The 109,464-nt window shown below is 70.9% G+C and carries 114 protein-coding genes and 1 pseudogene (1 of these 115 cut by a window edge); 31 read left to right on the top strand and 84 right to left on the bottom strand.

Annotated elements, in window-relative coordinates:
• Positions 1-36 precede the first annotated feature (36 nt).
• A complete protein-coding gene (gene metX / locus RR3_RS21435) occupies positions 37-1,137 on the top strand; it encodes a homoserine O-acetyltransferase MetX (RefSeq protein ID WP_017679626.1) in 1,101 nt (366 codons plus the stop codon).
• Between the two features lie 36 nt (positions 1,138-1,173).
• Here the strand turns inward: metX and RR3_RS21430 are convergent, their stop codons facing one another.
• The gene (locus RR3_RS21430) at positions 1,174-1,476 is read right to left on the bottom strand and encodes a DUF3017 domain-containing protein (RefSeq protein ID WP_010595525.1); all 303 of its coding nucleotides are present in this window, start codon (positions 1,474-1,476) and stop codon (positions 1,174-1,176) included.
• A gap of 4 nt (positions 1,477-1,480) precedes the next feature.
• Complete coding sequence (locus RR3_RS21425; RefSeq protein ID WP_190242314.1) at positions 1,481-2,335, bottom strand: bifunctional methylenetetrahydrofolate dehydrogenase/methenyltetrahydrofolate cyclohydrolase; 855 nt, start codon at positions 2,333-2,335, stop codon at positions 1,481-1,483.
• Positions 2,336-2,498: 163 nt separating this feature from the next.
• Between RR3_RS21425 and RR3_RS21420 the strand changes: the two genes are divergently transcribed.
• From RR3_RS21420 to RR3_RS21410, 3 genes are all read left to right on the top strand, one after another.
• Positions 2,499-2,963: a tRNA (cytidine(34)-2'-O)-methyltransferase gene (locus RR3_RS21420; protein ID WP_026137509.1), complete on the top strand. Its 465-nt coding sequence runs from the start codon at positions 2,499-2,501 to the stop codon at positions 2,961-2,963.
• 124 nt (positions 2,964-3,087) lie between these two features.
• Positions 3,088-3,609, top strand: coding sequence for an isopentenyl-diphosphate Delta-isomerase (gene idi / locus RR3_RS21415; RefSeq protein WP_040272413.1), 522 nt, complete (start codon positions 3,088-3,090; stop codon positions 3,607-3,609).
• Between the two features lie 229 nt (positions 3,610-3,838).
• Positions 3,839-4,039: a hypothetical protein gene (locus RR3_RS21410; RefSeq protein ID WP_010595529.1), complete on the top strand. Its 201-nt coding sequence runs from the start codon at positions 3,839-3,841 to the stop codon at positions 4,037-4,039.
• Positions 4,040-4,074: 35 nt separating this feature from the next.
• Here RR3_RS21410 and RR3_RS21405 read toward each other — a convergent pair whose 3' ends face one another.
• The 5 genes from RR3_RS21405 to RR3_RS21385 form a co-directional block, all read right to left on the bottom strand.
• The gene (locus RR3_RS21405) at positions 4,075-4,383 is read right to left on the bottom strand and encodes a rhodanese-like domain-containing protein (protein WP_010595530.1); all 309 of its coding nucleotides are present in this window, start codon (positions 4,381-4,383) and stop codon (positions 4,075-4,077) included.
• A complete protein-coding gene (locus tag RR3_RS21400; RefSeq protein ID WP_010595531.1) occupies positions 4,376-5,215 on the bottom strand; it encodes a DUF4349 domain-containing protein in 840 nt (279 codons plus the stop codon). Before RR3_RS21400 ends, RR3_RS21405 begins: the two co-directional genes overlap by 8 nt.
• A gap of 11 nt (positions 5,216-5,226) precedes the next feature.
• Positions 5,227-8,487 carry an error-prone DNA polymerase gene (locus tag RR3_RS21395; RefSeq protein ID WP_048773455.1) on the bottom strand — a complete coding sequence of 1,087 codons (3,261 nt, stop codon included), beginning with the start codon at positions 8,485-8,487 and terminating at the stop codon, positions 5,227-5,229.
• Positions 8,488-8,564: 77 nt separating this feature from the next.
• The gene (locus RR3_RS21390; protein ID WP_010595533.1) at positions 8,565-9,428 is read right to left on the bottom strand and encodes an RNA polymerase sigma-70 factor; all 864 of its coding nucleotides are present in this window, start codon (positions 9,426-9,428) and stop codon (positions 8,565-8,567) included.
• Positions 9,425-10,003 carry a carboxymuconolactone decarboxylase family protein gene (locus RR3_RS21385; protein WP_040272407.1) on the bottom strand — a complete coding sequence of 193 codons (579 nt, stop codon included), beginning with the start codon at positions 10,001-10,003 and terminating at the stop codon, positions 9,425-9,427. The genes RR3_RS21390 and RR3_RS21385 overlap by 4 nt, the downstream gene beginning before the upstream one ends.
• 374 nt (positions 10,004-10,377) lie before the next feature.
• Between RR3_RS21385 and RR3_RS21380 the strand changes: the two genes are divergently transcribed.
• The 6 genes from RR3_RS21380 (at position 10,378) to RR3_RS21355 (ending at position 19,495) form a co-directional block, all read left to right on the top strand.
• Positions 10,378-11,085: a ScbR family autoregulator-binding transcription factor gene (locus RR3_RS21380; RefSeq protein WP_010595535.1), complete on the top strand. Its 708-nt coding sequence runs from the start codon at positions 10,378-10,380 to the stop codon at positions 11,083-11,085.
• 173 nt (positions 11,086-11,258) lie between these two features.
• Positions 11,259-12,794: a multicopper oxidase family protein gene (locus RR3_RS21375; protein WP_064066072.1), complete on the top strand. Its 1,536-nt coding sequence runs from the start codon at positions 11,259-11,261 to the stop codon at positions 12,792-12,794.
• A 10-nt stretch (positions 12,795-12,804) separates the two neighbouring features.
• Positions 12,805-13,722: an ABC transporter ATP-binding protein gene (locus RR3_RS21370; RefSeq protein WP_010595537.1), complete on the top strand. Its 918-nt coding sequence runs from the start codon at positions 12,805-12,807 to the stop codon at positions 13,720-13,722.
• A complete protein-coding gene (locus tag RR3_RS21365; RefSeq protein ID WP_234420099.1) occupies positions 13,719-15,302 on the top strand; it encodes an ABC transporter permease in 1,584 nt (527 codons plus the stop codon). The genes RR3_RS21370 and RR3_RS21365 overlap by 4 nt, the downstream gene beginning before the upstream one ends.
• Positions 15,303-15,359: 57 nt before the next feature.
• Entirely contained in the window at positions 15,360-17,483 is a 2,124-nt protein-coding gene (locus tag RR3_RS21360; RefSeq protein ID WP_064066070.1) for an MMPL family transporter, read from the top strand.
• 32 nt (positions 17,484-17,515) lie between these two features.
• A complete protein-coding gene (locus RR3_RS21355; protein ID WP_064066069.1) occupies positions 17,516-19,495 on the top strand; it encodes an SDR family oxidoreductase in 1,980 nt (659 codons plus the stop codon).
• A gap of 58 nt (positions 19,496-19,553) precedes the next feature.
• Here RR3_RS21355 and RR3_RS21350 read toward each other — a convergent pair whose 3' ends face one another.
• The 6 genes and pseudogenes from RR3_RS21350 to RR3_RS25350 form a co-directional block, all read right to left on the bottom strand.
• Complete coding sequence (locus RR3_RS21350) at positions 19,554-20,426, bottom strand: ferredoxin family protein (RefSeq protein WP_026137513.1); 873 nt, start codon at positions 20,424-20,426, stop codon at positions 19,554-19,556.
• Between the two features lie 4 nt (positions 20,427-20,430).
• Positions 20,431-21,024 carry a YdeI/OmpD-associated family protein gene (locus RR3_RS21345; protein ID WP_010595543.1) on the bottom strand — a complete coding sequence of 198 codons (594 nt, stop codon included), beginning with the start codon at positions 21,022-21,024 and terminating at the stop codon, positions 20,431-20,433.
• A gap of 2 nt (positions 21,025-21,026) precedes the next feature.
• Positions 21,027-21,548: a hypothetical protein gene (locus RR3_RS21340; RefSeq protein ID WP_010595544.1), complete on the bottom strand. Its 522-nt coding sequence runs from the start codon at positions 21,546-21,548 to the stop codon at positions 21,027-21,029.
• Between the two features lie 118 nt (positions 21,549-21,666).
• Complete coding sequence (locus tag RR3_RS21335; RefSeq protein WP_010595545.1) at positions 21,667-22,149, bottom strand: hypothetical protein; 483 nt, start codon at positions 22,147-22,149, stop codon at positions 21,667-21,669.
• A gap of 505 nt (positions 22,150-22,654) precedes the next feature.
• Complete coding sequence (locus RR3_RS21330) at positions 22,655-23,122, bottom strand: DIP1984 family protein (RefSeq protein ID WP_026137514.1); 468 nt, start codon at positions 23,120-23,122, stop codon at positions 22,655-22,657.
• Positions 23,123-23,301: 179 nt separating this feature from the next.
• Positions 23,302-23,502 (bottom strand): annotated as a pseudogene (locus RR3_RS25350) (HNH endonuclease); the annotation flags it as partial.
• A gap of 32 nt (positions 23,503-23,534) precedes the next feature.
• On the opposite strand from RR3_RS25350, the gene RR3_RS21320 reads away from it, so the two are divergent.
• On the top strand, positions 23,535-23,837 hold the full coding sequence (locus RR3_RS21320) for a nucleoside triphosphate pyrophosphohydrolase (RefSeq protein ID WP_017679640.1): 303 nt from the start codon (positions 23,535-23,537) through the stop codon (positions 23,835-23,837).
• 23 nt (positions 23,838-23,860) lie between these two features.
• Here RR3_RS21320 and RR3_RS21315 read toward each other — a convergent pair whose 3' ends face one another.
• Genes RR3_RS21315 through imuA' form a run of 3 tightly spaced genes read right to left on the bottom strand, consistent with a single transcriptional unit; the run spans position 23,861 to position 26,982 of the window.
• Entirely contained in the window at positions 23,861-24,616 is a 756-nt protein-coding gene (locus tag RR3_RS21315) for an alpha/beta fold hydrolase (protein WP_026137515.1), read from the bottom strand.
• 15 nt (positions 24,617-24,631) lie between these two features.
• Entirely contained in the window at positions 24,632-26,200 is a 1,569-nt protein-coding gene (locus tag RR3_RS21310; RefSeq protein WP_064066067.1) for a DNA polymerase Y family protein, read from the bottom strand.
• Positions 26,197-26,982, bottom strand: coding sequence for a DnaE2-dependent mutagenesis accessory factor ImuA' (gene imuA', locus RR3_RS21305; protein ID WP_026137516.1), 786 nt, complete (start codon positions 26,980-26,982; stop codon positions 26,197-26,199). Before imuA' ends, RR3_RS21310 begins: the two co-directional genes overlap by 4 nt.
• Before the next feature lie 163 nt (positions 26,983-27,145).
• On the opposite strand from imuA', the gene RR3_RS21300 reads away from it, so the two are divergent.
• From RR3_RS21300 to RR3_RS21290, 3 genes are read left to right on the top strand one after another with little or no spacing between them, the layout of a single operon-like run.
• Positions 27,146-28,339, top strand: coding sequence for a serine/threonine-protein kinase (locus tag RR3_RS21300; protein WP_064066095.1), 1,194 nt, complete (start codon positions 27,146-27,148; stop codon positions 28,337-28,339).
• Positions 28,340-28,378: 39 nt separating this feature from the next.
• Positions 28,379-29,446 (top strand): DNA polymerase III subunit beta family protein, encoded by a 1,068-nt coding sequence (locus RR3_RS21295; protein WP_064066066.1) that lies wholly within the window; start codon positions 28,379-28,381, stop codon positions 29,444-29,446.
• Positions 29,443-29,928 (top strand): hypothetical protein, encoded by a 486-nt coding sequence (locus RR3_RS21290; RefSeq protein ID WP_010595554.1) that lies wholly within the window; start codon positions 29,443-29,445, stop codon positions 29,926-29,928. Before RR3_RS21295 ends, RR3_RS21290 begins: the two co-directional genes overlap by 4 nt.
• 7 nt (positions 29,929-29,935) lie before the next feature.
• Here RR3_RS21290 and RR3_RS21285 read toward each other — a convergent pair whose 3' ends face one another.
• On the bottom strand, positions 29,936-30,598 hold the full coding sequence (locus RR3_RS21285) for a response regulator (protein WP_064066065.1): 663 nt from the start codon (positions 30,596-30,598) through the stop codon (positions 29,936-29,938).
• Positions 30,595-31,869: an ATP-binding protein gene (locus RR3_RS21280; protein ID WP_064066064.1), complete on the bottom strand. Its 1,275-nt coding sequence runs from the start codon at positions 31,867-31,869 to the stop codon at positions 30,595-30,597. Before RR3_RS21280 ends, RR3_RS21285 begins: the two co-directional genes overlap by 4 nt.
• 133 nt (positions 31,870-32,002) lie before the next feature.
• Here RR3_RS21280 and RR3_RS21275 point away from each other — a divergent pair, with 133 nt between their 5' ends.
• A complete protein-coding gene (locus RR3_RS21275) occupies positions 32,003-33,349 on the top strand; it encodes a PspC domain-containing protein (protein WP_064066063.1) in 1,347 nt (448 codons plus the stop codon).
• Positions 33,342-33,578: a hypothetical protein gene (locus tag RR3_RS21270; protein WP_010595558.1), complete on the top strand. Its 237-nt coding sequence runs from the start codon at positions 33,342-33,344 to the stop codon at positions 33,576-33,578. Before RR3_RS21275 ends, RR3_RS21270 begins: the two co-directional genes overlap by 8 nt.
• Positions 33,579-33,638: 60 nt before the next feature.
• Here the strand turns inward: RR3_RS21270 and guaA are convergent, their stop codons facing one another.
• The 4 genes from guaA to guaB all read right to left on the bottom strand — a co-directional run bounded on the left by guaA (position 33,639) and on the right by guaB (position 39,947).
• Positions 33,639-35,210: a glutamine-hydrolyzing GMP synthase gene (gene guaA, locus RR3_RS21265; protein ID WP_010595559.1), complete on the bottom strand. Its 1,572-nt coding sequence runs from the start codon at positions 35,208-35,210 to the stop codon at positions 33,639-33,641.
• 48 nt (positions 35,211-35,258) lie between these two features.
• Entirely contained in the window at positions 35,259-36,992 is a 1,734-nt protein-coding gene (locus RR3_RS21260; RefSeq protein WP_017679645.1) for a GMC oxidoreductase, read from the bottom strand.
• 204 nt (positions 36,993-37,196) lie between these two features.
• Positions 37,197-38,336, bottom strand: a complete 1,140-nt coding sequence (locus RR3_RS21255) for a GuaB3 family IMP dehydrogenase-related protein (RefSeq protein ID WP_010595561.1) — start codon at positions 38,334-38,336, stop codon at positions 37,197-37,199.
• A gap of 87 nt (positions 38,337-38,423) precedes the next feature.
• Positions 38,424-39,947 (bottom strand): IMP dehydrogenase, encoded by a 1,524-nt coding sequence (gene guaB, locus RR3_RS21250; protein WP_029540128.1) that lies wholly within the window; start codon positions 39,945-39,947, stop codon positions 38,424-38,426.
• Between the two features lie 276 nt (positions 39,948-40,223).
• On the opposite strand from guaB, the gene RR3_RS21245 reads away from it, so the two are divergent.
• The gene (locus RR3_RS21245) at positions 40,224-40,634 is read left to right on the top strand and encodes a DUF5319 domain-containing protein (RefSeq protein WP_003938028.1); all 411 of its coding nucleotides are present in this window, start codon (positions 40,224-40,226) and stop codon (positions 40,632-40,634) included.
• Between the two features lie 84 nt (positions 40,635-40,718).
• On the opposite strand, the gene RR3_RS21240 is transcribed toward RR3_RS21245, so the two are convergent.
• The 3 genes from RR3_RS21240 to RR3_RS21230 all read right to left on the bottom strand — a co-directional run bounded on the left by RR3_RS21240 (position 40,719) and on the right by RR3_RS21230 (position 43,345).
• Complete coding sequence (locus RR3_RS21240) at positions 40,719-41,810, bottom strand: anti-sigma-D factor RsdA (RefSeq protein ID WP_064066062.1); 1,092 nt, start codon at positions 41,808-41,810, stop codon at positions 40,719-40,721.
• Positions 41,803-42,381, bottom strand: a complete 579-nt coding sequence (locus RR3_RS21235) for a sigma-70 family RNA polymerase sigma factor (RefSeq protein ID WP_010595565.1) — start codon at positions 42,379-42,381, stop codon at positions 41,803-41,805. Before RR3_RS21235 ends, RR3_RS21240 begins: the two co-directional genes overlap by 8 nt.
• A gap of 121 nt (positions 42,382-42,502) precedes the next feature.
• Positions 42,503-43,345 carry a hypothetical protein gene (locus tag RR3_RS21230; RefSeq protein WP_010595566.1) on the bottom strand — a complete coding sequence of 281 codons (843 nt, stop codon included), beginning with the start codon at positions 43,343-43,345 and terminating at the stop codon, positions 42,503-42,505.
• A 500-nt stretch (positions 43,346-43,845) separates the two neighbouring features.
• On the opposite strand from RR3_RS21230, the gene RR3_RS21225 reads away from it, so the two are divergent.
• The gene (locus RR3_RS21225) at positions 43,846-44,139 is read left to right on the top strand and encodes a WhiB family transcriptional regulator (RefSeq protein WP_010595567.1); all 294 of its coding nucleotides are present in this window, start codon (positions 43,846-43,848) and stop codon (positions 44,137-44,139) included.
• 111 nt (positions 44,140-44,250) lie between these two features.
• Here RR3_RS21225 and groL read toward each other — a convergent pair whose 3' ends face one another.
• A complete protein-coding gene (groL, locus tag RR3_RS21220; protein ID WP_010595568.1) occupies positions 44,251-45,867 on the bottom strand; it encodes a chaperonin GroEL in 1,617 nt (538 codons plus the stop codon).
• Between the two features lie 86 nt (positions 45,868-45,953).
• Complete coding sequence (groES, locus tag RR3_RS21215; RefSeq protein ID WP_003938034.1) at positions 45,954-46,256, bottom strand: co-chaperone GroES; 303 nt, start codon at positions 46,254-46,256, stop codon at positions 45,954-45,956.
• 698 nt (positions 46,257-46,954) lie between these two features.
• Between groES and RR3_RS21210 the strand changes: the two genes are divergently transcribed.
• Positions 46,955-48,475, top strand: coding sequence for an Hsp70 family protein (locus RR3_RS21210; protein ID WP_225223063.1), 1,521 nt, complete (start codon positions 46,955-46,957; stop codon positions 48,473-48,475).
• A 29-nt stretch (positions 48,476-48,504) separates the two neighbouring features.
• Here RR3_RS21210 and tsaD read toward each other — a convergent pair whose 3' ends face one another.
• From tsaD to glmS, 8 genes are read right to left on the bottom strand one after another with little or no spacing between them, the layout of a single operon-like run.
• Positions 48,505-49,545: a tRNA (adenosine(37)-N6)-threonylcarbamoyltransferase complex transferase subunit TsaD gene (gene tsaD, locus RR3_RS21205; RefSeq protein WP_010595570.1), complete on the bottom strand. Its 1,041-nt coding sequence runs from the start codon at positions 49,543-49,545 to the stop codon at positions 48,505-48,507.
• On the bottom strand, positions 49,542-50,036 hold the full coding sequence (gene rimI / locus RR3_RS21200) for a ribosomal protein S18-alanine N-acetyltransferase (protein ID WP_010595571.1): 495 nt from the start codon (positions 50,034-50,036) through the stop codon (positions 49,542-49,544). The genes tsaD and rimI overlap by 4 nt, the downstream gene beginning before the upstream one ends.
• Positions 50,033-50,737: a tRNA (adenosine(37)-N6)-threonylcarbamoyltransferase complex dimerization subunit type 1 TsaB gene (tsaB, locus tag RR3_RS21195; RefSeq protein WP_017679650.1), complete on the bottom strand. Its 705-nt coding sequence runs from the start codon at positions 50,735-50,737 to the stop codon at positions 50,033-50,035. The genes rimI and tsaB overlap by 4 nt, the downstream gene beginning before the upstream one ends.
• 30 nt (positions 50,738-50,767) lie before the next feature.
• Positions 50,768-51,253 carry a tRNA (adenosine(37)-N6)-threonylcarbamoyltransferase complex ATPase subunit type 1 TsaE gene (tsaE, locus tag RR3_RS21190; RefSeq protein ID WP_010595573.1) on the bottom strand — a complete coding sequence of 162 codons (486 nt, stop codon included), beginning with the start codon at positions 51,251-51,253 and terminating at the stop codon, positions 50,768-50,770.
• Entirely contained in the window at positions 51,246-52,304 is a 1,059-nt protein-coding gene (locus RR3_RS21185; RefSeq protein ID WP_010595574.1) for an alpha/beta fold hydrolase, read from the bottom strand. The genes tsaE and RR3_RS21185 overlap by 8 nt, the downstream gene beginning before the upstream one ends.
• Positions 52,301-53,485, bottom strand: coding sequence for an alanine racemase (gene alr, locus RR3_RS21180; RefSeq protein ID WP_010595575.1), 1,185 nt, complete (start codon positions 53,483-53,485; stop codon positions 52,301-52,303). The genes RR3_RS21185 and alr overlap by 4 nt, the downstream gene beginning before the upstream one ends.
• Before the next feature lie 58 nt (positions 53,486-53,543).
• The gene (locus tag RR3_RS21175; RefSeq protein WP_040272370.1) at positions 53,544-54,992 is read right to left on the bottom strand and encodes a bifunctional ADP-dependent NAD(P)H-hydrate dehydratase/NAD(P)H-hydrate epimerase; all 1,449 of its coding nucleotides are present in this window, start codon (positions 54,990-54,992) and stop codon (positions 53,544-53,546) included.
• Between the two features lie 20 nt (positions 54,993-55,012).
• Positions 55,013-56,878, bottom strand: a complete 1,866-nt coding sequence (gene glmS, locus RR3_RS21170) for a glutamine--fructose-6-phosphate transaminase (isomerizing) (protein ID WP_017679652.1) — start codon at positions 56,876-56,878, stop codon at positions 55,013-55,015.
• Positions 56,879-56,976: 98 nt separating this feature from the next.
• On the opposite strand from glmS, the gene RR3_RS21165 reads away from it, so the two are divergent.
• The gene (locus tag RR3_RS21165) at positions 56,977-57,822 is read left to right on the top strand and encodes a dienelactone hydrolase family protein (protein ID WP_064066061.1); all 846 of its coding nucleotides are present in this window, start codon (positions 56,977-56,979) and stop codon (positions 57,820-57,822) included.
• On the opposite strand, the gene RR3_RS24970 is transcribed toward RR3_RS21165, so the two are convergent.
• From RR3_RS24970 to eccCa, 10 genes are all read right to left on the bottom strand, one after another.
• Positions 57,795-57,962, bottom strand: a complete 168-nt coding sequence (locus tag RR3_RS24970; RefSeq protein ID WP_162919327.1) for a hypothetical protein — start codon at positions 57,960-57,962, stop codon at positions 57,795-57,797. The two genes, RR3_RS21165 and RR3_RS24970, sit on opposite strands and share 28 nt — an antisense overlap.
• 30 nt (positions 57,963-57,992) lie before the next feature.
• A complete protein-coding gene (locus RR3_RS21160) occupies positions 57,993-59,273 on the bottom strand; it encodes a hypothetical protein (protein WP_064066060.1) in 1,281 nt (426 codons plus the stop codon).
• The gene (locus RR3_RS21155) at positions 59,270-59,596 is read right to left on the bottom strand and encodes a hypothetical protein (RefSeq protein WP_228287067.1); all 327 of its coding nucleotides are present in this window, start codon (positions 59,594-59,596) and stop codon (positions 59,270-59,272) included. Before RR3_RS21155 ends, RR3_RS21160 begins: the two co-directional genes overlap by 4 nt.
• A 73-nt stretch (positions 59,597-59,669) precedes the next feature.
• A complete protein-coding gene (glmM, locus tag RR3_RS21150) occupies positions 59,670-61,007 on the bottom strand; it encodes a phosphoglucosamine mutase (protein ID WP_010595581.1) in 1,338 nt (445 codons plus the stop codon).
• A 162-nt stretch (positions 61,008-61,169) separates the two neighbouring features.
• Complete coding sequence (gene rpsI / locus RR3_RS21145) at positions 61,170-61,676, bottom strand: 30S ribosomal protein S9 (protein WP_003938048.1); 507 nt, start codon at positions 61,674-61,676, stop codon at positions 61,170-61,172.
• Entirely contained in the window at positions 61,673-62,116 is a 444-nt protein-coding gene (gene rplM / locus RR3_RS21140; protein WP_010595582.1) for a 50S ribosomal protein L13, read from the bottom strand. Before rplM ends, rpsI begins: the two co-directional genes overlap by 4 nt.
• A 307-nt stretch (positions 62,117-62,423) precedes the next feature.
• Positions 62,424-62,723 (bottom strand): WXG100 family type VII secretion target, encoded by a 300-nt coding sequence (locus RR3_RS21135; RefSeq protein ID WP_225223062.1) that lies wholly within the window; start codon positions 62,721-62,723, stop codon positions 62,424-62,426.
• A gap of 63 nt (positions 62,724-62,786) precedes the next feature.
• A complete protein-coding gene (locus RR3_RS21130; protein WP_228287068.1) occupies positions 62,787-63,128 on the bottom strand; it encodes a WXG100 family type VII secretion target in 342 nt (113 codons plus the stop codon).
• 128 nt (positions 63,129-63,256) lie between these two features.
• Positions 63,257-64,510: a type VII secretion-associated protein gene (locus RR3_RS21125; protein ID WP_248846408.1), complete on the bottom strand. Its 1,254-nt coding sequence runs from the start codon at positions 64,508-64,510 to the stop codon at positions 63,257-63,259.
• A gap of 68 nt (positions 64,511-64,578) precedes the next feature.
• Positions 64,579-68,562 carry a type VII secretion protein EccCa gene (eccCa, locus tag RR3_RS21120; protein ID WP_064066094.1) on the bottom strand — a complete coding sequence of 1,328 codons (3,984 nt, stop codon included), beginning with the start codon at positions 68,560-68,562 and terminating at the stop codon, positions 64,579-64,581.
• Positions 68,563-68,793: 231 nt separating this feature from the next.
• Here eccCa and eccD point away from each other — a divergent pair, with 231 nt between their 5' ends.
• Positions 68,794-70,254 (top strand): type VII secretion integral membrane protein EccD, encoded by a 1,461-nt coding sequence (gene eccD / locus RR3_RS21115; protein ID WP_048773474.1) that lies wholly within the window; start codon positions 68,794-68,796, stop codon positions 70,252-70,254.
• A gap of 1 nt (position 70,255) precedes the next feature.
• Positions 70,256-71,653, top strand: a complete 1,398-nt coding sequence (gene mycP, locus RR3_RS21110) for a type VII secretion-associated serine protease mycosin (protein WP_040272358.1) — start codon at positions 70,256-70,258, stop codon at positions 71,651-71,653.
• On the opposite strand, the gene eccB is transcribed toward mycP, so the two are convergent.
• Positions 71,599-73,053, bottom strand: a complete 1,455-nt coding sequence (eccB, locus tag RR3_RS21105; protein ID WP_064066058.1) for a type VII secretion protein EccB — start codon at positions 73,051-73,053, stop codon at positions 71,599-71,601. The genes mycP and eccB overlap by 55 nt on opposite strands.
• Before the next feature lie 104 nt (positions 73,054-73,157).
• On the opposite strand from eccB, the gene eccE reads away from it, so the two are divergent.
• Positions 73,158-74,783 (top strand): type VII secretion protein EccE, encoded by a 1,626-nt coding sequence (gene eccE, locus RR3_RS21100; protein ID WP_064066057.1) that lies wholly within the window; start codon positions 73,158-73,160, stop codon positions 74,781-74,783.
• Here eccE and RR3_RS21095 read toward each other — a convergent pair.
• Entirely contained in the window at positions 74,771-75,337 is a 567-nt protein-coding gene (locus RR3_RS21095) for an NADPH-dependent FMN reductase (protein WP_010595591.1), read from the bottom strand. The two genes, eccE and RR3_RS21095, sit on opposite strands and share 13 nt — an antisense overlap.
• Positions 75,338-75,355: 18 nt before the next feature.
• Positions 75,356-75,937 (bottom strand): TetR/AcrR family transcriptional regulator, encoded by a 582-nt coding sequence (locus RR3_RS21090; protein WP_064066056.1) that lies wholly within the window; start codon positions 75,935-75,937, stop codon positions 75,356-75,358.
• 57 nt (positions 75,938-75,994) lie between these two features.
• Here RR3_RS21090 and RR3_RS21085 point away from each other — a divergent pair, with 57 nt between their 5' ends.
• On the top strand, positions 75,995-77,137 hold the full coding sequence (locus RR3_RS21085; RefSeq protein ID WP_048773479.1) for an acyl-CoA dehydrogenase family protein: 1,143 nt from the start codon (positions 75,995-75,997) through the stop codon (positions 77,135-77,137).
• A gap of 272 nt (positions 77,138-77,409) precedes the next feature.
• The gene (locus RR3_RS25235; protein ID WP_255325556.1) at positions 77,410-77,544 is read left to right on the top strand and encodes a hypothetical protein; all 135 of its coding nucleotides are present in this window, start codon (positions 77,410-77,412) and stop codon (positions 77,542-77,544) included.
• A gap of 274 nt (positions 77,545-77,818) precedes the next feature.
• Here RR3_RS25235 and RR3_RS21080 read toward each other — a convergent pair whose 3' ends face one another.
• The 9 genes from RR3_RS21080 to infA all read right to left on the bottom strand — a co-directional run bounded on the left by RR3_RS21080 (position 77,819) and on the right by infA (position 83,666).
• Complete coding sequence (locus tag RR3_RS21080) at positions 77,819-78,811, bottom strand: alpha/beta hydrolase (RefSeq protein WP_017679667.1); 993 nt, start codon at positions 78,809-78,811, stop codon at positions 77,819-77,821.
• An 87-nt stretch (positions 78,812-78,898) separates the two neighbouring features.
• Positions 78,899-79,813: a tRNA pseudouridine(38-40) synthase TruA gene (gene truA / locus RR3_RS21075; RefSeq protein ID WP_064066055.1), complete on the bottom strand. Its 915-nt coding sequence runs from the start codon at positions 79,811-79,813 to the stop codon at positions 78,899-78,901.
• A gap of 5 nt (positions 79,814-79,818) precedes the next feature.
• Positions 79,819-80,391, bottom strand: coding sequence for a 50S ribosomal protein L17 (gene rplQ / locus RR3_RS21070; RefSeq protein ID WP_003938063.1), 573 nt, complete (start codon positions 80,389-80,391; stop codon positions 79,819-79,821).
• Between the two features lie 31 nt (positions 80,392-80,422).
• A complete protein-coding gene (locus RR3_RS21065; RefSeq protein ID WP_006947180.1) occupies positions 80,423-81,484 on the bottom strand; it encodes a DNA-directed RNA polymerase subunit alpha in 1,062 nt (353 codons plus the stop codon).
• A 102-nt stretch (positions 81,485-81,586) separates the two neighbouring features.
• Complete coding sequence (gene rpsD / locus RR3_RS21060; RefSeq protein WP_003938065.1) at positions 81,587-82,192, bottom strand: 30S ribosomal protein S4; 606 nt, start codon at positions 82,190-82,192, stop codon at positions 81,587-81,589.
• A 21-nt stretch (positions 82,193-82,213) separates the two neighbouring features.
• A complete protein-coding gene (gene rpsK / locus RR3_RS21055; protein ID WP_003938066.1) occupies positions 82,214-82,627 on the bottom strand; it encodes a 30S ribosomal protein S11 in 414 nt (137 codons plus the stop codon).
• Positions 82,627-82,995: a 30S ribosomal protein S13 gene (rpsM, locus tag RR3_RS21050; RefSeq protein WP_003938067.1), complete on the bottom strand. Its 369-nt coding sequence runs from the start codon at positions 82,993-82,995 to the stop codon at positions 82,627-82,629. The genes rpsK and rpsM overlap by 1 nt, the downstream gene beginning before the upstream one ends.
• A gap of 244 nt (positions 82,996-83,239) precedes the next feature.
• On the bottom strand, positions 83,240-83,353 hold the full coding sequence (rpmJ, locus tag RR3_RS21045; RefSeq protein ID WP_003938068.1) for a 50S ribosomal protein L36: 114 nt from the start codon (positions 83,351-83,353) through the stop codon (positions 83,240-83,242).
• A 91-nt stretch (positions 83,354-83,444) separates the two neighbouring features.
• A complete protein-coding gene (gene infA / locus RR3_RS21040; RefSeq protein ID WP_003886926.1) occupies positions 83,445-83,666 on the bottom strand; it encodes a translation initiation factor IF-1 in 222 nt (73 codons plus the stop codon).
• 171 nt (positions 83,667-83,837) lie between these two features.
• Between infA and dtd the strand changes: the two genes are divergently transcribed.
• Complete coding sequence (dtd, locus tag RR3_RS21035; RefSeq protein WP_010595596.1) at positions 83,838-84,275, top strand: D-aminoacyl-tRNA deacylase; 438 nt, start codon at positions 83,838-83,840, stop codon at positions 84,273-84,275.
• 81 nt (positions 84,276-84,356) lie between these two features.
• On the opposite strand, the gene map is transcribed toward dtd, so the two are convergent.
• The 25 genes from map to RR3_RS20910 all read right to left on the bottom strand — a co-directional run bounded on the left by map (position 84,357) and on the right by RR3_RS20910 (position 99,316).
• A complete protein-coding gene (gene map, locus RR3_RS21030; RefSeq protein ID WP_010595597.1) occupies positions 84,357-85,154 on the bottom strand; it encodes a type I methionyl aminopeptidase in 798 nt (265 codons plus the stop codon).
• An 18-nt stretch (positions 85,155-85,172) separates the two neighbouring features.
• On the bottom strand, positions 85,173-85,718 hold the full coding sequence (locus RR3_RS21025) for an adenylate kinase (RefSeq protein WP_010595598.1): 546 nt from the start codon (positions 85,716-85,718) through the stop codon (positions 85,173-85,175).
• Positions 85,715-87,028, bottom strand: a complete 1,314-nt coding sequence (gene secY / locus RR3_RS21020) for a preprotein translocase subunit SecY (RefSeq protein WP_010595599.1) — start codon at positions 87,026-87,028, stop codon at positions 85,715-85,717. Before secY ends, RR3_RS21025 begins: the two co-directional genes overlap by 4 nt.
• A gap of 289 nt (positions 87,029-87,317) precedes the next feature.
• Positions 87,318-87,761: a 50S ribosomal protein L15 gene (rplO, locus tag RR3_RS21015; RefSeq protein WP_003938073.1), complete on the bottom strand. Its 444-nt coding sequence runs from the start codon at positions 87,759-87,761 to the stop codon at positions 87,318-87,320.
• Complete coding sequence (rpmD, locus tag RR3_RS21010; RefSeq protein ID WP_006947165.1) at positions 87,758-87,958, bottom strand: 50S ribosomal protein L30; 201 nt, start codon at positions 87,956-87,958, stop codon at positions 87,758-87,760. The genes rplO and rpmD overlap by 4 nt, the downstream gene beginning before the upstream one ends.
• Entirely contained in the window at positions 87,958-88,608 is a 651-nt protein-coding gene (rpsE, locus tag RR3_RS21005; protein ID WP_003938075.1) for a 30S ribosomal protein S5, read from the bottom strand. Before rpsE ends, rpmD begins: the two co-directional genes overlap by 1 nt.
• A gap of 31 nt (positions 88,609-88,639) precedes the next feature.
• Positions 88,640-89,047, bottom strand: a complete 408-nt coding sequence (rplR, locus tag RR3_RS21000) for a 50S ribosomal protein L18 (protein WP_010595600.1) — start codon at positions 89,045-89,047, stop codon at positions 88,640-88,642.
• A gap of 2 nt (positions 89,048-89,049) precedes the next feature.
• Positions 89,050-89,589 carry a 50S ribosomal protein L6 gene (gene rplF, locus RR3_RS20995; protein ID WP_040272340.1) on the bottom strand — a complete coding sequence of 180 codons (540 nt, stop codon included), beginning with the start codon at positions 89,587-89,589 and terminating at the stop codon, positions 89,050-89,052.
• A 14-nt stretch (positions 89,590-89,603) separates the two neighbouring features.
• On the bottom strand, positions 89,604-90,002 hold the full coding sequence (gene rpsH / locus RR3_RS20990; protein WP_017681442.1) for a 30S ribosomal protein S8: 399 nt from the start codon (positions 90,000-90,002) through the stop codon (positions 89,604-89,606).
• Between the two features lie 185 nt (positions 90,003-90,187).
• On the bottom strand, positions 90,188-90,373 hold the full coding sequence (locus tag RR3_RS20985) for a type Z 30S ribosomal protein S14 (RefSeq protein WP_003938079.1): 186 nt from the start codon (positions 90,371-90,373) through the stop codon (positions 90,188-90,190).
• A gap of 4 nt (positions 90,374-90,377) precedes the next feature.
• Complete coding sequence (gene rplE, locus RR3_RS20980) at positions 90,378-90,944, bottom strand: 50S ribosomal protein L5 (protein ID WP_003938080.1); 567 nt, start codon at positions 90,942-90,944, stop codon at positions 90,378-90,380.
• Position 90,945: 1 nt separating this feature from the next.
• Positions 90,946-91,263 carry a 50S ribosomal protein L24 gene (gene rplX, locus RR3_RS20975; RefSeq protein WP_010595602.1) on the bottom strand — a complete coding sequence of 106 codons (318 nt, stop codon included), beginning with the start codon at positions 91,261-91,263 and terminating at the stop codon, positions 90,946-90,948.
• Complete coding sequence (gene rplN, locus RR3_RS20970; RefSeq protein WP_003938082.1) at positions 91,263-91,631, bottom strand: 50S ribosomal protein L14; 369 nt, start codon at positions 91,629-91,631, stop codon at positions 91,263-91,265. Before rplN ends, rplX begins: the two co-directional genes overlap by 1 nt.
• A 297-nt stretch (positions 91,632-91,928) precedes the next feature.
• Positions 91,929-92,213 (bottom strand): 30S ribosomal protein S17, encoded by a 285-nt coding sequence (gene rpsQ / locus RR3_RS20965; protein ID WP_026137932.1) that lies wholly within the window; start codon positions 92,211-92,213, stop codon positions 91,929-91,931.
• Positions 92,210-92,446: a 50S ribosomal protein L29 gene (rpmC, locus tag RR3_RS20960; protein ID WP_003938084.1), complete on the bottom strand. Its 237-nt coding sequence runs from the start codon at positions 92,444-92,446 to the stop codon at positions 92,210-92,212. The genes rpsQ and rpmC overlap by 4 nt, the downstream gene beginning before the upstream one ends.
• Positions 92,446-92,862, bottom strand: a complete 417-nt coding sequence (rplP, locus tag RR3_RS20955) for a 50S ribosomal protein L16 (RefSeq protein WP_006947154.1) — start codon at positions 92,860-92,862, stop codon at positions 92,446-92,448. The genes rpmC and rplP overlap by 1 nt, the downstream gene beginning before the upstream one ends.
• Before the next feature lie 3 nt (positions 92,863-92,865).
• Entirely contained in the window at positions 92,866-93,663 is a 798-nt protein-coding gene (gene rpsC, locus RR3_RS20950) for a 30S ribosomal protein S3 (RefSeq protein WP_003938086.1), read from the bottom strand.
• Positions 93,663-94,061 carry a 50S ribosomal protein L22 gene (gene rplV / locus RR3_RS20945; RefSeq protein ID WP_026137933.1) on the bottom strand — a complete coding sequence of 133 codons (399 nt, stop codon included), beginning with the start codon at positions 94,059-94,061 and terminating at the stop codon, positions 93,663-93,665. Before rplV ends, rpsC begins: the two co-directional genes overlap by 1 nt.
• On the bottom strand, positions 94,058-94,339 hold the full coding sequence (gene rpsS / locus RR3_RS20940; RefSeq protein WP_003938088.1) for a 30S ribosomal protein S19: 282 nt from the start codon (positions 94,337-94,339) through the stop codon (positions 94,058-94,060). Before rpsS ends, rplV begins: the two co-directional genes overlap by 4 nt.
• Positions 94,340-94,358: 19 nt before the next feature.
• Positions 94,359-95,192, bottom strand: coding sequence for a 50S ribosomal protein L2 (rplB, locus tag RR3_RS20935; RefSeq protein ID WP_003938089.1), 834 nt, complete (start codon positions 95,190-95,192; stop codon positions 94,359-94,361).
• A 37-nt stretch (positions 95,193-95,229) separates the two neighbouring features.
• Entirely contained in the window at positions 95,230-95,535 is a 306-nt protein-coding gene (gene rplW, locus RR3_RS20930) for a 50S ribosomal protein L23 (protein WP_003938090.1), read from the bottom strand.
• Positions 95,532-96,215, bottom strand: a complete 684-nt coding sequence (gene rplD / locus RR3_RS20925) for a 50S ribosomal protein L4 (RefSeq protein WP_003938091.1) — start codon at positions 96,213-96,215, stop codon at positions 95,532-95,534. Before rplD ends, rplW begins: the two co-directional genes overlap by 4 nt.
• A complete protein-coding gene (gene rplC / locus RR3_RS20920; RefSeq protein ID WP_003938092.1) occupies positions 96,212-96,865 on the bottom strand; it encodes a 50S ribosomal protein L3 in 654 nt (217 codons plus the stop codon). The genes rplD and rplC overlap by 4 nt, the downstream gene beginning before the upstream one ends.
• Before the next feature lie 45 nt (positions 96,866-96,910).
• Positions 96,911-97,216 (bottom strand): 30S ribosomal protein S10, encoded by a 306-nt coding sequence (gene rpsJ, locus RR3_RS20915; RefSeq protein WP_003938093.1) that lies wholly within the window; start codon positions 97,214-97,216, stop codon positions 96,911-96,913.
• A 435-nt stretch (positions 97,217-97,651) separates the two neighbouring features.
• Positions 97,652-99,316, bottom strand: coding sequence for an amidase (locus RR3_RS20910; RefSeq protein WP_040272334.1), 1,665 nt, complete (start codon positions 99,314-99,316; stop codon positions 97,652-97,654).
• A 142-nt stretch (positions 99,317-99,458) separates the two neighbouring features.
• Between RR3_RS20910 and RR3_RS20905 the strand changes: the two genes are divergently transcribed.
• The 5 genes from RR3_RS20905 (at position 99,459) to RR3_RS20885 (ending at position 104,103) form a co-directional block, all read left to right on the top strand.
• Positions 99,459-100,154, top strand: coding sequence for a GntR family transcriptional regulator (locus RR3_RS20905; protein WP_026137935.1), 696 nt, complete (start codon positions 99,459-99,461; stop codon positions 100,152-100,154).
• A 131-nt stretch (positions 100,155-100,285) separates the two neighbouring features.
• The gene (locus RR3_RS20900; RefSeq protein ID WP_010595606.1) at positions 100,286-101,287 is read left to right on the top strand and encodes a daunorubicin resistance protein DrrA family ABC transporter ATP-binding protein; all 1,002 of its coding nucleotides are present in this window, start codon (positions 100,286-100,288) and stop codon (positions 101,285-101,287) included.
• The gene (locus RR3_RS20895) at positions 101,284-102,135 is read left to right on the top strand and encodes an ABC transporter permease (RefSeq protein ID WP_064066054.1); all 852 of its coding nucleotides are present in this window, start codon (positions 101,284-101,286) and stop codon (positions 102,133-102,135) included. The genes RR3_RS20900 and RR3_RS20895 overlap by 4 nt, the downstream gene beginning before the upstream one ends.
• A gap of 7 nt (positions 102,136-102,142) precedes the next feature.
• Entirely contained in the window at positions 102,143-103,000 is an 858-nt protein-coding gene (locus tag RR3_RS20890) for an ABC transporter permease (protein ID WP_017681445.1), read from the top strand.
• A gap of 119 nt (positions 103,001-103,119) precedes the next feature.
• Positions 103,120-104,103 carry a lipase family alpha/beta hydrolase gene (locus tag RR3_RS20885; RefSeq protein WP_017681446.1) on the top strand — a complete coding sequence of 328 codons (984 nt, stop codon included), beginning with the start codon at positions 103,120-103,122 and terminating at the stop codon, positions 104,101-104,103.
• 82 nt (positions 104,104-104,185) lie between these two features.
• On the opposite strand, the gene RR3_RS20880 is transcribed toward RR3_RS20885, so the two are convergent.
• Both RR3_RS20880 and RR3_RS20875 read right to left on the bottom strand, forming a co-directional pair.
• A complete protein-coding gene (locus RR3_RS20880) occupies positions 104,186-105,214 on the bottom strand; it encodes an alpha/beta hydrolase (RefSeq protein ID WP_010595609.1) in 1,029 nt (342 codons plus the stop codon).
• A gap of 142 nt (positions 105,215-105,356) precedes the next feature.
• Positions 105,357-109,464, bottom strand: partial view of a non-ribosomal peptide synthetase gene (locus tag RR3_RS20875; RefSeq protein ID WP_064066053.1) — the 3' portion only. 9,551 nt of this gene lie beyond the right edge of the window; the window shows 4,108 of its 13,659 coding nt (coding positions 9,552-13,659); the start codon falls outside the window, past its right edge — the gene reads right to left on this strand; the stop codon is at positions 105,357-105,359.

The following is a 109,464-nucleotide window of genomic DNA, read 5'->3' as shown; positions in this document are numbered from 1 at the left end:
GGTCGCGTCTTGACGGCGCGCGTCGACCGGCGCCACGTGGAACTGCCGCCGGAGGACGGCCGTCTCGGGACCGTCGACATCGGGCCGCTGACGCTCGAGTCCGGCGCCACCCTGCCCGACGTGACGGTGGCTGTGCAGCGTTGGGGCCGGCTGTCGCCGTCACGCGACAACGTCGTCCTCGTCGAACACGCCCTCACCGGGGACTCGCACGTGACCGGGCCGGCCGGAGCCGAACATCCGTCGCCCGGCTGGTGGACCGGGATGGTCGGTCCGGGCGCGCCGATCGACACCGACACGTGGTGCGTCGTGGCGACGAACGTGCTGGGCGGCTGCCGCGGCACCACCGGACCGGGTTCGCCCGCCCCGGACGGCAAGGCGTGGGGCTCCCGGTTCCCCGGCATCACGGTGCGCGACCAGGTCGCCGCCGAGGTCGCGCTCGCCGATGCGCTCGGCATCGACAGGTTGGCGGCCGTGACCGGCGGGTCCATGGGCGGCATGCGGACGCTCGAATGGATCATCGGGTATCCGGAACGGGTGCAGGCGGCCCTCGTCCTTGCCGTCGGGGCCCGCGCCACCGCCGACCAGATCGGCACCCAGACCACGCAGATCGCCGCCATCACCGCCGACCCGGACTGGCAGGGCGGGGACTACTACGGAACCGGACGTGTGCCGCGGACCGGGCTGGGCATCGCACGGCGGATCGCGCACCTGACCTACCGGACCGAGGGCGAACTCGACACCCGCTTCGCGAACTCCCCCCAGGGAAGCGAAAACCCCTGGAACGGAGGGCGATACGCGGTACAGAGCTACCTGGAGCACCAGGCCGACAAACTCGTCGCGCGGTTCGACCCCGGTACGTACGTCGCGCTCACCCAGGCCATGAATCGGCACGACGTCGGACACGGGCGGGGCGGTGTGGCCGCGGCACTCGGCTCCACCCCGGTACCGACGATCGTCGCCGGTGTGGATTCCGACCGCCTGTATCCGCTGCGCCTGCAACAGGAGATCGCCGACGGCCTGCCGGGCTGCGACGGGCTGCGCGTCCTCGAGTCCCGGGACGGTCACGACGGTTTCCTCACCGAGGCCGGCGCCGTCGCCAAACTCCTGACCGAGCTCGTCACCCTCGCACGAGGCTGAGGGCCGCGCGCCGCCGGGCCGCCGCGGCCCGGCGGCTCATCCGGTGCCGAGCGGATCGATCGAGACCGCCAGCGCGATGACGAGTCCGCCCACGACGAGGAGCGCGGACACGTCGAAGGCCCGGCTGCGCACGGCGAGCACCCCGACCTCGTCCTCGGGGACCCACAGGCGCAGCAGACCGGCGAGCAGGGTGGCGCTGCCGAAGACGAACGCGCCACGACGCCACCGGTCCGCCACCACGAGGATCACCGCCGCAGCGATGACGACCGTCACCGCCAGCAGCGGTAGGTTCCGCCGGGCCAGCCGCAACCAGCGCTCCGCGCCGGCCAGGTGCACCACGGGCTCAGCGGCCGGCGAGCTGTTCGGCTCGCTCGACCACGTTCGCCAGCAGGAACGCACGGGTCAGGGGTCCGACGCCACCGGGGTTGGGCGAGAGGAACCCGGCCACCTCGCCGACGTCGGCGGCCACGTCGCCGCGCAGGCCCTCCGGGGTCCGGCTCACCCCCACGTCCAGGACCGCCGCACCCGGCTTGACCATGTCCGCGGTGATCAGTCCCGGCACACCCGCAGCGGCGACGACGATGTCCGCACGCCGCACCTCCGCCGCGAGATCCTTCGTGCCGGTGTGGCAGAGGGTGACCGTCGCGTTCTCGCTGCGGCGGGTGAGCAACAACCCGATCGGGCGGCCGACGGTGACGCCGCGGCCCACCACCACCACGTGGGCACCCGCGATCGGGACCTCGTACCGGCGCAGCAGATGCACGATGCCGCGCGGCGTGCACGGCAGGGCCGCCTCCTTGCCGAGAACCAGGCGGCCGAGGTTGATCGGGTGCAGACCGTCGGCGTCCTTGTCGGGATCGATGCGCTCGAGGGCGGCGTTCTCGTCCAGGTGCTTCGGCAGCGGCAACTGCACGATGTAGCCGGTGCAGCCGGGGTCGGCGTTCAGCTCGTCGATCACCGCGTCGAGCTGCTCCTGCGTCGTGTCGGCGGGCAGGTCGCGGCGGATCGAGTTGATGCCGACCTTGGCGCAGTCGTTGTGCTTGCCGCGCACGTACGCCGCGGATCCCGGGTCGTCGCCGACGAGCACGGTGCCGAGCCCGGGGGTGATGCCCTTCGCCTTCAGCGCGGCCACGCGGGCCTTCAGGTCCTCGAAAATCTCGTCGCGGGTCGCTTTGCCGTCCAGGATCGTCGCAGTCACGACCACCATTGTCTCAGGTCGCCCGGCAACGTCGGACGCAGCCTCACCGGCGGAGGTGCTCGCGTACCCGGACAGCCGCGCGTCCGGCACCGCACGGCCGTCCGCCCCGGGCGTGGACGGTCCCCGGCGGCACCGCCGGAGGTGCGGCTGGCAAGCTGAATCGGTGTTCCGAGTGATGTTCTACGAGCCGCGCATCCCACCCAACACCGGTAATGCGATCCGCATGGTGGCCGGGACCGGCTGCGAGCTGCATCTGGTGGAGCCGCTCGGATTCGATCTCACCGAGCCGAAACTGCGGCGTGCGGGCCTGGACTACCACGATCTGGCGTCGGTGAGCGTGCACGAGGACCTCGAGGCCGCGTGGGCCGCGCTGCGGCCGGAGCGGGTGTACGCATTCACCGCACATGCGAGCGTGTCGTATGCCGCGCTCGAGTACCGGCCCGGCGACGTGTTCCTCTTCGGGCCGGAACCCACGGGACTGCCCGACGAGGTGCTCGCCGATCCCCACGTCACGACCCGGGTGCGGATTCCGATGCTGCCGGGCCGGCGCTCGCTGAACCTGTCGAACGCGGCGGCGGTGGTCACGTACGAGGCGTGGCGTCAGCACGGTTTCGCGGGGGCCGTCTGAACCGGCCGGGCAACGGACCCATCCACGCCGGGGACGGCCCCGAATCCCCTTCGACGCCGCGCGGAGCCTCGTCGTGGGGAAACGCCGCAACTGTGGGAACGTGGAACGGGGAGGTGGAGACGTCGTGACTCTTGTCGTGCTGGTCGACCGCGACGGTCGGGAAGTGGGAACGGCCGAGAAGGTGGCAGCCCACCGCCCTCCGGCTCCGCTGCATCGCGCATTCTCGGCGTTTCTGCTCGATGCCGACGGCAACGTCCTGCTGCAGCGCAGGAGCCTGGACAAATACCACTTCGCCGGCCTGTGGGCCAACAGCTGCTGCGGGCATCCGCTCCCGGGTGAGAGCGTGCTCGAGGCCGCGGCCCGGCGCAGCTGGGAGGAACTGGGTGTGCACCCGTCGGGCCTGCGAGAGGTGGCCTCGGTCGTCTACTCCGCCCACGATCCGGGTTCGTCGCTCATGGAGCACGAATTCGACCACGTCGTCGTCGGACGCGTGCACACGGCGCCCCGTCCCGTCCCGAGCGAGGTGGCCGAGGTGCGGTTCCAGTCCCTCACCGAGGTCGTGCGCGACGTGGAGCAGTCCCCCCAGGTGTTCGCGCCGTGGATGCCGCACGTCCTCGGCGCGGTGCTACCGTCGCTGGCCCGGTAGGCCGGCGGCTCCGTCCCGGGCGACGGCCCGGACGTCGATGTCCCGCCTCTCGTTGCGCTGCACGAAGAACGGACTCCGCATCGAATCGTTATACGTCGTTATCATTTCGTGATTTTCCCGCGTCGGCCGTGACACCGGCGCCGGGGACTCTCGGTATCCGGACCGATTCCGGGGCACCCGGCGACGCGCTCGCCGCCCGGCAGTCGGACGAACGACTCGGAGAACAGACATGGCGGCACCACATCTTCCCCACCGTCCGAAGAATCCGTCGGCACTGCTCGAGGATCCACACGCAGGCGTCGCCCTCACGGGCGTCCTCACGGTCGTGGGTGCGCTCGTCGCCGTGGCCATGGTCGGTTCCGCGCTGCTGGCCGTCGCCCTCGCCGCCATCGTGGCAGGCGCCGTGGCGATCGTCGCCGCCGCGATCTGACGGCAGGCCGGACGCTCCCGTGCGAGCGCGCCCGGTCAGACCCCGACTTCCACGTCGCGGCCGGACTGCTGCCAGGCCACGGTTCCGCCGGTCACCGACACGGCGTTGATGCCACGTCCGACCAGATAGCCGGCGGCCTGCGAACTGCGTCCACCGACCGCGCAGATCACGTAGACCGTGTCCGCGTCCGGAATCTCGTCGGCGCGGGCGACGAACTCGCTGAGCGGGATGAGCGTCACCCCGGGCACCCGCACCTGCAGGTACTCGTCGCGCTCACGGACGTCGATGACGGGGGCACCGGCGGCGAGCGCGGTGTCCAGGGTGGCCAGGCCGACCTCACGCATCCTGGTCGTTCCTCTCCGGGTTCGGGACTGGTTCCGGTCTGCCCCGCCGCGCGACGAGCCGGACGACCACGTAGACGACGGCTGCGCACACGGCGAGAAACCCCACCCACGGTAACGCGACCCCCAGAGCGACCACCGACCCGGCCAGCGCCGAGCGCAACGCACCCCATCCGGCGAGGACCCCGTCCACGAAACTGTCCCGGTCCGCCCGGCGCTCCGCCGAGATCTCCACGGTCAGCGTGGACAGCTCGATCTGGTCGGCGAGGTAGCGCTGCTGGGCGACGAGACCGTCGAGTTCGCTCTGACGCTGCGCCAGCGCGTTCTCTGCCTCGATGAGGTCGGCGGTGGTCGCGGCCGAGGCCATCAGCGCGCGCAACCGGTCCACCGACGACTGCAGGGCCGCGATCCGCGCCTCGAGATCGGTGTACTGGAGCGTGACGTCCTCGCGGGTGGTGGTCAGGCTGGTCACGTCGCCGAGCCCGCGGATGTCCTCGATCGTCCCGGTGAGCCGGTCCGCCGGCACCCGGACGGTCAGCACACTGGCGGCGCCCGGCTGCTCGGTGACCGAGTCCACCCGGCCGCCGGCCGCCTCGACGAGCGTCACCACCTGTCGTCCGGCAGCGACCGGATCGCCGGCACGCAGCACCAGGTGCCCGGTGACGATCTCCTTGCGCGAAGTGGGCTGCGCGTCCGCAGGTGCCGATTCGCGGGTGCCGTCGGACAGGGACGGCTGCGGTGGTGCGGCCGCGGTTCCGTCACCCGCCCCCTCGCCGCCTCCGGCGCATCCGGCGAGGAACAGCAGGGCGAGCAGGATCACCAGCGGGCGTCGCATGCCGCAGGATGCTAACGGAAGTCGCGGGACTTTCCGGTGATGCGCAGATCCATGCGCTGCAACCGGTCCGCGACCACCGTCACCGCTCCCTCCGCGTTCTGCACCCGTCCGCGTACCAGCAGCGCCGGTGCGGTGTGCGCGAGCGTGCGGTACCGCGCCCACAGCCCCACGGAACACACCACGTTCACCATCCCGGTCTCGTCCTCGAGGTTGAGGAAGGTCACGCCCTCGGCGGTCGCGGGTCGCTGCCGGTGCGTGACCGCGCCCCCCACGAGCACCCGCGCCCCGTCGGCGACCTGCAGCAGCTGCGCCGCCGGCACGACGCCGAGCGCGTCGAGCTGCGGGCGCAGGAACTGGGTGGGATAGCTGTCCGGGGAGATCCCCGTCGCCCACACGTCCGCGGCGGCCAGCTCGACATCGCTCATGCCGGGCAGTGCGGGGGCCTGCGTCGACGCGCCGACGCCGGGCAACCGGTCCGGCCGTTGCGCCGCAGCCGCGCTCGCCGACCACAGCGCCTCCCGGCGGGTGATACCGAGGCCCCCGAGGGCTCCCGCCGTGGCGAGGGCCTCGGCCTGGACGGTGCTCAGCTCGACCCGCCGGGACAGTTCCGGGAACGACGCGTAGGGGCCGTGCGCCGTGCGCTCGGCGACGATCCGTTCGGCGAGCGCGTCACCGAGGTGGCGGACCGCGCCGAGGCCGAGACGCACGTCCCGGCCGCGGTTCTCGGTGGTGGCCTGGGCGAGGCTCACGTTCACATCCGGTCCGTGGACCACGACACCGTGACGGCGGGCGTCGGCGACGAGGGACTGCGGGGAGTAGAACCCCATCGGCTGCGCGCGCAGCAGGCCCGCACAGAATGCCGCCGGATGATGCAGCTTGAACCACGCCGAATAGAACACCAGGGCCGCGAAGCTCTGCGAATGACTCTCGGGGAAACCGAAATTCGCGAAGGCATAGAGCTTTTCGTAGATGCGGTCGGCAACGTCGCCGGTGATGCCGTGCCGCTCGCGCATGCCGTCGTAGAGCCGGCCGCGCAGCCGTTCCATCTTCGCGGTCGAACGCTTGGCCCCCATCGCCCGGCGCAGCCGGTCGGCCTCGGCCGCCGTGAACCCGGCGGCGTCGACAGCCATCTGCATCAGCTGCTCCTGGAACAGCGGCACCCCGAGGGTGCGTTTCAGGGCCTTCTCGAGGCAGGGATGGTCGTAGGTGACGGGTTCGAGCCCGTTGCGGCGCCGGATGTACGGGTGCACGGACCCGCCCTGGATGGGACCCGGCCGGATGAGCGCCACCTCGACCACCAGGTCGTAGAAGACGCGTGGCTTCAAGCGCGGGAGGGTGGCCATCTGCGCGCGGGACTCGACCTGGAACACCCCGACGGCGTCGGCGCGGCGCAGCATCTCGTACACCCCTTCCTCCGCGAGATCGAGACGAGCGAGATCCACCGTGACTCCTTCGTGCTCGGCGACGAGGTCGATCATGTAGTGCAGCGCGGACAGCATGCCCAGTCCGAGCAGGTCGAACTTCACCAGTCCCGCGGCGGCACAGTCGTCCTTGTCCCACTGCAGCACGGTGCGGCCCGCCATCCGGGCCCATTCGACCGGGCACACGTCGGCGACGGGACGGTCGCAGATCACCATCCCGCCGGAATGGATGCCGAGGTGGCGCGGCAGTCCTTCGACCTGTGCGGCGAGTGCGAGGACGGACGGGGGGATGTCGGTGTCGGGCTCCTGTTCCACGCCGTGCCACCTGGTGACCTGGCGACTCCAGGCGTCCTGCTGGCCCTGCGCGTAGCCGAGGGCCCGCGCCATGTCGCGGACGGCGGACTTGCCGCGGTAGGTGACGACGTTGGCGACCTGAGCGGCGTGGGTCCGCCCGTACTTGGCGTAGACGTGCTGGATGGCCTCCTCCCGCCGGTCGGACTCGATGTCGATGTCGATGTCGGGGGGTCCGTCGCGTTCCGGGGACAGAAAGCGTTCGAAGAGCAGCTCGTTGCGGACCGGGTCGACGTTGGTGATGCCGATGGCGTAACAGACGGCGGAGTTGGCGGCCGAACCTCGCCCCTGGCAGAGGATGTCGTTGTCCTTGCAGAAGGTGACGATGTCGTGCACCACGAGGAAGTAGCCGGGAAAGTTCAGCCGGCCGATGACATCGAGTTCGTGCTCGATCTGCCGGTAGGCCGCCGGATCGTCCTCGGGGGTGCCGTAACGGTGCCGCGCCCCGTGCAGGGCGAGTTCGCGCAGCCGGCTGAGTTCGGTGTGCCCCTCGGGTACGTCGAACGGGGGCAGGTTCGGGGCGATGAGCCGCAGGTCGAACGCACAGTCCCGGGCGAGTTCGGCGGCCCGGCGGACCGCACCGGGGTGGGCGGCGAACAGGTGCGCCATCTCCGCGCCGGAACGCAGGTGGGCGCCCCCGGTCGGGAGGAGCCGGCCCGCGGCTTCGTCGAGACTCTGCCGGTCGTGGATGGCGGCCAGCGCTGTCGCCAGTCGCCGGCGGTCCGGCGTGGCGTAATGGGCCGCGGTGCTGGCGATGCACGAAAGACCTCGGCGATCGGCGAGTTCCGCGAGCAACGCGTTGCGTTCGCCGTCCTCGGGGAGGCCGTGGTGCGTGAGCTCGACCGTGACCCGGTCGGCGCCGAAGCGCTCGACGAGGTCGCACAGGGCCGTCTCGGCCGCCTCGGGGCCCCCGACCTCGAGGGCTCGGCGGACGTGCCCGCGGCGGCAGCCGGTGAGGATCTGCCAGTGCCCGCCGGCCGCATCGGTGAGCGCGTCGTAGTCGTAGCGCGGCCGGCCCTTCTCCCCACCGGTCAGATGCGCGGCGGCGATCTCGCGGGACAACCGCCGATACCCCTCCTGCCCGCGCGCGAGGACCAGGAGGTGCGTCTCGTCCGGCGCTCCGGCGGCGAGGGAGAGTTCGGCGCCGAACACGGTGCGCATCCCCAGTTCGCGGGCAGCTTCGGCGAAGCGCACGACGCCGTAGAGACCGTCGTGGTCGGTGAGCGCAACGGCTTCGAGGCCGAGACGCACCGCCTCCTCCACGAGTTCCTCGGGACCGGAAGCACCGTCGAGGAAGCTGAACGCCGAGTGGGCGTGCAGTTCGGCGTAGGGCACGACGGGCCCGTCGGGCGGCCGGACGCGCGGTTCGTACTCTCCGCGGGTGCGCGACCAGGCGGGACTGTCGCTGCCGTCACCGGGGAATTCCACGTCGCGCCGGGGCCGGCCCGACAACACGCGTTCGAGCTCCGACCAGGTCGGCGGCCCACTCCCCCAGCCCATCCCCGCACCGCCTTCGGCTCGACCGTCCTCGCTCATCGTACATATGTTCGAATTGCGCGGCCCGCCGGGCGGGACGGTCACCGCCGCAGTTCCGCCGACGTTCCCAGCCGCCCCAGCTTGTGGGGGTTGTTGACCGCGTAGAGGCGGGTGATCCGGCCGTCCTCGACCACCAGACTCACCGCAGCGGCTGCGCCCTCCACCTCGAAACGTGCGCCCGGCATCCCATTGAGCCAGGCACCGGCCGCCACGAAGCCCGGGGCCTGGGCGAGGCGGATCAGCAGCGCCGCCAGCTTCTCGGCTCCGGCGATCGGCTTCCGGGCCGCCGGCACCACCCCGCCGCCGTCGGCGATCGCCACCACGTCCGGGGCGAGCACCTCCATCAGGCCCTGCACATCGCCCGTCGCGAGGGCCGTCATGAACTTCTCGACCACCGCCAGCTGCTCGGCCGGCTCCACCCGCATCCGCGGTCGCCGCGCCGCGACGTGCCGGCGGGCACGGTGGGCGATCTGCCGGACCGCGGCCGGGGTCTTGCCCACCGCCTCGGCAATCTCGTCGTAGGGCGTATCGAACACCTCACGCAGGACGAACACTGCCCGCTCGACCGGACCGAGGGTCTCCAGCACGGTGAGCATCGCGATCGAGACGCTCTCGGCGAGTTCGGCGTCCTCGGCCACGTCGGGAGTCGTGAGCAGCGGCTCGGGCAGCCATTCCCCGACGTACTCCTCGCGTTGCCGCGCCAATGCCCGCAGCCGGTTGAGCGCCAGCCGGGTGACGATCCGCACCAGATAGGCCCGCGCGTCCCACACCTGCGTCCGGTCCACGTCCGCCCACCGCAGCCACGTCTCCTGGACGACGTCCTCGGCGTCGGCGGCAGAGCCGAGCATCTCGTAGGCGACGGTGAAGAGCAGGTTGCGGTGGGCGACGAACGGGTCGTCGGTCACGACTTCGACGCTACGGCGAGCGGCTCGAGATTGCAGGCGGCGGACAACCCCTGCGACTCGATGCCGAACGCGGTGTTGGAGCGGGTCATGAAGTTCGTCAGCGCGATGTAAGCGGTCAGCTCCACCATCGCGGCCGGGCCGAGTGCCTCCAGCAGCCGGGCCGACAATTCGTCGGTGACCGTCGGCGGCGTCTGCGTCATCGCCTCGGCGTACTCCATGACGTCGCGCTCCAGCGGCGTGAAGACATCCGACTCACGCCACCGTGGCACCTCACGCGCCTTCGCCACGTCCAACCCCTTGTTGTGGGCATGGAAGTAGCCGAGATCCAGGCAGAAACTGCACCCGACCAGGCTGGCCACCGCCATATGGGCGAACGACTTCAGGTTCTCGTCACACCGGTCCCACTTCTGGATCCGGCGACCGACCCCGAAGCCGAAGTTCAGCACCTTCCGGTTGTGCCACATCACCCCCACCCCCTCGGGCACGTCCCCGAGCATCTTCCGGGACATCCGCTCGACGAGCGCGCCGTAGATGCCGGTCAGCTCCGCCTTCGGGATCCTGGTGCTGCTGGTCATGATTCCTCCTTCGGTTGCTTGCTCTCTCGGCATGGAGACACCGGCCACGAATCGAATGTGACATTCGAGCCGGAATTCACCGGGCCGGAAATCGCTGCCGAGGACGGCTCCCGGCAGGGGACAGCCGTCGAGCACTCCGCCGGCGTGGGTGCCGCCAAAACCGGACGACTGGTTTTTCGGTGGTATGCTGGGAGCGCTTCCAGAGACAGACCTCCGGGACGTGCCTTGTGCCGCGGCACGGACGGGCCTCTGGTGGCACCGCAGGGAGCGGAGGGGTGAGGGTCCGTTCGGGCAGGCTCGGGGGGCCGGCCCGAACGGACCACCCCCGGTCCGCACCCGGTCACGCAGGGCGGCCGACAATGCGAGGAGTGGAGATGACCCGGGACTGCGTCGGTGCACCGACCGTCGAGCCGGCAGCCACTCCGGCCGCTGCGAATCCGCCGTCCGAGGCTCCCGCGGTCGGGCGCCCGGCCCAGCAGCGCGCGATCCGGACCCGACAGCAGATCCTTCTCGCCGCCGCGCGGTTGTTCGCCGACAACGGCGTGCACGGCACGGCCCTCGCCGAGGCCGCAGCCTCGGCCGAAGTGACCAAGGGAGCGCTGACCTTCCACTTCCCCACCAAGGACGCCCTGGTGCAAGCGTTGATCAGCGAACAGCAACAGCGCACCCGTGCCGCGATCGGCACCGTCCTGCACGCCGACGGCCCCGCCCTCGAGCAGCTGGTCGCGCTCACCCATGCGCTCGGACGGTTGTTCAGCGAAGATCTGATCGTCCAGGCCGGACTGCGGCTGACCGGCGAGTACGAACGCGCCGACCGCGAGGCCTACCGAAGCTGGATCACGGTGTTCGAAGCCCTGTTCCGGCGTGCGTCGGACGAAGAGGAACTGAGCGCCCGACTGGACCCGGCCGCGCACGCCCGGTTCCTCGTCTCCTCCGTCGCGGGGGTGTACCTGCTGTCGATGGTTCTCGCCGACCGCGCGGACCTCGAGGCCCGCCTCGACCAGATGTGGGAGCTGTTGCTCCCCAGCATCGTCCGGGCCGATCGGCACGATCGGATCCCGGCGATCCGCTCTGCGCGCTGACGGGTCCCCTGCCGGTTCGCGACGAGAAGGCGGTTCCCGCGGCACCGGCCGAGCCTCGGGCCCGGCAACCACCCGCTCGTCAGAGGAACCCCCCCGTTCGGTCCGCCGGGAGCACCCGCGCACACCGGTCCTTTCGGGGTTGTCCCCCAGTCCGATTTCCGGTGTGTGCCCGGATGTGCCGCCCCGCCCGCCGCAGCAGTATCGATCTCGTGAAGCGGGTCCTGCTGCAACTCTCCGGCGCGCTCGTCGCCGTGATCGTCGTCCTCACGGCGATCGCGGGCGGCCTCGTCGCGCACGCGTGGAACTCGGCGGTGGTCGACACCACCGGCCGGGTCACCTTCGACCGTGCGCTGCGCATCCCGCCGCTCGCGACGAGCACGATCGCACCCGACGGGGTCCGCGTGTTCGACCTGACCATGCAGCGCGGCACCACGGACCTCGGGCACGGTCCCGGCACCCGGACCTGGGGCGTGAACGGGTCGTACCTCGGGCCGACGCTGCGTGCCGGCCGCGGCGAACAGGTCCGGGTGAACGTCACCAACGAGCTCGACGAGGCGAGCACCCTGCACTGGCACGGCATGCACCTGCCGGCCGCCGTGGACGGCGGCCCGCACCAGCCGATCGCCCCGGGGGCGACGTGGAGTCCGCAGTGGACGATCGACCAGCCGGCCGCGACGCTGTGGTACCACCCGCACCCGCACGGCACCACCGCCGACCACGTCTACCGCGGGATCGCCGGACTGTTCCTGCTCGACGACCCGGCCGGCGGTCCACCCCTGCCCGACCGGTACGGGATCGACGACATCCCACTCGTGGTGCAGGACAAGCGGTTCGACCGTGACCAACTCGCCACCGACGGCGCGATGTTCGCCGCCGTCGGCCTCCTCGGCGACGAGATCGTCGTCAACGGCACCCCGCGGCCCTACCTCGACGTCACCGCCGAGCGGATCCGGCTGCGGTTGCTCAACGCCTCCAACGCTCGCGTGTACAACTTCTCCTTCGACACCGGTCTGCCGTTCCTGCTCGTCGGCACCGACGGCGGCCCGCTCACGAATCCGGCACCGATGCGCCGCATCCAGCTCTCCCCCGGCGAGCGCGCCGAGATTGTCGTCGCGCTGCCCGCGGGCGCGACGACCGTGCTCCGCAGTACCCCGCCGGACCTGGGTGCGGACTTCTGGCAGACCAGGTTCTCCGGCGGTGACGACGAGTTCGACATCCTCGAGCTGCGCGCCGCGCGCACGCTCACGCCCAGCGCGCAGGTGCAGGGGGAACCGGTCACCCACGAGGATCCCGGTCCCCCCGACGTCACCCGGCACCTGGACCTCACCGGCTCCGGCACCATCGACGGCCGCGAAACGGACATGTCCCGGATCGACCAGACCGTCGCCGCCGGCGCCACGGAGGTGTGGGAGGTCCGCAACAGCAGCGGCACGATCCACAACTTCCACGTCCACGGGACGAGCTTCCGCGTTCTCGGTGACGGCCACCCCGCCCTGTCCGGCCCGAAGGACACCGTCTACATCGCACCGGGGCGCACCGTCCGGCTGCTGATGCGGTTCACCGGTCACCCCGATCCCGCGACGCCGTACATGTACCACTGCCACCTGCTCCGGCACGAGGACGACGGCATGATGGGGCAATTCGTCGTCGTCGGCCCGGATGCGGCGCCGCCACCCGAACCGCCCGCCCACACCGTCGTCCACGAGTAGCGTGCGTCCCATGACGTCCGCGATCCGGATCGAGGGACTGGTCAAGCGATTCGGACGCTTCACTGCGCTCGACGGCCTGGATCTGGAGGTCGCCGCGGGCGAGGTGCACGGCTTCCTCGGCCCCAACGGGGCCGGCAAGTCCACCACGTTGCGGGTCCTGCTGGGTCTGCTCCGGCCGGACGCCGGGCACGTCGGGCTGCTCGGCGGCGACCCCTGGCGCGACGTGGTGAGCCTGCACCGACGGCTCGCCTACGTGCCGGGCGACGTGAGCCTGTGGCCCGGAATGACCGGCGGCGAGGCGATCGATCTGCTCGGCCGGTTGCGCGGCGGACTCGACCGGCGGCGCCGCGCGGCCCTACTCGACCGGTTCGAACTCGACCCGACCAGACGCGGCCGCACCTATTCGAAGGGCAACCGGCAGAAGGTGGCGCTCGTCGCGGCCCTGGCCTCGGACGTGGAACTGTTGCTGCTCGACGAGCCGACCTCGGGGCTCGACCCGGTCATGTCCGCGGTGTTCCACGACGAGATCACCCGGGAGAAGCGGCGCGGGCGGACGGTCCTGCTGTCGAGCCACGTGCTCAGCGAGGTCGAGACGCTCGCCGACCGGATGAGCATCATCCGCGACGGCCGGGTCGTCGAGACCGGCACGCTCGAGGACATGCGTGCGGATCTGCGCTCGACGATCGACGCTGTCCTCGCCGCCCCCGTGGCCGACCCGGCGGCACTGACCGCGCTGCCCGGGATCCACGACGTGCGCATCGACGGCCCGCGCGTGCACTGCGCGGTCGAGCACGGCCACGCCGGCCCGGTGCTCGCGGCTCTGGGCCGCAACGACATCCGCAGCATCACCGTCTCGCCACCGTCCCTCGAGGAGTTGTTCCTGCGGCACTATCACCGGCACGGCCGCGACGGGCAGGCCCCGACGTGAGGGCCTCGTGGGCGGGGATGCGGCCGCTGCTGCGGGCCACCGCCGAGCAGGACCGCGGCAACGTCGCGCCGTGGATCGTGCTCGTCACGGCGCTGTCGGTGTCGTCGGTCCTCGCCTACGGCTGGGTGTTCCCGGACGCGGCGAGCCGCCGCACCCTCGATGCCACCCTCGGCGCGAACCCGGCGCTGCGGGTCGTGTTCGGCCCGGCGCGCGACCTGACCTACGCGGACGGATTCAACGCGTGGCGGGCCGGGGCGCTCGGCGCGTTCTTCACGGCCCTGATGGCGATCCTGGCCGTCATCCGCAACAGCCGCGCCCACGAGGATTCGGGTCAGGCCGAACTCGTCGCCTCGGGCGTCGTCGGCCGCCAGGCCCGGCTGGCGACGGCCGTCGCGTGGTCGTCGCTGGCCTCCGTCGCGCTCGGTGTCGTCTGTGCGGGCGCGACGATCCTCGTCGGCGGCGGTGTCGCCGACTCGGTCACGCTGGCCGCGACGTTCACCGCGTCCGGGCTGGTGTTCGGCGCGCTCGCCGCGGTCACCGCCCAGCTGGGGTCCTACGCGCCCACCGCCACCACCCTGGCGATCGGGGTGCTCGGAGCCTGTCTGCTGGTCCGCGCCTACGTCGACGTGGTCGCCCCCGACGGGTGGGCGATCTGGACGACCCCGCTGGGCTGGGTGCAGCAGGTTCGCCCGGCGGCGGGAAACGACTGGTGGCCCCTGGCGGCCTGCCTTGTGCTGACCGCGGTACTGCTGTTGATCGCGTTCGTCCTGCAGGCCCGGCGCGATTTCGGGGTCGGTGTGATCGCGCCGTCGCCGGGGCCCGCAGAAGGCGGGGCGGGAACGAACGTGTGGGGCCTGGCGCTGCGTCTGCACCGCGGCGCGCTCGCCGCGTGGACGACGGTGTTCGTGGCGCTCGGGGTGGTGTTCGGTTTCATGTCCACCACGTTCACGGAGGTCTTCGCCGACAACCCGGCGCTCGGCTCGCTGCTCGGGAGCGGACGCGGCTCGCTCGTCTTCGGTTTCGTGGTGACGATGCTGCAGCTGATGGGCATCGTCGCCGCCGTGTTCGGGGTCCAGGTGATGATGCGGCTGCGCGCCGAGGAACTGGCGCTGCGCGTCGAACCGGTGCTGGCCGGGGCCCTGACCCGGACCCGGTACTTCGCGTCGCACGCGGGAATCGCGCTGCTCGCCCCCGCGGCGGCGCTGCTCGTGGGGGCGACGCTGTTCGCGTACGTCTCGTCGGCGCGGGGTGGACGGATCGCGGCCGGGGATCTGATCCGCCAGGCGCTCGTGACGATTCCCGCGGTGTGGGTGCTGGTCGGGTTCGCGGTCGCGGTGATCGGCGCCCGGCCCCGGGCGCGGATGCTCGGCTGGCTCGGTGTGGTCGCCGCCTTCGCGCTGACGATCCTGGGCCCGCTGTTCCGGTTGTGGAACTGGATTCTGGGAATCAGTCCGTTCCGGCACGTGCCCGTGGTGACGGCGGCACCACCGCAGTGGCTCGGGCTCGCCGTGCTCACCGCCGTGGCCGCCCTGTTCGCCGCGGTGGGGTTCGCGGGGTTCCGGCGCCGGGACGTCGGCTGAGGACCGGTCGCACTACAGTCGCGGAGCATCGGGTCGTCACCGGGAACGGAGCACCGCATGAACCGTTGGGCCGCATTCGTCGTCGACCGGCGCTGGTGGGTGCTCGGGTTGGCGGTCGTCGTCGTCGTGCTCGCGGGCGTCTGGGGCACCGGGGTGTTCGGCCGACTCTCGCAGGGCGGGTTCTACGACCCCGGCAGCGAATCGGCCGAGGTGCAGCGCATCGTGGACGACAATTTCGGTCCCCAGACCGCCGACATCATCGCGATCTACACCCCGCCACCCGGGCGCACCGTCGCCGACATCGGACCCGAGGTGACCGCGGTGCTCGATCGGTTCGCGGCCGAGGTACCCACCCGTTCGGTCGACTCCTACTGGTCGGCCACGCCACCGGCGAAGCAGCTGCTGCTGTCGAAGGACGGCGGCAGCGCGGCGGCGGCCGTCACCCTCGAGCCCGGCTCGGAGATCACCGTCACGACGTTCCAGGGTCTGCTCCCGAGACTCGAGGTCCCCGGTGTCGACGCGCAGTTCGCGGGGAACTCGGTCGTCGGCGTCGCGTTCACCACCCGGCTCGAGCGCGATCTGCTCTTCGCGGAGGCGATTGCTCTTCCGGTGACGCTGGTGCTGCTGGTGTTCATCTTCGGCGGTCTCGTCGCGGCGGCGGTCCCGGTGTTCGTCGGGGTCCTCGCCGTCCTCAGCGCTCTGGCGACGCTGCGTCTGCTCACGATGTACACGGAGGTGAGCTCGTTCGCGCTGAACGTCACGTCGCTGATCGGTCTGGGCCTGGCGATCGACTACGGCCTGTTCATCGTCAGCCGTTTCCGGGAGGAACTCGACTCCGGCGCCGACCCGGCCTCCGCGACGCGTCGCACCGTGCTCACCGCGGGCCGCACGGTCATGTTCTCGGGGCTGTTGCTGATGTGCGCCTTCGCCGGAATGCTCGTGTTCCCGCAGGCACTGCTGCGGTCCCTGGGTCTCGGTGCGATCGCCGCCGTGCTCAGCGCGGCGGTGCTCTCGCTCACCGCGATTCCCGCGCTGCTGGCGATACTCGGGCACCGCATCAACGCGCTGACGTGGCGTGAGGGCGCCGCGCGGCGGGGCGAGGCCCGGGCCCGGCGCTTCTGGGGGTCGGTGGTGACGAAGGTGATGCGCCGGCCGGCCCTGGTGGCGGTGACGATCACCGCCGGTCTGCTGCTGCTCGCCACGCCGCTGCTGCGCGCCTCCTTCGGCGAGATCGAGTACACCGCCCTGCCCGCGGGTGACCCGGCGCGTGCCGCCACCCAGACACTGCTCGACGAGTTCCCCTCCACCGGCAACGGCGTCACGCTCGTGCTGCGGGGCGACGACGGTTCCGCACCCGCCCCGGTCGCGGTCACGGCGGTATCCCGCGCGGCGGCGGACGTGGACGGCGTCGCGCAGACCGTCACCGTCGCCGCGCGGAACGACGTCGTGGTCCTGCAGGCGCTGTACGCCCAGGGGGTGGAGGAGACGCCGCAGGCGAGCGAGATCGTCCGGGAGCTACGGGATCTGCCGCCCCCGCCGGGCACCGACCTGCTCGTCGGCGGCGGCCGGGCGATGGTCGACGACAGCAATGCCGCGATCGCCCGCTCGATGCCGGCGATGATCGCGGTCATGGTGCTCTCCACCCTGGTGCTGCTGTTCCTGGCATTCGGGTCCGTGGTGCTCCCGCTCAAGGCGGTGGCGATGGCGGGTCTGAGCCTGGCCGCCACGTTCGGCGTGCTCACCTGGGTGTTCCAGCTCGGCAACGGAGCGGAGCTGCTCGGCGTGACCCCCAGCCCGCTGGAGCCGAGCTTCGTGGTGCTGATCCTGGCGGTGGTGTTCGGCCTGTCCACCGACTACGAGGTGTTCCTGATGTCGCGCATGGTGGAGGTCCGGGCCGCCGGGGCGAGCACGGAGGAGGCGGTACGGTTCGGCACCGAGCGCACCGGCCGGGTGGTGACCTCGGCGGCGTTGCTGCTGATCGTGGTGACCGGCGCGTTCACGATCTCGGGACTGTCGATCATGCGGTTCCTGGGGGTGGGGATGATCCTCGCGCTGATCATCGACGCGACCGTGGTGCGGATGCTGCTGGTGCCGTCGCTGGTCAAGCTGATGGGCGAGGCGAACTGGTGGGCGCCGGCGTGGATGAAGCGGGCGCACGCGAAGGTCGGCATCGGACACTAGAATCCGTTCTTACCTTGCAGTAGGTTCGGGTCATGGCCACGTACCTCGTCACGGGCGGGACCGGTTTCCTCGGCACGCACGTGCTCGGCCGACTGCTCGGGACCCGGCCGGACGCCGACATCCATGTGCTGGTCCGGCCGGCGTCGCTGCCGAAGTTCGAGGCCCTCCGCAGGCGTCTGGACGGTGGGTCCCGGTTGCACGCGCTGCTCGGCGATCTCACCGAACCGGGACTCGGACTCGACCCCGCCACGGTGCCGCCGGCCGAGCACGTCCTGCACCTCGGCGCGATCTACGACCTGACCGTCGGCGAGGAGCAGGCGACCACGAACGTCGCAGGTACGCGCGCGGTGATCACGCTCGCACTGGAACTGGGCGCGACCCTGCACCACGTCTCGTCCGTCGCTGTCGCCGGTGATCACCGCGGCACGTTCGCCGAGGACGACCTCGACCTGGGCCAGCGCTTCCCGTCGCCGTATCACCGCACCAAGTTCGAGGCCGAGAAGGCGGTCCGGGCGAGTCCGGTGCGCCGGCGCATCTACCGGCCGTCGGTGATCGTGGGCAGTTCCACCACCGGCGAGATCACCAAGATCGACGGTCCCTACTACTTCTTTCCCGCCCTGGCCGCGCTGGCGGCGCTGCCGTCCCGGCTGCCACTGGTCCTGCCCGACCTCGGCGACACCAACCTGGTGCCGGTCGACTACGTCGCGGCCGCGATCGTCGAACTCATGCACCGTCCCGGATCGGACGGGCGCACCTTCCACCTCGTCTCGCGCCCACAGCCGGTGCGCGAGGTGTTCGCGGCGCTGGCCGCCGCGGCGGGAGCCCCCGTTCCCGTCGCCGGTGTGCCCGGCGCGCTGGTGCGTCCGCTGTTGTCGAGCAGCGCGCTTCCCGGCCTGGACGCCGTCCGTCGTCTCGTGCTGCGCCGGGCGGGCATCCCCTCGGTCGTGCTCGACCAGCTGACCTTCCCGAGCCGGTTCACCGACCGGAACACCCGGGAGGCCCTGCGCGGCAGCGGGATCACGCTGCCCGAGTTCGCCGGGTACGCCCCGCTGCTGTGGCGCTACTGGCGCGAGCACCTCGACCCCGACCGGGCCCGCCGCGACGATCCGCGCGGACCGCTCGTGGAACGGCACGTGCTGATCACCGGTGCCTCCTCGGGGATCGGACGCGCCACCGCGATCGCCGCGGCCCGCGAGGGTGCCGTGGTCTTCGCCCTCGCCCGTCGCGCCGAGGAACTCGACGCGGTCGTCGCCGCGATCCGCGCGGACGGCGGCAGTGCGTACGCCTATCCGTGTGACGTCACCGACTCGGCTGCGGTCGAGCACACCGTGCAGGCGATCCTCGCCGAGCACGACTGCATCGACATGCTGGTCAACAACGCGGGCCGCTCGATCCGGCGCGGGCTGTACCACTCGACGGACCGACTGCACGACTTCGAACGCACCATGGCGGTCAACTACTTCGGCGCGGTGCGGGCGACCCTGGCCCTGCTGCCGCACATGCGGGCGCGCCGCTTCGGACACATCGTGAACATCAGCACCGCGGGGGTACAGGCCCGCACCCCGCGATACGCGGCGTACATCGCCTCGAAGTCCGCGCTCGAAGGATTCGCGGACGTCGCCGCCTCCGAGACGCGGGACGACGGAATCACGTTCACCACCCTCCACATGCCTCTCGTGCGGACCCCCATGATCGAGCCCACCGGGTCGTACAACCCGGGACCGGCGATCAGCCCGGAGGACGCCGCGCAGATGGTGATCCGGGCCCTCGTCGAGCGGCCCAAACGCATCGACGTGCCGATCGGCACCGTCGGTGAGTTCGCCGGTCTCTTCGCCCCGGCTCTGCGGGATCGGATGTTCGCGCTCTACTACCACGCCTACCCCGACGCGCCCGCCGCACGCGGCGAGAAGTCCGACACGCCCCCGCAGCTGCGGACGCTGCCCCGTCCGATGCTGCCGAACCCCGCGGTGCTGCGCCGGGTCGGCCGGTTGCTGCCCGGCGTGCACTGGTGAGGCGGCTGCGCCGCCGGTGTGCCGTTTGGGCGGCTGGGACCGCCCAAAGGGCACACCGCTAGAGAATCGCCACCAGTGGTCGCACCGGCTTCGGATCGGCGCCGCAGCTGACCGGGCGTGGCGGCAGCTGCCGGGCCTCGACCCGCACGCGCCAGTGACGGCCGTCGCGGTGCCGCACCACCGTTGCGGCGTCGCTCTCGTCGACGACGAACGCATCGGCGTCCGCGGTCACCCGTTCGCGCACCGCGATCTCGGCGACCTGCCCGGCCGCGGACCAGCTGCTGCGCCCCCGCAGCCCCGGCAGGTACACCTCGCCGCGGGCGGCGGCCGCCATGGCGTCCCGGCTCTGCGCGACGTCGAGCCGGCCGTAGGTGTAGCCCGTAGGCAGCAGGATCAGCGAGGGTGCGAACCGGTGCCCGCCGGTGTGCGAACACTCCCACACATCCTCGCCGAACTCCGCGGCCAGCGCCGCAGCCACAGGACGCCCCAGCACAGCGCAGCACCGGTCCCGCTTGCCGTGGGCGCACACCAGCGCGACGGGCCGGCTCACCGCGCGGCCGAGGCCGGGTGCCGGACCGGCGACGACGCGCGGGATCAGATCGAGCAGTTCCTTCGGTTCCCCGACCTCGAGCCGCTCACACCAGCTGCTGCCCGGATCGGACCGGGCCAGGAACACGGTGCGGGCGCCGCCGGGACGCGACGTGTCGCGTCCGGGTCGCCGGATGAACAGCAGCCGCACGCCGGCGGCGTCGGCCGCGGCCGAGAACTCGCCGGCGAGGTCGGGACCGAGAGCGGTACCGTCGAGGACGTCGCGCCCCCAGCCGGACGGCATCTCGAGGCACACCCAGCCCGGAGCGGTGGCGGCGGTGCCGGGCAATGGCTCGTCGAGCGCAGAGGCCGCGGAGCAGGTGGGAGGAAATGCAGGGCTCACCCGCTCATTGTGTCCGTCCGGGCTGATCGTGGAAGCGACGGCCCTCGGCAAGTTGCCGCACGAAGGCCTCGATGCGGCGTGCACGGGTCTCCGGGCGCTTCGCGGCCTGCAACCGATAGACGATCGCGTAGCGGTTGCGACCGTCGAGCGTGTCGTAGAAGGCCCGCGCGGCGGGATTGCCCGCGAGGGCGTCGAGGAAGTCCTGCGGCATCTGCGCGGTCGCCTGGCCGGGGTAGGCGCGCTCCCAGCGACCGTCTGCGCGGGCGCGGGCGACTTCCGCGGCCCCGGCTGCGCTCAGCCGGCCCTCGGCCTCGAGGCGCTCGACGAGTTCGCGGTTGCGCTGCGACCACGGGCTGCGGGCCCGGCGCGGCGTGATGCGCTGGAGGCGGAAGTCGTCGTCGAGCCTGCGCGCCTGACTGTCGATCCAGCCGTGGCACAGCAGTTCCTCGACCACCTCGGCGTAGCTCACCGACGGATGCGCCGATCCCTTCTTGGCGAGCGCGACCCAGATGCCCGGCGAATCGGTGTGGTGCTCACGCAGCCAGGTGGCGAAGGACTCCCGGTCGGGGAAGTACTCGACGGGCAACTCGTCGGCCATGGTCATCTCCCCAGCCGGCGCAGGCCGGACCGCGTCCACAGACCGAGGAAGCTCTGGGAGAGGTAGGCGAGAGAGCCGAGCGCGAGCACCCACTTCACGGTGCTGACCGTTGTCGCCGCCCGGACGGTGGTGTCGGTGATGCGGTCCCGGTGGTCGAGCAGGTACAGACCCGCGACGTTCTCGACGTAGTCCGCGGACGCGGCCACCGCCGGGGCGAGGGCGAGGGCGCGGCGGATGCGCGCAGGAACGGGCCGGTGGTCGGCGAGCGATCGCGCCCCGGCCCGCAGTGCGATGGCAAAGATCAAGGGATGCACCAGGTCCCAGTAGTAGTGTCGGCGATACCGCGCGACAGCGTCCGCATCGAGTCCGTCGAGAACCCGGCGGTACGCCGCTGCGGAGAAGGCGGTCTGGATCCGTCCGACTGCCGGCGCGGCGGGGCCGAGCACTCGGGCGATGTTGGCCTGCGACACCGCGAATACCGCTGCGGCGACCAGCAGGCGACGGTCGTGCGCGGTCCGTGCCATGCGGCGATCCTAACGTCCGGCCGGCAGCGCGGTGCCCGGTCGGACCGCTCGATCGGTCCGGCCGGGCACCCGCTTCACGTGGTCGGCGCTCAGCGCGCTCGCGCTGCGGGGGCATCCGTCACAGGCCGGCGGAGCCGCTGGTGATCGGGTTGCAGCCGCGGATTGTCGTCTGGTGCCACGTGCCGATATCCATGTAGTCCTGCTCGGGCCCGAGGATCATCCGGTACTTCACGACGTGCGAGTCCGCCAACGGATTCGGCAACGTCGGAAGCTGCTCGACAGTACCGAGCCGCACGTTGTGGGTGACGGTGCCATTGGGGACGGACTTCAGTCCGGCGAGGCGACCGGTGGGCCCGGTGCCGTAGTCCGTGCCGGTGGGCACCTCGTCGTCGACGACGAAGTCGATGGTGAAGTTCTCGAGGGCCGTGTCGTTCTCGATCGTGAAGTCGACGGAGCAGTCGTCCTTACCGTCGGCCCAGTACCGCACCGGCCCATCGTGCTTTCCGCCCTCGGGCGCGGCCGCGGCCACACCGCCGCCGAGCCCCACGCCGACACCCGCAGCGATCACGGTGGCAGCGAGTCGTTTCGTCGTGCTGCGCATGTGCGCTCCTCTCGTCGAAGAAGTAGGTGTTTCGGACGGTATCAATCATCTTCGGCCGTGCAACCCGTCGTTGCCAATCGCCGCCGGAGCCGGGGGGACGGCAACCAGACACCATTCCCGCCGTCCGCGGGAGTCAAACCGTTGTCGGCGAACCGACACCGCAACGATGCCTCGACAGCGTCCTGTCCTGCGGATTCCGTGCCGCCGGTGGCGCAGCCGGCACCCCGGAGGACGCGACTGTGATTTGCATCACACTGACTGCGTCTGCACTTCACCCGGCCGACGGCTCGTGGGTGCCCCGTCCCCGCCCTCCCCGATTCGGATCAGCACGTGGTGATGAACCGTGCCGGCGTGCACCGTGTCCTCGTGCGTCGTGCAGGGCTGCTCCGTGTGCGGGACTCGAACCCGCTGCGCTGCCCTCCGCGCGCCGGAGGATACAGACGGGTCGATTCACCGCGACCCACGGCGTGTGCTCGCTTCCGATCCGGGTACCTGCTGCCCACGATCACTCGTCGATCAGATCGACCTCCCAGTTCACGCGCTGGATCTCGAGGTCCACCCGCCGGATCCGGCGAGCCAGATCGTCGGTGGTGCGCCGCAGGTCCCGGACCGACAGCGCCGAGACGTATGCCAGTTCGGACCGGAGCTGTCGCCCGTATCGATCCTTGCCACCCGAGGCCGCGTCCGCGGCTGCGGTCAGCGCACGGTGCCGCGTCTGCAGAGCGTCCCGTTCGGCCAGGGCATCGGTGAGGGTCCGGTCTCCGACGGGGGTGGCGGTGTTCGTCTTGTTGATCCGGGCGATCAGCAGAGCATGCCGATCGACGGCGTCGGTGAGTTGTTCGAGAAGCTCGCCGGCATTCTCGGCGGGCTCCTCCCCTTCCTGATATCGGGCATTGGCCACGACTCGGACGCCGAGCTGCTCGATCCGCCGTTTCAGCTCGCCTCGTTCGGCGAGTGCCTCCGCCAGCCGCATGACGTCGAATCGTAGACGAGCGATCGAGTTCATGCGTACCCGGTTTCCGGCACCGCCGAGACCACCCATCCGGGCGGAAAAACCGTGTCCCACGTCCCGGTCCGCGAACGGCTCTGCCACGTCGGCGTGCCCGCGGGTGAGCTGCGGTACAGGCCCCGGGCGGCGGCAAGGGTGCGGTCGTCGATCACACGCTCGGCGAGCGCGTCGATCGGCACGTCGAGTGCCGCGGCCGGGTCCGCCGGCAGGTGTTCGACGCAGAAGCCGACCAGCGCCGACAGGACAGCCAGCTTGTAGGTGGCGGTGCGCGCACCGGTCTCGAGGACGGCGACGACGCGCTGACCGAGCGCGAGAGGATCCGTCGGTGGTCCGGTACCGTCCACCCCGCGACGGTAGCGCAGCGGAAGGAACCACGATGGGCAAGCTGGTCCGCGACCGGATTCCCGAGATCATCGAAGCCGACGGTCGGGTGGCGCACACTCGGATACTCGATCGGGACGAGTACCGCTGCGCCCTGCTCGACAAACTCGTGGAGGAAGCGCACGAACTCCGGCACGCGCGGGGCGACGACGAGCGGCTCGGCGAACTCGCCGACATGCACGAGGTGTTCACGGCTGCGCTCTCCGCATTCGGGATCACCGCGGACGAGGTGGTTGCCGCGGCTGCCGCCAAGCGCGCCGAACGCGGCGGCTTCGATCGCCGCATCTGGCTGGAATAGCTCTGTCGTTGCGGAACGAGTGCTCAGGTGAGGAACGGCAGCACAGTGGCCTCGAACTCGCGGTGCCGGTCGCGGTGGATGCTGTGGCCACAGGTGAAGTCGTGGACCGCGACGTCGCCGAGGACGTCCACCGCGGCCGTGAGCCGGGTCGGATCGACCATGCTGCCGGGCCCGCCCCGCAGAATCAGCGTCGGCGCGGTGATCTGCGCAAGACGTTCCCACCACATCGGATTCGGCGCGCGGAACTGGGTGATGGCCGAGCCGGTCATGGAGCGGTCGAAGGCGAAGGTCGCGCGCGGATTGCGCAGCAGGCTCGTCGAGGCGTGCCACAGTTCGCCCGGCGACGGCAGACGCCCACCGAGCACCGGCGGCGGATCGCCCGGACGCAGCGGCAGCGGGGCCTCCTCGAGCACGAGCCGGCGCACCAGGCCCGGGCGCTGCTGCGCGACGAGGGATCCGGTGTGCCCGCCGAGGGAGTGCCCGACGAGGTCGACCGTCTCGAGGCCCAGGTGCTCGCAGAGCCCGAGCACGTCGGCGCCGAACTCGTCGAAACGGTAGGACGCGGCACGGGCACTGCGTCCGTGGCCGCGCAGGTCCACCGCCACGACCCGCCGGCCGGCCGCGAGCAGTGACCGGGCGAACCGGTCCCACGTGCGGCCGTCGCCGCCCATCCCGTGCACCAGCAGCACCGGCACGGGGTGGTGGCCCGTCCTGGGAGCCGAATCCCGGTAGGCGATCGCCACCCCGTTCGGCGCGGCCGTCAGCACACTGGTCTCCACGTCCATCGAGCGTACTCACTCGTAGACGCCCTCCACATGCCAGTGCTCGTCGACGTGGATCACCAGCAGGGCCCGGGACTCCTCGAGCCGCACCTGCAGCCGTGCCACCGCCCGCGCCGCCGCCGGATCCCACCAGTACTCGTCCACCGGCCACGGCCCGGCCCACCCGCGCACCCGCCAGCTGCGGCTGCCCCAGCTCAGCCGGTCGGGATTGCCGCTGAGCAGACCACGCTCGGTCACCGTCACCGGGGTGCCCGCCGCATCCTCGAGCGCAACGGGAGGCAGGGTGGTGAGCACCACAGCCGGGGCGGGCGGCGGTAGCCGGCCCGGCCACGGCGCCGACGGATCCGTCGCCGGCACCGACTCCTCCCCCAGCGGCACGAGGGTCACCCGTTCCACCGGGCCACGTCCACCACTGAGCACCCCCACCAACACGGAGTCGGCACCGAGCAGTCCCTGCACCCGCACCAGGGCGCGCCGGGCCCGCTCGTCCTCGTCGCCGACCCCGCCCCACAAACCCAGCTGCAACGATCCCGCCGCCACCACCTCCACCGGTTCGAGCCGCAGCAGGACGATCCCGGCGGTGGGGCGGGCCGCACTGTGCCCGGTGAGCCAGCCGTCGAGTTGCCAGCGCACCCGATCGGCGGTGCCGTCCGGGGTCAGCGGCTCGGCGCAGCGCCACGTCCGGGCCAATTCCTCACCGTTGCCGGTGCGGGCGGCCACCAGCAGCCGGGTGCAGGCCACGCCCGCCGCGGCCAGCCGGGTGTGCAGCACCGCGGCAAGTGCCCGGCCGGCGAAGGCGGCCGAGTCGACCCGTTCGAGCGGCGGATCACAGGGACGTTCCACCACCAGATCGGGCGGCAGGGCACGACCGGACGGCGGCCGTTGCGGCCGTGCCCGTGCGTCGCGGTGCGCGGCGACGGCGTCCGGGCCGAAGCGGGAGGCGACGTCGGTCGGCGACAGCGCGGCGAACGCCCCGATCGTGCGCAGACCGAGCCGTTTCAGCAGGTCCACCAGGTCGACGCGCTCCGGGGCCGCCAGGGACGGCTCCAGACAGATCTCCGAAATACTCAGAGGCGCAAGGAATTCCTCGTCCCCTCCGGGCGGGACGAGGCGGGCGTGGCGGGCGGCGAGCACCGCGGTGAACAACTCGTCGGCGATCCCGACCTGGCATTCGACGCCGGTGGCGGCCACCTCGTCGATCAGCCACTCGGCCGCCGCCTCCTCGGAACCGAACCAGCGCACGACGCCGCGCGCGGCGAGCACCACCAGACCGGGACGCAGCACCTCCACGCCCGGCGTCGTCGCATCGATCGCCGCCGCCACCGGTTCGAACAACCGCGCGTCGCGACCCGGATCATCCTGGGCAACATACAAATCCGGACACCGAGCCTGAGCCTCCCGGCGCCGCAGGCCCCGTCGCACGCCGGCGGCCCGGGCCGGTGCGGAACAGGCCACCACCCGGTTGGCCGAGATCACCGCCACCGGTGCCGTCGGCGGCAGGTCGGCGGCCGCGGCGGCAGCGATCGCCGGCCAGTCCGGGCACCACAGGGCCACCACCCGGACCGGGCGGGGTTCGCTCACAGCGCCACCTCGGCAGGCCGGGGACTGCCGACCTGCGCCGGTCCGCCCGGCCGCCACTCCACCCCGGTTCGACCGGCGCACAGGTCCATTCGCGCCGACCGAGGCTGGAAGGACCGTCCCTGGGCACGCACGGAGAACCTGGTACCGCACAGTCTGCCCCGGGCCGGGGCCGACAGCCCCCGGTAACCGTGCACCGCAGCCTCGAGCCGCACGTGCGCTCCGTCCCACCGGCCGTCGGTGACCACCAGGGCTGCACCCTTGCTCCGGGCCCGAGCCACCACCGCCCGGGCCCGCGACGGCGGCACCACGACGCCCCCGAGACCGAGAACGACGAGGTCCATGCCGTCGAGCAGGACGGCGGCCACCTCCACCGGATCCGGCCCCGGGTGGGGGATCAGCGCGATCCGGCTCAACTCGGCCCCCATCTCGGCGGCAGCCAGCAGACCCAGGCGGCGATGGCCGACGACGGCGGCATGCCCACCGGCGGCGGTGGCCGAGGCCAGCACACCGAGCAGCAAAGACGTTGCCCCCGAAAAGCTTACGACGGATCCACGAGTCAGGCCGCCGTCCGGGAGCAGCCGGGCGAGAGGCTCGGGCACCGGGAGCAACCGATCGGCCGGCACCGGAGACGCGGCGGGTTCTGCCGGGCGGGGACGGGCGCTCTCCCCCCTCGCGGGGATCGCGGCGATCTGCCGACGCAACGCCTCGAGCCGTTCCTGCCGGGAAGGACCCACCGGATCCTGCGACCCACCCTCGACCCGAAACTCGGCCACCTCGCCCACACGAACTCCCCTCGCCCTGCGCCGGCCGCGTATAACACGGCCCACCGACAAACCGCGGGGAAGACGCGGTTGTTCGAACATGTATTCGAACAGCTTCAGTAGACCCGATTCCGGGGGCGCCCGTCAAGCGCTGCCCCCCGCGGCATCCACTACCCTCGTGAAGGTGTCGGAACAGGAGCGAGCGGCAAGCGTCGTCGGCCCGGATCACTTGGTGGCCGGACGTTATCGGCTCGTCTCCAAACTCGGCGGCGGTGGCATGGGGGCGGTCTGGCTCGCCCACGACACCCTGCTCGATCGGGACGTGGCCGTCAAACAGGTCACCTCGACCGTGGGCCTGCCCACGGGGGCCGCCGAGGAGATCCGCCGCCGCACGCTGCGTGAGGGCCGGATCGCCGCCCGCCTCACCCACGAGCACGCGATCGCGATGTACGACGTCGCCCTCCATTCCGGCGAGCCGTGGCTGGTCATGGAGCATCTTCCCTCCCGCAGCCTCGCCCAGGTGATGAACATCGCCGACACCCTGCCGCCGCTCGAGGTGGCGCAGATCGGCGCACACGTCGCCGATGCGCTCGCCGCCGCCCACGCAGCCGGGATCGTGCACCGCGACATCAAGCCGGGCAACATCCTCGTCGCCGAGCGCGGCCGCGAGCTGGGCACGGTCAAGATCAGCGACTTCGGCATCGCCCGCGCGAAGGGCGACCACGACCGGTCCGGCGTGATCACCGGCACCCCTGCCTTCTTCGCACCCGAAGTGGCCCGCGGTAGCGATCCCACCGAGGCCAGCGACGTCTTCTCCCTGGGCGCGACCCTCTACACCGCGATCGAGGGTCAGCCGCCGTTCGGCATCGATCCCGACTCGATCGCCCTGTTGCACCGTGTCGCCCGCGCCGAGATCATCCCGCCTACCCGCACGGGCCCACTGACCGACGTCCTGCTCGCGATGCTGGAACCCGACCCCGCCCGTCGCCCGACGATGGAGCAGGCCCGGGATCGTCTCGCCGCGGTCGTCCTCGGGGCCGACGCCGACCCGGAACTGCTCCGCGGCCGTCCGATCCTGTCCGCCGACGGAACCGTCCCCGTGTGGGCGCGGCGCGCCACCGCCCCCGTCGTGGGATCCCGGCGCACCGCGGGCGCCGGCGGCACCCTCACCGGATTGCCCGCCGCTCCCCAGCCCGTCTCGCTGCGGGGCGTACCCCGCCCCGCGGAGTTGCTGCGCCGGCTGCAGCCCACCGGCCCCCCGCCGCGCACCACACGGGAGAAGGTCGTCGCGTTCGCGCCGATGGCGATGGCGATCATGGTGGCCGTGATCGTTCTCGCGCTGATCGTGGCCCTGATCGTCGCGGTCGCCGTCAGCTGAGCTTGACCTTCGGGTCGGCCGAAGCTCGATGATGGTGCCGTGACCCCCTCCCCAGACCTGATCACGATCGGCATCATGGCCCGGCTCAGCGGGCTCACCCCCGGAGCGCTGCGGTTCTACGGCGACTGCCGGCTGCTCGTGCCCGCCCTGGTCGATCCCGTCACCGGCTACCGGTACTACACGGTCGACCAACGCGAACGAGCGGTGACGATCCGTCAGCTCCGCGAACTCGACGTCCCGCTCGAGGATGTCGGCCGGATCCTCGACGGCGATGCCGAGTCCGGTGCCGCGCTGCTCGACGAACACGTCGCCGAACTGCATCGCCGGGCCGAGCGCGCGACCCGGCTGGCCTCCGACGTCAAGTCCCGCCTCACCGCCTTCGCGGCACCACCGGCGGTCGTCGTGCCGGGCCGGCTCCTCGCCGGCACCGTCGAACGCGTTCTTCCGTCCGTCGCCATGGATCCGGAAATTCCTTGCCTGACAGGCGTTCTCGTCGAGGTGGAGGCCGGGGCGGTGGTCCTGACGGCGACGAACCGTTACCGGCTGACCACCGGCTCGGTGACGGCCGCGGCCCGCACCGGGGACCCGTTCCGCACCGTCGCCGACAGCTCCGCGCTCCGCGGGACCGCCACGTGGCTGCGGGAACACGAGAACGTCGGCCTGGCTCTCGACGACTCGGGCGCGCTCACCCTCACCGGCGCCGACGGTGAGCGGCACCGCTGCCCGGCCGTCGACGGAACCTTCCCCGACTACCGCAGCATGCTCGGCGCCCTCGCCCCGCCGGTCACGCGGGCGATCGTGCACCGCGACGCCCTGGCCGGGGCCGTGCGCGACGCTGCGGCCGGCCCGATCGACCTTCGCGTGCGGGCGACGGCACTCACCGTCGGCCACCGGGGGCACGACCGCGTGCTGCCCGCCGACGTCACCGGCGCCGACCTGGATCTCGCCTTCGACCGGGACGGGCTGGGAGCCGCCCTCGACACCGCCGTCGGACCGGAGGTGCTGCTGGACATCGCCTCCTACGACCGGCCCGTCGTGATCCGCTCCGCCGCGGCCGGGGACCTGACCACGCTGGCCATGCCCGTCTGCCGGGAGGAACGGCCGTGACCACCGATCCCGACCCGATCATGGCCGCCGTCACCGAGGCGGTCACAGCCGCCCGCTCCGGCGACGACCCCACCGCCCGGACTCGGCTGGTGGCCTTGTGGGCGAGCGTGGGGCCGCACGGCGATCCCCTGCACCGCTGCGCCCTGGCCCACTACCTGGCAGATCTGTACGACGATCCCGCCGTCTCCCTCACCTGGGACCTCCGCGCCCTCGACGCGGCCGCGGCCCTCGACGACGACCGGCTCGCCCGGCACGACGCCGCGTTGCAGGTGCGGGCCTTCCAGCCGTCGCTGCACCTGAATCTCGCCGACGACTACCGGCGTCTCGGGTCCTTCGCGGTAGCCACGGAGCACTTGACGGCGGCCCGCGACTGCGTCGACATCCTGCCCGAGGACGGGTACGGCCGCACGGTACGCGCGGGGATCGAGCACGTCGCCGCGGCACTCGCGACCGGCTCGACCGCGCGGCTGCCCACGCACTGAACTCCGGTCAGTCGATCCGCCGCCGGTGCGCCCACCGGGTGAGGGCGTTGCGGTTGGACTGCTGGGTCTTGCGCAGCACGTTCGACGCGTGCGTTTCGACGGTCTTGACCGAGATCACCAGTTCCTCGGCGATCTCGCGGTAGGTGTAGCCGCGCGCGAGCAGGCGCAGCACCTCGAGCTCGCGAGGGGTGAGGGAATCGAGTTCGGGGTCGAGCGGCGGCTCCGGCACGCTCGAGCGGCCGGTGAACGAGTCCAGGACGAAACCGGCCAGACGCGGGCTGAACACTGCGTCCCCGCCGGCGACCCGTCGCACCGCGTCGGCCAGTTCGGCTCCCGAGATGGTCTTGGTGACGTACCCGCGGGCGCCGGCCCGGATCACGGCGATGACGTCCTCGGCGGCGTCGGACACGCTCAGCGCCAGGCACACCGGCCCGTCGGCGATCCGTCCGAGCACCGCCACCCCACCCCCGTCGGGCATGTGGACGTCGAGCAGGACCACGTCGGGGCGGGTGGCGTCGATTCCCGCGACCGCTTCCGCGACGGTGCCGGCCTCGCCGACGACCTCCATGTCGCCCTCCCGCCCGAGCTCGGCGCGCACCCCCGACCGGAACACGGCGTGGTCGTCGACCAGGAACACACGGAAACGGCGGGGGGCGTCGAGTGACGTCAAGTGGGCTGCTCCTCTGAACGGGCGTCGGTGCCCTCCCACTCTAGGGTCGTCGTGCGCTCCGCCCCGGTACCGGCACGGGGCATGTGGATGCGGATCTCCGTGCCCTTGCCAGGGTTCGAGCGCACGACGACCCGGCCGCCGCGACGCTCCACCCGGCCCCGGATCGAACGGGCCAGGCCCTGCCGGTCCTCCGGAACCGCGGATTCGTCGAAGCCGACGCCGCGGTCCCGGACGAAGACACTCACCTGTTCGGGTTCGACCTCGACGAACAGGTCCACGCTGTCCACCCGCGCATGCTTGGCCGCGTTGACCAGTGCCTCCCGGGTGGCACCGAGCAGGGCGGTGAACGACTCGGCGGTGAGGTTCTCGTCGTCGCCGGGTACCGCGTCGCCGACGATCACCGGCGCCACCGACACCCCGTACTGATCCTCCACCTCGCCGGCGATGGTGCGCAGCGCCTCGGCCAGGCTGGTGTGCGGGGTCTCGCCACCGCCGAACAGCCAGCGGCGCAACTCGCGCTCCTGGCTGCGTGCGAGGCGCAGCACCTCCTGCGAGTCGTCCGCCTGCTTCTGGATCAGGGCGAGCGTCTGCAACACCGAATCGTGCAGGTGCGACGCGATCTCCTCGCGTTCCTCGTTGCGGACGCGGGCGGCGCGTTCCGCCTCCAGCGCGCGCCACATCCGCACCCACAGCGGGACCGACAGCAGGCCGGCCCCGACCAGTGTCACCAGCACCGCCAGCACCGACGAGCGCAGGGCCGCCACGTCGACCTGCGCGAGGATCACGACGCCGAGCCCGAGCACGATGAGCGAGGCGCCGCCGACCACCCGCGCCCAGGTGAGCACGGTCGGGCGCGCGGGCAGGCCCAGCACCGAACGCGGTCCCTCCGCGTCGAACTCGCGCCAGACCAGCGCGGCGCCCACCGCCACCACGACGACGGGTGCGATCACCGAGCCCACGCCCCCGTTGAGCAGCCACGAAAGCCCCACGGCCAGGCCCACTCCGATGACCGCAAGGCCCAGGGCCCGGCGCCGTTCGGTCGGTGACGGCGGTTCGGTGTCCGAGCCCTGCGGTGTGAGGACCCACAGCAACCCGTAGGCGACGATGCCCAGGCCGGCGAGCGCGGCCAGCACCGTGAACGCCACCCGCACCTTGAGTACGTCGACCCCGAGATGGTCGGCGAGACCGCCGGCCACGCCGCCCACGACCCGGCCACCGACCCGGCGCTCGAGGCGGGGGGTGGGCAGGGGTGGGTAGGGAACCGGCTGCATACCTTCGATACTGGCACGCCTACCCCGTCCCGGGCATCGGGGACGAACCCTGAACCGGCGACCGCCCACCGGCGCGGAAATCAGGGTCGGTCCCTGATGCGCGACGGGGCGGCGGTCCAGAAGGATGTGGTTCATGAACACGCGAAGCTTCCCCGAGCAGCTCTCGGACATGTGGCGCACCCGTCCGGTCCGGCTGCCACGACAGGGCCACGTCGCCGGGGTGTGCGCGGGCATCGGCGTGCGATACGACGTGGATCCGGTGCTGATCCGCGTGGCGTTCGTCGTGTCCACCTTCTTCGGCGGTGCCGGCCTGGTGCTGTATCTGGCGGGCTGGCTGCTGCTGCCGCGCTACGGCGATCAGGTCTCCCCCGCCGAATCCCTCGTCGGCCGCGGCCAGAGCTCCGAATCGAGCACCAAGGTCGTGGTGCTGCTGGTGGTGCTGGCCGTCGCGGCGAGTGCCTTCGGTCCGCTGGGCGCCGGGGTGGGCGGCTCCGGATTCGTCAGCATGGTGCTGATGCTCGGCGGTCTGTGGCTGCTGTACCAACGCCGGCCGGAACCACCGGTCCTGCCCGGGGCACCGCAGCTGTTCCCCCAGAACCCCTTCCAGGCGCCGTTCCAGCAGAGTCAGTACCAGCAGAGTCAGTACCAGCAGAGTCAGTACCAGCAGGCGCCCTTCGCGCAGCACACCGGCGCCCCCGGGCCCGCACCGGCGGACCCGGACTTCTGGACGAAGCCGGAACCGGAATCACCCCGGACCGGTGCGCAGTCCCCCGGGCCGGAACCGGCACCCCCGCAGGATCCGTTGCTGCAGCGCCCCACGCCACCGTCGTGGGATCCGCTCGGTGTCGCACCGTTCGCATGGGACCTGCCCGAGCCGACGCCCACGACGGCCGTAGTGCCCGCGAAACAGCCGCGTTCCCGGCTGACCACGACCGTGCTGGGCCTGGCGGTGCTCGCCGCGGCGGCCGCGGGCGCGGTGGCGTCCGCCGGCGAGGTCGCGTGGCTCACCCCCGCGCGGATCGGTGCGATCGCGCTCGCGGTGATCGGACTCGGCCTGCTCGTCGGGGCGTTCCTGCACCGCGGTTACGGACTGCTGGTGGTGACGGGTCCCCTGCTCGGGTTCGTGGTGCTCGCCTCCCTCGTCGGACCGATCGACACCTCGTCGTGGGGGGAACAGTTGTACTCGCCCCGCACCGCCGCGGAACTGCAACCGGCGTACTCGGTGCAGATGGGCGCTCTGCAACTGGACCTGCGTGGACTCGAACTCACCGAGGACGAGACCGTCTCCGTCGAGACCCGATTCGGCGCCACCGAGATCCTGCTGCCGCAGAACCTCGACGTCGACGTCGTCTGCACCGAGCGGGCTTCGAACCCGTGCACGATCCAGGGCCTCGACGGCGGCGACGACGGCGTCGGCGGACCGGTCCTGACCCTGAATCTCGACACCGCATTCGGCAACTCGGAGGTGCGCCGTGGCTGACACCGACTACACCGACCCCACCGAGCCGACGTCCGGCGCCCGGCGACGGGGCCCGTCGATCCTGATGCTGCTCTCCGCGATCGCGGCGCTGGCCGTCAGCGCATGGGCGCTGATCGGGCCGTTCTCCCTCGAGCCGCTCGCGAACGTCGAGTTCCGCTGGCTGCTCGTCGCGCTCGCCGTGGTCGTCGGCGCCGCCCTGGTGTTCGCGCCGGGCAAGAAGAAGCGCTGACCGCACCGTCCCGGAACGCACTGCGCCCTTCGGATCCGATCCGAAGGGCGCAGCCGCGTCTCACTCCCACTCGATGGTGCCCGGCGGCTTGCTCGTGACGTCGAGGACGACGCGGTTGACGTCGGGCACCTCGTTGGTGATGCGGGTGGAGATGCGCTCGAGGGCCTCGTACGGCAGGCGGGTCCAGTCCGCGGTCATCGCGTCCTCGCTGGAGACCGGGCGCAGCACGATCGGGTGGCCGTAGGTACGGCCGTCGCCCTGGACGCCCACGCTCCGCACGTCGGCGAGCAGCACCACCGGGCACTGCCAGATCTGCTTGTCGAGACCGGCGGCCGTGAGCTCCTCCCGGGCGATGGAGTCGGCGCGACGCAGGATCGCGAGCCGTTCGCGGGTGACCTCGCCGATGATGCGGATGCCCAGGCCCGGGCCGGGGAAGGGCTGGCGGCCGACGATCTCCTCCGGCAGGCCGAGTTCGCGCCCGACTGCCCGCACCTCGTCCTTGAACAGCAGCCGCAGCGGCTCGACCAGCGCGAACTGCAGATCCTCGGGCAGGCCACCGACGTTGTGGTGGCTCTTGATGTTCGCGGTGCCGGTGCCGCCACCGGACTCGACGACGTCCGGGTACAGGGTGCCCTGCACCAGGAACTCGACGGTGTCGCCGTGGGCGGCGTTCTCTCCGAGCACCTCCGAGACGGCACCTTCGAAGCTGCGGATGAACTCGCGGCCGATGATCTTGCGCTTGGTCTCCGGATCCGTCACGCCGGCCAGTTCCCGCAGGAACGTGTCGGCGGCGTCCACGGTGACGAGCCTCGCCCCGGTCGCGGCGACGAAGTCCTTCTCGACCTGCTGTCGTTCGCCCTCGCGCATCAGGCCGTGGTCGACGAACACACACGTCAGCCGGTCGCCGATGGCGCGCTGCACCAGGGCTGCGGCGACCGCGGAGTCGACCCCGCCGGACAGGCCGCAGATGGCGCGCCCGTCACCGACCTGCTCGCGGATCTGTTCGATCAGGGCCTCGGCGATGTTCGCGGCCGTCCAGGCGGCGGGGATACCGGCGATGTCGTGCAGGAAGCGGCTGAGCACCTGCTGGCCGTGCGGGGAATGCAGGACCTCGGGGTGGTACTGCACGCCGGCGAGCCGGCGCGCGCGGTCCTCGAACGCGGCCACGGGCGCGCCGGGACTGCTGGCGGTCACCTCGAAGCCGTCCGGCGCGGCGGTGACTCCGTCGCCGTGGCTCATCCACACGGGCTGCGTCGCGGGCAGTCCGTCGTGCAGGACACCCCCGGTGACGGACATCTCGGTGCGCCCGTACTCGCGGTTGCCGGTGTGTGCGACGGTGCCGCCGAGCGCCTGGGCCATGGCCTGGAAGCCGTAGCAGATGCCGAACACCGGGACGTCCAGGTCGAACAGTTTCGGGTCGAGTTGCGGTGCGCCCTCGGCGTAGACGCTGGAGGGGCCGCCGGAGAGCACCACGGCGAGCGGGTCGCGGGCCGCGATCTCCTCCACCGGCGTGGTGTGCGGCACGACCTCGGAGTAGACCTTGGCTTCGCGGACGCGGCGGGCGATCAGCTGCGCGTACTGGGCTCCGAAGTCGACGACGAGGACCGGCCTGGACTGCTGGGTTTGCGACACCCGAACAGTCTAGAGGTCCGGTCCTCGTCCAACGAACGGCGGTTCGGGTCAGGCGACGCCGGACGCGGACCCGGTGCGAACCTCGACGATCGGCAGCGACAGCGCGCCCGGAGCGCCCGCCGGCACGACCGGCTTGTTCGGGGCGATCGGGTCCAGCCGGCGGTAGCCCTCCCCCTGGCCGGGACGCAGGTCCTGCTCCCCCTTGTTCGGCCACAGCGCCGCCGCGCGCTCGGCCTGCGCCGCGATGGTCAGCGACGGATTGACCCCGAGGTTGGCCGAGACGGCGGCCCCGTCCACGACGCTCAGCGTCGGGTATCCGTACACGCGGTGGTACGGGTCGATGACGCCGTGCTCGGGATCGGTGCCGATCACGCAGCCACCGAGGAAGTGCGCGGTGAGCGGGACGTTGAAGATCTCCCCCCAGGTGCCGCCCGGGACGCCGTCGATCTTCTCGGCGATCCGGCGGGTGGCCTCGTTGCCGACGGGAATCCACGTCGGGTTGGGGTGCCCGTGGCCCTGCCGGCTGGTGACCTTGCGGCGACCGAACAAGCCCTTCTTGGTGTAGGTGACGATCGAGTTGTCCAGGTTCTGCATGACCAGGGCGATGATGGTGCGCTCGCTCCAGTCCTTGACGCTGAGCATCCGGGCCATCTGGACCGGGTTCTTCACCACCTGGCCGAGGAACTTCAGCCAGCGTGGGGTGCGGCCGCCGCCGTCGGTCATCAACGTCTGCAGCAGACCCATCGCGTTCGAACCCTTGCCGTAGCGGACCGGCTCGATGTGGGTGTCGGCAGTGGGATGGAACGACGACGTGATCGCCACACCGCGGGTGAGGTCGAGGTCCGGGTCGACGCTCATCTTCCCGGCGCCGACGATCGACTCGGAGTTGGTGCGGGTCAGATGACCCAGCCGGTCGGACAGTTCCGGCAGGGCGCCGGTGTCCTTGAGGTGGTGCAGGAGATGCTGGGTGCCCCACGTGCCGGCGGCGAGGACGACGTGCCCGGCCGTGTAGGTACGACGGTTCTTCCGCTTCCACGCGCCGGTGCGCTCGGTGTCGACGTCCCACGTGCCGTCGGGGGCCTGGCGCAGGCCGGTGACCGTGGTGAGGGGGACGATCTCGGCGCCGGCCCGTTCGGCGAGCCCGAGATAGTTCTTCAGCAGTGTGTTCTTGGCGCCGTGCCGGCATCCGGTCATGCACTCGCCGCATTCGATGCAGCCCGTGCGGTCGGGGCCGACACCGCCGAAGTACGGGTCGGCGACGGTACGCCCGGGCTCCCCGAAGTACACCCCCACCGGGGTCTGGATGAAGGTGTCGCCCACGCCCATGTCCGCGGCGACGGACTTGACGATCTCGTCCGCGGGGGTCATGTGCGGGTTCTGCACCACGCCGAGCATGCGACGTGCCTGGTCGTAGAAGGGGCTGAGCTCGTCGTTCCAGTCGGTGATGTGTGCCCACTGGCCGTCTTCGAAGAACGGAGCCGGCGGCTTGTAGAGGGTGTTGGCGTAGTTGAGGGAGCCACCGCCGACGCCGGCTCCGGCGAGGATGAGGACGTCGTGCAGCAGATGGATCCGCTGGATACCGAAGCACCCCAGCTTGGGTGCCCACAGGAATCGCTTGAGATCCCAGCTGGTCTTCGCGAAGTCGGCGTCGGCGAAGCGCCGGCCCGCTTCGAGGATGCCGACCCTGTACCCCTTCTCCACGAGCCGCAGGGCCGTCACACTTCCACCGAACCCCGATCCGACGATGAGGACGTCGTAGTCCGTCGCGCGCTGCTCACCCACCGAAACACCTCCATGAAGCTGGTTGTTACTCACCAGTATGCACGGGCTTGCTGTGACCATTGCCACAAGGGTGCCCTAACTGTAACCATGAGTTCCATAAACCGCAGGTGAGGGCTGGAAACGGCTGTGGCCGAATGTCACATCGCGTCGATCGATCGACGCGATGTGACATTCGGCCACAGCGGGTAAGGGGGTAGCGGCGGGTCAGGCGCGGACGGTCAGGCCGACCTTCTGGAACTCCTTGAGGTCCGAGTAACCCGACTTCGCCATCGCACGGCGCAGACCGCCGACCAGGTTCAGCGAGCCGAACGGATCGTCGGACGGACCGGTGAGCACGCGGTCCAGGCTCGGGCGCTCGTCGTAGGCGACCTGCAGCAGCGCGCCGCGCGGCACGGACGGATGCGCACTCGCCGACGGCCAGTACCAGCCCCGGCCCGGGGCCTCGGCCGATACCGCGAGGGGGGCACCGAGCACGGCGGCGTCGGCACCGCAGGCGATGGCCTTGGCCAGGTCGCCCGAGGTCTCGATGTCGCCGTCGGCGATGACGTGGACGTACCGGCCACCGGTTTCGTCCAGGTAGTCGCGACGGGCGGCGGCCGCGTCGGCGATCGCCGTCGCCATGGGCACTCCGATGCCCAGTACCTCGCTGGTGGTGGTGGCGCCCGCTGTCGAGCCGTAGCCGACGACGACGCCCGCCGCTCCGGTACGCATCAGGTGCAGCGCGGTGCGGTGATCGCTCACACCACCCGCGACGACCGGCACGTCCAGCTCGGAGATGAACGTCTTGAGGTTCAGCGGCTCGCTCTCACCGTGCGCCACGTGCTCCGCGGAGATGATGGTCCCGTGGATGACCAGCAGGTCGAGGCCGGCCTTCACCAGGTGCGGAGTCAGCGCCCGCGCATTCTGCGGGCTGACCCGCACGGCCGTGGTCACGCCGGCATCGCGCACCTGCGCGATCGCGGCAGCGAGTAAATCGGGCTGCAGCGGGGCCGCGTGGAGCTTCTGCAGGTGCGCGATCGCCGCTGCCGGGTCCGGGTCGGACTCGGCGATGCCGACGAGGCGTTCGATCTCGGCATCGACATCGGCGTGCCGGCCCCACAGGCCCTCACCGTTGATGACGCCGAGGCCACCGGCCTTGCCCAGTTGCACCGCGAAGGACGGCGAGACCAGCGCGTCGGTGGGATGGGCGAGCAGCGGGATGTCGAATCGGTACGCGTCGAGCTGCCAAGCCGTCGACACCTCCTTCGAGGAGCGCGTCCGGCGGGACGGCACGATGTTGATGTCGTCCAGCTCGTAGGTGCGTCGGGCGGTTCGCCCCATGCCGATTTCAACCAGGTCGCGCACGCGCGTCCCTTTCTTCTCAGGTAGATGCCCCCACCGGACACTCCGGCGGGGGCCGATCGCGGACTCTTGCTCTACCGAACCACTGCTCTACCGAACCACGTAGTTCGGCGCTTCGGCCGTGATCGTGATGTCGTGGGGATGGCTCTCCTTCAGACCCGCCGCCGTGATCTGCACGAACTGCGCCTCCTGCAGTTGTTCGATGGTGGCGGCACCGGCGTAGCCCATCGCTGCCCGCAGGCCGCCGATCAGCTGGTGCGTGACCTGCTGCAGCGGACCACGGAACGGCACACGACCTTCGATGCCCTCGGGCACCAGCTTGTCCTCGGAGAGCACGTCGTCCTGGAAGTAACGGTCCTTCGAGTACGACTTGCCCGCGCCCCGGCTCTGCATCGCGCCGAGCGAACCCATGCCGCGGTAGCTCTTGAACTGCTTGCCGTTGACGAGGATCAACTCACCCGGCGATTCGGCCGTGCCGGCCAGCAGGGAGCCGAGCATGGCCGTGGAGGCGCCGGCGGCGAGCGCCTTGGCGACGTCGCCGGAGAACTGCAGGCCGCCGTCGGCGATGACCGGGACGCCCGCGGGCTTGGCGGCGGCGACGGCCTCGAGGATGGCGGTGATCTGCGGCGCGCCGACGCCCGCGATGACGCGGGTGGTGCAGATGGAGCCGGGACCCACGCCGACCTTCACGGCGTCCACACCGGCCTCGATGAGCGCTGCGGCACCCGCCCGGGTCGCGACGTTGCCGCCGATGATCTGGACCCGATCGCCGACCTCGGCCTTGAGCTTGGCGATCATCCCGAGAACACCCGCGGAGTGACCGTGGGCGCTGTCGACCACGAACACGTCCACCCCGGCGTCCGCCAGGGTCATGGCCCGGGACCACGCGTCGTCGCCCACGCCGACCGCGGCACCGACGAGCAGGCGACCGTCGCGGTCCTTGGTGGCGTCGGGGTGCTGCTCGGTCTTGACGAAGTCCTTGACGGTGATCAGTCCGGTCAGGCGACCCTGCCCGTCGACGATCGGCAGCTTCTCGATCTTGTGACGGCGCAGCAACCCGAGGGCGGCTTCGGCGGTGACACCCTCCTGGGCGGTCACCAGCGGCGCCTTGGTCATGACCTCCGCGACCGGGCGGTTCTGGTCGACCTCGAACCGCATGTCCCGGTTGGTGATGATGCCGACGAGCTGGCCCTCGTCGTCGGTGACGGGCAGCCCCGAGATGCGGAAGCGCGCACACATGGCGTCGACCTCGGCGAGGGTGGCGGTCGGCTTGCAGGTGACCGGGTCGGTGACCATGCCCGCCTCGGACCGCTTCACGGTCTCGACCTGCGCGGCCTGCGCCTCGGCGGACAGATTGCGGTGCAGGACGCCCATACCCCCGGCGCGGGCCATCGCGATGGCCATGCGCGACTCGGTGACGGTGTCCATCGCGGAACTGACCAGCGGAACCCGGAGACGGATGTCCCGGGTCAGCTGGCTCGACGTGTCCACCTGGCTCGGGATGACGTCCGACGCGGCCGGCAGCAGCAGCACGTCGTCGAAGGTCAGACCCAGCATGGCGACCTTGTCCGGGTCGTCACCGCCGGTATGCACGTGCCCTCCGGTACTCCTCATGCGGTTCGGACCCTCCATGACGCGTCGATACGGTGCGGGCGGGTGGCCCCCGGCCCGGCATCGGTGATTACGGAACACAATGTCGTGAAAGACAATGGTGCGAGCGGTGCGCACCGTTCCCCGGACGCTCCGAACAACGATGCCCTGCTCGTGAACTATCGTATCGGTTCACCGGGACCGGCACACACGCGCATCCGCACGCGTACACGAAGGTCCGCGGGAAGTCCACGGTGTGACGGCTGGCGCGGACCCCGTCGGACTGCGTACCGTGGAGTCGTGCGTGATCAGTTGCCTCCCGGTCTGCCACCGGACCCATTCGCTGGAGATCCCGACGATCCGTCCGCCGCACTGGACGCCATCGAGCCGGGTCAGCCGCTCGACCCTGCCGAGCGGCTGGCCGTCGAGGAGGATCTTGCCGACCTCGCGGTGTACGAAGCGCTGCTGTCGCCGCGCGGCGTCCGCGGCCTGGTGGTGTGCTGCGAGGACTGCCATCAGGATCACTACCACGACTGGGACATGCTGCGGGCGAACCTGCTGCAGTTGCTTGTCGACGGTACGGTCCGGCCGCACGAGCCGGCCTACGATCCCTCCCCCGATGCCTATGTGACATGGGACTACTGCCGCGGCTACGCGGATGCGTCGATGAACGAGGCGCTACCGGTCGACCCGTACGGCCTCGACTCCTAGAAGAAGCCTCCGCACCAGAAGAAGCCTCCGCACCACGGGAAGGGCCCGCCGGGACACACGTCCGGCGGGCCCTTCTCGTCACGTCTACTCCGAAGGTGCGGGCACCGTGTACTCCGAAGGTGCGGGCACCGTGTACTCCGAAGGTGCGGGCACCGCGGTGATCGTCTGGCTGATCGACTGCTGCTCCAGCGAGGTGGACGGCGCCGGTGCCGACGCCGACGGGGTCGTGGTCGGCGCAGCGGTCGGCGCGGTGGTGGGCTCCGGCGTCACCGGTGGGCTCGTCGGTCCGGTGGACGGGGGCGGAGTGACGGGGGACGGTTCCGGACTGGGTGCCGGCTGCGACGACGGCGGCACCAGATCGACGCCGGGTGCCTCGGTGGACGTCGCCGGGGGCACCGTTCCCGTACCGGGTGTCGTACCGGCGATGGTGGGGTCCACGGTCGACGGGGTCGTCGGAGTGGTCGGCACCGGCGCGGGAATCACCTGCGTCGACTGGACCGGGGGCGCGGGCAGCACGGGCGGAGGCGGGGGCGGAAGGAGCTTGCTCAACTCGGTGGTGAGCCGCTGCACCCAGTCACCCAGCTGGTCCCGCTGGCCGGCGTCGGTGACCGATCCGGACCGCTGCTGCGCCGACTGGATCAGTTCCTGCGCGCCTTCCGTGTCGCCGACGGCGAGCCGCTGCTCGGCCTCCTGCAGCGTGGAGGCGGTGTCGATCCGGGCGACCGTCGACTCGGCCTGCTCACTGAAGACGACCTGCTTGACACTCCACAGCGGGTCGCCGGGTTCGGCCTGGTAGGACACGGCGGTCGCACCACCGACGGCGATGGCGATCAGGGCGGCGGCGCCGGCGATGGGCCGGATCAGGCGGAGCTGGGTGCGGGCGCGGGAGCGGCGCTCGGCGAGTGCGTCGCGGGCACCGATCTCCCGGTTGACCGCGGCGACGATCTCGTCGAGATCCGGCTCGGAAGGAAGCGGATCGGCCAGGATCTCGGCACGCCAGCCCGCAAGAAGGGTGGCGAGCTCGTATTCCTCGGTCGTCTCGGTGGGCACCGGTCCGTCCCCGGAGATCGCGTCGATGAGGGCGTCGTCACGGCGCACGGCCGCAATGTCCACGGGGGTGCCGTCGTCGGCGAGATCGGCGAAGAAATCGTCATCCGCGCCGTGCTTCCTACCCATTTCTCTCACCTGCTCTCGTCACTTCCTTCTTCAGTCGGGCGATGGCACGGTGCTGCGCCACTCGAATGGCCCCTGCCGTACTTCCCACCGCTGCTGCCGTTTCTTCCGCGGACAGGCCCACCACGAGCCGCAGGACCAAGATCTCCCGCTGCTTCTCCGGAAGCGTGCCCAGCAGCTGCTTCATCTGCCGGCTCGTCTCCGCATTGAGCGCCTGCTCCTCCGGACTGTCGTCCAGCGACATCGACTCGGGTACCTCCGCGACCGGATCCGCCCGGTTGCGGGCGGCGCTGCGGTGCGCGTCGGCGACCTTGTGTGCCGCGATCCCGTACACGAATGCCATGAAGGGGCGTCCCTGGTCCTGATACCGCGGCAACGCCGTCATCACGGCCAGGCACACCTCCTGCGCTACGTCGTCCGCGGAGAGCTGGCCACGCTCCGCGGCTCCGACCCGTGCCCGGCAGTACCGGACGACCAAGGGCCGGATGGTTCTCAGAACCTGAGCGAGGGCCGTCCGATCTCCCTGCGCAGCCGCAGCGACAGCGGAGTCCAACTCCTCACCCATGACAGTCATCGATTGCGCAAGTCCTGGCGTTACAAAGTGACACGACCCCCCGGCCGGGTGTGCTTCCACTTGCAGTGGAACATCCCCAGACTAGCGACACGACCGGACGGAACGGACGCACGGATGGCTTCTAGACCCGGATCGTTGCGAATCTCCCACCGCGCCGGACGACGAGTGCCGCCGACTCGTCGCGCACGCGCCGAGCCGCCTCCCCGCCCCCGAGCCCGTCCCACAGCATCGCGGCCGCCCAGCGCAGCGGGACCAGACCGAGCGCGGTACTACGGTCGAGTACGTCGAGGCACAGGTCCCGGGCGGGCGTGAGATCGGACTCCCCGGTCCACGAGGCGGCCCGCAGCAGATCGGATTTGACCAGGTGCCGGACCGAGCCGCTGCGTTCGGCCTCGGCCGCGGCCGCAGCCGAACGCCGACGGGCGGTGGCGAAGTCCCCGGAAGCCAGGGCAGTCTCCGCGCAGACCCAGTGCAGGCGCACACGCTGGCGCCGGAACACCGCGCCGTGCACGCCTTCGGCGGCGTCGAGAGCGGCAGCGCAACGGTCCAGCAGCCGGACGGCCGGCCGGATCCGGCCGCACCCGAGCGCGTCCGCCGCCAGCCCCGTGAGGGCGTCGCACCGAGCCTCGACGGTCCACGAGGAATACCGCGGGGCGTCGGCGAGCGCCGCGGCCGCCCGTCCGTCGAGGACGGCGGCCTCGCGGTGCCGGCCGAGCTGACGCAGCAGCGACGCCTCGGTGCTCGCCGCCAGGGACGCGAGCGCTCCGTCCGGACCCGTGGCGCGGCGGAGCCGGGTCAGCTCCGCGCGGGCGGCGGCGTAGCGACCCTGACCGCCCAGGGCGACGGCCCGGTGCCACGACGCGACGCGATCCCCGCCGGGCGGGAGAGGGAACAGGTCCGGCCGGGCACCGAATGCCGCCGAGGCGAGCGTGGACGTGTCGGACGGCAGGGCGGTGACGGGCACGAGGCCATGATCGCACCCCTTCGCCTCCGTCCGGCGGGGAGGTGGAGTGCATTCCGAGAAATATGCACCGACGGCGCATCAATTACTTCCGTGCTTCGGCCGGTTGAACATCCGGTTTACGTTTTGTTAATTACAGACACGGTGTCGGTACGAAAGATGCGCACGCCGTGGCAATTTTCGGCCCCGGCGAACCGGACGGATGCCTTCCGGCACCCAGCGCAGGGCCTATAGTCCCTGATCGGGGCCATTCCGGGAACCGGAGGACGGCACGCACCGTGGAGGCGCACACCCTCAGGACACAATCACGGATCAGCCACGATGTAAATATTTCGGCGGTTAATTCTCGCAGATCGGGATATGGAAATTGCCACTCCGCGAAAGTGTTGACTCCATTTCCTCGCCACCTTTACGGTTACGAAGCCTGAACAACTGCTTTGGGGGGAAAGACCTTCCGCCCACGGTCCGCTCGCCTCGGGCGAGCACGCTGCAAAGGAGTACCCATGCCTGCACCACACCACTTGCCCGGACCGAACGCGGACGTCTGGGATTGGCAGATGCACGGACTGTGTCGTGGGGTGGACTCCTCGATGTTCTTCCACCCGGACGGTGAGCGCGGCCGGGCCAGGGCGCAGCGCGAGAGCCGGGCCAAGGAGATGTGCCGGCAGTGCCCGGTGCTCGTGCAGTGCCGGGAGCACGCTCTGGCGGTGTCCGAGCCGTACGGCATCTGGGGCGGCATGTCCGAGACCGAACGGGAGATGTACGCGCGGCACCGACGACGGCGGATCGCGGTCTGACCGGCCCGCCGGACGACACCACGAGACGACGAAGCCCCGCACGGATTGTTCCGTGCGGGGCTTCGCAGTTCCCGGGTACCCGGCCGACTCCGCGGCCGGGCACCCGGCTCGCTAGTGAGCGTGACCGTGGCCGTGACCGGCCTCGGGCGCCTCCTCCGGCTTGTCGACGACGGCGCTCTCCGTGGTCAGCACCATCCGCGCCACCGAGGACGCGTTGACGACCGCGGACCGGGTCACCTTGACCGGATCCACGACACCGTCGGCGAGCAGGTCACCGTAGGTGAGGGTGGCTGCGTTGAACCCGGACCCGGCGGGGGCCTCGGACACCTTGTTCACCACGACCGACCCGTCGAGGCCGGCGTTAGCGGCGATCCAGTACAGCGGGGCCGCGAGCGCGGCGCGCAGCACGGCGACACCCGTGGCCTCGTCACCCGAGAGCGAGTTCTCGAGCGCGTCCAGCTCCCGGGCGGCCTGCACGAGCGCCGAACCACCACCGGGCACGATGCCCTCTTCGACCGCGGCCTTGGCGGCGTTGACAGCGTCCTCGACACGGAACTTGCGCTCCTTGAGGTCGGTCTCGGTGGCTGCACCCACCTTGATCACCGCGACGCCGCCGGAGAGCTTCGCGAGCCGCTCCTCGAGCTTCTCCCGGTCCCAGTCGGAATCGGTGGCCTCGATCTCGCGACGCAGCTGCGCGACGCGGTTCTCGATGTCCTGTTGCGTACCGGCACCGTCCACGATCGTGGTGCTGTCCTTGGTGACCACCACCCGGCGGGCCGAACCGAGCAGGTCGAGACCGGCATCCTTCAGGGTCAACCCGACGTCGGAGTTGATGACGGTGCCGGCGGTGACGACGGCGAGGTCGTCGAGGAACGCCTTGCGGCGGTCACCGAAGAACGGCGCCTTGACCGCGACGGCCTTGAGGGTCTTGCGGATGGAGTTGACCACGAGGGTGGAGAGCACCTCCCCCTCGACGTCCTCCGCGATGATCAGGACGGGCTTGCCGTTCTCGGCGATCTTCTCGAGCAGCGGCAGGAAATCGGGCAGGGAGCCGATCTTGTCGCGGTAGAGGAGGATGACGGCATCCTCGAGCACCGCCTGCTGTGCGTCGATGTCGGTGATGAAGTAGGGCGACAGGAAGCCCTTGTCGAACTGGACGCCCTCGGTGACGACGAGCTCGGTCTGGAGCGTCGAGGACTCCTCGACGGTGACGACACCGTCCTTGCCGACGGTGCTCAGGGCCTCGCCGACCATGTTGCCGATCTCCTCGTCGCGCGAGGAGACGGTGGCGACCTGGGCGATGGCTTCCTTGCCCTCGACCGGGGTGGCGGCGGCGAGGAGTGCCTCCGACACCTTCTCGGCGGCCCGGCCGATGCCGCTGCCGAGCGCAATGGGATTGGCGCCGGCCGCGACGTTCTTCAGGCCGGCCTTGATGATGGCCTGGGCGAGCACCGTGGCGGTGGTGGTGCCGTCACCGGCGACGTCGTTGGTCTTGGTGGCAACGCTCTTGACCAGCTGGGCGCCGAGGTTCTCGAACGGGTCCTCCAGCTCGATCTCCCGGGCGATGCTGACGCCGTCGTTGGTGACGGTCGGACCGCCGAACGCCTTGGCGAGCACCACGTGCCGACCACGCGGGCCGAGGGTGACCTTGACGGCGTCGGCGAGCTGATCGACGCCACGCTCGAGTGCCCGCCGCGCGGTCTCGTTGAACTCGATTTGCTTGGACATGTTCTCCGACTACTCCTGGAACGAAGGATCCGGAACGGATTCCGCCCCGGGTCCGAGACGGAACTCCGGGGCGGAATGCGTGCGGTTTACTTGGCGACGACGGCCAGCACGTCGCGAGCCGACAGGATCAGGTACTCCTGGCCGGCGTACTTGATCTCGGTTCCGCCGTACTTGCTGTAGATGACGACGTCGCCTTCCTTGACATCGAGGGGGATGCGCTTCTCACCCTCGTCGTCCCAGCGGCCGGGGCCGACGGCGACGACGGTGCCCTCCTGGGGCTTCTCCTTCGCCGTATCCGGGATGACGAGGCCGGAGGCAGTCGTCGTCTCGGCCTCGTTGGCCTGGACGAGGATCTTGTCCTCGAGCGGCTTGATGTTCACGCTCGCCACGATGAGCCCTCCACTTTCAGGGGTTCGATGGTCCGAGGACTCTTGTCGTCCTCGGACAGGGTTTGTTCAGTCACCACGGTGACTCCGCGCGCAGTCCCGTCGTCGCGGGTGCCGGAACACGCTCGGCGTCGACTAGCACTCTATACACGCGAGTGCCAGCGCTCAAGGGCAGAGGGTGCTGAATGAGCTCGTGTCGCCTCGGACGCACCACGACCGCGACGAGCGGGCCCCCACCCGGGCGACCTCCGCACGAGTGCACCCCGTTCGTCGGGCTCCGGACCCACCGCGGGCCGTCGACCCCCGCACGTGCCCGTCGCGTCCGCAACCGAGGAGACCGAACTGTGACCATTCGTACCCGGAGCCGAGCTGCGGGTGATCCCCTGCCGAGATGACGTCCGTTCGGCACCCGTGCCCACGACGCTCCACTCGCGCCGCCCTCCGAGAGTACGGCTCCGAGCTGGGACGACAGCGGCCGAACGGACGAACCACCCGCGCCCGGCACCGACGTCGGGCGCGCGTGGCGGAACAGGGACGCCGCGCCGCCGCGCCGCCGGGCGGGCCGAGATCGGCGGTTTTCGGCGCGCGCCCGCACACCCCCGTCTGTTACGTTCGGATAACGGAGACCGAACGCGTGACCATTCGGTGACTTTGCGGCTCGACCGCGTCCCTGTCCGCCGGTCACGCACGGGAGGGGAACTATGCGCACGTCGCTGGGAATTTCCACCGGCGCTTCCGGAGTGGGCTCGGCCCTCGTCGTCGAGGGGCCGGGAGAGCACACCACCGAGTACCGATTTCTCGCCGCCGATCCCGAGACCGCCGGCGACCTGGGCGACCTCGTCATCGATGCCCTCTCCCTCATGAGCACCCAGATCGACGGACACGCCGTCCCCGACGCGGTGGCGGTGGCCTATCGAACCTCCGAGCACGCGGAGGCGATCCGCTCCGCGTCGGTGCGCGACGGCCACATCGTCCATCTGGTTCCGGAGACGACGGCCGTGCTCGCCTACCTGAACAGCACCGGGCTCGTCGACACCGCCGACACCCTCGCCGTCGCCGACCTGGGGGCGTCGGGATTCACCGTCTCCGTCGTCGACCGACGGTCCGGGTCGATGCTGCGCTCGGCCCGGACCGGGGACGTGGGGGGCGGAGCCGTCCGTGCCCGCGTCTACGACCACGTGCGCCGCCGGATCGGCCGTACCCGTGGCCGCATCCCGATCGACCCCGCCCTGCTGACGGTGCGCTGTCAGGGTGCACTCGAGGCCCTCGGAGAGGCGTCCACGACCCGGATCGAACTCGGTGACGCCGGACCGGCGGTGCCCCTGACCCGCACGGAACTCGACGAGATGGTGGCCGATCTCAGCGACACCGCGGCGACGTTCACCCGGCGGGTCTGCCACACCGAACCGCGGCCGCAGATGCTGGCGCTCGTGGGCGGCGCAGCGGCGATGCCGGCTCTGGCCGACGCCGTGACCTCGGCCTTCGCCGGCCCCGTCGCGGTGGTGCCGGAACCGGCCACCGCCGCGGCCCACGGCGCCGCGCTGCTCGCCGCGTCGTCACGACTGTCCTCCTATCCGTCGGTAGGTGCCTCGACCCCGACGGCGGGCACCCCCGGCGGCAAGGTCTCCGGTGCCCTCGCCGGGGCGCTCGTGATCGGTGCGCTCGTCGCGGGCTATGCGACCGACCAGATCGCGTCCGACGACACCGCCGTGTCCCCCGCCGGGACCAGCGGCCAGGCCACGACCCAGCCGGCGGCGGCCGTCCCCGACACCGGACACACGCAGATCCCCTCCGAGGATCCCCACGCCGCCGTCACCACGACAGCTGCCGACAACGGCTACGCACGCACGGACACGCCGGTGCCCTATCCCACTCCCACCGTGCCCGAGTCGTCGACGACCACGCCGGCGACGACCACGCCGCCCAGCACACCGGAATCGACGACGAGCGAGCGGCCCGAGTCGCCTGCGGACGTCCCCGGCACCGACCGGCCGTGGCAGTTGCCGGGAACCCTCCCGAGCGTTCCGCTGCCGACCGTCCCGCTGCCGACGCTGCCCGGCACGACGCCGTCCGAGAGCACGACACCGAGCTCGACGACGTCCGCGCCGCCGTCCGAGTTCGCACCACCCGAGACGACGACCGAGACCTCCTCGACCGCGGCCCCGGCGGAGGAGGCGACGAGCACGTCACCGCCTCTCATCGAACCGTCACCGGCCGCCTGATCGCGCCCGCCGATCCCCGCAGCGTCGGGTCAGGCAGGCACCTGGGCGATCTCGACCGGCAGGCCGGGATCGGTGCCGACGGTGAGCGCGGAGGGCTGGGCGCCCCCGGCGATCAGATGCGCTCCCAGCGCGGCGATCATCACCCCGTTGTCGGTGCACAGGCGCGGCCGCGGCACCCGCAGCGCGATCCCGGCGGCCGCGCAGCGCTCCTCGGCGAGCTCACGCAGGCGGGAATTGGCAGTGGCTCCACCGCCGAGGACCAGCGTGTCCACGCCCACGTCCTGCGCGGCCCGCACCGCCTTCATCGTCAGCACGTCGGCGACCGCTTCCTGGAAACCGGCCGCCACGTCCTCGAGCGGGACCGGCTCGCCGGAGCGCTCGCGCGCCTCGACGAACCGCGCGACAGCCGTCTTGAGCCCGGAGAAGGAGAAGTCGTGCCGGGCGTCGCGCGGCCCCGTCATCCCCCGCGGGAACACCACCGCGGTGCGGTCACCGTTCTGTGCGGCCCGGTCCAGCGCGGGACCGCCCGGGAAACCGAGTCCGAGCAGCCGGGCGACCTTGTCGAACGCCTCGCCGGCCGCGTCGTCGACCGTCGTGCCCAGCTCGACGATCGGCTGACGGCCGAGATCCTCGACGTGCAGCAGGTGGGTGTGCCCGCCGGAGACCAGCAGCGCCACGCACGGTGGCATCGGTCCGTGTTCGATGGTGTCCACGGCGACGTGCCCACCGAGATGGTTGATCGCGTAGAACGGCACGTCCCACGCCGCCGCATACGCCTTGGCTGCCGCGACACCGACGAGCAGTGCGCCGGCGAGACCGGGCCCGATCGTCACGCACACGGCGTCGGGCTTGGTGACACCGGCGGCAGCCAGCGCCCGTCGCATGGTCGGAACGATCGCCTCGAGGTGCGCGCGGGACGCGATCTCCGGGACGACGCCACCGAAGCGGGCGTGTTCGTCGACGCTCGAGGCCACCTCGTCGGCGAGCAGGTCGAGCGTGCCGTCGCCGACCCACCGGACGATGCCCACGCCCGTCTCGTCGCAGGAACTCTCGATCCCCATCACGATCACGACTGTGACTCCTTCCGCCGGTCCGGCCGGCACATGGTGTACGCGTCGGCCCCGCTCGGCTGGTAGTACCGCTTCCTCGTCCCGACGATCTCGAAACCCTCCCGGCGGTACAGCGCGATCGCTGCGTCGTTGTCGGTGCGCACCTCGAGGAACACGGGACCGCCCCAGGCGTCGGCCGTCCGCAACAGCTCGGCGAGCAACGCGCCACCGACGCCGCGGCGCCGCTGTCGTGGGTCCACCCCGATGGTGTGGACCTCCGATTCCGGATGAACCGCGGTGCCGAGACGCGCGAGACCGGCGTAGCCGATGAGCCGGCCTTCCTCGTCCCGGGCGGCGACGTAGTGGTTCTGCGGTGCCGCCAGCTCGGCACGGAACGCGTCGGCGCTCCACGGGTCGTCACCGGGGAACAGGATCCGTTCCAGCTCAGCGCACCGGGCGACGTCGGACGGCTGCAGCGCGTCGACGAGGGGACGAGGGTCGTGGGTGGTCATTTCTTCTTCCGGTCCGCCGTCTCCACCGCGTCCGGGCGGCGCAGGTACAGGGGCACCAGGGGCTCGGGCTCCACCCCGGCGAGCAGGTCCGCGACGGCCACGGCGACCAGCCCTGCCGGGGAGGGTGTGGCCACCGAATGCGCGGGCAGCTCGAACAGGTCGACGTGCGGGCGGGATCCCGCGATCCGCTGCGACGGCTCCGCCTTCAGATCCGCCGGCCTGCACACCCCCGGCCCCTCGAGGCGGACGCCGCCGGAGTACCGCGCCCAGTACACCTCGCGGCGACGAGCGTCGGTGACGACGAGAAGATCACCGGCACTCTCGCCGGCTCCCGGCCCCGTACCGTCGGCGTCCGCACCCAGGACGTCGGCCGCGATCGCGTCGAGACTGCACACGCCGTACACCGGCACGTCGAGGGCGTCGCCGAAGGCAGCGGCGGTCGCCATGCCCACGCGCAACCCGGTGAACGGCCCCGGGCCGACACCGACGACGACGGCGTCGAGATCGGCCGGCGTGCGCCCGGTGGACGACAGACACTCGAGGATCTGCGGGGTCAGTACCTCGGCATGGGCGCGTGGATCGTCCGTGACCCGCACGGCCAGCGTCTCGATGCCGGCGGTCCCTGGTTCACCGCGGTCGTCCACCCGGACGAGACCTGCGGTGACGGCGGGGGTGGCGGTATCCACGGCGAGAACGAGCACGAGTATCCAGAGTACCGCCGAGCGCGGCGGTCACCCCACCCAGGACCAGGTGGCGGTGCGCACGTCCGAGTCCGGTTCGCGGCGCAGCCGCACCCGCAGGTGCCGTTCGGTGAGCGCCTCGACCAGTCCCTCACCCCATTCCACGACGACCACGGCGGCGGTCAGGTCGGTGTCGAGGTCGAGAGCGTCAAGTTCGTCGAGGGCGTTCGGTCCGTCCCCGAGGCGGTAGGCGTCGACGTGGATCATGCCCACGGGTTCGCCCTCGGTGCGACCGCCGGGGCGATGCTCGCGGGCGATGACGAAGGTGGGCGAGGTGACCCGGCCCTGCACCCCGAGGCCTGCCGCGATGCCACGGGTCAGGGCGGTCTTCCCGGCGCCGAGCGGTCCGTCCAGCACTACGAGATCGCCGGCGTGCAGCTGTTCTGCCAGGCGCCGGCCCAGTGCCTCGGTGTCCTCGACCGTGGGCAGCTCGGCGCTGCGCTCGGTGTGCGTGCCGGCGGCGAGATCGTCACCCAATTGCGGCGCGCCTCCTGCCGGCGTCGTGGGCGAACCCGCGTTGGATCAGCCGGTCGAGCGCACCGACGACGACCTCGGGGAATTCGAGTTGCACCAGGTGCCCGGCGCCGCGGACCCGCTTGAGCTCGACGTCCGGGAGTGCCGCCGCGAGTTCCTCGGAGCCGGAGAACGGGATGATCATGTCGGCGTCCCCGCACAGCACGAGGGCGGGCACCCGACCCAGCACCGGCAGGGCCGCGGACTCGTCGTGCAGTTCCAGGGTGCGCAGGAAGTTCACGATGGTCAGCACCGAGGTTTCCGCCAGCATCCGGTCGGAGAATTCGACGAGCTTCGGGCTGACCACGGTCCCGTAGGACGCCGCGCGCAGGATCGGCGCGATGATCGCCTTGGCGGCACCGCGGGTGTACTGCACGAAGCCCGGCGCGGTGCGGGCCAGGTGCCGGAATCCGTCGATCACCGGGTTCTCGAGGTTGCGGCCGATGCCGGTCTTGGTCAGGCCGGCCGCGGTGGTGGCGAGCAGTCCGACGCCGACGATGCGTTGGTCGAACAGTTCCGGGCGCTGCGCAGCCAGCGCGATGGTCGTCATTCCGCCCATCGAGTGCCCGACCACGACCACCGGGCCGGTGGGGGCGACCGTGTCGATGACCGTCCCCAGATCGCGGCCGAGTTGGGCGATGGTGCAGGACTTCGACCTCGGCGCGCCGGACTCCCCGTGGCCGCGCTGATCGTAGAACACCATCCGCACGTCCTTGCCCCAGCGCTCCTGCAGGTGCCGCATCTGCAGGTGCCAGGACTGCATGCGCAGGCAGTACCCGTGCACGAACACGATCGTCAGCGGCGCCAGAGCCGAGCCGACCTCGCGCACGGCGAGTTCGACGCCGTCCTCGGTGCGGACGGTGCGCTTGGGCAGCGCGAGCATCGCATCGAAGTCTTCCTCGCCGTAGATCTCGTGCGCGGGCAGGCCCGCGGTGCGCACCGCGTACAGTCCCGCGTTCGAGCCGAGCGTGGCCAGGCTCGCACCCAACAGTCCCAGACTGCCCAACAGCGTCATCGCCGCTCGCCTCCTCCGCCACCGACGTAGGTGCGGACGGTGCGCCCGCCCACGCCGGTGACCACCTCGTAATTGATGGTGTCCAGCAGGTCTGCCCACTCCTGCGCGACAGGCTCGCCGTGACGACCGTCACCGAAGAAGAACGCGGTATCGCCTTCTTTTACTCCGTCCCCGTCCGGTCCGAGATCGACCACGACCTGGTCCATGCACACGCGGCCGAGCTGAGGGCGGCGACGTCCGCCGAGCTGCACCTCGAAGCGGCCGCTGAGATTGCGCCGGATTCCGTCGGCGTAGCCCATCGGCAACAGGGCCACGGTGGTGTCGACGGGCGCCACCCAGCGATGCCCGTACGACACCCCGGACCCTGCACGCACCTTCTTCACCAGCGCCACCCTCGTTCGCAACGTCATTGCGGGCCGGAACCCGAAGTCCCCGACCTCGGGGATCGGGGACAACCCGTACATCGCTATACCCGGTCTGACCATGTCAAAACGCAGGTCAGGACGCGTGACAGTGGCTGCCGAGTTCGACAGGTGCACCACCTCGGGTCTCATGCCGTGGCGGCTCAGATCCGCGACGGCCTCGCGCAACCGGTCCCGCTGGCAGTCGATCTCGGGGTGACCGAGTTCGTCCGCGTGTGCGAGATGGGAAAAGGCGCCGCGCAGCCGGATCGCGCCCTCGGCGCGGGCCCGGCCCAGGTCCTGCAGAAATTCCGGCCATTCGTCGCGTGCCACGCCGTTGCGGTTGAGTCCGGTGTCGATCTTCGCGGTGAGCACCGCGGTCACGCCCGTTTCCCGAGCTGCGGCAACGATCGACGCGAGATGCCGGGTCGACGAAACCCCCAACTCGACGCCGGCGGTGATCGCGGGTGCGAAATCGGCGTCGACGGTGTGCAGCCAGGACAACACGGGCACGTCGATCCCGGCGCGACGCAGTTCGAGTGCCTCGGTCAGGGTCGTCACCCCCAGCTCGCGCGCCCCGGCGGCCACGGCGGCCCGCGCGACCGGGACGGCACCGTGGTTGTATGCGTCGGCCTTGACGACGGCCATCACCGCCGCCTCCCCGGCGAACTCCTGCAGCCGCCGCACGTTCTCGGCCACGGCGTCGAGGTCGATCAGCGCCTCGGCCTGCGGCAGGTCGTGGTGGAGGTGGTTGCGGGGTCGGGGTTCGGCCGTGGTCATGGGTCCCGATCCTGCCACTGCGGGCGAAGTGGCCCGCAGCACGGTCGACGGTGTCGGGTCACGATTCGGCCATGCCCCGCAGACGGCGTACTGCCGTGGGCACCCGGTCGAGGATCGCACTCGCCGACGTCGGCGCCCCGGCGCCGTCGACGCCCCCGCGCGCGGCCGTGTCCGCCGCGAACGCATGGGCCCGCGCACCGGCCGCGGCGGCGAGGTCCGGGGCCATACCGGCGGACATCAGTGCCCCGATCATCCCGGACAGGACGTCGCCCGCCCCGGCGGTGGCGGCCCACGACCCGCCGGCCTCGTTGACGAACACGTGCCCGGCCGGGTTCGCGATCAGCGTCGAGCGGCCCTTGAGCAGTACGTGCACTCCCCAGTCGGCGGCCAGGGCTCGCACCGCCGTCACCCGGTCCGGCTCGGGCCGGCGGCCGGTGAGCCGCGCGAACTCCCCGGCGTGCGGGGTCAACAGCGTCGGGGCGTGTCGGCCGCGGACCAGTTCGGGCTGCCGGGACAGCAGCGTCAGCCCGTCGGCATCGACGAGGACGGGCAGATCCGTCGCCAGCACCTCGCGCAGGGTGTCGGCCGCCTGGTGATCGGTGCCGCCGCCGGGCCCGATCACCCACGCCTGGACGCGGCCCGCCTCGGCGAACGACGGCGCGGCCACCACTTCGGGGAACCGGGCCAGGACGACGGGCGCGGCGCTGCCGGCGTAGCGGACCATGCCGGACGTCGCGGCCACCGCCCCGCCGGCGCAGAGCACGCCGGCACCCGGGAACCGGGCGCTCCCGGCGACGATGCCCACGACGCCCTGGCTGTACTTGTCGTCGTCGGCGCCGGGCACCGGCCAGATCGCGCCGATCTCGGCCGGCTCGGCCGCCACCAGGTGCGCCGGGGACAGGTCGAGACCGATGTCGACGAGCTCGACCCGCCCACAGCGGGCCGGGGCGAGGACGTGGACAGGCTTGTACGCACCGAACGTGACGGTCACGGCCGCGGTGACGGCCGGTCCGTCCACGGCACCGGTATCCGGGTCCACGCCGCTGGGGGTGTCCACGGCGACGATCGGCGCGGTGATCTGCTCGACGACCGCCGCGGCCGCCGGGCGCAGCGGGCCCCGGCCCGAGATGCCGACGATTCCGTCGAGCACGAGATCCGGGTCACCGATCCGCCCGGGATCGGCCGGCACGAGGCGTCCCCCGGCGGCACGCAGCGCCGCGGCCCCCGCCTGATGGGCCCGCTCCGGGTCGAGGAGCAGCGCCGTGACCGCGACCCCGCGGCGACGCAGGAACGCGCCCGCCCACAGGGCGTCGCCGCCGTTGTCGCCCGATCCGACGAGCAGGCTCACGTGCCGACCGGCGACGGAACCGGTGCGCGCATGCAGTTCCGTCGCCGCGATCCGGGCGAGCCCGAACGCGGCACGACGCATCAACGTGCCCTCGGGCAGGGCTGCGAGCAGCGGCGCCTCCGCCGCCCGCACCTGCTCACACGGGTAGTAGCTGCGCATCGGGTCTCCCGCCGGGGTCGCTATTCCACCGTCACGGACTTGGCGAGGTTGCGGGGCTTGTCGACGTCGTAGCCGCGGGTCTGGGCGACCTCGGCGGCGAACACCTGCAGCGGCACGGTCGACAGCAGCGGCTGCAGCAACGTCGGCGCCGCCGGGATCTCGATGAGGTGGTCGGCGAACGGCCGCACCGCCTCGTCGCCCTCCTCGGCGATCACCACCGTCCGCGCGCCCCGGGCCTGGATCTCCCGGATGTTGCTCAGCAACTTCGAGTGCAGCACCGCCCGCCCCTTCGGCGACGGCATCACCACGATCACCGGCAGCCCGTCCTCGATCAGCGCGATCGGACCGTGCTTGAGCTCGCCCGCGGCGAAGCCCTCGGCATGCATGTACGCCAGCTCCTTGAGCTTGAGCGCACCCTCGAGCGCCACCGGATACCCCACGTGCCGGCCCAGGAACAGCACCGTCGACGACGACGCCAGCTCCCGCGCCAGCCGCCGCACCGGCTCGACCGTCTCGAGCACCCGCGCGATCAGGTGCGGCATCGCGGCCAGGTCGGCGTACTCGCGGGCCACCTCGTCCGGATACTTGGTGCCGCGGGCCTGCGCCAACGCCAACCCCACCAGGTAGTTCGCGGCGACCTGCGCCAGGAACGCCTTGGTCGAGGCCACCCCGATCTCCGGCCCGGCCCGGGTGTAGAGCACCGCGTCGGCCTCCCGGGGGATCTGCGCGCCGTTGGTGTTGCACACCGCCAGCACCCGCGCCTTCTGATCCTTCGCGTGCCGCACCGCCTCGAGGGTGTCGGCGGTCTCCCCTGACTGGGAGATCGCCACCACCAGCGTCGACCGGTCCAGCACCGGATCCCGGTACCGGAACTCGCTGGCCAGCTCCACCTCCACCGGCAGCCGCGTCCAGTGCTCGATCGCGTACTTGGCCACCAGACCCGAGTGGTACGCACTGCCGCAGGCGACGACGAACACCTTGTCCACATCGCGCAGCTCCTGATCCGACAGCCGCTGCTCGTCGAGCACGATGCGACCGCCGGCGAAGTGCCCGAGCAGCGTGTCGCCCACCGCGGCGGGCTGCTCCTCGATCTCCTTGAGCATGAAGTAGTCGTGGCCGCCCTTCTCGGCGGCCGCCAGATCCCAGTCGATCTCGAACGGCCGGGTCGCCACGTCGGTGTCCCCGTCGAAGTCCGACACCCGGTACCCGTCGGCGGTGATCACCACCACCTGGTCCTGCCCGAGCTCGACCGCGTGCCGGGTGTGCTCGATGAACGCCGCCACGTCCGAGGCCACGAACGTCTCCCCGTCCCCGACCCCGACCACCAGCGGCGTCGACCGGCGCGCCGCCACGATCGTGCCCGGATGCTCGGCGTGGGTGAACACCAGCGTGAACGCCCCCTCGAGCCGGCGCAGCACCGACAGCGCACTGGCCTCGAAATCCCCCGCGGTCGGCCCCTCGGCATACGCCCGGGCCACCAGATGCACCGCCACCTCGGTGTCGGTGTCGCTGGCGAACTCCACCCCGGCCTTCTCGAGCTCCACCCGCAACGGCGCGAAGTTCTCGATGATGCCGTTGTGCACCACCGCCACCTTCCCCGTCGCGTCCCGGTGCGGGTGCGCGTTCCGATCGGTCGGGCGACCGTGCGTGGCCCACCGGGTGTGGCCCATGCCGGTGGTCCCGGCGAAGTGCTCGGCCCCGACCTCGTCGAGCTCGGCCTCCAGATTCGCCAGCCGACCGGCCTTGCGCTCCACCGCCAGACCACCCGCGCCGTCCAGGACCGCCACCCCGGCCGAGTCGTAGCCCCGGTACTCCATCCGCCGCAGTGCCTCCACCACGACATCGAGAGCCGGGCGGTGCCCGACGTACCCCACGATTCCGCACATGGTTAGCAGGGTACTGGTCCGCGACCCGCCGGTAACAACTCGTCCGTGTCCCCGACGGGTGGCACGCGCGAAGCTGATCATCGGCTAACGTTCACGCCGTGGCGGCGAAACCGAAATCCCTGGCCCAGCGGCTCTCGAAACGCGGACCGCACACGGTATTGCGCGGCAACCTCGCTCTCGCAGGTCAGCCGGGCACCGTCTACACACCCGCCGAGGGGTTCGGCCTGCCCGCCGTCGCGTTCGGCCACGGCTGGATGACCGGCCTCGACAAGTACTCGAAGCTGTTCGAGCACCTGGCCTCGTGGGGCATCGTGGTCGCTGCTCCGAGTACCGAACGCGGACCGATCCCGTCGCACCTCGGGCTCGCCGCCGATCTCGGCACCACCCTCGACATCTGTGTGGGCGTGCGCCTGGGGACCGGCCGGATCAGTGTGCACCCCGATCGGCTCGGCCTGGTCGGCCACGGCATGGGCGCGGGAGCCGCGGTGCTTGCCGCGTCCCGGCGCGAGGTGGCGGCCGTCGCGGCGCTCTACCCGGCTCCGACGTCGCCCCCGGCCTCGGCCCTGGCCGCCCGGGTGCACGCGCCCGGTCTCGTGCTCGCCGCGGAGAAGGACCTCGGCTCGATGGGCAGCGACGCCGTCGCCGTCGCCCAGGCCTGGGGCGGCGAGGTGCTGATGCGGGTCGTTCACAAGGCCACCGACGACGGCATGATCGAGGGCCGACGCCTGCTCGCCTTCCTCGGCGTCGGGGGCGCGCAGCGGAACACCCAGAAGGTCACCCGCACGCTGCTCACCGGATACCTGCTGTACCGGCTCGCCGGTGACAAGACCTACGCGCCGTTAGCCGATCCCGAGGCGGAGCTTCCCGGCTCCGAGGTGCTCACCGAGCCCGACGCGATCGACCGTGAACTCGGCACTCAGATCAACCAGCTTCTCGGACGGTAGAACTCCTCGTCGGCCGGCTCCGGCGCGCGCATCGTCCCGACCGGGAGCTCGTGCGGATCCCGGACGCGCCGTAGGGTCTCGAGGCGGCACGCGACCGCCTCCCGGTGCTCGGCGACGATGCGCTCGAAGCGGCCGGTCACAGCGGCCGTCCCGTCACTGCAGCCGTCCGATCACAGTGGCCCCGCCTCGGCCAGGACCACCCCGTCGCCGGCCTCCTGCTCGGGGTTCGGGTCGGCGCCCTCGGCCCCGGCCGTCCCGGTCCGGCGGGCGGTGTCCGCCCGGGGTCCGGGTATCCCGGCCGGCGCAGGGGGCACACCGTCACCCGACGCACCCGCCCGCTGGGGATCGGGCGGCAGCGGTGCCGCCGACGTGTCGGGTCCCGAAGCGCCGTGTTCCGCAGTGCCGTCTCCCGCAGCGTCCTGCCCCGGAACGACGTGCCCCGGAACGACGTGTCCCGAATCGGCAACGGGTGTGGGCGGTTCCGGTTCCGTGGCTGTGGTCCCGGCCTGTGAGTCGGATGCGTGCGACGGCGCCCGTGCGGGATCCGGCGGCGCCGGTATGGCCGTCTCGACGGCCTCGGTCACCTCCTCCACCACCGTCGCGGCCAGATCGAGGACCGCGCCGGTGAGACCGCCCACAGCGGTCACGAGTCGTAGCCCCGCCGCGACCAGATCCGTGGATGCGCCCGGCGGCGCCCACGGGTCGGTCACCGGACCCACGTCCCGCACCGCCGGATCCGGTGGCGCGAGCATCGTGACGAGTTCGGCGAACACCGCCCGCACCGCGCGGTCGGTGTCGTCGCACAGGGCGAGGAAGGACTCGACCGCCGCCTCCACGCCGGGCCGGTACACCTCGTCACGCCACCGCGCGCACCAGTGCGTGACGGCGGCGCGGTCGAGATCCGGACCCAGCGCCGGATCCCACGCGGCGAGCTGGCGTGCCGTCGGACCGTCGCCGTCCGCGGCGCCGGCCAGGATGGCGTCGATCTCCTCGACGGTGCGTCCGCCGACGGTCGTGTCCGCGAATTCGGCGGCCGCGCGGGCCTTCTCCTCGACGACGGCGAGCACCGCGGCCGCGGCGTCGGTCAGCGCACGGTGGGCGGTGCCCAGCCCTGCCCGCAGGTCCTCCCCCGCTCGCACATGGCGGACGAGCGCGTCGACCGCACCCGCCGCTCCCCCTCCCGTCCACGCCGTCGCCAGGGCGTCGACACCGGAACGCTGCCGCGCGACCTCGGCATCCAGGCCGGTCTCGAGCCGGGCGAAGACGTCGGCGTCCACGAGCAGGACGGCCGGGTCCGTGCCGCGCTGCTCGTCGTAGCGTTCCTCCAGGTGCGAACAGGGCGGCAGGCCGGGAGCGTACCGCTCGGCGCGCGGAAGATGCTCGGCGAAGAAGCGCAACCCGACCCGTCCCCCGTCGAGCACCAGGTCGAGCCGCCGCTCGCCCCCGGTCACCGGGATGCCGTCGGCGGCATGTCGACGCCCCGCAGGACGGAGTCGGTCTCCTGGTCCAGCCACGCGTACCCCCCGGCCGCGCGGCGCAGCGCCGACGCGTGTGCGGCCGTCGCTGCCGACCACTCCACCACCGCGCGATGCAGTCGGTCGTAGCACGCCCGCACCGCTTCGGCCTCGGACCGGTAGCGGTCGTCGACCGCGTCCGGGCCGAAGCCGACGGTGTGGAACGCACGCGCACGGCAGTCCGCGTCGGTGGCCGAGTCCGCCAGTCCGTCGGCGACCGACCGGACCACCGCGCCGTCGAGTCCCATTCCGTCACGCACCGCGCCCCCTCCCTCGTCCCCCGGAGGATTGGACGCAGCGGGCGGCGGTTCGGTTCCCGGGCGGAGAAGCGCCTCAGACGGCAGCGACAGCTCCCGCGAGGCGATCGGCGAGCGCGCGGGCCAGTGCGTCGTCGGCGGCCTCCACCATGACCCGCACCAGCTGTTCGGTGCCGGACGGGCGCAGCAGCACCCGGCCGGACTCACCCAGTTCCCGTTCCGCGGCGGCTACCGCGTCGGCGACGGCCGGTGCCTCGGCAACCGCGGACTTGTCGGACACAGGGACGTTCACCAGCACCTGCGGCAGAGTGCGCATGACGGCGGCCAAGTCCGCGAGGGACGATCCCGTCGCCACCATCCGCTCCATGAGACGCAGACCGGTGAGCACCCCGTCACCCGTGGTGCCCAGCGCCGGCAGCACGATGTGACCGGACTGTTCGCCGCCGAGGCTGAAGGAACCGCGCCGCAGCTCCTCGAGCACGTAGCGGTCACCGACCCCGGCGGTGACGACGGTGATCCCGGCTTCGCGCATCGCCAGGTGCAGGCCCAGATTGCTCATCACGGTGGCGACGAGCGTGTCGTCGTGCAGTTCGCCGGCCTCCCGCATCCCGAGGGCGAGGATCGCCATGATCGCGTCGCCGTCGACGACGGCGCCCGTCGCATCGACCGCGAGGCACCGGTCGGCATCGCCGTCGTGGGCGAGACCGAGGTCGGCGCCGTGCTCGACGACCGCGGCCCGCAGACCCTCCAGGTGGGTCGAACCGCACCCGTCGTTGATGTCGAGCCCGTCCGGTTCCGCATGCAGCGCGACGACGGTGGCCCCGGCCGCGGCGTACGCGGCCGGTCCGACGTGCGACGCCGCGCCGTTGGCGCAGTCCACGACCACCGTCAGTCCGGTCAGCGGCGTACGCAGCGCCGACGCGAGGTGTGCAAGATAGCGATCGGCCGCGTCGGCGGCGGTCCGCACCCGGCCGACACCCGCACCGGTGGGACGTGCGACGACGCCCTCACCGTGCAGCATCGCCTCGATGCGGTCCTCGACGGTGTCGTCGAGCTTGTGGCCGCCGGCCGCGAAGATCTTGATGCCGTTGTCCGGCATGGGGTTGTGCGACGCGGAGATCATCACGCCGAGGTCGGCGTCGTAGGCGTCGGTCAGGAACGCGACCGCCGGAGTGGGCAGCACCCCGACCGACAACACGTCGACGCCGGCCGCCGCGAGACCCGCGGTCACCGCGGCTTCGAGCATCTCCCCGCTCGCGCGGGGGTCGCGGCCCACCACCGCGACGGGGCGCCGCCCCTCGGCACCGTTCGCCAGCACGGTCGCGGCCGCTCCGGCGAGTCGCATCGCCAGTTCGACCGTGAGCTCGGCGTTCGCCAAGCCTCGCACGCCATCGGTACCGAACATCCGACCCATCGAGCAAAGTCCTCCACGTCGAGAAATGCGGCCTGCGCCGCCTGCTGTCGCAAAAAGTACGTCAATGCACGAGAGCAGGCGTCCGGTAGCGAATTCTCTACCGGCGCCTGCTCTCGTGGTCGAACAGGTGCCGAGGCTGACGAGGTCAGCGTCGGCGGCACATCAGCGCTTGGAGTACTGCGGTGCCTTACGGGCCTTCTTCAGGCCGTACTTCTTGCGCTCGGTGGCACGCGGGTCACGCGTGAGGAAGCCGGCACGCTTGAGCGCGGGACGGTCCTCGGCGGTGACCTCGATCAGCGCGCGGGCGATCGCCAGGCGCAGGGCGCCTGCCTGACCCGACGGGCCGCCGCCGTGCAGGCGGGCGTGCACGTCGAACTGCTCGGTGCGCTCGACCGTGACCAGCGGCGACTTGACGAGCTGCTGGTGCACCTTGTTCGGGAAGTAGTCCTCGATGGTGCGGCCGTTGAGCACGAACTTGCCGGTGCCGGGCACGAGGCGGACGCGGACGACGGCCTCCTTGCGGCGGCCGACGGTCTGCACCGGGCGGTCGAACACGATCGGCGCAGGAGCGACAGCGGCCTCCTCGGCCACGTACTCGTCCGCGGCGACCTCGACGTTCTCGGTGTCGGTGTACTCGTCGCTGTAGTTCTCGTTCACGTTCTCGGTCACTGCGCCACCTGCTTGATTTCGAACGGCACCGGCTGCTGCGCGGTGTGCGGGTGGTTCGGGCCCGCGTAGACCTTCAGCTTCTTCGCGATCGCGCGACCGAGCTTGTTCTTCGGGAGCATGCCGGTTACGGCCTTCTCCACCAGACGGTCCGGGTTCTTCTCCAGAACCTCACCGACGGTGCGGGAACGGAGGCCGCCCGGGTAGCCGGAGTGGTTGTACAGGAGCTTGTCCTGCTTCTTGTTGCCGGAGACGGCAACCTTGTCCGCGTTGATGATGACGACGAAGTCGCCACCGTCCACGTGGGGGGCAAAAGTGGGCTTGTGCTTGCCGCGGAGCAGGTTCGCCGCCTGCACCGCGAGGCGGCCGAGCACCACGTCGGTGGCGTCGATGACGTGCCACTGGTGGGTCACGTCGCCGGCCTTCGGTGTGTACGTAGACACAGATCTTCCTCGTCTATCGTGTCGCTGCTGGCCCGCGCGTCGTCGATGATCACCCTCGGCGGCCAGTTGGGACCCGAGAAGCGACGTTCGCCGCGCACGAAGCAACGACGACGTACGACACGCCAACGGGACACGATACCGGGGACGTGTCCGCCCGGTCAAAACAGCACTCGACCCGTTCGACACAGCATCCAGCCCGTTCGACACAGCACCCGGCCCGTTCGACACAGCACCCGGCCCGTTCGACACGGCACGACGTCCCGGCGGCCTCTCCACCACCGGGACGTCGCTCGTCACCCGGGTCGTCTCAGGCCTGCCACCTCCGCGCCAGCTCGGATTCGACGCTGCGCATCTCGTCGTTGCCCCGCGCCACGGCGACGGCGATCTGGTCGAGCAGCAGGTTCAGGTCGGCGGACGCCCGATCCCACTTCTGCTGGGTGACGTGGTACTCGGACCGGGCCTGCCCGTCCCAGGTCTGCACCAGCGGTTCGACCTGGGATCTGATCCGGTCGAGCGTGTCGTTCATGCCGCGCTGCAGCCCGACGACGCGCGCATGCAGGTCGTCGATGCCACCGAAGTCCTGCCGGATCACATCGGGTCCACTCATTCGTTCTCCTCGGGTCGGGTCGTGCGGACGGAATCGGGTCCGGTCGGTGCCGGACCTTCGGGGTCAGTAGGTGCCGTGGAGGCTGTCGCCGAGGACGTTCAGCGACTGCGCCTGGGCCTCGACGGTGCCCTCGTACGCCCGGCCGTTGGTGCGGATGCCGGCGACGATCGCGGCCAGCGCCTCGTTGAGCTGAAGGGCACTGCGGTCCCATCGCGACATCACGTCGGTGAACGCCATTCCCGACCGGCCCTGCCACACGTCCGGCGACGACGAGACCGTGGTACGCAGCGCCCCGAGCAGTTGTTCGAGCTCTCCGTGGGAGTCCTCGATCTGCCGCGCCGCCGTCTCCATGGTCGCGACGTCGGTCGCCACCCGATTCGAACTGCCCTGCCCTGGTTGCGTCACGCCTGTCTCCTCTGCAGTTCCGCGTTCCGTGTCCCTTCGGACCCCCGTGGCCGAAGCGGTTCGCGCCTACACCGATTGGACGCAGTGCCGGGCCGTCAGGTTCCCTTCTCGGCGAACGAGGCGATCCGCTACGCGACCGTCACCGTGTGCACGGCCTGCTCGCATTCGTTCTTGATGCCCGACCATTCGCCGGTGAGGAATTGGCATCCGACCGCGACCTGGATGCCGGACTCGACCACGACGAACCAGCGCACGAGCGAGAAGTCGTCCGGCGCCTCCACATAGGCGATCACCGGACGGTCCGCGAAGGTGGTGTCGGCGTCGAGGTCGCGGATCACCTCGCCTCGTTCGGCCGCGCGGCGGGCCAGCACCTCCCCCACGCCGGCCAAGTCCAGATGACGACGAAGAATGCTGTGCACCAGCACTATTCGGCGATCACTCCCGCCCACCGGGACGAGTTCGGCACGGTCGGCACGGGCCGGGCCACGAAGCGCCCACCCCTCCGGCAGCTCCAGCCGGACGGGCCCGAGCACGTGCCGCACCGAAGGAGCCCTCGGCGTGGGAGATCTCGTCCCCGGGGTCACGCCGCCCGCGTCGCCCGCGGCGGGATCGTTCACGATTTCCTCGTGCAGGTCCGCACGGTGTCCGGAAGTCCACACCAGGCCGACAGCTGCCACGGCTGCCACGGCGGCCACGACTGCGACGACTGCGACGACGGCAACGCCCCGACGCATCCGGCCGACCGGCCGGGACGCCGGCTCGGTGTGCAGCCAGCGCGGTGCCGCCGCCGCGTCCGCCGGCGGCTCGGGGCCGGGATCCGGCACCGCGGCCAGCATCTCGGACGCTGCGACCGGTAGCACCCGGATGCCACGGCCGAGCCGCTCGGCGATGCGCTCGCACAGCGGCATTCCGGGTGGCTCGCCCGGACTGCCCGTCACGAGGACGACGTCCGGATCGACGGACCCACACACGTTCCGTATCAGCTCGTCGAGCCGGCGGGCCCCGGCCGGAGAGTCCAGCAGCCCCTCGTCCAGGTCGGAATCCCGGGCGAGCCGGTCGACCTCGCCGTCGGGGGTGGTCAGCGCCGTCGTCGTCACACCGGCGCCGTCGACCTCCACGACCGCGTACCGCTCGCCGTCGCCCGGCGGCGCGGTGCGGCGCGCGGCGACCGCGGCGGTCACGAGGACGGCGTGCCGCGCGACCTGCCGCGCGGCCGTGTGCAGCTGCGCTCGACGACGTTCGCCCCACTCGGTGGGATGCACCACCGTCACGGTGTCGAGATCGTCCGGTGCCCCTGCCGTCGCCGCCGCGTACCCGAGCAGGGCGGCCGGGTGCGCATCGTCGTCCGAACGGAGCTCGGGCGCCGCGGCGGGAATCGTCACGGTCCGATCGGCCCACCGTGCGTGGATCCGTCCCGGGACGACCTGCATATGCAGCGTGCGGACGTCGCTCATTGCGGGGGCAGCCAGGCCGTCTGCACGAGCGTCTCCCCGTCGCGCTGCACGAGGGTGCCCCGCCCGGGCGGCATCGGACGCGGACGCGCGGTACCCACGAGTGCACCCTCCTCGCGGTTGCCGCTCATCACGAGACCGGCCGACGACAGTTCCCGCAGCCGCGCGATGACCGGTTCGAAGAGTGCCCGCCCGGCCCCTCCGGAGCGGCGTGCCAGGACCAGGTGCAGCCCGACGTCCTTGGCCTGGGGCAGGTATTCGAGCAGGGGCGTCAGCGGCGACTGGCTCGCGGCGGAGACGAGGTCGTAGTCGTCGACGACGACGAAGACCTCGGGTCCCGACCACCAGGAGCGTTCCCGCAGCTGCTGCTGGGTGACGTCGGGACCGGGCATCCGCCGCTCGAACACCGCCGCTAGGTCGCGGGACATCGCCGACAACGTCACGGCGGACGGTGCGTATCCGCCGAGGTGGTCCCCCTCCACGACGCCGAGCAGGGTGCGCCGGTAGTCCCCGACGATGATGCGGGCCTGCGCCCCCGTGCGGGACTCCATGAGGCTGCGGCAGATGCCGCGGAGCACCGTCGTCTTCCCGCAGCCCGAATCGCCGAAGACGAGCAGGTGAGGCTGTTCGGCGAAGTCGATCCCCACGGGGGCCAGTTCGGCCTCGTCGATGCCGAGCGGCACGAACAGCCGCCGTTCCCCGGCCGCGCCGCCGCCGGCGGCCCACCGGTCGCCGAGGGCGGCCAGGACGTCGGCGCGATCGACGAGGTCGGGCAGCATCCGGACGACCGGGGCGGGGCGACCCGGTGCGGCCGCGGCGACGGCGGCCACGGCGTCCGCCAGTCCCGCGGCGAGATCGACGGTCTCGGAGCTGCCGTCGACCCGCGGCAGCGCGGCCAGTACGTGCAGCCCGTCACGGTCGATGCCCCGGCCCGGCCGGCCCTCGGGTACCGCCGCCGCCTTCTTACGGCCGTACTCGGAGTCGGCGGGATCACCGAGGCGCAGCTCGAGACGGGTCCCGAGGTGGTCCCGCATCGCCGGTCGCACGTCACCCCAGCGCGGCGCGGTGAGCACCACGTGGATGCCGAAGGACAGCCCCTGGGCGGCCAGCACCGCGACCTGCGGCTCCAGGGCCTCGAAGTCCTGCCGGATGCTGGGCCAGCCGTCGATCACGAGGAACACGTCGCCGAAGGCGTCCACGTCCGCACCCGGCCCGCCGCCGGCCCGGCGACGGCGCAACTCGGCCATCGATTCGAGGCCGAGTTCGCCGAATCGGCCCTCCCGGCGCCGCAGCAGGGCGGTCAGCTCGGCGATCGTCCGGCGGACGCGGTCGGCGTCCAGCCGGTTGGCGACCGAGCCGACGTGCGGGAGGCCGGCGAGGCCGGCCAGCGCCCCGCCGCCGAAGTCCAGACAGTAGAACTGCACCTGTTCGGACGTGTGCGTCATCGCCATCGACAGGACGAGGCTGCGGAGCATCGTCGACTTGCCGGAGCGCGGTCCTCCGACGACGACCACGTTGCCGGCCGAGCCGGAGAGGTCCACCACCAGCGGATCCCGCCGTTGCTCGAAGGGGCGGTCCACGATGCCGATCGGCGTGCGCAGGATGCTCCGCGGCAGCACGTCACCGGTCAGCAACGACCGGGGAAGGAGCCGGTCCAGGCTCGGCGCCGCATCGAGAGGCGGCAGCCAGACCTCGTGCGCGGGTGCGCCGTGGCCGCGGACCTGCGCGACGAGGACATCGAGCACGGAGCGGCTTTCCTCGGCAGGGAGGGGATCGTCGCCGGGCTCGACCGGCTCGGGAACGGGTTCGGGCTGCGCCAGGGGCACTTCCGCGGTGGTGAACAGCCGCGACCGGGCGGCTGCAGTGCCGTGCCGGGTCACCGACCGGTCCGAGCGGCGACGCTCGTAGGGCCCCGACACGTAGGCGGCAGCGAACCGCACGATCTCCGCCGAGTCGCACTTGAGGTATCCGGCTCCCGGCGAGGGCGGCAGGTGGTAGGCGTCGGGGACGCCGAGAACACTTCGGGATTCGTTGGCCGAGAAGGTTTTCAGTCCAATGCGGTACGACAGATGACTGTCGAGTCCGCGTAACCGGCCCTCGTCGATTCGCTGACTGGCGAGCAGCAGATGCATGTGCAGGGACCGCCCCAGCCGGCCGATCGCGGCGAACAGGTCCGCGAAGTCCGGCTGCTGCGTGAGCAACTCCGAGAACTCGTCCACGACGACGACCAGCGCCGGCAACGGTGCCAGCGCTGCACCGCCGGCGCGGGCGCGTTCGTAGTCGCCCACGTTCGCGAAGTTACCTGCCGCACGCAGAAGCTCCTGCCTGCGGTTCATCTCGCCCTCGAGGGCATCCTTCATCCGATCGACCATGGCCAGCTCGTCGGCGAGATTGGTGATCACCGCCGCGACGTGCGGCGCCGACTCGAGTCCGAGAAAGGTTGCGCCGCCCTTGAAGTCGACGAGAACGAGATTCAGCGACTCGGGGGCGTGCGTCGCGATCAGACCCAGTACCAGGGTTCGCAACAGCTCCGATTTTCCCGAGCCGGTGGCGCCGATGCACAATCCGTGCGGGCCCATGCCACCCTCGGCGGCCTCCTTCAGGTCCAGTTCGACCGGTGTGCCGTCGGTTCCGATTCCGATCGGGACCCGCAACCGGTTGCGCCCCCGCCGCGGCGACCATGCCCGGCCGGGGTCGAACTGTGCGACGTCGCCGAGCCCGAGCAGCTCCTCCCACCGGTCCGGCCGATTCTCACCGGCACCGGACTCGGCGGCCCGGTGGGTGGCTCGGTACGGCGCCAGTCGCCGCGCCGCCGTCTGTGCCTGCGCCACGCTTGCTCCGTCCGGCACCGCGAAGGTCTCCACCCGCTCGCCGGCGCGGGCACCCAGGCGTCCCGGACCGACAACGAGTTCGAGTCCGCGGGAGGCCGCCGCGACGGGCATCGACGCGCACAGGTCCAGGATCGTGACGGAGTCGAGTCCGTCGTCGAGGATCCCCGAACCCGAGCCGTGTACGCCCCCGTCGATCACGATCACCAGTTGGGGCACACCGTCGACCGGGGCCGCGTTGCGGGCGAATCGCCCGCGCCCCGTCAGGCGGTCGGCGAATGCGGCCTCGAGATCGCGGACCGACCCGAACACGGCGCGGGCGCTACCCGCCCCGTCGACGATCTCGTGGTTCTGCACGTGCGGCAGCCACTTGACCCAGTCCCACTCGTCAGCCGTGTCCGGCCCGCACACGACGGCGATTCGCAGGACCTCCGTGCTGTGGAAGGTGCACAGTTGCAGGAGCATCGCGCGTACCAGATCGCGTGCCGTGCGGCGGTCGCCGCCGAACGACACGGCCGCGAACCCGCGCAGCGACACCGCGGTCGGCAGAGCCGGCACGACCGAGTGCGCGCGCACGAACCGCCGCAGCGACACGGCTGCCACCGGTTCGAGGTCCTCGACGGGACCGGTGTCGGGAGCGATCAGCCGGGTCGCGAGACGTTGGCCGCTGAGCCCGACCCGGACGTGGCAGAAGTCGGCGTCGGTGCCGCCACGTTCCCACATGCGTACCGTCCCCGCGAGCGTCCACAGCACGGCCGGGTCGGGATGCGTCCATTCGAGGGCGCGCCGCTGCCGGTCCGCGGTGTCGTGGACCTCCCGCCGGAGACCGTCGAGATACCGCAGGTAGTCCTTTCGATCCTCGTCCGCCTCCGCCGCTTTCGCTCCGCCTCCGCGGCTGCCCGCGAACATGCCGACCATCGAGACGACCATCATGAGCGGGAAGACGAGCGACATCGGGCTCCGCGCCGCCCCGGAACCGAACATCAGCGCCACCATGCCGATCATCGCCGCGACCATCACGACCGGCAGCAACTTCGCCAGGAGATTGCCCGGCGTCGAGCGCGGAATCTCCGGCGGGGCCTGCATTCCCACCTCGCCCACCGGTACGCGCGGCACCTCGCGCCGCGGCCTGCGCACGAACCGCACTGTCCCCACGAACCGCACTGTGCTCACGAACCCACCCCCACCGCCCCACCACGGCAGCCGTCCTCGCGACGGCCGTCCCCCCACGGTCGACGAAGGGTAACGCACACCGGATGGATCGGCATGCAGGCGGACGCGACGGCGTCTGCGCGAGGCGATGTCGTATCGTCTCCGCGAGGTCCGGGCGGGCGGGCGAGCCCGTCCGGACCGAAGCACGGTCGGGGGACGACGGGGGGATGGACGATGACGGCTGCGCATACCGAACCGGGGCGGATCGACCCACCCGAACTCTGCCGGGTGACCGTGCTGGCACGGCACACACAGGTCGATCTCGCCCTGCCCGGCGACGTGCCCGTCGCCTTGATCGTGCCCGGCGTCGTCGACCTCGTCGCGAGTCACCGCGCCGTCAACGACTTCGACCCCTCCGTCGAGCGGGTCGAGCCCGAAGCATGGGCGCTGGCCCGCCTCGGTTCGTCGCGGCTCGCGGCGGCACTGAGTCTGCACGAGCAGGGCGTCCGCGACGGCGATCTGCTCGTGCTCGAGGACGCGTCGACACCGGCGCCACCCCCGCTGTTCGACGACGTGACCCACAGCGTCGCGACCGCCGACGAGGCCGGGACGGGCCGCTGGTCGCCGGGCGCGGCGGCGACGGTCGCGGCAGCGGTCACCCTGTCCGCGACGGCGGTCGGTGCGGGGGCTCTGCTGCGCCTTTCCGCGCCGGAGGGACGGCTTGCCGCCGGGGCCGGCTGCGGCGCACTCGCCGTCCTGCTCCTGCTCGCCGGGATCCTGCTCGGCCGGGCCCGCGACGACCGTCGCCCCGTGGCGCTGCTGTGCGCCTGCGCGGTGCCGGCCGCCTTCGTCACCGGAATCCTCGTGGTGCCGGGGGCCTTCGGACCGGCACACTCGATGCTCGGTGCGGTCCTGTCGGGGGCCGCGGCAACCCTGGTCCTGGTCTCGGCCGACGTCGGACGGGTGCCCTTCACCGCGGTTGCCGCCGTCGCCGCGGTGGCGGCGGCCGCCTTCCTCGTCGCCACCTCGGGAATCCCCGCGTCCGCGGTCGGAGCCGGAGTCGTCGTCACGGCGATGCTGACCGTGACGTTCGCTCCCCGGCTCGCCATGAAGCTCGCCGACCTGCCGCTGCCCCCGGTACCCGGCCCCGGCGCGGGAGCACCCCGGATCGAGGACGGAGAGGACGGCCCAGACGGCGAGGACCGGTCCCTGCCCGATCGGGGCGAGCTCGCGGCGGCCGCCGCGCGGGCACGCGACCACCTCACCGGTCTCGTCGGTGCGGGAGCCGTTCTGACCGTCGCCGGTGCGTGGTGCGCGGCAGCCCCGCTGTCCGGGGACGACCCCGTCGGACCGGGCACCGCCCTGGCGCTCGCCGCTGCGGCGGTGATCATGCTGCGGGGCCGCACCTATACCGACGCGCGCCAGGCGACGCTGCTGGTGGCAGGCGGCGCATCCGTGCCGGTAGCCCTGCTCGCCGCGGCCGCGATCAGCGGATCCGTGCCGCCCGTCGCGGTCTTCGCCCTCGCCGCGGGCGTCGCGGCCGCAGCGCTGGTGTTCGGCGTGGCCGCCCCGCGTCGCTCGTTCACTCCGGTGCAGCGGCGCGCCGCCGAGCTCGTCGAGTACGCGACGATCGCGACGGTCCTGCCGCTGGCCTGCTGGGTCACGGGGCTCTACGCCGCCGTCCGCGGGATCTGACGTGGCCCGCGGGGCACGTCTCTTCCTCGTCGCTCTGGTGCTGACGACCTCGTCCTTCGGCACGGCCCCGTTCGCCGGGGCGCAGCCCCCGCCCGCCGATGCCGGGAGCCTGCCTCCCCCCGCGGCGCCCGGCCCCGTCGACGATACCGCGCAACGTTCGCCGTGCACCACCGTCGCCACCGTCGACGACACCGCCTCGATCCCGGAACCGCAACGCCTCCTGGATTTTCCGGCCGTGTGGCCGTTGACGCGCGGCGCGGGCCAGCTCGTGGCGGTGATCGACACCGGAGTGGGCCGGAACGCCAGGCTGCCCGGGCTGGTCCCCGGTGGGGACTACGTCTCCTCGGGCGACGGGACGCAGGACTGCGACGCCCACGGGACCCTGGTGGCGGGACTCGTCGCGGCCCGCCCGGTCGCCGGGTCGGGATTCGCCGGCGGCGCCCCGGACGCGCGGATCCTCACCGTGCGCCAGTCCAGCCGCCACTTCTCGGCGCACCGGCCGGACGCCGACGACCAGGATGCGCGCACGTCACCCGGCTACGGCAACGTGCGCACGATGGCGATGGCGGTGCGCCACGCCGCGGATCGCGGCGCCACCGTCATCAACATCTCCGAGGTCGCCTGCGCTCCGGCCGCAGAAGGGATCGACGACCCCGAACTCGGGGCGGCGGTGCGGTACGCGACGGAGGTGAAGGACGCCGTCGTCGTCGCCGCCGCCGGGAATGTGGAGGAGCGCTGCCGGGGGTCGAATCCGCACGGACTCGATCCGCTCCGCCCGGGCGAGGATCCCTGGCGTGCGGTCACGACCGTGGCCTCGCCGGCCTGGTACGACGACTACGTACTGACGGTCGGTTCGGTCGAGCCCGACGGCTCACCGTCGAGCTTCAGCCTGCCGGGACCGTGGGTGGATGTCGCCGCACCCGGCAGCGGTGTGGTCTCCCTGCATCCCACCGCGGACGGCCTCGTCGACGCCTATCGGGGAGCACAGGGCCCGATTCCGGTGTCGGGCACCAGTTTCGCGGCGCCACTCGTATCCGCGACCGTCGCGCTGGTACGGGCACGATTTCCGCATCTCGATGCCCGCGCCGTCGCGCTGCGGATCGAGGCCACGGCGCACGCGCCGGCCGAGGGCTGGAATCCGCGGGTGGGACACGGCGTCATCGACCCGTTCGCGGCGGTGACCGCCCCGTGGACGGAAGAGCGTCCGCAGGTGCCCCGTTCGGTGGCCGTCGCATCCCCGGCACCACCGGCGCCGACGGATCAACGGCCCCGGAACGTCGCGGTCGTCGCGGCGACTGTGGTGCTCGTGATCGTGGGAGCGACAGCGTCGCTGCGACGCCGGCGTCAGCTGCCGGCGCCGACCGGCGCCGGGTCCGGATCGGGTGCGACGCCGTCGTGAGCGACGAGCGCCTCCGCCCGCCCGAGTGCCGGTCCCGGCGCGAACAATTCGACGATCTGCCACGGCGCGGGCACGGGTTCGGAGAATCCCAGGGCGGTCGCGGCGTCCGCGTCGACGATGCCGTACCGCACGCCGGTGTCGGCGACGTAGAAGAGGGCGCCGCGCCGCGCACTGTCCGGCGCGACGGAGGTGGTCTGCACGAACGCGCCGCGGCCGGGCGCGAGGTACGCGCTGTCGGCCTCGGGCCCGCCACCGTCCGCCTGAGCCAGGGACACCGGCACCGCCCCCTCGGGTAGCGGCAGTGCCGAGCCTGCCGACACCTCGACGACGGACCGCGACTGTCCGTCCGCGGCGGCCTCCGGGGTCCACGTCAGGCATCCGACGGGGCGGTCGCCGGCATCGACGACCGTGGGCACGGTCGTGGGGAAGGTGTCCACGTCGAGACCCCGCACGGCCGGCGCGTCCCGTAGCAGATCCGGCGGGACGGCAGGGATCTCCGCGGCGCCCTGCGAATCGGTGAAGTGGACGATCTGTGCCGTCGCCTCGGACACCTCCTGCACACCGTCGCGCAGCACGACGTAGAACTTCTTCCCGTCCGGCACTGCGACGCGGACCACCGAACCGACGGTCAGCGAGCCGATAGGATAGCGGGGCTCGTCGCCGGCGCCGGGGATCCGCGGAGCCTCGAGCCGCGGCACCTCCGGGATGGCGGCGAGCAGGGCCGGACCGACGGGACGCGCCATGCCGGCATCGAGGCCGAGAACGCGGGTGAGCGCGCGGTCCGACAGGTCGACTTCGGCGCGCGATCCGCGGTACACCAGATGGTGCCTGCCGTCGGCCGCGACGAGCAGGGCCTCGTCGTCGGTGAGCGGTCGTGCGCGGTCGCCGTAGGCGGGCTCCCCGGCGGCGACAATTGTGGTGACCGAGCGGCTTCCGTCGGAGGCCACGGTGTCGCACACCGTCCACGACAGCGGTTCCGCGACGTGTGCCAGCGCCGACGGCGCACCGGGGATGCCGACGAGGGAACCCCGTGGGCGCGTCTCGAATTCCTCGTCGGCGACGACGGTGGGCTCGTCGGGCCGCCCGAGCACCAGGCGGGCGGAGGCCAGGTTGAGCACCGGATGGAAGGTGCCGTCGATCGCGACCAGCATCGCGCCGGATTCGCGACCCACCACGATGGTGGCATCGCCGATCTTGTCCTGCGGGCGGAACAGGGCGAGTGCGGCGCAGCCCGCGAGTCCGACACAGGCGAGGACGGCACCCACCGCCAGCGCGCGTGACTGCGACCGCATCGGGTCGTGGATCATCCGCACGTCCCGCCGCACCAGTGCATGCTCCATGCGGCGCACCAGAAACCGGTAGCCGTTGACCTGCCAGCGCGTGGTCGGCTGCGCTCCCATCGATCCTCCCCCGTACGACGCCCCCTCCGCCGCAACACAGTACAGTTCCGGCGGGGAACATCGGGGGGACCGGGCCGTCGCTCGGGGGGAACGGGGGAATCGTCGTGCAGCATGGGGTTTTCCGGCGGCCACGGCGCCGCTCCGCGGCCGGGGTCGTGCGGGCGCAGTGTGCAGCGCTGATCGGGTGGACGATCGCGGCGGCCGCCGGCGCCCCGCTTCCCGCTTCGGTGGTCGTGGCGGCGCTGGCCGCGGTGTCGGTGGTGGTCCCGGTCCGGGGGCGCGACGCCGTCGACTGGTCGCGGGAATGGTGGCGATTCCGGAACCGTCCGATCCGTACCGCCCCGGTGATCGTCGACGTCGCCGCGGCCGGCGACGGACCTGTCGGGGTGTGCTGGGACGGCTCGGCCGTCGTCGCGGTCGTGGAGCTGGTGCCGACGGGCGGCGACCTCACCCGGCTGACACGCGACCGGGCAGATCCCCTGCGCCGGCTTCCGCTGGCGGCGATCGCCGCGTGCCTCTCGCGGCACGACGTCGAACTCGACGGGATCGACGTCGTCGCGCACGGCCGCCGGGCGTGCGACGAGACCGTGGCCGGCGAGGCATACGGGAGCCTGGTCGGTCCGCTGCCCGCCGCCGGGACCCGCACGGTGTGGCTCGCGCTGCGGTTCGACGCCCTCGCCTGCCCGGCCGCGGTGGCGCGCCGGGGCGGCGGGGCCGAGGGCGCGGCACGCGCCGTGAGCATCGCGGCGCGCCGGGTCGTGCGGGCGTTGGCGGAACAGCACCACGCCGCGCGGATCCTCGACGCGGGAGAGATCACCCGGGCGGTGGAGTCCGTCACCGGATGCGCGGATCCGCTACTGCTCGAGGAGGATCGCGACGCGGTACGGCTTCCCGGCGGTCTCAGCCGGGCCTCGGTCGTCGAACCGGGTCACCTCGACCGGGCGACCTTGACCCGCGTCTGGTCGGAGCCGCTGTCGTCGGCGACGATCACGGTGCGCCTGCGACCCGGCACCGAGCCCGGAACCGTGCGGGTGGGGGCGGTGCTGCGCGGAACGAGCCGGTCCCCCGAGCCGAGCCGCCGGATGCCGGGCACTCGGCGGTTGTGGAGTCGCGAACTGGACGGGTTGCTGGCGTCGACGCCGACGGCCGCGGCGGGGCTCGAGGATCTGGTCCCCCTGCGCACCGTGCAGCTCGGCGACGCCGACGCCCTGACCCTGCCGGTGACAGGATGCGGGCAGGTGGTCGGGGCGGACGAATCCGGAGCGGCCGTGTCAGCTCGCGTGACCGGCCGGGGCGTGCGCACCGTCTACGTCGCCGGGGAGCTGTACCTGGCGCAGCAGCTGGTGTTCCGGTCGGTCGCGATCGGCGCGCGGGTGGCGATCCACACCGATCGCGCCTCGGCCTGGCGCCCCCTGCTCGCCGCCGCGGGACCGGACCGGTTGCGCCTCGGTGGCGACGAGCGGGGTTTCGACACGATCGTGTACGACGGTGTGCGCCCGGCGGCGGTTCCCGCCGGGGCGACCGCGATCCACGTGCACGTGGATCCGGATCGGTGGCCGCGTGAGCGCCCGGACGTGTCGATCCTGCAGCCCGGAGCGGCCGGGGATCGGGTGGTGCTCACGGCTGGGGGCCGCCGGGTGTCGTTGTCGCTGGTGAGTGTCGGCGCCGAAGCCGCGTTCCTCGGTCGTCCGCGCGCGGGTGGGCGCAGCCGGGTTCCTCAGCCCGGGTAGGGTTCGGCGCTCTGTCCGGCGCGCACGGTCCGTGCCCACCAGGCGAGCTGGGTCAGCATCCGCTGGGCCGCATCTGCGGCGGCGCCGTCGGTGGTGGTGCCGTCGGCGGCGAAGGCGTGCTTGACGCGGTGGAAGCTGACCGATTCGCGCACGGGAACCATGTGCACCTCTACGACGACCTGCCGGAGTTGTTCGACGGCGCGCAGACCGCCGGAGAGCCCGCCGTAGGAGACGAATCCGACCGGCTTGGTGCGCCATTCGTGTTTGACGGTGTCGAGGGCGGTCTTCAGGGCGGCCGGATAGCCGTGGTTGTACTCGGAGGTGACGATCGCGAACGCGTCGGCCGCACCGATGCGCCGGGTGAACGCCTCGGCCTCCCGGCCGCCGGACAGATCCTGCGGCAGCGGGGTGTCGGCGAGGTCGAGCACGCCGACGTCGAACTCGCGGCGTTGCCGCGCGGCGGCGGCGAACCAGTCGGCGACGACGGGCGCGATCCGCCCGGCCCGCACGCTGGCGACGACGATCTCGAGACGAATCGGGGCTTCGGCGTCCATGGCCCGATGGTAGGCGGGTCAGGCGGTGAGGCCGTGGGTGAGCAGGGCGGCGAGTTCGCGGTAGGCCTGGGCGTCCGGCAGGCCGATGGCCTCGGCGACGTGGCGCTGCTGGATGCGGACCATGACGGCGGCGACGACGTCGGCGACGAACGCGGCGTGCACGTCGCGCAGTTCGCCGGTGGCGACTCCGACGGCGATGAGGTCGCGGACGCGTTCGGCGGCGAGCCGGGTGTTGCGCTCGTAGACCTCACGGGCGGCGGGGGCGGCAGCCATGTCCTCCATGAACTGCGCGGAGGCGGGTTCGAGTTGCCGGCCGACGGCCTCGAGGTAGCCGCGGATGCGGTCGACGGCGCCGCTGCGGCCGTCGAGCTCGGCTTCGACGCGCTCGGTCGCGCCGCGGAAGAAGTGCACGGTGGCGGCCCGGACGAGGCGGTCCTTGCTCTCGGCGAGGGCGTACAGGGTCGACTTGGAGCAGTGCAGGCGGGCGGCGATGTCGTCGAGGGTGAAGCGGGCGAAGCCCTCGGCGAGAAACAGCGCGACGAGCTGGTCGAACAGTTGCGCCTGCCGCGCCGTGCCGCGCCGGGTTCCCGCTCTTGTCATACTGCAGATAGTACTGCAGTATCGTTCTCAGTACTATTTTCCGAGCGAGGAGTCACCGTGCCCGTCGAGCGCCTGCTGCCCACCCCCGAGGCCTACGACCTCATCGAGCTGACCCGCGACGTCGCGGACAAGGTTCTCGCGCCGCGGGTCGTCGAACACGAGCGCAACGAGACGTTCCCCGAGGGCGTGTTCCCCGCCCTCGGCGCGGCGGGACTGCTGAGCCTGCCGTACCCGGAGGAGTTCGGCGGCGGGAATCAGCCGTACGAGGTGTACCTGCAGGTGCTCGAGGAGCTCGGCGCCCGCTGGGCGGCCGTCGCGGTCGCGGTGAGTGTGCACGGCCTGTCGTGCTTCGCGCTGGCCACCCACGGCACCGAGGAGCAGAAGGCCCGGTGGTTGCCCGCCATGCTCGGCGGCGAGACGATCGGCGCCTACAGCCTGTCCGAGCCGCAGGCCGGGTCCGATGCCGCGGCCCTGACCTGCCGCGCGACAGCCGTGGACGGCGGCTACCGGATCTCCGGATCGAAGGCGTGGATCACCAACGGCGGCAAGGCGGACTTCTACACGCTGTTCGCCCGGACCTCCGACGCCGGCTCCAAGGGCATCTCCTGCTTCCTCGTGCCCGCCGGAACCGAGGGCCTCAGCTTCGGCAAGCCCGAGGAGAAGATGGGCCTGCATGCCATCCCCACCACGACCGCCCACTACGACGATGCGTTCGTCCCCGAGGAGCGCCGCATCGGGGCCGAGGGGCAGGGCCTGCCGATCGCGTTCAGCGCCCTCGATTCGGGCCGCCTCGGGATCGCGGCCGTCGCGGTGGGTCTCGCGCAGGCCGCGCTCGACGAGGCCACCGCCTACGCCAAGGAGCGCAAGGCGTTCGGCAAGAAGATCATCGACCATCAGGGCCTCGGATTCGTCCTGGCCGACATGGCCGCGGCGGTGGACTCGGCCCGCGCCACCTACATCGACGCCGCGCGCCGCAAGGACGCCGGTCTGCCCTACTCGCGGCAGGCGTCGGTCGCCAAGCTCGTCGCGACCGACGCGGCGATGAAGGTGACCACCGACGCCGTGCAGGTACTCGGCGGCTACGGCTACACCCGGGACTTTCCCGTCGAGCGCTTCATGCGGGACGCGAAGATCACCCAGATCTTCGAGGGGACGAACCAGATCCAGCGGCTGGTCATCGCGCGGCACCTGGCGGGCTGACGGTGTGAACTCCCGGCCGCGCCGGGGTGTGAACTCCCGGCCGCGCCGGGGTGTGAACTCCCGGCCGTGCCGGGTGTCGAAGGCCCGGTCGAGCCGGGGCGCGGGCCCGCAGCGGTGCCGGGGCGCGCGGCCGTCCTCCCCGGCGGCACGCGCACCCCGGCACTGCCGGGATAACTCGTGCCGCGGAATCTGAAACATCCTCCTGTCAGATTTCGCGAACCGCCTGCTACCGTGCGCCGGTGGACAGACATCGTCGACGGGGTCGCAGAGCCGTGGACCGAGTGGAGAGGGCGGCCGACGCCGCGGAGACGGTGGCGCCACTCGCCGAGCTCGGCGTCCTGTTCCTGCGGGTCCTGACGCTGCCGTTCCGCGCGCTCGCGGCGCTGCTCCGGATGATCGCGGACTGACCTCGGAACCCTCGCCGTGCCCCGGTATCCTGCGTCACATTTTCTGGGCAAAGCGGACATCCTGTACTTAGATCTTGGTTGGACGTACGTCCAGGATTTGTCCATCGACATCGGAGGTAATCCCCATGCTGCTCGGCTCGCTCGGCTCCCTGGTCGACCACGTGCTCTCCTTCCTCAGCTGGCTGATCTGAGAGAAGCCTCGACGCGCGTAGCGAAAGGGGCGAGGTCACCCGACCTCGCCCCTTGCCGTTTCCGTCGCTCGTGCCGGACCGCGCTACGCGCCGATCGCCTCGGCGAGAATCGGCCAGGACTCGTGCAGCGCATCCTGCCAGTATCCCCACGAGTGCGTGCCCTCTGCCGCTGTGCTGAAGGTCGCCTCGATCCCGAGTTCGTCGAAGGTCCGTCGCAGCCGCTCGGTGCACTGTGCCGTAGCCGCCTCGATGGATCCGAGGACGAGTAGGTCGACCGGATCCACCTGCCCGCCCAGGGCCGCCTCGTGCGGACCCGGCAGGCCACCGCCGGAGGAGATGTACAGCGTCGTCCCGCGCAACTTCTCCGCGTTCAGCGCCGCGTCGTTGGCGATCCACCCCGGCCCTCCGATCGGGCCCCACATGTTCTCGACCTCGCCGCCCCCGATCGTGACGACGGCTTCGACGTAGCTGCGCCCAGGATCGCTGCTCGTCTGCGCGCACCCGCTGTAGGACGCCACCGCCTCGTACAGTCCCGGCGACTGCTGCGCGAGGGCCAGCACCGAACTGCCCGACATCGACATCCCCGCCACGGCGTTGCGACCGTCGGCGCCCAGTGCCGCGTCCACGACCGGCGGCAGTTCCGACGTCAGGAACGTCGCCCACCGGTGCCGGCCGAGCTTCGGGTCGTCACGGACCCAGTCCGTGTAGTACGAGAAGGCCCCGCCCACCGGGGTGACGACGTTGACGTTCTTGCCGTCGAAGAACTCGCGGACGTCCGTCTGCTCCCGCCAGTTCGCGGCGTCCTCGCCCCCACCCGCTCCATTGAGCAGGTAGAAGGTCGGCCGGGCAGCGGAAGTGTCGGCGGGCCGGATCACCTCGACCGGGATCACCCGGTCCATGGACGGTGAGTACACGTGCAACACCCAGTCGCGCGCGGTTCGCTCCTCCACGTGATCGACGTAGGCCCCGGCCGGAGCCGGCTCGGCGGCCGCCGGTGCCGTCAGCAGGGACGCCGCGGCGAGCAGGGCCGCCGCGACCGTCGCGCCTCGCCGCCGGATCGCGGGCAGGTCGAGCACTGTGCCTCCCTCACATGCCGATCCCCCGGCCGGGCCGGCCGGGGGACGTGCTCGTCGGAACATATCACCGGCGGGTTCGGCCGCGGGTCAGCAGCAGCCGGGACCGACGGGCCCACGTACCTCGCGGGTGGCCGCGTTGCGTGCCGCGAGTTCGTCGTCGGGGGGATAGTCGACGCCGACGAGGCTGAGTCCGTGCGCCGGAGCCACGGCCACGGCCGCGGCGCGCTGCCGTTCGTCGAGCAGCGCGGTCGTCCACTCGACACTGCGCCGCCCCTCCCCTACCGCGAGCGCCGCCCCGACGAGGCTGCGCACCATCGACCAGCAGAACGCGTCCGCGCTCACGTGCGCGGTGAGGATGTCCCCTGTGCGCGTCCAGTCGAAGCGTTGCAGTTCGCGGACCGTCGTCGCACCGTCGCGCCGCTTGCAGAAGGCGGCGAAGTCGTGCAGGCCCAGCAGCGACCGCGAGGCGGCACGCATGGCGTCGACGTCCACCGGTTTGGGCCAGGCGACGGTGTCGCGGGCCCGCAGCGGCTCGGCGCCGTAGACGGCGGTGGTGAGCCGGTACTCGTAGTGCCGGCGGACCGCCGAGAAACGGGCGTCGAAGTGGGGCGGGGCGACGGAGATGCCGGTGACGCGGACGTCGCGCGGCAGGAACCGCGCGAGCCGCCGCACCAGGCGGGCGAGGTCGTCCGGAAGGGTAGCGGTGGGGACGTCGACGTGCGCGACCTGACCGGACGCGTGCACCCCGGCGTCGGTCCGCCCGGCGACCGTGAGCTGGACCGGAGTGCGTACGACCGCCCCGAGCTTCTCTTCGATCTCCCCGCACACCGTCCGTCGTCCGGGCTGCCGTGCCCAGCCGGAGAAGTCGGTGCCGTCGTAGGCGATGTCGAGCCGCAGCCGGGTGCTGTCCTCACCGGCGGCGGACGGGTTCTCGAAAGCAACGGGCCCGCCGCCCCGGTGGGGGGCGACGGGCTCGTTCGCTTCAGCGGATGCCGAAACCAAGTGGACTAGTCCTTCTTGGCCTCGTCGGCGTCCTTGGCGTCGGCCGCGGTGGCGGTCTCGTCCTCGATCGCGTCGACGACGGCGTCCGCGTTCTCGACCTGCGCGTCGGAGGCGTCGGCCTCGACGGCCTCGACGACGTTCTCCTCGGCCGGGGCCTCGGTGGCCGGCGCGCTCTGCGAGGCGGCGACGCGACGGGCGCGGTCGGCCTCGGAGGTGACGGTCTTCTCCTTGACGAGCTCGATGATCGCCATGGGAGCGTTGTCACCCTTGCGCGGCATCGTCTTGACGATGCGCGTGTAGCCGCCGTTGCGGTCCTCGTAGAACGGGCCGATCTCCGCGAACAGCGTGTGGACGACGTCCTTGTTGCGGATGACCTTCAGCACCTCACGACGGTTGGCCAGCGTGCCGGCCTTCGCGTGCGTGACGAGCTTCTCGGCGTAGGGCCGCAGGGCCTTGGCCTTGGCCTCGGTGGTGGTGATGCGGCCGTGCTCGAAGAGCGCGGTGGCCAGGTTGGCCAGCAGCGCCTTCTGGTGCGAGGCCGACCCGCCGAAGCGGGCACCCTTCTTGGGCTTGGGCATGATGAATCTCCTAGTAACGGACCGTGAGCTGCTACAGCTGCTCGGTCTCGGCGTAGTCCTCGTTCCCCTCGGCGTCGCCGAAGGAACCGGCGTCCGTGTCGCTCCAGGTACCGGTCGCGGCGTCGTAGCCGGCGACGGTGCTCGGGTCGAAGGACGCGGGGCTGTCCTTGAGGGAGAGGCCGAGCGAGTGCAGCTTGACCTTCACCTCGTCGATGGACTTCTGACCGAAGTTGCGGATGTCGAGCAGGTCGGACTCCGTGCGTGCCACGAGCTCACCGACGGTGTGCACACCCTCGCGCTTGAGGCAGTTGTAGGACCGGACCGTGAGGTCGAGATCCTCGATGGGGAGTCCGAAGGAGGCGATGTGGTCGGCCTCGGCGGGCGAGGGACCGATCTCGATGCCTTCTGCTTCGACGTTCAGCTCACGAGCCAGACCGAAGAGCTCCACCAGGGTCTTGCCCGCCGAAGCGAGCGCGTCCCGCGCGGTGATCGAGTTCTTGGTCTCCACGTCGAGAATCAACCGATCGAAGTCGGTGCGCTGCTCGACGCGGGTCGCCTCCACCTTGTAGGTCACCTTGAGCACCGGCGAGTAGATCGAGTCGACCGGAATACGGCCGATCTCGGCGCCGGACGCCTTGTTCTGGACGGCAGGGACGTAGCCGCGGCCGCGCTCGACGACGAGCTCGATCTCCAGCTTGCCCTTGTCGTTCAGGGTGGCGATGTGCAGGTCCGGGTTGTGGACGGTGACACCGGCCGGGGGCACGATGTCGCCCGCGGTCACGGTGCCGGGGCCCTGCTTGCGGACGTACATGGTGACCGGCTCGTCCTCTTCCGAGCTGACCACGAGGCCCTTGAGGTTGAGGATGATGTCGGTGACATCCTCCTTGACCCCGGGAACCGTGGTGAACTCGTGGAGCACGCCGTCGATGCGAATGCTGGTGACGGCCGCGCCCGGAATCGAGGACAGCAGGGTGCGACGAAGCGAGTTGCCGAGGGTGTACCCGAAGCCCGGCTCGAGGGGTTCGATGACGAACTTCGAGCGGTCGTCGGCGATGACCTCTTCGCTGAGGGTGGGTCGCTGCGAGATGAGCATGGAGTGCCTCCTTGTGGGCGTCCGCCATATGACGCCCTGGTCGGGATGTGGTGTCCCCCCGGACCTCGGGAGGACCGGAAGGACACCACGGCGCGAAGCGCCTTACTTCGAGTAGTACTCGACGATCAGCTGTTCCTGCAGCGGGATGTCGATCTGCGCGCGCTCGGGGAGCTGGTGGACCAGCACCCGCAGACGCGGGCCGACGACCTGCAGCCAACCCGGGATCGGACGATCGCCCTGGGTCTCACGGGCCACCTGGAAGGGCAGCGTGCCCAGCGACTTCTCGCGGACGTCGATGATGTCGTACTGCGAGACGCGGTAGCTGGGGATGTCGACCTTCTTGCCGTTCACCAGGAAGTGACCGTGGCTCACCAGCTGGCGGGCCTGACGGCGGGTCCGGGCGAGACCGGCACGGTAGACGACGTTGTCCAGACGCGACTCGAGGATGGTCAGCAGGACCTCGCCGGTCTTGCCGGGCCGGCCGGCGGCCTCCTCGTAGTAGCGACGGAACTGCTTCTCCATCACGCCGTAGGAGAAGCGGGCCTTCTGCTTCTCCTGCAGCTGGAGCAGGTATTCGCTCTCCTTGATCCGCGCGCGGCCGTGCTGGCCGGGCGGGTAGGGGCGACGCTCGAACGCCTGGTCGCCTCCGACGAGGTCGACACGCAGACGACGCGACTTACGGGTAACGGGACCGGTATAGCGAGCCATGATTCAAACCTTCCTTTCCCGTTAGACGCGACGCCGCTTGGGCGGACGGCAGCCGTTGTGCGGCTGGGGGGTGACGTCGGAGATGGTGCCGACCTCGAGGCCCGCGGCCTGGAGGGAACGGATCGCCGTCTCGCGGCCCGAGCCCGGGCCCTTCACGAAGACGTCGACCTTCTTGACACCGTGCTCCTGCGCCTTGCGGGCAGCGTTCTCGGCGGCGAGCTGCGCGGCGAACGGGGTCGACTTGCGCGAACCCTTGAAGCCGACGTGGCCGGAGGACGCCCAGGAGATGACGTTGCCGTTCGGGTCCGTGATGGACACGATCGTGTTGTTGAAGGTGCTCTTGATGTGAGCGGCACCGTGCGGGACGTTCTTCTTGTCCCTGCGGCGCGCCTTCTGGGTCTTCTTGGGACCGGTGCTGCGTGACTTGGGAGGCATTACTTCTTCTTTCCTGCGACGGTGCGCTTCGGACCCTTACGGGTGCGGGCGTTGGTCTTGGTGCGCTGTCCACGCACGGGCAGACCACGACGGTGTCGCAGGCCCTGGTAGCAGCCGATCTCGATCTTGCGACGGATGTCCGCCTGGACCTCGCGGCGGAGGTCACCCTCGACCTTGTAGGTCTCCTCGATGAACTCGCGCAGCTTGGCGAGATCCTCGTCGGAGAGGTCCTTGCTGCGCAGATCCGGGCTCACGCCGGTGGCCTCGAGGATCTCCTTCGAGCGGGTACGGCCGATGCCGTAGATGTAGGTCAGTGCGATCTCCATCCGCTTTTCGCGGGGAAGATCGACACCTGCGAGACGTGCCATGTGGCATTCCTATTCGGTGTGCGGAGGTCTGCTCCCAGCCCGTCCCCTGCGTCGTGAAACTGTGTGGTCCCGCGGCCCGGCCGAAGCCGGAACGCCGGTAGTCCGAAACACAGTGGGGCCCCGGCCTCCGAACCGGGGGTGTATCGCGCGGCTCCCCGACGAATCGGGAATCGTGACCGAACGACTGGTACTGGAAGGTCTTCTCTAGCTTGTTGCCAAGCCGATCCTTCGAAGAGCGGGTGGTCTAGCCCTGGCGCTGCTTGTGGCGCAGGTTCTCGCAGATCACCATGACCCGGCCGTTACGCCGGATCACCTTGCACTTCTCGCAGATCTTCTTGACGCTCGGCTGAACCTTCACGGTGCGTCTGATCTCCTGTGTGTACGCCTGCGGCAGAGCACGAGGCATGCTGCAGACATGGTTCTCCCCGACCGTGCGGCCGGGGAAGCTCTTACTTGTAGCGGTAGACGATGCGCCCACGCGACAGGTCGTAGGGCGAGAGCTCTACGACAACCCGGTCCTCGGGCAGGATGCGAATGTAGTGCTGACGCATCTTGCCGCTGATGTGAGCCAGGACCTTGTGACCGTTCTCGAGCTCAATGCGAAACATCGCATTGGGCAGCGGCTCGATCACGCGACCCTCGACCTCGATGGCTCCGTCTTTCTTGGCCATATCCTCCGCGATCCGTGTTGTTCGGCGTGTGGTTGCATCGGTGTCCGTTACCGTGACGCTCGGCGTGACCGGACTGCGGACACCCGCAGACCGGCGCGCAGGGCGCACCATCGATCTATGTTACGGGAACTTTCCCACCAGGGCCAAATGCCGACATACAGGAGGACAACCGTGCGGGCGTTGGTTCAGCGGGTGACGGGTGCCGCGGTCGCGGTCGACGGCCGCGAGGTCGCCCGGATCTCACCCCCGGTCGGCGGCCACGGGCTGCTCGTGCTCGTCGGGGTGACCCACGACGACGACGCGGCCAAGGCCGCGACGCTGGCCCGGAAGGTGTGGACGATGCGGATCCTCGAGGACGAGAAGTCGGCGTCCGATCTGGCGGCCCCGATCCTCGTGGTCAGCCAGTTCACGCTCATGGCCGACACGCGCAAGAGCCGGCGGCCGTCGTGGTCGGCGGCCGCGCCCCGCGCCGTCGCCGAACCGCTGGTGGACGAGTTCGCGGCGGCTCTGCGGGAGCTGGGCGCCGACGTGCAGACCGGAGTCTTCGGGGAGCACATGGAGGTGAGCCTCGTGAACGACGGTCCGGTCACCCTCCTGGTCGAGGTGTGAACCGGAGTCGGCGGCCCGGGCGACGATCCCGTTCGGCTCCTCGGGCAGCGAGCGGTGCATTCGCTCGCCGCCACCGCCGCGCTACTCCGGGCGCGGGGTGAGGATGCGCGGGCCGTCCTCGGTCACCGCGACGGTGTGCTCCCAGTGCGCGGCGCGGCTGCCGTCGGTCGTGACGACGGTCCACTTGTCGTCGAGCACCTCGGTCTCGTAGGTGCCGAGCGTCAGCATCGGTTCGATGGCGAGCACCGATCCCACCACGAGGCGGGGGCCCTTCCCGGGCTCGCCCTCGTTCGGCAGGAACGGGTCCATGTGCATTTCGCGGCCGATGGCGTGCCCGCCGTATCCGTCGACGATGCCGTAGTGCCGGCCGTGCACCCGCTCCGCCTCGCGGGTGCCGGTCTCGATGGCGTGCGAGACGTCGGTGAGCCGGTTGTCCGGCAGCATCGCCGCGATGCCCGCCTCCATCGACAGCCGTGTCGCATCGCTGAGATCGACGTCGGCGGCGGCGAGTTCCCCGACGCCGAAGGTCCACGCCGAGTCGCCGTGCCAGCCGTCGAGGATCGCGCCGCAGTCGATCGACACGAGATCGCCCTCGGCGAGGATCTCCGTCGCCGAGGGGATTCCGTGCACCACGCGGTCGTTCACCGACGAGCAGATCGAGCCGGTGAACCCGTGATAGCCCAGGAAGGAGGGGACGGCCCCCGCGTCACGGATGACCGCCTCCGCCACCTGGTCCAGTTCCAGGGTGCTCACGCCCGGCTTCGCCGCCTTGCGCACCGCCACGAGTGCGGCGCCGACGACAGCGCCCGCCGCCGCCATCGCATCCAGTTCACCGGCGGTGCGGAACGGAACCACCTTGCGCTTGCGCCCGAAACCCATTGTCTTGCTCCTGCGTCCTTACTTGCCGAGAGCCGCGAGGGCGCGGGCGTTGATCTCGTCGACCTCGCCGACGGCATCGACCGTGACGAGCACATCGGCGTAGTAGTCGAGCAGCGGCGCCGTCTCCTCGCGGTACACCCGGAGCCGGTTGCGGATGACGTCCTCGGTGTCGTCGGCGCGGCCGCGGGCGAGCATCCGCTCGACCACGACGTCCTCGTCGATGTCGAAGGAGAGGACGCCGTCGAGCTTCGTGTCCAGGTCCTTCAGGATGGACTCGAGTTCGCGGGCCTGTTCCACGCTGCGGGGGAAGCCGTCGAGCAGGAAGCCGTCGGCGGCGTCGGGCTCGGCGAGACGGGCGCGCACCATGTTGTTGGTGATCTCGGCGGGTACGAGCTCGCCGGCGTCGATGTACTTCTTGGCTTCGACACCGAGCGGGGTGCCCTGCCCGATGTTGGCCCGGAACAGATCTCCGGTGGAGATCGCGGGGACGCCGAGCTTCTCCGACAGGATGGCGGCCTGCGTGCCCTTGCCGGCACCGGGCGGACCGAGGAGTACAAGTCTCACTTGAGGAACCCTTCGTAGTTGCGCTGCATGAGTTGACTTTCGATCTGCTTGACAGTGTCCAGCGCGACACTGACGAGAATGAGCACCGCGGCGCCACCGAAGATGCTGGTGGCGGTCTGGCTGCCGGAGAGGAAGAAGTTGGGCAGCGTCGCGATGAGACCCAGGTACAGCGAACCTGGCACCGTGATGCGGTTGAGGACGTAGCTGAGGTACTCGGCGGTGGGGCGTCCCGGCCGGATACCCGGGATGAAGCCGCCGTACTTCTTCATCTCGTCGGCCCGTTCCTCCGGATTGAAGGTGATGGCGACGTAGAAGAAGACGAAGAAGACGATCAGCCCGAAGTAGATCGCGATGTAGACCGGGTTGTTCGGATTCACCAGGTACTCGTTGATGATCCGCTGCCACCAGCTCGGGTCGGTGGCCGAGGTGGCCCCGGTCAGCTGCGCGATGAGGTTCGGCAGGTACAGCAGCGACGACGCGAAGATCACCGGGATGATGCCGGCCTGGTTCACCTTCAACGGCAGGTACGTCGAGGACCCGCCGTACATGCGCCGGCCCACCATCCGCTTGGCGTACTGCACCGGGATCCGGCGCTGGCCCTGCTCGACGAACACCACGCCGGTGATGACGACCAGCGCGACGACGAGCACGATCGTGAAGACCAGCCCGCCGCGGGATTCGAGAATGGTGCGACCCTCGGACGGCAGCCGCGAGGCGATGCCGGCGAAGATCAGGATCGACATGCCGTTGCCGACGCCGCGCTCGGTGATGAGCTCACCGAACCACATGACGAGGGCCGCGCCGGCCGTCATGACCAGCACGATCACGACCATGCCGAAGATGCTGTCGTCGGCCAGGATCGGTTCGGAACAGCCCTGCAACAGCTGACCGCGGGCCGCGAGGGCGACGATGCCGGTGGACTGCAGCACGGCGAGCGCCACCGCGAGGTACCGCGTGTACTGCGTCATCTTGGCCTGCCCCGACTGGCCTTCCTTGCGCAACTCCTCGAAGCGCGGAATGACCACCGTCAGCAGCTGGACGATGATGCTCGCGGTGATGAACGGCATGATGCCGATCGCGAACACCGACAGCTGCAGCAGGGCGCCACCGGAGAACAGGTTGATCAGCGAGTAGATCCCGGCGGAGTCCCCGCCGCTGAGCTGATCGATGCAGGCACGCACGTTGCCGTAGTCGACGCCCGGAGACGGCAGCGTCGCGCCGAGGCGGTACAGAGCCACCAACCCGAGCGCGACGAGGATCTTCCGCCTCAGGTCCGGGGTCCTGAGGGCCGAGACGAAGGCGGAAAGCAAAGATCCTCCTGGCAGGGCGAAACGGGAGACTGTGGATCGACGCGCGGGGTCCGACGGTCGACAACTCTTGAACTCTAGCAGCGCGCCCGGAACCGGTGCCGTGGCGCCGGGTCGGGGCCGGCCGTCCACGCGGCAGCCGGATGCCACTGCGCGGTGTCCGGATGCCACTGCGCGGTGTCCGGATGCCACTGCGCGGTGTCCGGCAGGGCGGGAACGCCGAACGGCCGCACTGCAGCACGTGCTGCAGTGCGGCCGTTCGTGTGCTGTGCGTCACGCACGAGCGAACCGGTCAGGCCAGTTCGGTCGCGGTGCCGCCGGCAGCGGTGATCTTCTCCTTGGCGGAGCCGGAGAACTTGTTCGCGGTCACCTGCACGGCCACCGTGAGCTCGCCCTCGCCGAGGACCTTCACGAGCTGGTTCTTGCGAACCGCGCCCTTGGCGACGAGCTCGTCGACGCCGACCTGTCCCCCCTCGGGGAAGAGACGGGCGATGTCGCCGACGTTGACGACCTGGTACTCGGTGCGGAAGGCGTTCTTGAAGCCCTTGAGCTTCGGCAGCCGCATGTGCAGCGGCATCTGGCCACCCTCGAAGGCCGCCGAGACGTTCTTGCGCGCCTTGGTGCCCTTCGTACCGCGACCGGCGGTCTTGCCCTTCGAACCCTCACCGCGACCGACGCGGGTCTTGTCCGTCTTCGCGCCCGGAGCCGGGCGGAGGTGGTGCAGCTTGATTGTCACTTGGAGGCCTCCTCAGCAGTGACTTCCTCGACAACGACGAGGTGACGCACCACGTTGATCAAGCCGCGGTTCTGCGCGTTGTCCTCGCGGACCACGGACTGGCGGATCTTCCGCAGACCGAGGGTGCGCAGGCTGTCGCGCTGGTTCGACTTGGCGCCGATGGTGCTCTTGACCTGAGTGATCTTCAGCTCTGCCATTACTTCACGCTCCCAGCGGCCTGTGCCCGGGCGCGCAGCATGCCCGCAGGTGCGACGTCCTCGAGGGCCAGACCGCGGCGAGCCGCGACTTCCTCGGGGCGCTGCAGCTGCTTGAGGGCGGCCACGGTGGCGTGCACGACGTTGATGGCGTTGTCGCTGCCGAGCGACTTCGACAGGATGTCGTGGATGCCCGCGCATTCGAGCACGGCACGCACCGCACCACCGGCGATCACACCGGTACCCGGCGAGGCGGGGCGCAGCATGACGACGCCGGCCGCGGCCTCACCCTGCACCGGGTGCGTGATCGTGGAGCCGATGAGCGGGACGCGGAAGAAGCCCTTGCGAGCCTCCTCGACACCCTTCTGGATGGCCGCGGGAACTTCCTTGGCCTTGCCGTAGCCGACGCCGACCAGGCCGTTGCCGTCGCCCACGATCACCAGTGCGGTGAAGCTGAAGCGACGGCCGCCCTTGACGACCTTCGACACACGGTTGATCGAGACGACACGCTCGATGTAGTTCGACTTCTCGGCGGCACCGCCGCCGCGCGAGTCGCGATCGCGGCGGTCGCGACCACCACGCTGGTCCCCGGTGTTGGGGCCATTCTGTCCGGCGGGGCCGTTGCCGCCGTCACGCCGCTGACGTCCCGGCATCAGGCGTTCCTTCCGTTCGAAGAGATGGTCATCAGAACTTCAACCCGCTTTCGCGAGCCGCGTCTGCGAGGGCCGCGATCCGGCCGCTGTAGGTGTGGCCGCCACGGTCGAAGACCACAGCCTCCACGCCGGCGGCCTTGGCGCGCTCGGCGAGCAGCTGGCCGACCTTGGCGCCGCGCGCCTTCTTGTCGCCCTCGAGCGCACGCACGTCCGGCTCGACGGTCGAGGCCGCCGCCAGCGTGGTGCCCGTCAGGTCGTCGACCAGCTGGGCGTGAATGTGGCGCGAGGACCGGTTCACGACGAGACGGGGACGCTCGGCGGTGCCGGCGACCTTCTTGCGCAGACGGAAGTGCCGACGCTGCTTCGACAGCCGACGCCGGGTGGACGCGTCCTTGCCGAGCGGAATCCGCTTGGCCTTCTGGTTCTCGGTCTGGCTCATGATCACTTACCCGTCTTTCCGACCTTGCGGCGCACCTGCTCGCCCTCGTAGCGGATGCCCTTGCCCTTGTACGGGTCGGACTTGCGCAGCCGGCGAATGTTGGCCGCGATCTGGCCGACCTTCTGCTTGTCGATGCCCGAGATCGAGAACTTCGTCGGCGACTCGACCGCGAACGTGATGCCCTCGGGCGCCTCGATCGGGACCGGGTGGCTGTAGCCGAGCGAGAACTCGAGGTCCTTGCCCTTGAGCGCGACGCGGTAGCCGACGCCGTGGATCTCCATCTTCGTGGTGTACCCGTCGGTGACACCCACGATGAGGTTCTGCACGAGCGTGCGCGACAGACCGTGCAGCGCGCGGCTGCGACGCTCGTCGTTCGGACGGCTCACGTTGAGCGCGCCGTCCTCACCCTTGGCGATGGTGATCGGCTCGGCGATGGTCAGCGAGAGGTTGCCCTTGGGGCCCTTCACTGCGACGTCCTGGCCGTCGATGGTCACCTCGACGCCCGAGGGGACGGTGACCGGAAGCTTTCCAATACGCGACATTGTGGTGGCCTCCCTTACCAGACGTAGGCGAGGACTTCCCCGCCCACTCCCTGCTTGGCCGCCTGGCGATCGGTGAGCAGGCCGGAGGACGTGGAGATGATCGCCACGCCGAGGCCGCCCAGGACCTTGGGCAGGTTGGTGGATTTCGCGTACACGCGCAGGCCGGGCTTCGACACGCGGCGCACACCGGCGAGGCTGCGCTCACGGGACGGGCCGTACTTGAGGTCGACGACGAGGGTCTTGCCCACCTCGGCATCCTCGGTGCGGAAGTCGGCGATGTAGCCCTCACGCTTGAGGATCTCGGCGATGTTCGCCTTGATCTTCGAGTGGGGAAGCTTCACCTCGTCGTGGTACGCCGTGTTGGCGTTACGCAGACGCGTCAAGAAGTCTGCGATGGGGTCGGTCATGGTCATGGCTGACCTGTTCACCTTTCTCGTTGCGGTTCCCATGCAACACCGGCAGCGGCGACGAGCGTGTCGCCGGCGCGGACCGGCCGTGGGCCTACGACGAACTTGGTTTCATGCGGACCGGACGCGGTTGCGACCGGCCCCTGACAGGAGTGACGGTGGACGACCGTGCGGGTCGCCCACCGTTCACGTCACCAGGAGCTCTTGTGAACTCCCGGAAGCTGACCGCGGTGTGCCATGTCACGCAGGCAGATGCGGCAGAGTCCGAACTTGCGGAAGACCGAGTGGGGGCGCCCGCAGCGCTGGCAGCGGGTGTAGGCGCGCACCGCGAACTTCGGCTTCTTGTTGGCCTTGTTGACCAGTGCCTTCTTAGCCATGGGCTCAGTTCTCCTTGAACGGGAAGCCGAGGTGCTTGAGCAGGGCACGGCCTTCTTCGTTGTTGGTGGCGGTCGTGACGACGGTGATGTCCATGCCGCGCGGACGGTCGATCTTGTCCACGTCGATCTCGTGGAACATCGACTGCTCGTTCAGGCCGAACGTGTAGTTGCCGTTGCCGTCGAACTGGTTGCCGTTGAGGCCGCGGAAGTCCCGGATACGGGGCAGCGCGATGGAGACCAGGCGGTCCAGGAACTCCCACATGCGGTCGCCGCGCAGCGTGACGCGCGCGCCGATCGGCATGCCCTCACGCAGCTTGAACTGGGCGATCGACTTGCGGGCCTTGCGGATCTCCGGCTTCTGACCGGTGATCAGAGCGAGGTCGGCGACGGCGCCGTTGATCAGCTTCGCGTCGCGGGCGGCGTCACCGACACCCATGTTGACGACGACCTTCACGACGCCGGGGATCTGCATGACGTTCGCGTAGTCGAACTCCGCGTTCAGCGCGTCGCGGATCTCCTCGCGGTACCGGGTCTTCAGACGCGGTGTGGTCTTGTTCTCGGTGGTGGTCATGTCAGATGTCCTTCCCGTTCTTCCGGGAAATCCGAACGCGCTTGCCGGTTTCCTCGTCGGACCGGTAGCCCACGCGGGTGGGGTTGCCGTCCGAGTCGATGACAGCGACGTTGGAAACGTGGATCGGGGCCTCCTGCGTCACGATGCCCCCGGAGGAGGCGCCGCGCTCGTTGGCCGAGACCGCCGTGTGCTTCTTGATCCGGTTCACGCCCTCGACGAGGACCCGGTTCTCCTTCGGGTAGGCCGCGATGACCTTGCCCTTGGCACCCTTGTCCTTGCCCGAGATGACGAGCACGGTGTCGCCCTTGTGCACCTTCATCACAGCACCTCCGGAGCGAGCGAGACGATCTTCATGAACCGCTTGTCGCGCAGCTCGCGGCCGACGGGGCCGAAGATGCGGGTGCCGCGCGGGTCGTTGTCACCCTTGATGATGACGGCGGCGTTCTCGTCGAACTTGATGTACGAGCCGTCCGGCCGGCGGCGCTCCTTGGCGGTGCGCACGATCACGGCCTTGACGACGTCACCGCGCTTGACGTTGCCACCGGGGATCGCGTCCTTCACGGTGGCGACGATGATGTCACCGATACCGGCGTAGCGACGGGACGAGCCACCGAGAACGCGGATGCAGAGGATCTCCTTGGCACCCGTGTTGTCGGCGACGCGCAGTCGCGACTCCTGCTGGATCACTTACTTCTCCTTGACCTGGATTGGTGTGTGCGTCAGATTTCCGACCTGGACGCACGCGGTCGTCGGTCGCCCACGGCGCACGCGCGCAAGACACACGGGTCCCGTGAGGCAACCCGTCCAGGGTAGGCGATATACCTCATGCAGGGCAAATCCGCGAACCGTGAGGTCGCTCCCTACCCCGGACCCGGGCGTGTCGTTCCCGGGATCGTCCCGGAACGACCGACGGCACCCGCACCGGCGCACGAGGCGAACGGTGTGGGTGCCGTACTCGATCGTCGTCGACGATGCGAGGAGGACCTACTTGGCCTTCTCGAGCACCTCGACCAGACGCCACCGCTTGGTCGCGGACAGCGGACGGGTCTCCATCAGCTGCACGCGGTCGCCGATGCCGGCCACGCCGTTCTCGTCGTGCGCCTTCACCTTGGTGGTACGGCGGATGATCTTGCCGTACAGCGGGTGCTTCACCCGGTCCTCGAGCTCGACCACGATCGTCTTCTCCATCTTGTCGGAGACGACGTAGCCGATGCGGACCTTGCGGCTGGCGCGCTCTTCCTTCTGGGTCACTGCCTTTTCCTCACTCATGCCGCGTCACCCGCATCCGGGCCGGAGGCCAGGCCGAGCTCGCGCTCACGCAGCACCGTGTAGATGCGGGCGATCTCGTTGCGCACGACGCGCAGCCGGCGGTTGTTGTCCAGCTGGCCGGTGGCCATCTGGAAACGAAGGTTGAACAGCTCTTCCTTCGCCTCGCGGAGCTTGGTGACCAGCTCTTCCTCGGTCAGCTCGCGGAGCTCTGTGGCGGGGGTTCCGGTAGCCATCAGAACTGCTCCTCCCTCGTCACGATCCTGCACTTGCACGGGAGCTTGTGCATCGCGCGCCGGAGGGCTTCGCGGGCAATCTCCTCGTTCGGGTAGCTCATCTCGAACATCACCCGTCCGGGCTTGACGTTCGCGACCCACCACTCGGGCGAACCCTTACCGGAACCCATGCGGGTCTCGGCGGGCTTCTTGGTGAGGGGGCGATCCGGGAAGATGTTGATCCAGATCTTGCCGCCACGCTTGATGTGCCGGGTCATGGCGATACGAGCGGACTCGATCTGCCGGTTGGTGATGTAGGCCGGCTCGAGAGCCTGGATGCCGTAGTCACCGAAGGTCACCTGGGTCCCACCCTTGGCGGCACCCGAGCGGCTCGGGTGGTGCTGCTTGCGGTGCTTGACCCGCCGTGGGATCAACATGCGTCAGCCCTCCTGATTCTCGGTCGGAGCGGGTGCATCGGCGGAGGCGGCGCGGCCGGCGTCGGTGCTCGTCGCGGTGGTGCCCGAGGCACCGGAACGACGGGGACGGCTCGGACGCTCGCGACGGGGGCGGTCGGCCGGGGCGGCGGCCGCAGCGGCCAGCTCACGGCGGCCACCGACGATGTCGCCCTTGTAGATCCAGACCTTCACGCCGATGCGGCCGAAGGTGGTCTTCGCCTCGTACAGGCCGTAGTCGATGTCCGCACGCAGCGTGTGCAGCGGGACGCGGCCTTCGCGGTAGAACTCCGAGCGGGACATCTCGGCGCCGCCGAGGCGGCCCGAGCACTGCACCCGGATGCCCTTGACGTTGGGCTGACGCATGGCCGACTGGATGGCCTTGCGCATCGCGCGACGGAACGCGACACGGTTCGAGAGCTGCTCGGCGACGCCCTGCGCCACCAGCTGGGCCTCGGACTCGGCGTTCTTGACCTCGAGGATGTTCAGCTGAACCTGCTTGCCGGTCAGCTTCTCGAGCTCGGCGCGGATGCGATCGGCCTCGGCGCCGCGGCGGCCGATGACGATGCCCGGACGCGCGGTGTGGATGTCCACACGCACACGGTCACGGGTGCGCTCGATCTCGACCTTGGCGATGCCGGCGCGTTCGAGGCCGGTGGCCAGGAACTTGCGGATCGCGACGTCTTCCTTCACGTACTCCGCGTACTGCTTGTCGGCGTACCAGCGCGACTTCCAGTCGGTGGTGATGCCCAGACGGAAGCCGTGCGGGTTGATCTTCTGGCCCACTACTGAGCTCCCTTCCGGCGGTTACGGTTTCCAGCAGACGCAGGCGCCTTGCTCTCGACGATCACGGTGATGTGGCTCGTCCGCTTGCGGATGCGGAATGCACGGCCCTGGGCACGCGGCTGGAACCGCTTGAGGGTCGCGCCCTCGTCGACGTACGCCGTGGCGACGACGAGCGTGCTCGGGTCGAGGTCCAGGTTGTTCTGCGCGTTCGCGGCGGCGCTCGCGATCACCTTGGCGACCGGCTCGGCCGCGGACTGCGGCGCGAACTTCAGGATCGACAGAGCCTCGTCCACGGTCTTGCCCCGGACGATGTCGACGACGCGACGCGCCTTCATCGGGGTCACACGCACGTGGCGCGCAACAGCCCGAGCGCTCTTGTTTGTGGTTTCAGTGCTCATCGACGCTTGCTCTTCCGGTCGTCCTTGATGTGGCCCTTGAACGTACGGGTCGGCGCGAACTCGCCGAGCTTGTGGCCGACCATCGACTCCGAGACGAACACCGGCACGTGCTTGCGACCGTCGTGGACGGCGAATGTGTGACCGATGAAGTCGGGCAGAATGGTGGAACGGCGCGACCAGGTCTTGATGACCTGCTTGGTGCCCTTTTCGTTCTGCGTATCGACCTTCGCCAGGAGGTGGTCGTCGACGAACGGGCCCTTCTTGAGGCTGCGTGGCATTCTCTAACTCCCTCCTTGACTAGCGCTTCTTGCCGGTACGGCGACGACGGACGATGAGCTTGTCGGACGCCTTGTTCTTGCGGGTGCGGCCCTCGGGCTTGCCCCACGGGCTGACCGGGTGGCGACCACCGGAGGTCTTGCCCTCACCACCGCCGTGCGGGTGGTCGACCGGGTTCATGACCACACCACGGACGGTCGGGCGCTTGCCCTTCCAGCGCATGCGGCCGGCCTTGCCCCAGTTGATGTTCGACTGCTCGGCGTTGCCGACCTCGCCGACGGTGGCGCGGCAGCGCACGTCGACGCGACGGATCTCGCCGGAGGGCATACGCAGGGTGGCGTAGGTGCCTTCCTTACCGAGCAGCTGGATGCTGGCGCCGGCGGAGCGGGCCATCTTGGCGCCGCCGCCCGGACGCAGTTCCACCGCGTGGATGGTGGTACCGGTCGGGATGTTGCGCAGCGGCAGGTTGTTGCCGGGCTTGATGTCGGCCTGCGGGCCGGACTCGACCGGAGCACCCTGCACCAGGCCCTTGGGGGCGATGATGTAGCGCTTCTCGCCGTCCACGTAGTGCAGCAGGGCGATGCGGGCGGTGCGGTTGGGGTCGTACTCGATGTGAGCGACCTTGGCCGGGATGCCGTCCTTGTCGTTGCGGCGGAAGTCGATCAGGCGGTAGGCACGCTTGTGTCCGCCACCCTTGTGCCGGGTGGTGATGCGGCCGTGCGCGTTGCGGCCACCGCGGCCGTGCAGCGGGCGAACCAGCGACTTCTCGGGCGTCGAGCGGGTGATCTCGGCGAAGTCCGAGACACTCGCGCCGCGCCGACCCGGGGTTGTCGGCTTGTACTTACGAATTGCCATGAGTCTTCTCGTCCTCTATCTCTCGAGTCCCGGCCGCCTAGGCGACCGGCCCTCCGAAGATCTCGATGGGCTTGCTGTCGGCCGACAGGGTCACGAGCGCGCGCTTGGTGTCCTTGCGCTTGCCGTAACCGAACCGGGTCCGCTTGCGCTTGCCCTGACGGTTGGCGGTGTTGACGCTGGTCACCTTGACGCCGAAGACCTTCTCGACGGCAATCTTGATCTGCGTCTTGTTCGAGTCCGGGTGCACCAGGAAGGTGTAGGTGCCCTCCTCCATCAGCCCGTAGGACTTCTCGGAGATGACCGGAGCCAGCAGGATGTCGCGCGGATCCGCGATCGTGCTCACTTGCTCTCCTCCTTCTCTGCCTGGGCGGACTCGGCCGGCCCGTGGATGAACGCGTTGAGCGCCTCGACGCTGAACACGACGTCGTCGCTGTAGAGCACGTCGTAGGTGTTCAGCTGGTCCGGAGCGATCGCGTGCACGTTCTGCAGGTTCTGCACGCTCTTCCACGCCGCGAGATCCTCACGGCCGACGACGAGGAGCAGGTTCTTGCGATCGGTCAGCTCCGCGAGGAAGGTACGCGCGCCCTTGGTGGACGGCGCCTGCCCGGCGACGAGCTCGGTGATCACGTGGATGCGCTCGTTGCGAGCCCGGTCGGAGAGGGCGCCGCGGAGGGCGGCAGCCTTCATCTTCTTGGGCGTGCGCTGGCTGTAGTCGCGCGGCTGCGGGCCGTGGACGGTGCCACCGCCGGCGAACTGCGGCGCGCGGGTCGAGCCCTGGCGGGCGCGGCCGGTGCCCTTCTGGCGGTACGGCTTCCTGCCACCGCCGCGGACCTCGCCGCGGGTCTTGGTGGCGTGCGTGCCCTGGCGAGCCGCGGCGAGCTGCGCGACGACCACCTGGTGGAGCAGCGCGATGTTCGCGGGGGCGTCGAAGATCTCGGCGGGGAGATCGACGGTGCCGTTGGTCTGGCCGCCGGGGGCCTTGACGTCGAGCGTCAGCTTGGTTGCGGTCTCGGTGCTGGTCATGCCCGTGCACCACCCTTCACTGCGGTCTTGACGATCACGACGCCGCCCTTGCGGCCCGGGATCGCACCCTTGATCAGCAGCAGGCCGTTCTCGGCGTCCACCTTGTGGACCGAGAGGTTCTGCGTCGTGACGCGGTCGCTACCCATACGCCCGGACATGCGGGTTCCCTTGAACACGCGGCCCGGCGTGGCGCAGCCACCGATGGAGCCCGGACGACGGTGCACAGCCTGCGCACCGTGCGAGGCGCCCTGACCGGCGAAGCCGTGACGCTTCATGGTGCCGGCGAAGCCCTTGCCCTTGGAGGTGCCGGTGACGTCGACGAATGCGCCGTCCTCGAAGACCTCGGCGGTGAGCTCCTGGCCGATCTCGATGCCGTCGGTGTCGTCGACACGCAGCTCGACGATGTGGCGCCGAGGAGTGACGCCCGCCTTCGCGAACTGGCCGGCGACCGGCTTGGTGACCTTGCGCGGGTCGATCGCACCGTAGGCGAGCTGCACGGCGCTGTAGCCGTCGCGCTCCTCGGTACGGATCTGGGTGACCACGTTCGGTCCGGCCTTGACGACGGTGACCGGAACGACCCGGTTGTTCTCGTCGAAGACCTGGGTCATGCCGAGCTTGGTGCCCAGGATTCCCTTGATCTGGTTAGTCATGTGTTGTCTCCGCTGCGTCTTCTACAAGCTCGCTGGTCTCGAAAGTCACTGAATGTTGACGTCGACGCTCGCCGGGAGGTCGATGCGCATGAGCGCGTCGACGGTCTTGGGCGTCGGGTCGAGGATGTCGATCAGCCGCTTGTGAGTCCGCATCTCGAAGTGCTCGCGCGAGTCCTTGTACTTGTGCGGCGAGCGGATGACGCAGTACACGTTCTTTTCGGTGGGCAACGGCACCGGGCCGACCACGCGAGCGCCCGTACGGGTCACCGTCTCGACGATCTTGCGCGCAGATGCGTCGATCGCCTCATGGTCATAGGCCTTGAGCCTGATGCGGATCTTTTGTCCCGCCACGCTTATGTGTCCTTTTCTTGCCGCGTTTCGTAGCACCCGAGCGAATCGGGAACCACCTCGTCTGCACAGTTCCGCCCGAACGGCGACGGCGAACAGCACTCTCCACACCTCGTGACCGGGCGCACCCGATCCGCATGCCGCTGTTCATCTGTCATTGTTCTCCGGCACACGCGGTCGGGCGTGTCGCCCTACTGCTCGCTCCGCAGCGTCGAACCGATGCTCGACACCACGGACCGACCTGCCGGATGTACCCGTACGGGTACAGGGAGGTACTGCTTCCGTCTTGCATGTGGCCGCGACCAGGCCGTCAGGCTCGATCCGCGACTGTCACTCGATCTCGTTCCGAGCCGCGGAAAACCGTGACCCGGTCAAGGCAACCCGACCAGTATGCAGGACCGCCCCGGCATTCTCAACTTCGCGTCGGCAGGACGGCCGTCACAATCCTCCGGTCGACAGGGTCGCCGGCGTCCGCACCGGCGCCGCCGCCCCGAGCGTATTGGTCGGATCGGGACCCGGGCCCGGAACCGTCGGCGTGACCACCGGCAGTTCCCGCGCCGCCGGCGCGACCGTCGGCACCTCGCGCCACACCGGCAGCGCCTCCTGCAGGGCCAGCCCCACCGAGATCAACCCGGATTCCTGCCACGGCAGCGCACCCAGCTGGACGCCGAACGGCAGCCCGGTCACCGCCGAGCGGCCGACGGGGAACGAAACAGCCGGGGCGCCGGTGTAATTGGCCCACTGGACGTCGCCGGCCACCCCGGACAGCACGCTCAGACCCGCGAACGCATCGCGGGGACAGCCGTCGTCGAGCGCGCCCGGCAGGGCGATCACGTCGAGCTCGTGGTCGCGGAACATGGCGTTGTACTGGTGCTGATAACGCAGCCGGTCCTGCTCCAGCGAGAAGTAGTCGGCGACGGGCAGCGCCAGAGAGGCCACTGCGGCACTGACGAGCGGCGCGAGGTCGATGCGGTACTCGCCGATCCGGTCGGCGAACTGCCGGTGGTAGGCGCCCATCTCCGCGGTGTCACCGGCCAGGAGCGACTCCGGCGGGTGGGGCATCGACACCGGAACGAGCTCGGCACCCAGTGCGCGCGCCGTCGCGAGGAACTCGTCGAACAGCCGCCGCAGCTCCGGTGCCAACCGGTCGGTCGCGCCGTGCGGGAGGCCGATACGGACGCCCGCGAGCGGGGTCGCCCCGGCGGGCGGTGTCAGCGGGTAGCCCCCCTCGGGCACGCCGGGGCCGCCGGCCGTCACCGGGTCGTCCGTCTCCTCGCCCGCGAGGACACCGAGCAGCAGCGAGGCGTCCGCGAGGCTGTGCCCGATGGGGCCGGGATGGTCCCTGGTCCAGGTGAGCGGGATCATCCCGTGCGAGGTGACCCGCCCGTACGTCGGCTTGATCGTCGAGACGCCGCACGCGCTCGCCGGCAGCCGCAGCGAACCGCCGGTGTCGCTCCCGACGGACAAGGGGGCGAAGCGGGCCGCCACCGCGGCCGCGCTGCCGCCCGACGAGCCGCCCGGGGAGTACCGCGGGTTCCACGGGTTCGCCACCTGTGGGGTCACGACACCGATCGCGAACTCGTCGGTGTGCACGTGACCGAGCAGGACCGCCCCGGCGTCCCGCAGCCGGCGCCACACGCCGGAATCCCCGGCGGCGACGTTGTCCCGGAGCACGTTGCTCGACGCCGTGAGCGGAAGCCCGCCCACCGCGAACAGATCCTTGAGCGCGATCGGCAGCCCGCACACCGGCGAGACGGGCTCGCCCGTCGTCCGGGCGGCGGTGAGCCGGGTGGCCGCCGCGTCGGCGGCGGCATAGGCGAGGTCCGGATAGAGGTGGATCCACGCGCCGACGCCGCCGTCGTGGTCCCGGGTACGGCGCAGGTACGCATCGAGGAGTTCGCGCGGATGCAGCTGTCCGGACTGCAGCAGACTGGCCGCCTCGACCGCGCTCAACATGGCCGGATCGGTGGCCGGGACGGTCGCCGGGTCGGGAAGACGAGACACCGGCCGGGCCTCGGCACGTACGCCGGGGAGCAATCCGAGTCCGACGACGCCGCCGGCAGCGGTGCCGAGGAATCGGCGCCGAGACGTTCGGTGACTCACCGGCTCGACGTTAGTGCCGGCTTCGCATACCCGCAGGGCGAGCACACCGAGCCACCCTCCCCCACGGCGGGTGACCGGTGCGCGATAATCCGTCGGACGGAACCGACCGGTATACCGGAACGCAGGACTGTAGGGAGTGCCGATGACGTCTTCTGCCCAGTCCCGGGCGTCCGGGGGCCGGCCGCTGCGCCGCAGGCCACAGCTGTCGGACGACGTGGCGGTGCACGTCCGCAACCTCATCATGTCCGGCGGGGTCCGGCCCGGTGACTTCATCCGGCTGGACGAGACCGCCGCCGAACTCGGCGTGAGCGTCACCCCCGTGCGTGAGGCATTGCTCACACTGCGCGGCGAGGGACTCGTGGAGCTCGTTCCACACCGCGGTTACGTCGTCGCGCCGTTGAGCCGGGGCGACATCGACGACCTGTTCTGGCTGCAGGGACAGATCGCGGAGGAGCTCGCGCGCCGGGCGGCGGCGGCGATCACCCCGGAGACCGTCGCGGAACTCTCCGACCTCAACGAACGTCTCGCCGAGGCGGTGCGCGGCGGTGACGGGGCGCGGATCGAGGACCTCGAATTCGCGTTCCACCGCACCCTCAACCGCGTGACCGGCGCGCGGAAACTGTCGTGGTTCCTACTCAACGCCACCCGCTACACCCCGGTGCACTTCTATTCGTCCGACCCCGCCTGGGGCGCCGCCGCCGTCGCGTCGCACCGCCGCCTGATCGACGCGCTCGGCCGCGCGGACACCGATTCCGCAGGTGAGGAGACCCGCCGGCACTTCACCGACGGGGCCCGGCGCCTGGTCCGGCACCTCGACGAGATCGGCGTCTGGAGCTGACGCGGCCGCCGCGCGGCACTCGCAGGCCACCCGGACCGCACGGGGCGGCCGGTAACATCGCGGCGTGACGGCGGGATCTACTCGTCGACGGGTCCGCGAGCGGCCGACCGAGAGTTCCACGGCGGAGAGTGATGCTGAGATACCACGACGAAGCGGTCCTCGTCGACGACCTGCACAAGTCGTTCGGCGACGTCCATGCCCTCAAGGGCATCACGTTCTCCGCCCCGCGCGGCTCGGTCCTCGGCATTCTCGGTCCCAACGGCGCCGGCAAGACCACGACGGTGAAGATCCTGTCCACACTGCTGCGCCCGACGAGCGGGCGCGCGGTGATCGCGGGACACGACGTGGTCGCCGACCCGGCCGCCGTGCGCCGCTCGATCATGATGACCGGGCAGTACGCCGCCCTCGACGAGACGCTGTCGGGCCGGGAGAATCTGATCCTCTTCGGCCGTCTGATGGGTCTCGACCGCGCGGCCGCCCGCCAGCGCGCCGACGATCTGCTCCGCGAATTCGACCTGGTCGACGCCGGCAAACGGGCGGTGCGGCACTACTCCGGCGGCATGCGCCGCCGCGTCGACATCGCGTGCGGTCTCGTCGTGCGCCCCGAGGTGGTCTTCCTCGACGAGCCGACCACCGGTCTCGATCCCCGCAGCCGGCAGGGCGTCTGGTCCCTGGTCGGCGCGCTCAAGAAGCAGGGCATCACGGTGCTGCTGACGACGCAGTACCTCGAAGAGGCCGACCTGCTCAGCGACAACATCATCGTCATCGACCGGGGCACCGTCGTCGCCGAGGGCACGGCCAACCAGCTCAAGGCCTCGACCGGAGGCAGCTACTGCGAGATCGTCCCGGCCGATCCGAAGGCCCTGCCGTGGGTGGTGCACGCACTCGGCAACCTCGTCCCGGGCGACGTCCGGGCGGAACTGGCCGCGTCCGACTCCAACGACCGGGTCTCCATCCCGGCGCCGCACGGTCCGGCGACCCTCGCCGAGGCCCTGCGCCGGCTGGCACCCACCCGGATCGAGCTGGCCGACATCGGTCTGCGCCGGCCGTCGCTCGACGACGTGTTCCTCAGCCTCACCGGCCACACGGCCGGCGCCGATGCCCAGGAACCGACGACGGGAGAGCCGGCGTGACCGTGCACACCAAGAGCATCAGCGCCCAGCGGGTGCGGCACGACGCGAAGATCACCCTCCCGGAGAAGCGGGTCGGTTCGCACCGGCGGGCCGACCCGACGGTGCTCAACCAGTGGAGTGCGCTCACGATGCGCACCGTTCGCACCATGGCGCGGTACGGCGAGCTCGTCGTCGCCGCGATCACCCCGGTCGTCTTCGGCCTCGGTTTCTACCTGCCGCTGAAGTTCGTCATGTCGCTGCAGGGCATCGACTACGCGCAGTACCTGATGCCGATCATCGTCCTGCAGGCGATGGCGTTCACCGCCATCTCGGCGGCGCAGCTGTCCTCGGGCGAGGCGATGACGGGCCTGACGAGCCGGTTGCAGACCATGCCCGTGTTCAGCGCGGTCCCGCTGCTCTCCCGGATGTCGAGCGCGATGTTGCGGTCCGTCGTGTCCCTGGCGGGGGCGCTGCTGTTCGGGTACGCGATCGGGTTCCGGTTCTCGGCGGGATTCGCCCAGGCGGTGCTGTTCTGTGCCACCGCCCTGGCGATCAGTCTCGTCCTGGCGCTGGGCGCCGACGCGATCGGCACGCTGTCGAAGAGTCCCGAGGCCACCGCGCAGGCCCTGACGCTGCCGCAGCTGATCCTCGGCATGCTCTCGTGCGGCTTCGTCCCGGAGGAGGGCTTCCCCGAGTGGATCCGGCCGTTCGTCCGCAACCAGCCCATCTCGCAGTTCTCGTTCGCCATGCAGGACATGGCGGAGGGCGGCGTCACCTGGCAGGTCCTCTTCCCCACCGTGGCCTGGTGCACGGGTCTCGCGCTCGTGTTCGCGCCGCTCGCCGTGTGGGCCAGCACGAGGCGGGGGTGATCCGCAGATGACCGGAACGCCCGACGCCCGGCCCGTCGACGCCGACGGCGCCGCATTCGCCTTCCTGGACCCCACGCGCGCCCACCCGGAGCGATCGTCGGCGGCGCTGTGGGAGCACAGCCGAATCCAGTGCGGGCGCCTGCTGCTGCGCTGGGCGCGCGATCCCGCGACGATGATCCAGGCTCTGCTCTACCCCGCGCTGACCCTGCTGATGTTCCGGGTCGTGCTCGGCAACACCGTGACCGCCGCGACCGGTCAGCCCGCGATCTACGGCACGGTCCCGATGATCATCCTCGTCGGTGCCATGTTCGGCTCGGTGGTCAGCGCCGTGGGTCTGCGTACGGAGCGGCAGACGGGACTGCTCGGCCGCTTCTACACCCTGCCGATCCACCGGGCGGCCGGGCTGTTGGGCCGGATGTTCGCCGAGGCGGTCCGGGTGCTGGCCACCACCATCGTCATCCTGGCGGCCGGGGTGGCTCTGGGGTTCCGGTTCACGCAGGGATACCTCGCCGTACTCGGGATTCTGGTGATCCCGATCCTCTTCGGGATCGGGTTCGCCCTCATGGTCACCGTCCTCGCCACCATGTCGAGCAAGCTGCCTCTCGTGGAACTGGTGTCGATCGGGTGCACCCTGCTGATGTTCTTCAACTCCGGGTTCGTCCCGGTGATGGCCTACCCGAGGTGGCTGCAACCGATCGTGGAGAACCAGCCGATGTCGTGTGCGATCGACGCGATGAAGGCGCTGGCGATGGGCGGTCCGCTCGCCGAACCGCTCGTCAAGACACTGCTGTGGTTCTTCCTCGCCGTCGCCTTGTTCACGGTGCCGGCCATCCGGGGCTATCGGCGCGCGGCCGAGGAGGGCTGATCGCGGCGACCCCGAGCGGCCACCCCCGGCTGTTATCCTGTCCGCCGACCGCGGCCGCACAACGGCTGCAGCAAGCAGCCGAGGCACTGTCACCCAGTGCGGCCCACGGAGGAATGCCGATGAAGTATGCCCGCCGGATCACCGTCGCCGTGATGGCGGCCGCCCTGGCCGCCGCCGGGCCGGCACTGCCCACGGCTGCCGCGGAGCCCACGACTGCCGCGGAGCCCACGTCCTTGCCGGCGCTGCTCGACTCGATGGGGCCGAGTCCCGCCGGAGCGAACGACCTCGACTGTGTGCCCTCCCCCGAGCATCCCCGGCCGGTTGTTCTCGTCCACGGGACGAGGATGGACATGACCGGCACGTGGGCCGTTGCAGCCCCGCAGCTCGCCGATCTCGGCTACTGCGTCTACGCCCTGAACTACGGCGGCATCCGCTCGCTGGTCGACCCGGAGCTGATGGTCTGGGGGGTCGGGAGCATCGAGGACTCCGCGAAGCAGGTCGGCGAGTTCGTCGATGCGGTGCTCACTCACACCGGAGCGGACCAGGTCGACCTCGTGGGGCACTCGCAGGGTGGACCGGTCTCCCGCCAGTACCTGCGGTTCGAGGGTGGCGCGGACCCGGTGGACCCGGACCGCAACAAGGTCGACAAACTGGTGATGCTCGGCGCCACCAACCACGGAACCACGTTCAATGGCATGCAGCAGCTGTACTCCCTGTTCGCCCGTCTCGGGCTGGGGAACGAGGAATGGGCCACCGAACGCCTCGCGCAGATGGTCTTCGGTATCGCGGGACGTCAGCAGCTGATCGGATCGCGCGTGTTGGCCCGGCTCAACTCCGGGGCCGAGACCTTGCCGGGAATCGAGTACACCTCGATCGCCACCCGTCAGGACACGGTCGCCACGCCACCGGAGAATGCCTTCCTGCAGCCCAGCGAGAACAGCGTGGTGCACAACGTGTGGCTCGAGGACGCGTGTCCGACCAGCCCGGCCGATCACCTCGCCCTGCTCGAACTGCCCGAGTCGCTGCACCTGGTGAAGTCGGCTCTCGATCCGCAGTACGCCGAGACCGTGCCGGCCCCGTGCACGGCGCCTCCCACCGGCTAGACACTCGACAGTCGCGGCACGCGAACGGCCCCTCCCGCCGGGAGGGGCCGTTCGCGTGTACGAGTGATCCGAGGACCGGAGATCAGATGCCGAGGGCTCGCTGCAGCACCGGCCACGAGTCCTTCAGGTCGTCCTGCCAGTAGCCCCACGAGTGGGTTCCGGACTCGCGGAAGTTGTAGGTCGCGGGGATGCCCAGGCTGTCGAGCCGGTTCTTCAGGTTGTGGGTGCAGTAGTTGGTTGCGGCCTCGATCACGCCGCCGACCACGATCTGGTTGGCCAGCACTCCCGCGTCACCGTCGATCTCCGGGCCGGTCAGCGTGTCGTGCGGACCGGGCAGGCCGCTGCCGTTGGAAATGTACATCTCGAGCCCGCGCAACTTCTCGGCGTTGACGTACGGGTCCTTCTCCGCCCACATCGGGTCGTTCGTCGGTCCCCACATGTTCTCGGTGTCGCCGCTGCCCCACGTCTCGACCGTGATCTTGACGAACTGCTGGCCGATCGGGTCGGACGTCTGTGCGCATCCGCTGTAGGCAGCGACACCCCGGTACAGCCCCGGCGCGGCCATGGGCAGCTGGAACACCGAGGTGCCCGAGGTGGAGATGCCGGCGACGGCGTTGACTCCGGTGGTACCGAGGGCCCCGTCGACCAGCGGCGGAATCTCCTTGGTCAGGAAGGTCTCCCACTTGTTCACACCGAGCTGCGGATCGGGGTTCTTCCAGTCGGTGTAGTAGCTGAACATGCCGCCGACGGGCGAGACGACGTTGACGTGCTTGTCCTTGAAGAACTCGATCGCGTCGGTACGGCCCCGCCACGTGGCCATGTCCTCGCCGCCGCCGGCGCCGTTGAGCAGGTACAGCGTCGGCGCGGGCTTGCTGGTGTCGGCCGGGCGCCACACGTCCAGCAGGATCTCCTCGTCCATCGACGCCGAGTACACCCAGACGAGCAGCTGCTGCTCACCGTAGTTCTCGATCTTGGTGATGTACGACCCGTTCTCGGACGTGACGGCCGTGATGGGCTGCAGCGTGTCGGCCACCGGGTCGGCCGAGGCGAACGAGGCGCCCGTGAACAGCGGCAGCGCAAGTACCGCCGCCGAGATCGCGGCTGCTCCCATCCTCCGAGCGCGGCTCCGCGACTCGACAACACTCATTCCGTCAACCTCCTCAGGCCCGGCAGGCGGGCGTCCCCGAACCCCGGCGGACCGGGGTGCGCCCTGCGGCGCAGCATGTACTGAATCGACAGCACGCGGACGAACGTTACCTTGCGGACGGCGGGTCATAAACCTCACCGATCACATCCGTCACATCGATCGAGTCACGATCCAACTCCGGCACGATCACGTCGAGTGCGGGGGGATCCATCATCGCGCCGTGCGCCCCCGGTACGAACCGGTTCCGGACCCGGCCGGTCACGTGCGGGGCCCACAGGTTCGCCGCATCCGCTTCGCTCGGGTGTTCGTCACGCGCACTGAAGAAGGCGACGTCGCCGGCGAACAGTCCCGGCTCGTGCCGGTTGATCAACTCCGGGGAGAGCACCGCGGTAGCGAAGATGCGCTGTACTCGCTGCGCGTCGAGGTCGATCAGTTCGGCGGGCACCGCGGCAGCCACGGCGCTCGCCGCCTCCGGCGGCAGACCGTCGCGGAGCGCCTCCGGATCCACGTCCACTCCGAGGCTGCGGAGATTCTCGGCGAATTCCGTGCCGAAGCGGTCCGTGTCGATCCGCGGAATGCAGTCGAGCATCGCGAGGTGTTCGACTCGCAGGCCTCGGGCCTGCAACTCCACCGCCACCGCGTGGGCGAGCACACCCCCGAGCGACCAGCCTGCCAGCCGGTAGGGGCCGCCGGGTCGGACCCGCACGATCTCGTCGGCATATCGCCGCGCGAGCGCCTCGATCGACGTCGGCACGAATCCCGGGTCCGTGAGCGCCGGCGTCTGCAGCCCGAAGACCGGGCGGCCGGGAGCGAGCCGCGCGGCAAGGGCCGCATAGGGCCACGCCAGGCCGATCATCGGATGGATGCAGAACAGCGGCGTCACGTCGGGCTCACCGGCGCGCAGCGGTAGTACGACGGCGAGCGCCGCGTCCTCTCCGACGCCGCCTCCGAGACGTGCGGCGAACGCCGCCACCGTCGGTGCCGCGAGCAGCCACGGCACCCGCACCTGCACCCCGAGGACATCCCGCAGGCGCGCGACGACCTGGGTCGCCACCAGGGAATTGCCCCCGAGTTCGAAGAAGTCGTCGTCGAGGCCGACCCGGTCGAGCCCGAGCACTTCGGCGAACATGTCCGCGACGACCCGCTGCACCTCGGTCTCCGGGGCGCGGTACGGGCGGGTGGCGGTGTCCGGTTCCGGCAGCGCCTCACGGTCGAGCTTGCCCACCGGGGTGAGAGGCACGTCGTCGAGGACGACGATCGACGACGGCACCATGTGCCCCGGCAGCGCCCTCGCCGCCGAGGCCAGCAACGCGGCGGTGTCGACGGTCGCCGACGGCCGCGCGGTCACGTAGGAGACCAACCTCACGACCCCCGCCTCGGACGTCCGGCCGACGGTGACGGCGAAGTCGACCGACGGATCTCGACGGAGCACGGCGTCGATCTCCCCGAGTTCGATCCGGAAGCCGCGGATCTTCACCTGGAAGTCCGACCGGCCCACGTACTCGATCTCACCGGACTCGGTCCATCGCACGACATCGCCCGTGCGGTAGAGACGGTTGCCGGTGCCGTACGGGTCGGCGACGAACCGGGCGGCGGTCAGCGATGCCCGGGCGTGGTAACCCCGGGCCAACTGGACGCCGGACAGGTACAGCTCACCCGCCACCCCGACCGGCACGGGACGGAGCCGGCCGTCGAGGACGAGCGAGCGTGTGCCCCGGAGCGGCCCGCCGATGGTGATCGGACCGCCGGGGGTGAGCGGATCGCTGATGTTGGTCATGATGGTGGTCTCGGTGGGCCCGTACCCGTTGTGGAACGCCCGGCCCGGCGCCCATCGCGCGACGAGCTCGGGTGGGCAGGCCTCGCCGCCGACCACGACGGTCCGCAGGTCGTCGAGACCCGCGGGGTCGACCGACGCGAGAGCCGCCGGAGTCACGAACGCATGGGTGACGCGTTCGCGGCGCAGCAGGTCCGCCAGGTCTGCGCCGCCGTAGACGGTGGGCGGCGCGATCACCAGCGTGGCCCCGGGCTCGACCGCGAGCAGCAGTTCGAGCACCGACGCGTCGAAGCTCGGCGACGCGAAGTGCAGCGCCCGGGTCGCCGGGCCGAGGGCGTAACGCTCGTGCTGTTCTGCGGCGAAGTTCGCCAGCCCGGTGTGGGTGACGACGACGCCCTTCGGCAGCCCGGTGGAACCGGAGGTGTAGATGACGTAGGCGGGATTGTCCACGCGCAGCGGACGCAGCCGGTCGCGGTCGGTCACCGGCGCAGTCGACAGCGCGTCGAGTTCGGACTCGATCCCATCGTCGTCGAGCACCACCCACGGGATCGTGTCGGGCAGGACAGTGCGTTCGGCCGCCACGGTCAGGCCGGTCCGCGCCCCGGAGTCGGTGACCATGTGCAGGACCCGGTCTGCGGGGTAGTTGGGATCGACGGGAACGTACGCTGCGCCGGTCTTGGCGACCGCCCACACCGAGACGACGGACTCGAAGGAGCGGGTCAGTCCCACGGCCACGACGTCCTCGGGTCCGACGCCGCGCGCGATGAGCAGACGCGCGAGCCTCGACGAGCGGGCGTCGAGCTCGGCATAGGTCAGTTCGCGACCGTCGTACGACAGGGCGGACGACTGCGGGTCGCGGGCGGCGGCGGACAGCAGGTCGGCCAACGGCACGGCAGGTTCCGCCGGGCCTCCGGTCCGCCGGACGAGATCGTCCCGCTCGGCGTCGCCGAGGATCTCGAGCTGTCCCGTCGTCCCGGCAGTTCCGGCGACGAAGCCGCCGAGCACCCGGAGGTAGCGCTGCGCGAGGACCTGCACGGTGGACGCCGTGAAGACGTCCCTGCGGTACTTGAACCCGAAGGTCAGCGACTCTTCGACCGTGGCCACCACCGTGAGCGGATAGTGGGTCGCATCGCGAGTGTTCACGCCGGCGACGATCATGCCGTCGATCGAGCTCGCCTGCTCGAGACCGCTCCGGTCGATCGGGTACGACTCGTACACCAGCAGGGTGTCGAACAGCGCGCCGGTCCCGGCGAGCTGCTGGATCTCCGCGAGCCCGATGTGGTGGTGGTCGAGCAGGTCCGCCTGCTCTGCCTGCAGGGCACGCAGCGACGCGTCGACCGTGGTGTCCGGGTCGAGGCGGACGCGCACCGGAATCGTGTTGATGAACAACCCGACCATCGATTCGACACCGTCGAGTCCGGCGGGCCGGCCGGAGACGGTGGTTCCGAACACCACGTCGTCGCGGCCGGTCGACCGCGCCAACAGCACGGCCCAGGCCGCCTGGAGGACGGTGTTGACGGTGACGCCGATCCGGCTCGCGTACTCGGTCAGTGCAGCGGTGGTGTCGGCGTCGACTGCCACGCGGTGCTCCGCGCCGCCCGCGGCTCCCGTCTCGCCGTCACCGAGCACCTCGGCGAGCATGGCCGGCTCCTCGAGGCCCGCCAGTGCGTCCGCCCAGGCTTGACGGGACCGGACGTGGTCGCGCGTGGCCAACCACTCGAGATAGCTGCGATACGCAGGTACCCGCGGCAGGATCGTCGCGTCGGCGTCGGTGGCATACAGGGTGAGCAGGTCCTTGAGCAGCAGCGGCATCGACCACCCGTCGAGCAGGATGTGGTGGCTGCTGACGGCCAGCGTCCACGCGTCCGGGGCGGTCCGCACCACGAGGAAGCGGATCAGCGGCGGGGCGGCCATGTCGAACGGGACGTCCTGGTCCGCACGCACCGTCGACTCCAGTTCGGAGCCGTCCGCCCCGAGCGAGTCGACCTCGCGCCACGGCAGGGCGACGTCGTCGAGCACCAGCTGTACCGGTTCTCCGGACTCGCCGGCGACGAACGCCGTGCGCAGATTGGGATGGCGCTCGAGCAGCGCCTCCGCCGCCCGGCGCAACCGGGCCACATCGACCCGGCCCGTGAGGTGGAGCAACACCTGGGTGGTGTAGACGTCGGCTCGGCCGTCGGCGAGCATCGCGTGGAAGAGCAGGCCGGACTGCAGCGGGGCGAGCGGCCACGCGTCGACCAGGGTGGGGTACCGCGTCTCCCAGGTGTCCAGGTCGCTCTGGCCCACATGCACGAGAGGGACGTCGGACGGGGTCAGGCCGCCCGAATCGGGTCGGGCAGCATGGGCGGCGAGCGCTTCGAGGGCGCGCACCCACAACTGGGCGAGCTTCTCGACGTCGTCGCGGCCGAGGAGGCCACTCGCATACCCGATGTTCGCTCCG

It is taken from the genome of Rhodococcus ruber NBRC 15591, assembly GCF_001894945.1.
Taxonomy (GTDB): domain Bacteria; phylum Actinomycetota; class Actinomycetes; order Mycobacteriales; family Mycobacteriaceae; genus Rhodococcus; species Rhodococcus ruber.
The sequence above is the reverse complement of the archived record's forward strand: the minus strand, read 5'-3'. Positions and strand labels throughout refer to the sequence as shown.

Excerpts from the sequence above, each read along its gene's own strand:
- RR3_RS21235 (WP_010595565.1), bottom strand. The coding sequence starts at position 42,381 with ATGACTGTCATGGGTGAGGAGTTGGACTCCGCTGTCGCTGCGGCTGCG.
- rplQ (WP_003938063.1), bottom strand. The coding sequence starts at position 80,391 with ATGCCCAAGCCCAAGAAGGGTGCCCGCTTCGGCGGGTCGGCCTCGCAC.
- RR3_RS20900 (WP_010595606.1), top strand. The coding sequence starts at position 100,286 with ATGCTGAGATACCACGACGAAGCGGTCCTCGTCGACGACCTGCACAAG.
- rpsE (WP_003938075.1), bottom strand. The coding sequence starts at position 88,608 with ATGCCGGGACGTCAGCGGCGTGACGGCGGCAACGGCCCCGCCGGACAG.
- rpsS (WP_003938088.1), bottom strand. The coding sequence starts at position 94,339 with ATGCCACGCAGCCTCAAGAAGGGCCCGTTCGTCGACGACCACCTCCTG.
- eccB (WP_064066058.1), bottom strand. The coding sequence starts at position 73,053 with ATGGGAGCGCAGCCGACCACGCGCTGGCAGGTCAACGGCTACCGGTTT.
- RR3_RS21185 (WP_010595574.1), bottom strand. The coding sequence starts at position 52,304 with ATGACGCTGTTGGGCAGTCTGGGACTGTTGGGTGCGAGCCTGGCCACG.
- RR3_RS21400 (WP_010595531.1), bottom strand. The coding sequence starts at position 5,215 with ATGCGACGCCCGCTGGTGATCCTGCTCGCCCTGCTGTTCCTCGCCGGA.
- RR3_RS21375 (WP_064066072.1), top strand. The coding sequence starts at position 11,259 with ATGTGCCGCCCCGCCCGCCGCAGCAGTATCGATCTCGTGAAGCGGGTC.
- RR3_RS21380 (WP_010595535.1), top strand. The coding sequence starts at position 10,378 with ATGACCCGGGACTGCGTCGGTGCACCGACCGTCGAGCCGGCAGCCACT.
- RR3_RS21355 (WP_064066069.1), top strand. The coding sequence starts at position 17,516 with ATGGCCACGTACCTCGTCACGGGCGGGACCGGTTTCCTCGGCACGCAC.
- rplB (WP_003938089.1), bottom strand. The coding sequence starts at position 95,192 with ATGGCAATTCGTAAGTACAAGCCGACAACCCCGGGTCGGCGCGGCGCG.
- RR3_RS21340 (WP_010595544.1), bottom strand. The coding sequence starts at position 21,548 with ATGGCACGGACCGCGCACGACCGTCGCCTGCTGGTCGCCGCAGCGGTA.
- glmM (WP_010595581.1), bottom strand. The coding sequence starts at position 61,007 with ATGGGTCGGATGTTCGGTACCGATGGCGTGCGAGGCTTGGCGAACGCC.
- RR3_RS21275 (WP_064066063.1), top strand. The coding sequence starts at position 32,003 with ATGAACACGCGAAGCTTCCCCGAGCAGCTCTCGGACATGTGGCGCACC.
- rpsK (WP_003938066.1), bottom strand. The coding sequence starts at position 82,627 with ATGCCTCCCAAGTCACGCAGCACCGGTCCCAAGAAGACCCAGAAGGCG.
- rplC (WP_003938092.1), bottom strand. The coding sequence starts at position 96,865 with ATGACTAACCAGATCAAGGGAATCCTGGGCACCAAGCTCGGCATGACC.
- RR3_RS21330 (WP_026137514.1), bottom strand. The coding sequence starts at position 23,122 with ATGCGGCTGGCGGAGGCACTCGCCGAACGAGGCGAGCTGAAACGGCGG.
- rpmD (WP_006947165.1), bottom strand. The coding sequence starts at position 87,958 with ATGGCAGAGCTGAAGATCACTCAGGTCAAGAGCACCATCGGCGCCAAG.
- guaB (WP_029540128.1), bottom strand. The coding sequence starts at position 39,947 with ATGAGGAGTACCGGAGGGCACGTGCATACCGGCGGTGACGACCCGGAC.
- RR3_RS21065 (WP_006947180.1), bottom strand. The coding sequence starts at position 81,484 with ATGCTCATCTCGCAGCGACCCACCCTCAGCGAAGAGGTCATCGCCGAC.
- RR3_RS21240 (WP_064066062.1), bottom strand. The coding sequence starts at position 41,810 with ATGGGTAGGAAGCACGGCGCGGATGACGATTTCTTCGCCGATCTCGCC.
- rplD (WP_003938091.1), bottom strand. The coding sequence starts at position 96,215 with ATGACCAGCACCGAGACCGCAACCAAGCTGACGCTCGACGTCAAGGCC.
- rpmC (WP_003938084.1), bottom strand. The coding sequence starts at position 92,446 with ATGGCTACCGGAACCCCCGCCACAGAGCTCCGCGAGCTGACCGAGGAA.
- rimI (WP_010595571.1), bottom strand. The coding sequence starts at position 50,036 with ATGACCACCCACGACCCTCGTCCCCTCGTCGACGCGCTGCAGCCGTCC.
- RR3_RS20885 (WP_017681446.1), top strand. The coding sequence starts at position 103,120 with ATGAAGTATGCCCGCCGGATCACCGTCGCCGTGATGGCGGCCGCCCTG.
- RR3_RS21395 (WP_048773455.1), bottom strand. The coding sequence starts at position 8,487 with ATGGGCTGGGGGAGTGGGCCGCCGACCTGGTCGGAGCTCGAACGCGTG.
- RR3_RS21385 (WP_040272407.1), bottom strand. The coding sequence starts at position 10,003 with ATGACCAGCAGCACCAGGATCCCGAAGGCGGAGCTGACCGGCATCTAC.
- RR3_RS20880 (WP_010595609.1), bottom strand. The coding sequence starts at position 105,214 with ATGGGAGCAGCCGCGATCTCGGCGGCGGTACTTGCGCTGCCGCTGTTC.
- rpsQ (WP_026137932.1), bottom strand. The coding sequence starts at position 92,213 with ATGAGTGAGGAAAAGGCAGTGACCCAGAAGGAAGAGCGCGCCAGCCGC.
- rplV (WP_026137933.1), bottom strand. The coding sequence starts at position 94,061 with ATGAGCACTGAAACCACAAACAAGAGCGCTCGGGCTGTTGCGCGCCAC.
- RR3_RS21410 (WP_010595529.1), top strand. The coding sequence starts at position 3,839 with ATGGCGGCACCACATCTTCCCCACCGTCCGAAGAATCCGTCGGCACTG.
- RR3_RS21095 (WP_010595591.1), bottom strand. The coding sequence starts at position 75,337 with ATGGACGCCGAAGCCCCGATTCGTCTCGAGATCGTCGTCGCCAGCGTG.
- alr (WP_010595575.1), bottom strand. The coding sequence starts at position 53,485 with ATGACCACGGCCGAACCCCGACCCCGCAACCACCTCCACCACGACCTG.
- rplP (WP_006947154.1), bottom strand. The coding sequence starts at position 92,862 with ATGTTGATCCCACGGCGGGTCAAGCACCGCAAGCAGCACCACCCGAGC.
- RR3_RS21320 (WP_017679640.1), top strand. The coding sequence starts at position 23,535 with ATGGGCAAGCTGGTCCGCGACCGGATTCCCGAGATCATCGAAGCCGAC.
- groL (WP_010595568.1), bottom strand. The coding sequence starts at position 45,867 with ATGTCCAAGCAAATCGAGTTCAACGAGACCGCGCGGCGGGCACTCGAG.
- RR3_RS21090 (WP_064066056.1), bottom strand. The coding sequence starts at position 75,937 with ATGACAAGAGCGGGAACCCGGCGCGGCACGGCGCGGCAGGCGCAACTG.
- RR3_RS20890 (WP_017681445.1), top strand. The coding sequence starts at position 102,143 with ATGACCGGAACGCCCGACGCCCGGCCCGTCGACGCCGACGGCGCCGCA.
- RR3_RS20905 (WP_026137935.1), top strand. The coding sequence starts at position 99,459 with ATGACGTCTTCTGCCCAGTCCCGGGCGTCCGGGGGCCGGCCGCTGCGC.
- rplF (WP_040272340.1), bottom strand. The coding sequence starts at position 89,589 with ATGTCGCGTATTGGAAAGCTTCCGGTCACCGTCCCCTCGGGCGTCGAG.
- infA (WP_003886926.1), bottom strand. The coding sequence starts at position 83,666 with ATGGCCAAGAAAGACGGAGCCATCGAGGTCGAGGGTCGCGTGATCGAG.
- RR3_RS21135 (WP_225223062.1), bottom strand. The coding sequence starts at position 62,723 with ATGAGTGGACCCGATGTGATCCGGCAGGACTTCGGTGGCATCGACGAC.
- RR3_RS21280 (WP_064066064.1), bottom strand. The coding sequence starts at position 31,869 with ATGCAGCCGGTTCCCTACCCACCCCTGCCCACCCCCCGCCTCGAGCGC.
- rplE (WP_003938080.1), bottom strand. The coding sequence starts at position 90,944 with ATGACCACCACCGAGAACAAGACCACACCGCGTCTGAAGACCCGGTAC.
- rpsH (WP_017681442.1), bottom strand. The coding sequence starts at position 90,002 with ATGACCATGACCGACCCCATCGCAGACTTCTTGACGCGTCTGCGTAAC.
- RR3_RS21360 (WP_064066070.1), top strand. The coding sequence starts at position 15,360 with ATGAACCGTTGGGCCGCATTCGTCGTCGACCGGCGCTGGTGGGTGCTC.
- glmS (WP_017679652.1), bottom strand. The coding sequence starts at position 56,878 with ATGTGCGGAATCGTGGGGTACGTCGGGCACCGCCCGGCTCTCGATGTC.
- rplR (WP_010595600.1), bottom strand. The coding sequence starts at position 89,047 with ATGAGCCAGACCGAGAACCAGAAGGCCAAGCGGATTCCGCTCGGCAAG.
- rplX (WP_010595602.1), bottom strand. The coding sequence starts at position 91,263 with ATGAAGGTGCACAAGGGCGACACCGTGCTCGTCATCTCGGGCAAGGAC.
- RR3_RS21370 (WP_010595537.1), top strand. The coding sequence starts at position 12,805 with ATGACGTCCGCGATCCGGATCGAGGGACTGGTCAAGCGATTCGGACGC.
- RR3_RS21210 (WP_225223063.1), top strand. The coding sequence starts at position 46,955 with ATGCGCACGTCGCTGGGAATTTCCACCGGCGCTTCCGGAGTGGGCTCG.
- RR3_RS21405 (WP_010595530.1), bottom strand. The coding sequence starts at position 4,383 with ATGCGTGAGGTCGGCCTGGCCACCCTGGACACCGCGCTCGCCGCCGGT.
- RR3_RS21225 (WP_010595567.1), top strand. The coding sequence starts at position 43,846 with ATGCCTGCACCACACCACTTGCCCGGACCGAACGCGGACGTCTGGGAT.
- rpsD (WP_003938065.1), bottom strand. The coding sequence starts at position 82,192 with ATGGCTCGCTATACCGGTCCCGTTACCCGTAAGTCGCGTCGTCTGCGT.
- rpsM (WP_003938067.1), bottom strand. The coding sequence starts at position 82,995 with ATGGCACGTCTCGCAGGTGTCGATCTTCCCCGCGAAAAGCGGATGGAG.
- RR3_RS21175 (WP_040272370.1), bottom strand. The coding sequence starts at position 54,992 with ATGCGCAGCTACTACCCGTGTGAGCAGGTGCGGGCGGCGGAGGCGCCG.
- RR3_RS20985 (WP_003938079.1), bottom strand. The coding sequence starts at position 90,373 with ATGGCTAAGAAGGCACTGGTCAACAAGGCCAACAAGAAGCCGAAGTTC.
- map (WP_010595597.1), bottom strand. The coding sequence starts at position 85,154 with ATGGGTTTCGGGCGCAAGCGCAAGGTGGTTCCGTTCCGCACCGCCGGT.
- eccD (WP_048773474.1), top strand. The coding sequence starts at position 68,794 with ATGACGGCTGCGCATACCGAACCGGGGCGGATCGACCCACCCGAACTC.
- RR3_RS21335 (WP_010595545.1), bottom strand. The coding sequence starts at position 22,149 with ATGCGCAGCACGACGAAACGACTCGCTGCCACCGTGATCGCTGCGGGT.
- RR3_RS21345 (WP_010595543.1), bottom strand. The coding sequence starts at position 21,024 with ATGGCCGACGAGTTGCCCGTCGAGTACTTCCCCGACCGGGAGTCCTTC.